A 111,739-nucleotide genomic window follows, 5' to 3' on the forward strand; every position below is an offset into this window, starting at 1 on the left:
CCGGCCGCAACGTCATCGGCGTCGAACTTCCGAACGCCAAGCGCGAGACCGTGCTGCTGCGCGAGCTGATGGCGGCGGAGGGTTTCGACAAGCATGGCGGCAAGCTGGCGCTGGCGCTCGGCAAGGACATCGGCGGCCAGCCGGTGGTCGCCGACCTCGCCCGCTTCCCCCATCTGCTGGTCGCCGGCACCACCGGATCGGGCAAGTCGGTGGCGATCAATACCATGATCCTGTCGCTGCTCTACCGGCTGCCGCCGGAGCGCTGCCGCTTCATCATGATCGACCCCAAGATGCTGGAACTGTCGGTCTATGAGGGCATTCCCCACCTGCTGACGCCGGTCGTCACCGACCCGAAAAAGGCGGTGGTCGCCCTGAAATGGACGGTGCGGGAAATGGAGGACCGCTACCGCAACATGTCCAAGCTGGGCGTGCGCAACATCGAGGGGTACAACGCCCGCCTGCGCGAGGCGCGCGAAGGCGGCGAATCGCTGACCCGCCGCGTCCAGACCGGCTTCGATCCCGACACCGGCAAGCCGCTGTTCGAGGAACAGCCGCTCGACCTGACCGAACTGCCCTACATCGTCGTGATCGTCGACGAGATGGCCGACCTGATGCTGGTCGCCGGCAAGGACATCGAGGCGGCGATCCAGCGTCTCGCCCAGATGGCGCGCGCCGCCGGCATCCACCTGATCATGGCGACGCAGCGTCCCTCCGTCGACGTCATCACCGGCACCATCAAGGCCAACTTCCCGACCCGCATCAGCTTCCAGGTCACCAGCAAGATCGACAGCCGCACCATCCTGGGCGAACAGGGCGCCGAACAGCTGCTGGGCCAGGGCGACATGCTCTATATGGCCGGCGGCGGCCGCATCACCCGCGTCCACGGTCCCTTCGTCTCCGACCACGAGGTCGAGCAGATCGTCAGGTTCCTCAAGGCGCAGGGCGAGCCCAACTATGTCGATGCCATCCTTGAGGACGAGGAGGGCGAGGAGTCCTTCGACGACGGCAGCCTGCCCGGCACCGGCGGCGGGTCCGGCGACGATCTCTACGACAAGGCGGTGGCGGTGGTCTGCCGCGAGCGCAAGGCCTCGACCAGCTTCATCCAGCGCCAGCTCCGCATCGGCTACAACTCTGCCGCCCGCCTGATCGAGCGGATGGAGACCGAAGGGGTGGTCAGCAAGCCCAACCACTCCGGAAAGCGCGAAGTGCTGGCGCGCAACATCGACGAATAAGTGTTTTCGGACACCCCGTTGACAGCGACGGGGGCCGCACCAATATCGGGGGTAGGCGGGCCGGGGACCGTAATTCCCCGGCCCGCCCGCCCGATCTTAGTGCGTCAGAAGGTCAAGCAGCCGCTTGACGATCTCCAGCACCAGGATCAGGAGAGTGAGGAAGCGTTCCATCCTCATACCCTCCGTTCGTGCGGCGGCGATGGCGGCCCTTCCGCCATCGCGTCCGCCGTCGGACTATGGCGCAGGCAGGTACGTCCGCAAACGGGAAATCGATACGGCCGTGTTCTTTTCCTGATTGCAGCCAGCGCCGCACATCAGCGCCGCACGGGCACCAGCGATCCCAGCAGGAACAGCGCCGCCGCCGACACCACCACGCTCGGTCCGCCCGGCAAATCCCAGTTCAGCGAGGCCAGCAACCCGGCAACCACCGCCAGGATGCCCAGGACCGACGCCAGCACCGCCATTCCCTCCGGCGTGCGGGCGAAGCGGCGGGCGGAGGCCGCCGGGATGATCAGCAGCGACGTGATCAGCAGGATGCCGACGATCTTCATGGCGATGGCGATCACCAGCGCGATCAGCAGCATGAAGGCCAGCCGCAGCGCGTCGACCGGCATGCCCTCCACCCGCGCCAGATCCTCGTCCACCGTCACCGCCAGCAGGCGGCGCCACAGCAACGCCAGCCCGGTCAGCGCCACCGCACCACCGCTGTAGATCGCAATCAGGTCACCGTCGGTCACCGACAGGATGTCGCCGAACAGATAGGCCATCAGATCGACGCGCAGCGTCTCCAGAAAGGCCAGCGCCACCAGCCCCAGCGACAGCGACCCGTGCGACAGGATACCCAGCAGCGTGTCCGCCGCGAGGTTGCGCCGCCGCTGCAACGCCACCAGCGCCAGCGCCAGCGTCACGCACACCACCATGACGCCGATCATCGGATTGACGCCCAGCAGAAAGCCCAGCGTCACGCCCAGCAAGGCCGAATGGGCCAGCGTGTCGCCGAAATAGGCCATGCGCCGCCACACCACGAAGGACCCCAGCGGCCCGGCCAGCAGGGCGATGCCGCCGCCGGCCAGCAGGGCGCGGATCACGAACTCATCCATGGCAGCAGTCCCCGTCATGGTCGTGCACCACCTTGCCGTCCTCGGCGTGGGCATGGTCGTGGTGATGGACATAGACGGCCAGATCACGGGCATGGCCGCCGAACAGCGCATGGTATTCCGGGTGCCGGCTGACATCCTCCGGCCGGCCGGAACAGCAGACATGGCCGTTCAGGCAGATCACCCGGTCGGTGCGCGCCATCACCGTGTGCAGGTCGTGGCTGACCAGCAGCACGCCGCAGCCGCGCCGCTGCCGCACCTGGGCGATGCGGTTGAACAGCTCCGCCTGTCCGTGCACGTCCACCGCCTGGTCGGGTTCGTCCAGCACCAGCAGGTCCGGCTCGCCAAGCAGGGCGCGGGCCAGCAGCACCCGCTGCATCTCGCCGCCGGAAATCGTCTGCACCGCCGAATCGGCCAGCCGCGTCACCCCGGCCTCCTCCAGCGCCGCCTCCACCTTGTCCGCGGTCACCGGCCGCCACAGCGCCAGGAACCGGCGCACGGTCAGCGGCAGGGTCCGGTCCACCGACAGCTTCTGCGGCATGTAGCCGACGCGCAGGTTCGGGCGCCGCAGCACCCGCCCGCCGTCGGGCGCCACCAGCCCCAGCACGGCGCGCACAAGCGTCGTCTTGCCGGCGCCGTTCGGGCCGATCAGCGTCACCACCTCCCCCGGCTGGACGGCGACGTTGACGCGGTCCAGCACGGTGCGGCGGCCGAAACGAACGGTCAGATCCTCGGTCCAGGCGAGCGGGCCGGCGAACAGCGCGGACTCGTCCCGTGAAAGAGCGGGTGTTGACATGTTATGTTATAACGTGACACCAGTTGAGCGTGACTTCCCTATGCGCTGAAACCAGCGACCTGTCCAGCAAGTCGAGAGGATCCCTCCCATGCGCCTCACCGCGCTGTCCGCTGTTCTGACCGCGGCCCTTGCCGCAACCGCTTCCCTGCCGGCCTGGGCCGAGGCGCCGAAGGTGGTTGTGTCGATCAAGCCGATCCATTCCCTCGTCGCTTCGGTCATGCACGGGGTGGGGGAGCCGACGCTGCTGGTCCGTGGCGGCGCCTCCCCGCACAGCTACACGATGAAACCGTCGGACGCGAAGGCGCTGTCGGCCGCCGATCTGGTGGTCTGGGTCGGTCCTGAACTGGAGGGTTTCCTGGAAAAGCCCTTGCAGGCCAATGCGCCCAAGGCGACGCGGCTGACCCTGATGGACCTGAAAAGCCTGACCCTGCTGCAAGCCCGCGAGGGCGGCGCCTGGGAACCCCACGACCACGGCCATGAGCATCACGATCATGATCACAAGGGCCATGACCATAAGGACCATGACGATGACGACCACGAGGAACTGAACAGCCATATCTGGCTCGATCCCGCCAACGCCCGCGCCATCGTCACGGCGACGGCCGACGCGCTGGCCGCCAAGGACCCGGCCGATGCGGAGACCTACCGCACCAACGCCGCCCGCACGCTGCAGGCGCTCGACACGTTGGACGCGGAGTTGAAGGCGACGCTGGCGCCGCTGAAGGACAAGCCCTTCGTCGTCTTCCACGACGCCTACCAGTATTTCGAGGCGCGCTACGACCTGTCGGCGGTGGGATCGATCACCGTCAGCCCCGACCGCCGTCCCTCGGCCAAGCGGCTGTCCGCCATCCGCGCCAAGATCGCCGGGCTGAACGCCGCCTGCGTCTTCTCCGAACCGCAGTTCGAACCGACGCTGGTCCGCACGGTGGTCGAGGGGACCACGGCCAAGACCGGCGTGCTCGACCCCGAAGGCGCCGACCTGCCGGAGGGCGAGGCGCTCTACCCCACCCTGATGCGCAACCTCGCCGCATCGCTGCGCGGCTGCCTTGGCGCTTAAGCCCGGGCCGGGCCTGTGCTAAACCGCTGGGAGGGCTGGAAATCCGGCCGGCAGAGCAGAACAGGGGATGGGCGTCATGAAGATCGGTGTCGTCGGGTGCGCGGGGCGCATGGGCCAGATGCTGGTGCGCGAAATCGCGGCGACCGCGGGCTGCACGCTGGCCGGCGGGACCGAGCGGGTGGGCGGCCCGGCGCTGGGCAAGGATATCGGCCTCCTGGCCGGGATCGACCCGCTGGGCGTGACCGCCATCGACGACCCGGTCGCCCTGTTCGCGGAGGCCGACGCGGTGATCGACTTCACCAGCCCCGAATCGACGGAGCGGCACGCCGCGCTGGCCGCCCAGTCGGAGACCGTGCTGGTCGTCGGCACCACCGGCCTGAACCCGTCGCAGCAGGCGGCCATCGCCACCGCGGCCACCCACACCGCCATCGTCCAGTCGCCCAACATGTCGCTGGGCGTCAACCTGCTGCTGGCGCTGGTGGAGCAGGTCGCCCACACGCTGGGCGACGATTACGACATCGACATCCTGGAGATGCATCACCGCCGCAAGGTCGATGCGCCTTCGGGCACCGCGCTGGGCCTCGGCCGCGCCGCGGCGGCCGGGCGCGGGGTTGCGCTGGAGGATGTCTGGCAGAAGGTGCGCGATGGCCACACCGGCGCCCGCCCGCAGGGCGAGATCGGTTTCGCCACCCTGCGCGGCGGCGACGTCATCGGCGATCACACCGTCATTTTCGCCAGCGACGGCGAACGGGTCGAACTGACCCACAAGGCGTCCGGCCGCCAGATTTACGCCAAGGGCGCCGTCCGCGCCGCCCTGTGGGCGCAGGACAAGACGCCGGGCCTCTACAGCATGCGCGACGTGCTGGGCGTCTAAGGGCCGGAGGGGGGCGGAGAGGCCTACACCCCCGCCCCGTCACGTTCCAGCACCGCCAGGAAGGCGTCGACCACGCGCGGGTCGAAATGACTGCCCGATTCGGCGCGCAGCAGGTCCAGTACCTCCGCGATGTCCCACGCCTTCTTGTAGGGGCGGCGGTGCAGCAGCGCGTCGAAGACGTCGGCGACGGCGACGATGCGGCCGGCCAGCGGGATGGCGTCGCCGGCCAGCCCCTGCGGATACCCGCTGCCGTCGAACTTCTCGTGATGGCTCTCGGCGATCGCCGCCCCCATCGACAGATAGCCGCGGCGGTCGCCGCCGCAGGCGTCGCGCAGGATGCTGCCACCGATGGATGCGTGATCGCGCATCACCGCCATTTCCGCCTCGTCCAACCGGCCCGGCTTGCGCAGGATGGCGTCGGGAATGCCGACCTTGCCGACGTCGTGCAGCACGCTGGCCAGCCCGATGGTGTCGCAGAACCAGTCGTCCAGCTCGTCCGCGAAGGCGTTGCGGGCGTACAGCTCGCGGGCGATGGCGGTGGCCCAGCGGCCCAGCCGCTTCACATGGTCGCCGGTGACCTCGTCCTTGTATTCGGCCAGCTTGCCCAGCGCATGGACGGTGGCGATCTGCGCCTGGTTCAGCCGTTCGTAGAGCCGCAGATTGTCCAGCCCGACCGCCGCCTTGGTGCAGAGCAGTTCCACCAGCGGCCGGTCGCCCTCGGCGAAGGGGCCGCCCAGCAGGCAGAGCGCCAGCGGGGCGGCGTCGCGGCTGCGCAGCGCCGCCACCCCATGCCGATTCCCCCAGCGCGATTGACCATCTCCCAACGCCGCCAGGATATCGGCCGCGGCCTCCGCCGGCAGGTCGGCGGGCAGCCCGGCCTCCGCCACGATCGACGGCCGTCCGCCCTCCCCCGATCCGCACAGCAGGGCGGACTGTACGCCGGTCACCAGCGCCGCCGCCCGTCCGACCAACCCGGCCAGGAAGTGCGAGCGCGAGCGCAGCCCGGCCAGATGGTCGGCCGCCTCCATCACCCGCTCCAGCCCCTGCCGGCCGCGCTCGATGGTGACGATGTGCTGGTAGGAGCGCAGGGCCGCGACGGCGGCGGTGTAGAGCTTCTGCGCCGTCAGCTCGCTCTTCGCCTTGTAGTCGTTGATGTCGTAGGCGGCGATCACCTGCCGTTCCGGCGCCTGCCCCGGCTGGCCGGTGCGCAGGATGATGCGGACCTGCCGGTTGCCCATCTCCTCGCGGATGTGGCGGACCAGCTTCAGCCCGGCGTCGTCGGTCTCCATCACCACGTCCAGCAGGATGGCGGCGATGCCCGGATGCTCGACCAGCAGCGACCGCGCCTGCCGCGCGGTGTAGGCCGACAGGAAGCGGACAGGCCGCTCCTCGAAGCTCATCTCGCCCAGCACGACGCGGGTGATGGCGTGGACCTCGTGGTCGTCATCGACGATCAGGATCAGCCAGGGAGGGTTGCGCCGCCAGCCGTCGCCATCACCACCGGCCGCATCCTCGGTCTCGGCGGCGAATTCCAGAACATCGCCATTTTCGCCAGTCTCGCAGCCGTCGGCCATCACCGCCCCCGCGGTTCGATTCGCTTCGGCCGGCGTCCCGAAAATGACCGGCGCGTGCATCCCCCAATGCCCCGGCAATTTTCGATGAAGCCATCATGCTCTGTCAACAAACCGGCCTGCGCGTCAGGCCGTCCGCTTCCACGCCACCGTCAGCAGCCCGGCTCCCATCAGCAGGGACCCGCCGACCCGGTTGACCGCGCGCTGCACCGACGGCGTCCGCACTGCGCGCCGCGCCGCCGAGGCCAGCAGGGCATAGCCGGCGGCGTTCAGCGTCGCCAGCACCAGGAAGGTCGCCTCCATCACCACCATCTGCCAGGCCAGCGGCCGGCTGGTGTCGAGGAACTGCGGCAGGAAGGCGACGAAGAAGACGATGCTCTTGGGGTTCAGCGCGGTGACGGCATAGGTGTGCAGCATCATGCGCCAGGGCCGGACGCCCGACTCGTCGGCCACCGTCTCCACCCCCTTGACCGGCGCCCGCCACAGCTTGATGCCGAGATAGACCAGATAGGCGGCGCCGACCCATTTCAGCACCGTGAACAGCGCCGCCGAGGTCGACAGCAGCACCCCCAGCCCCAGCATGGAGGCGGTCATCGCGGTGAAGTCGCCCAGCGCCACCCCGGCTACGGTCGCCATGGCCGATTGCCGCCCATGGCCCAGCGCATAGGACACGACGATCAGCACCGTCGGTCCGGGGATCATCAGCATGATGGCGGAGGCGGCGGCAAAGGCGAGCCACAGATCGGGGGACATCGGACGGGTCTCCGGAAGGCCAGGAACCCGTCCATCAATCCACAGCGCGGCGGCCGGTGCAATGGCTGGCTGGCGGCCGGCCGGCGTCAAATCCGCCGCAGCGGACGCCGGGCGCTCCAAACCCCGGCCAGGAAGGGCAGCGCCAGCAGGATCTGCAGGGCCGCCCAGCCCAGCGCCTCCCAGTTCGGCCGCGTCCAATCGACCTCGTGCAGAGCCTCCATGAAGGGAAGCTGGCCGTAGATCAGCGACTCCATCGGCACGAAGCCCTCCGCCACCACCGTCAGCAGGGCCCCCAGCAGCAGGCCGAAGCCAAGCAGCGACTCGACCGGCAGGCGGCGGACGGCGCCGCACAGGCCGCGCGGCTCGCCATCGGCGGCGGGGACCGCCGGGCGGAACAGGCTGGCGATGCCCAGCGCGTTGCGCGTCTCCGTCCCCACCGGCCGGCGGGTGGCGCGGATCAGCCCCAGCGCCGGCAGCGCCACCGCCGGGATCAGCAGATACGGGTTTGGGAAGTCGCGATAGCGGCCGTCGAAGACGATCAGCAGCGACCACACCAGCGCCACCACGCCCAGCGCGACGGCGCTCCACCGCCCCACCCGCTCGGTGCGGGTCAGGGCCGGGCGGGCGTGGCGCAGGCCGACCAGCGGCTCGCGCGCCAGACCGCCGCTGGCCAGCGTGCGGTGGGCGGTCAGCAGCACCGCCAGCGCCAATGCCGCGGTCAGCGCCAGCATGACCACGGCCAGCGTGGTGTCCTGCCAGTAATGCTTGCCATGCTCCGCCACGAAGGCGGCACGGACATAGAGGGTGGACAGCGCCTGCGCCAGCAGGATCAGCGCCACCCAGCCGGTGCCCGGCACATGGCGGCGCAACAGCGCCAGCCCACCCAGCAGCACCAGCGCCAGCCCGCTCGACGCCGCGAACAGCCAGGGCCACGCGACATTGCCGACGACCGGCCCGGCCAGCGAGAATTTCGGCGTGCGGTCGGCATTGTAGAGGCCCCAATGGCCGCCGACGGTGCCCTCCAGCTTGGCCTTCCATTCCTGATCGAAGGCTTCGATCACGTTGTAGTCGAAGCCTTCCTGCTCGGCCATGCGGACGAACGCGTTGACGAACTTCGCCTTGTTGACCAGCCCCGGCACGGCGGCCCCGCGCGAGCGCCCCTGCGTCGGCCAGCCGGTCTCGCCGACCAGGATCGGCTTGCCGGGGAAGCGGTGGGCGATGATGCGATAGCTCTGGCGGATGCGCTCGGTCGCGGCCTCGACGCCGGCCGGCACATCCTCCCAATAGGGCAGCAGGTGGATGGTCAGGTAATCGACGTGGGAGGATATCTGCGGGTATTTCAGCCACCATTCCCAGACGTCGGCATAGGACACCGGCTGCTTCACCGCCGCCTTGACGCGGTCGATGTAGCCGGCGACCTGCTCCGGCGTCAGCTCGCGGCGCAGCAGCACCTCGTTGCCGACGATGACGCGGGTGATGACGTCGGGATAGCGGTTGGCGAGGTCGATCAGCGAGGCGATCTCCGCCTCGTTCTTGTCGGTCCGCGAGGACAGCCACGCCCCCATGGTGACCTGCATGCCATGCTTGCGCGCCAGTTCCGGCACCACCTGCAAGCCTTCCAGCGAGGTGTAGGTGCGGATGCCCGCCACCTGCGGCGCGAGGGCGACCATGTCCTCCTCGATCTGGGCGGTGGAGGGCAGGACGCCGGTCAGCGGGCTCTGCCCGTCGCGGAAGGGCGCGAAGGACACGCTGCGCAGCTTGCCGCCCGGCGGCGGGTCGAGCGGCACCGGGCGGTTCGGCAGGGACCAGACGGCGAGATTCGCGAGGCCGGCGACGATCATCGCGGCGAGGATGAGGATCAGGCGCATGGGCGGGATGTCTACACCAAAGGCTTGACGGTTTGAACGGTGACCGTCGCACCAACAGGCCGGACGGTGATTTTATTCACGGATGCGCACAGAAAATAGGCGCGCCCCCCGGAGGAGGCGCGCCCAGTCGGTCAAGGATTGAGTGACGTGCCTTCGTCACGGATTGGTAAACCGGCGGGAGGGGGAGTTTATTCCGGCGGGGGAGTGACTTTGTGGGAAGGTCATTGGCCCCCTCCCCATCCCTCCCCCTCTTCGAGGGAGAGGGGGCAGGAGCTTTGCAGGAGCGCAGCGGAGTTCCCTCTCCCGCGAAGCGGGGGAGGGTTAGGGAGGGGGCATCGAAGCCGACACCCCCACACACTCCCTCACCGCTCCACGAACGCCTTCTCGATGACGAAGCCGCCCGGCTCGCCGTTGGTGCCCATGACGAAGCCGCGGCGCTCCATCATCGCGGTGGTCTCGGCCAGCATCGCCGGGCTGCCGCAGATCATCACGCGGTCCTTCTCGGCGTCCAGTTCCGGCAAGCCCAGATCGCTGTACAGCTTGCCGGTCTCCATCAGCGTGGTCAGGCGGCCCTGGTTGCGGAAGGGCTCGCGCGTCACCGTCGGGTAATAGAGCAGCTTTTCCTTCACCTGCTCGCCGAAGAACTCGTTCTCCGGCAGGCTGTGGTGGATCAGGTCGTCATAGGCCAGTTCCGCCACGGTGCGGGTGCCGTGGGTCAGGATCACCCGGTCGAACTTCTCGTACATCTCCGGGTCCTTGATGATGCTGAGGAACGGCGCCAGGCCGGTGCCGGTGCTCAGCAGATACAGGTTCCGCCCGGGAAGCAGGTTGTCGGTGATCAGCGTGCCGGTCGCCTTGCGGTTCACCAGCAGCGTGTCGCCTTCCTTCAGGTGCTGCAGGCGCGAGGTCAGCGGGCCGTCCTGCACCTTGATGCTGAAGAACTCCAGCGTCTCCTCGTAATGCGCGCTGACGAGGCTGTAGGCACGCAGCAGGGGCCGGCCGTCGACCTCCAGCCCGATCATGGTGAACTGCCCCGGCAGGAAGCGGAAGGACGGATCGCGCGTGGTGGTGAAGCTGAACAGCGTGTCGGTCCAGTGGTGAACGGTCAGCACGCGCTCTTTGATCAAGTTGCTCATGGGGGCGTTCCAAAACCTGTCGAGGCCAAGCTCTGTTGGCAATGTTCAATACCAAAGTCCGGGACGCTGCGTTCAGGTGGCCGGCGCGGGGACGCGAGCGGAGCTGCCGCGACGCAACGGCCGAAACCTATCAACAATCCCGGTCGAAGGCCACGGATTTCTACCAGTCGAATGACGGGCTTTCCGGCAAACAACACAAACAGCGCCGTACAACATTGATCCCGGTCAATCGACGCATTATTCCGCGCTGGGCGGCGCAAACAGGTAGGGGGAGAGTCCGCGCAAATTCTCATCGACGATAAGCCGATGATTCAGCGGCGGAAACGCCCGCTGCGAACAGTCCAGCCGCGGGCAGAGCCGGCAATTCACGCCGATCGGCGTCGCAGCACTGGTGTTGGACAGGTCGAACCCGTCCGCATAGGTGACTTGCCCCGCATGCTGGACGTCGCAGCCGAGAGCGACGGCAAACTGCTGCGGCGGGCTGCGGTGGCCGCCGCCAGCCTTCACCACCGTGCGGGCGATGGAGAAATAGGCGGTGCCGTCCGGCATCTCCGCCATCTGGCTGTGGATCTTGCCCGGCGTGCGGAAGGCCTCATAGACGATCCAGCGCGGGCAACCGCCGCCGAAGCGGGCGAAGTGGAAACCGGCGCCGGAAAAGCGCTTCGACACGTTGCCGGCACTGTCCACCCGCATGAAGAAGAAGGGCACGCCCTTGGCCCCCGACCGGTGCAGCGTGGTCAGCCGGTGGCAGACCTGCTCGAACGACGCGTCGAAGCGCCGCCGCAGGATCTCGATGTCGTAGCGGACCTGGGTCGCCGCCTCGTGGAAGCGGCCGTAGGGCATCAGCACCGCCGCCGCGAAATAATTGGCCAGCCCGATGCGGGACAGCCGCCGCGCTTCGTCGTCGGACAGGTTGGCGGCGTCGACGATGCCGTTCAGCAGGTCGCGGTGGCGCAGCAGCGCGATCTGGCAGGCCAGCTGGAAGGTGCGGCCCGACGGCGCCAGCATCTCCGACAGCAGGATGCGCCGGCTGTGGCGGTCGAAGCGGCGCACGGCATAGCCCATCACCTCCGACGGCAGCAGGCGGACGCGCACGCTGTGCTGGGTGTTCAGCCAGTCGACCAGCCCGCGATAGAGGTCGCCGCGCTCCAGCTTGCCGTCCTGCCACAGGCTTTCCGCCGCCGCCTCCAGTTCGGGGAAATGGTTGGAGTGGGCCTGGAACAGGTCGCGCACCTCGTCCTGCGGAAAGCCGGTGGCCTGCACCAGATGCAGCTTCTCGCGGTCGGCCACCCGCTCCGCCAGCGCCTGCAGATCGTCGCGCGCCCCGCGGAAGCCGCGATAGAGCGCCACCACCGCCTGACCCAGCGTCGGCGCCACCGCCGCCAGTTCGCGGAAATCCTGGTTCTTGATGTCGGAGCCGTCGAACAACGGGTCGGCGAACACCTCGCGCAGTCCCGCCACCAGCCGGCTTTCCTCATCCTCGGCGAAGGCCTGCAGATCCACCCCGAATTGCTGGCCCAGCTTCAGCAGCAAGGGCACGGTGACCGGGCGCTGGTTGTGCTCGATCAGGTTCAGATAGCTGGGGGAGATGCCGAGCTGATCGGCCATCTGCGCCTGGGTCAGCCCCTGGTCGCGGCGCAGGCGGCGGACCTTCGGACCCAGCATCGCCTTCTTTTCCATGGTCGCCACGGCACGCCCCTCCGGCAGGTCACTGACTTTACAAGATTTACGGATTTACAGGATTGTGAAGACGGCAGTTTACAAACGGACCTTTTTACAAACAAGGGCTTATTGCAACGCACTCAGGCGCGGTTTAAGTCTTGTTTCACGGCCGCGCTGTAAAGCGCAAGCGGCCCCGAAGACGGCAAAGTGCAGACGCAACCGGCGGGAGGAAACGCCGCTGCACAAGAGGCCGCAGGGACCGACAAAAGGCCCGCCCCGAGACCCCAGTTCCGCCCCGATCAACCGGGCTCACCGGACAATAAGGAACCTGACCCATGTCGCTCGATGAAAAGACCAAGGCCGCCATCCACGCCGCCCGCTACGAGGGCATCCGCCGCGACTACACCATGGACGACGTCAAGCGTCTGAGCGGCTCGGTCAAGATCGAGTACACGCTGGCCGAGCTGGGCGCCCGCCGCCTGTGGGAGCTGCTGAACACCGAGCCCTACATCAACACGCTGGGCGCGCTGACCGGCAACCAGGCGATGCAGGCGGTCAAGGCCGGCCTGAAGGCCATCTACCTGTCGGGCTGGCAGGTCGCCGGTGATGCCAACACGGCCGGCCAGATGTACCCGGACCAGAGCCTGTATCCGGTGAACTCGGTCCCGGCGGTCGTCGAGCGCATCAACAACACCTTCAAGCGCGCCGACGAGATCCAGACCTCCGAGGGCAAGGGCGACACCTACTGGTTCGCGCCGATCATCGCGGATGCCGAGGCCGGTTTCGGCGGCCCGCTGAACGCCTTCGAGCTGATGAAGTCGATGATCAAGGCCGGCGCCGCCGGCGTGCACTGGGAAGACCAGCTGGCTTCGGAGAAGAAGTGCGGCCACCTCGGCGGCAAGGTTCTGATCCCGACGCAGCAGCACATCCGCACGCTGAACGCCGCCCGTCTGGCCGCCGACGTCTGTGGCACCTCGACCCTGGTGATCGCCCGCACCGATGCGGAATCGGCGCAGCTCATCACCTCGGACATCGACGAGCGTGACCATCCCTTCATCGACTTCGACGCCGGCCGCACCACCGAGGGCTTCTTCCGCCTGAAGAAGGGCATGGGCGTCGATCACTGCATCGCCCGCGGCCTGTCCTACGCGCCGTATTCGGACCTGATGTGGTGGGAGACCTCCAAGCCGAACCTGGACGAGGCGCGCCGCTTCGCCGAGGCCGTGCACAAGCAGTTCCCGGGCAAGATGCTGGCCTACAACTGCTCGCCCTCCTTCAACTGGAAGGCCAACCTGGACGACGCCACCATCGCCAAGTACCAGCGCGAGCTGGGCGCCATGGGCTACAAGTTCCAGTTCGTCACGCTGGCCGGCTTCCACAGCCTGAACTACTCGGCCTTCACCCTCGCCAAGGGTTACGCCGAGCGTGGCATGGCCGCCTACTCCGAACTGCAGCAGGCCGAGTTCGCGGCCGAGAAGGACGGTTACACCGCCACCAAGCACCAGCGCGAAGTCGGCACCGGCTACTTCGACGCGGTCGCCACGGCGATCTCCGGCGGCACCTCCTCGACCACCGCGTACAAGGACTCCACCGAGGCTGACCAGTTCCATTGATCGCAGGTTCCGATCATCGGGATTGGTCCGTGATCCAGTGTGCGAGCTGGATCTTTTCGAACGGCTGATGCTTTGACTTGCCGACGGCCGGGGGCCTTCCCCCCGGCCGTTTTTTTGTGTCCGAACAGATCTCGGCCGGTTCAATGGGAATAAGCCTTCGGTTAAGCCACGCCCCTATGGTATGGCAGCCCTGCACCCCATCAACCGGTGGTACGGTGCGGCCGGCCCGAAAGTCTTGAACTGGGCTGGAAAATGCCGGGAAATCCACTGTCGGGGCCGGTTTACGGGCCGCTGCATCCTTGGGTGCGCCGCGGAATCCGTTGTTGACTTGGAACCGCATCGGGACCAATTAAGTCCCCATGCTGAAAACAAACCGATCCGGGACGTAAAGGTCCCACACGCCGGCACCCGACCTTGGGCTACCGGCGGGCGGAACTGGCCGCCGCGCAACCCCTTGCGCGGCGATGACCGTTTCCCGACCGCCTCCCTCTGCCCCGGCGGGTTCTCCCCTGGCCGACATGCCATCGGAGATGCTCCGGCGTTCTTTGGTGAAACGATGAAAGGACACGACAGTATGGATCAATCGCTCGCAGGAAAGTCCATCGCCATCCTCGTCTCCAACGGCTTCGAAGAAGCGGAGATGACCGAGCCGCAACGCGCCCTGATCAAGACCGGGGCCACGCTGCGCACCATCTCCACCGAGACGGGTCTGGTCAACGGCTGGCACGGCAAGTCCTGGGGCCATTACTTCCCGGTGGACAAGCATCTGAGCGAGGCGCTGGGCGCCGACTTCGACATGCTGCTGCTGCCGGGCGGTGAGCGCAGCGTGGCGAAGCTGCAGCAGTCGGCCCACACCCGCCGCATCGTCGGCCATTTCCTGGATGCCGGCAAGCCGATCGCCGCCATCGACCAGGGCATCCAGCTGCTGGCGATCCCCGGCAAGCTGCGCGGCCGTCTGCTGGCCGCCCCGGAAGCCTACCGCGCCGACCTGACCGCCGCCGGCGGCCGGATCAGCGACGAGGCGCTGGTCGTCGACGACATCACCGTCTCGGCCCTGGGCCAGGACCAGCTGAACGAGTTCGTCGAAGCCGTGGTGAAGCTGTTCACCGAGCTGGGTTCCGTTCGCAAGGCCGCCTGATCTCCATCCTCAGACGGTCCCGAAACGGCCGCCGCACCAACAGGGTGCGGCGGCCGTTTCGTTTTGGCGTTCAACTCCTCCGCCAGTCGTGACAATTGCCCTCCCCTCTGTGATCTCCGACCAATTCACTCACCTTCCGCGTTGATAATTTTAAACGTTCGGATTAGTAAGATTGAGGGTCGAATAATTCCTTCGGGCAGGACAGCTTCTTGCCGGAAGCTTGGCGGGGGTGCAGGCAAATTGGCTAAAATTCGTTCATTCGGACGGCTGACCATCCGCGCCAAGATCATCGTCGCCGTGCTCGGCACCGTGGTGATGGCCGCCGCCTTCGGGCTGTTCACGCTCAGCCGGCTGGAAATCCTAAACAATGCCGCCGAGACGATGCGCAGCCGCTCGCTGCCTGCGACCCAGCTGGCCGGTCAACTGACCTCCGCCGCGCAGGGCCATCGCATCGCCGAAGCCGCCTATGCGCTCGCCACCAACGAGATGCAGGTGAACCAGGCCGAAAAGGGCTGGACCGACGCGGAGGCCGAGGTGAAGGCCCGCCGTCAGGCCGCAGGATCCCGCTTCACCGGCGGCGAGGGCGCGGCGCGGCTGGCGGCGTTCGACGAGGCCTGGACCGCCTACGCCGCCAATGCCGAGCGGGTGCGCGACCTCGCCCGCGAGGGCAACGCCAAGTCCGCGGTCAGCGTGTTCAAACGCCCCAGCGCCGTCGCCTTCGCCAGCGTGCAGGAGGCGCTCGACGCGCTGGTCGAGGGCACGATGGTCGATGCCGGCGCCGTCGCCGACCAGGGCGCGGCGGTCTACAGCAGCGCCCACGGCATGGTGCTGGGCGGGGTGACGCTCTGCACGCTGTTGGCGCTCGGCTTCGGCGCCGTGCTGGTGCGCGGCATCTCGCGCCCGATTCTCGATGTCGCCGGTTCGCTGGAACGGCTGGCCGCCCGCGACTTCACCGCCAGTTTCGAGGAGGGCCGCCGCGACGAGATCGGCCGCATGGCCACCGCCGCCCGTGTCTTCCGCGACACCATGCTCGAGACCGAACGCCTGCAGCAGGAGCAGGAACAGCTGAAGACCGCCGCCGCCGAGGAACGCCGCCGCGAACTGCGCACGCTGGCCGACGGCTTCGAGGCGACGGTGAAGCGCCTTGTCGAGGCGCTGTCCGCCTCCACCGCCGAGATGGCCGCCGCCTCCACCGCGATGGCCGAGGGGGCCGCCGAGACCGCGCGCCATTCCGACGCGGTGTCGTCGGCGGCCGGCCGCGCCTCGGCCAATGTCGACAGCGTCGCCGCCGCCACCGCCGAACTGTCGGCCAGCTTCGCCGGTATCTCGCAGCTGGTCGCCGATTCCGCCGGGATCGCCGCCGACGCCACCCGCGACGCCGAACGCAGCACCGCCGTGATGGGCAGCCTCGCCGAAGCCGCCGAAGAGATCGGCAAGGTGGTGGACATGATCTCCGGCATCGCCGGCCAGACCAATCTGCTGGCGCTGAACGCCACCATCGAGGCCGCCCGCGCCGGAGAGGCCGGCAAGGGCTTCGCCGTGGTGGCGAGCGAGGTGAAGCAGCTCGCCGGCCAGACCGCCAAGGCGACCGCCGAGATCCAGGCGCGCATCTCCGAGATTCAGAGCGCGTCGGGCACCGCAGTCGACACCATCGGCGCCGTCACCCGCACCATCGCCCGCCTGAACGAGATATCGTCCGAGGTCGCCGCCGCGGTCGAGCAGCAGAGCGCCGCGGTGGGCGAGATCGCCGCCAACATCCAGGATGCCGCCGACGGCACCCGCAGCGTCTCCGACAACATCGCCGCCGTCACTGCCGCCGCCGCGTCCGCCGAGCAGGCGAGCAGCGTCATGGTGCGCTCCGTCGACACCGTCACCGGCGACGCCGGACGGATGCGGCAGGAGGTGGACGGCTTCCTGGGGGCGTTGCGGGCATCGTAAGCCCCCCATCGAACTTCCTCTGCCGACGACGAGCCCGAGGGCCGTCGCGACCACCGTAAAGCAAGCTGGCGTAAAGCAAGCTGGCGTAAAGCAAGCCGGTCACCCATCGGACAGATAGGGGGCGGGCCTGGCAAACTCCTGCCGCCCTGCCAGTTCCAGAGCGCTGTCGTCGGTTATGGAACCGACGGCGCCCCTCCCCCTTCGCCTTGCCTCTTCCGCATCGCACAAAATCTTTAAAACTGCGCCGACTGTGTATCGGTGCATGCCCATTCGTGCCCGCATCCGGCGGAGCGCGACCAAAGCCATGCGCTGATTTTCGCAAGTAAACCATTGATTTTGAGAAGATTTCTCGACACTAGCCGCCCCACCCCAAAAGCGACACACATTTGCGCTTTACAGTCGTTGATCTGTATCATATTTTGCTTTCAGGAAATGTTCGCTGGACGCGCAATCCATCTCGGGGATGCCGATGTACACGCAAGGTTTGGATGCCAAGACCGAGCAGAGCGCTCAACCGTCTCCCCGGCTGGTGACGGAACAGGAAGCCGCTCTCCAGGGCCGCTTCCAGGAGCGCGTCGACGCCGAAGAGAAGATCGAGCCGCGCGACTGGATGCCGGAGGGCTACCGCCGTACGCTGGTCCGCCAGATCTCGCAGCACGCCCATTCGGAAATCGTCGGCATGCTGCCGGAAGGGAACTGGGTCACCCGCGCGCCGACGCTGCGCCGCAAGGTGGCTCTGCTGGCCAAGGTGCAGGACGAGGGAGGGCACGGCCTCTATCTCTACAGCGCCGCCGAGACGCTGGGCGTGACGCGCGACGAGCTGGTCGGCCAGCTGCTGTCGGGCAAGGCCAAATATTCCAGCATCTTCAACTACCCGACCCCGACCTGGGCCGACATCGGCGCCATCGGCTGGCTGGTGGACGGCGCGGCGATCATGAATCAGGTGCCGCTCTGCCGCTGCTCCTACGGCCCCTATGCCCGCGCCATGGTCCGCATCTGCCGGGAGGAGAGCTTCCACCAGCGCCAGGGCTACGAGCTGATGCTGGCGCTGGCCCAGGGCACGGCGGAACAGAAGCGGATGGCGCAGGACGCGCTGAACCGCTGGTGGTGGCCGTCGCTGATGATGTTCGGCCCGTCGGACGACCAGTCCGCCCACTCCGCCCAGAACATGGCCTGGAAGATCAAGCGCTTCTCCAACGACGAGCTGCGCCAGCGCTTCGTCGACGCCACGGTGCCGCAGGCGGAGTTCCTGGGCCTGACCATCCCGGACCCGGAGCTGCGCTTCAACGCCGAGACCGGCCATTACGAGTTCGGCGCCATCGACTGGACCGAGTTCAACGAGATCCTGAAGGGCAACGGCCCCTGCAACCGCGAGCGCATCGAGGCCCGCCGCAAGGCGTGGGACGACGGCGCCTGGGTGCGCGAGGCCGCAATCGCCCATGCCGCCAAACGCAAGCAGCGCGCCATGAAGAAGGCCGGCTGAGCCAAGAAATCCGAGGGAACGAGACATGAAGGATCCGACTATGGACCGCAAAGACTGGCCGCTGTTCGAGATCTTCATCCGGCCGAAGAACGGGTTGTCGCACAAGCATGTCGGCAGTCTGCACGCCGCCGACGCCCACATGGCGCTGGACAATGCCCGCGACGTCTACACCCGCCGCGGCGAGGGCGTCAGCATCTGGGCGGTTCCGGCATCCAGCATCGCCGCATCCGACCCGTCGGAGAAGGCCAGCCTGTTCGATCCGGCCGACGACAAGGTCTATCGCCACCCGACCTTCTACGACATCCCCGCAGACGTCAAAAATATCTAGCTGGAAGTCCATCTGATGAGCACGGATCTCAAGGATGCCCTGTTCGGCTACACGCTGCGGCTGGGCGACACCTCGCTGGTGCTGGGGCACCGGCTGTCGGAATGGTGCGGCCATGCGCCGGAGCTGGAAGAGGACATCGCGCTGACCAACGTCGCGCTCGACCTCGTCGGCCATGCCCGCATGCTGCTGACCTATGCCGGCGAGCTTGAAGGCAAGGGCCGCGACGAGGACCGCCTCGCCTACCGGCGCGACGTCTTCGACTACCGCAACCACCTGCTGGTCGAGCAGCCCAACCGCGACTTCGGCCACACCATTGTCCGCCAGTTCCTGCACGATGCCTGGGCGGTGGAGCTGTATGAGCGGCTGTGCGCCTCCAAGGACGAGACGCTGGCCGGCATCGCCGCCAAGGCGGTGAAGGAGGTGCGCTACCACGTCCGCCACAGCGGCGACTGGCTGGTGCGGCTTGGCGACGGCACCGACGTCAGCCACGCCAAGGTCGCCGACGCGCTGGGCCGCCTCTGGCCCTACACCGGCGAGATGTTCGAGCGCGACGAGGCCGAACAGGCGCTGGTCGCCGCCGGCATCGTCCCCGACCCGGCAGACCTGAAGGCCGGCTGGACCGCCCGCGTCGAAGCGGTGCTGGAGGAGGCGACGCTCGACCGTCCGGCCGACGGCTGGATGCAGAAGGGCGGCCGCCGCGGCGAGCACAGCGAGCATCTGGGCTATCTGCTGGCCGAGATGCAGTTCCTGCCGCGCGCCTATCCCGACGCGACTTGGTGAGGCCGAAATGCCGGATGCAGCAGGCTGCTGGGGACCGGAACCGGGCGCCGACGCGGTCGTGAAGGCCGCCTGGGATGCGCTGGCCGGGGTGATGGATCCGGAGATTCCGGTGCTGAGCATCGTCGATCTCGGCATCGTCCGCGCGGTGTCCGCCGATGCCGACGGCCGGCTGTCGGTGGCCCTGACGCCGACCTATTCCGGCTGTCCGGCGACCGGCGTGATCGTGCTGGAGGCGGAAACCGCGCTGGCCCGCGCGCGCCTCGATGCCCACGTCTCGGTGGTGATCGCCCCGCCCTGGACCACCGACTGGATCAGCGACACCGGCCGCGAAAAGCTGGCCGAGGTCGGCATCGTCCCGCCGCCGCACTCCGGCAAGCGCGCCCTGACCGCGCCGGAGGAGGTGATCGCCTGCCCGCGCTGCGGCTCGCAGGATACCCGGCAGATCAGCCGCTTCGGCTCCACCGCCTGCAAGGCTCTGCACGCCTGCAACGCCTGCCTCGAACCGTTCGACGTGTTCAAATGCCATTGAGTGGAAGCGCCGGCCGCACTTGCCCCCACCTAACCTCCCCCGCTGGGCGGGGGAGGGACTGCCGCCGCTCTCCCGAACAAGCACTTGCCCCCTCCCCTGCGAAGCGGGGGAGGGTCGGGGTGGGGGCACCCGCCGCGACCACTTCACCGGCCCGACCGAGGACCACCCCATGACCAGCCCCAGCTTCCACCCGCTGACCATCCGCGAGTGCCGCCGGGAGACCGCGGACACCGTGTCGATCGCCTTCGACGTGCCGGCCGATCTCGCCGACCGCTTCCGCTTCGTCCAGGGCCAGTACCTCACCCTCAAGACCCACATCGGGGACGAGGAAATACGTCGCTCCTATTCCATCTGCTCCGGCGTGGACGAGGGCGAGTTGCGCGTGGCGGTGAAGAAAGTCGATGGCGGCCTGTTCTCCACCCACGCCAACCAGTCGCTGGCGCCCGGCGCGGTGCTGGAGGTGATGACGCCGATGGGGCGCTTCCACACCCCCATCGACCCGGACGCGGCGCGCACCTATGTCGCCTTCGCCGCCGGCAGCGGCATCACCCCGGTGATGTCGATCCTGAAGACCGTGCTGGCGCAGGAGCCGAAGAGCCGCTTCGTGCTGGTCTACGGCAACCGCACCGTCTCCTCCATCATCTTCCGGGAGGAGCTGGAGGACCTGAAGAACCGCTATATCGGCCGGCTGGTGATCCACCATGTGCTGAGCCGCGAGCCGGAAGAGGCCGGGCTGCTGGGCGGGCGCATCGGCGCCGGTCTGGTGCGCGAGCTGTGCGCCGGCCCGCTGAAGGCCGAGGACATCGACGCCGCCTTCCTCTGCGGTCCCCAGCCGATGGTGGAGGAGGTGCGCGACGCGCTGGCCGCCTGCGGCACGCCGCCCGCCAACATCCATGTCGAGCTGTTCGGCACCACGACCGCCGCGCGGCCCACGGTCAGGAAGGTAGCGACCGACACCCCCACCGACGCCGCGACCATCGCCATCCTGCAGGACGGCAAGCGCAAGGAATTCACGCTGCCCTATGACGGCGAGAGCATCCTCGACGCCGCCCACCGGCATGGCGCCGACCTGCCCTATTCCTGCAAGTCCGGCGTCTGCTGCACCTGCCGCGCCAAGGTCCGCGAAGGCAAGGTCGAGATGGCCGAGAACTACTCGCTGGAGCCGTGGGAGGTCGAGGCCGGCTACGTCCTGACCTGCCAGTCGCGCCCGCTGACCGAACGGGTCGTCATCGATTTCGACGCCGCCTAATCAACGAGAAAAAGGAAACGCCCCGCCATGACCACCACCCCGCAAAGCCTGTTCGAGACGCACGAGGCGACGCTGCAGAAGGCCGTCGAGGCCTGCCGCAGCCGCGCCTACTGGTCGGCCTTCCCCGAAATGCCGAGCCCGCGCGCCTATGGCGAGACGGCGGCGGCGGATGGCGAGGCGGCCTTCGCGGCCTACCGCGACAAGCCCTTCGAGTTGGACCAGCCGGGCGTGACCGGAACGGCGGGGGGTGAGCGCTCGCCCTTCGGCTTCGATCTCGGCATCACCTATCCGGTGTCGGACGTCGATGCGCTGGTGAAGGCGGCCAAGGCGGCGATGCCGGGCTGGCGCAAGGCCGGGCCGAACGGCCGCGCCGGCGTCTGCCTGGAAATCCTGAAGCGGCTGAACGCCCGCAGCTTCGAGATCGCCAACGCGGTGATGCACACCACCGGTCAGGCCTTCATGATGGCCTTCCAGGCCGGCGCCCCGCACGCCCAGGACCGCGGGCTGGAGGCCGTCGCCTATGGCTGGAAGGCGATGACCGACCAGACCCCGGCGGCGCGCTGGGAGAAGCCGCAGGGCAAGAACCCGCCGCTGGTTATGGACAAGCGGTTCGAGGTGGTCGGCCGCGGCGTCGGGCTGGTCATCGGCTGCGCCACCTTCCCGACCTGGAACGGCTATCCCGGCCTGTTCGCCAGCCTCGTCACCGGCAACGCGGTGATCGTCAAGCCCGGCCCGACCGCCATCCTGCCGCTCGCCATCACCGTGAAGATCGCGCGCGAAGTGCTGGCGGAGTGCGGGCTCGACCCCAACCTCGTCACGCTGGCCATCGGCGACACCGTCGCCAAGGATCTGGCCCTGCGGCCCGAGGTGGCGGTGATCGACTACACCGGCTCCACCGGCTTCGGCGACTGGCTGGAGCAGAACGCCCGTCAGGCCCAGGTCTACACCGAGAAGGCCGGCGTCAACACGGTGGTGATCGACGGCACCGACGACCCCAAGGGCATGGTGCGCAACCTCGCCTTCACGCTCAGCCTTTATTCTGGCCAGATGTGCACGACGACCCAGGTCATCTTCGTGCCCAAGGACGGCATCCAGGCCGGCGCTGAGCGCATGAGCTTCGATCAGGTCGTCTCGGCCCTTGCCGGCGGCGTCGACAAGTTCCTGTCCGACCCGGAACGCGCGGTGGAGGTGCTGGGCGCCATCCAGTCCGACGCGACGCTGGCCCGCATCGACGAGGCCGCCAGGCTCGGCACCGTCGTGCTGCCGTCGCGCGCCATCGCCCATCCGAAGTTCCCGGACGCCCGGATCCGCACGCCGCTGATCCTGACCATGGATGCGGCGGACGAGGACAAGTACGGCCACGAGCTGTTCGGCCCGATCTCCATCATCGTGAAGACCGACAGCACCGCCGACAGCCTGGAGCGCGCCGCCCGCCTGACCCGGACCAAGGGCGCCCTGACCACCGGCCTCTACAGCACCAACCCGCAGCTGATCGAGCAGGCGACCGACCTGTTCGTCGAGGCCGGCGTCGCCCTGTCGGTCAATCTGACCGGGGGCGTCTTCGTCAACCAGTCGGCGGCCTTCAGCGACTTCCACGGCACCGGCGCCAACCCGGCGGCCAATGCGGCGCTGTGCGACCTCGCCTTCGTCGCCAACCGCTTCCGCGTGGTGCAGAGCCGCGTTCCGGTTCTGGAGGCCGCCCAATGAGCGACCGGCAGACCACTGAAAAGACCATCCTTCTCGACATCGCCGACGGCGTCGCCACCATTACGCTGAACCGGCCCGACCGGCTGAACAGCTTCACCGCGGCGATGCATGAGGAGCTGCGCGAGGCCGTCGGCGAGGTCCGCGACGACAAGGCCGTGCGCTGCCTGCTGCTGACCGGCGCCGGGCGCGGCTTCTGCGCCGGGCAGGATCTGTCCGACCGCGCGGTCGCGCCGGGCGCCCAGGGCCCCGACCTCGGCGTGTCGATCGAGACCAACTACAACCCGCTGGTCCGGTCCTTGCGCGCCCTGCCGATGCCGGTGGTCTGTGCGGTGAACGGCGTCGCCGCCGGGGCCGGGGCCAACATCGCTCTCGCCTGCGACATCGTCCTGGCGGCGCGGTCGGCCAGCTTCATCCAGGCCTTCTGCAAGATCGGGCTGATCCCCGACAGCGGCGGCACCTGGACCCTGCCGCGTCTGGTCGGCCATGCCCGCGCCATGGGCCTCGCCATGCTGGGCGACAAGGTCTCGGCCGAGCAGGCGGAAGCCTGGGGCATGATCTGGAAGGCGGTGGACGACGACAAGCTGATGGCGGAGGCCGGCGCGCTCGCCCGCCAGCTCGCCACCCAGCCGACGCGCGGTCTGGCCCTCATCAAGCAGGCGCTCAACGCCTCCTCCGCCAACGACCTCGACACCCAGCTCGACCTGGAACGCGACCTCCAGCGCGAGGCCGGCCGCACGCACGACTATCGCGAGGGTGTTTCCGCCTTCGTCGAGAAACGCGCGCCGAAGTTCGAGGGGCGGTGATGGCGGCACTCGATCCCTCCGTCACCGTCGCGGTGGTCGGGGCCGGCGCCATGGGCCAGGGCATCGCCCAGGTCGCGGCGCAGGCCGGCCACCCGGTCCTGCTGGTCGACACCCGCCCCGGCGCCGCGCAGGCCGCCGTCGAGTCCATCGCCAAGGCGTTGACCACGCTGGTCGAAAAGGGCAAGCGCACGGCGGCGGAGCGTGACGCCACCGTCGACCGGCTGCGCGCCGTCAACGGCCTGTCCGACCTCTCCCCCGCCGGTCTGGTGGTGGAGGCCATCGTCGAGGACCTCGACGTCAAGCGCCGCCTGTTCGCCGAGCTTGAGGGCATCGTCGGGCCGGATGCGATCCTCGCCACCAACACCTCGTCGCTGTCGGTCACCGCCATCGGCGCCGGGGTGCAGCGGCCGGAACGGCTTGCCGGCCTGCATTTCTTCAACCCGGCACCCCTGATGGCGCTGGTGGAGATCGTCAGCGGGCTCGCCACAGACGCCGCGGTGCTCGACACGCTGTTCGACACCGCGAAGGCGTGGGGCAAGAGCCCGGTGCGCTGCCGCTCCACCCCCGGCTTCATCGTCAACCGGGTCGCCCGCCCCTTCTACGCCGAAGGGCTGCGGCTGGCGCAGGAACAGGCGGCCGATCCCGCCACCATCGACGCCGTCGCCCGCGAGGCCGGCGGCTTCCGCATGGGGCCGTTCGAATTGATGGACCTCATCGGCCATGACGTGAACTTCGCCGTCACCCGCTCGGTCCACGCCGCCTATTTCGGCGACCCGCGCTTCCAGCCCTCGCTGATCCAGCAGGAATTGGTCGAGGCCGGGCGTCTCGGCCGCAAGACCGGACGCGGTTTCTACGACCACAGCCCCGGCGCCGCCAAGCCGGTGCCGCGCAACGCCGAACCGGCCGCCAAGCCGCAGCGTGTCACCGTGCAGGGCGACCTCGGCCCCGCCGCGTCCCTGGTCGGGCTGCTGCGCGAGGCCGGCATCGCCGTCGAGGAGACCCCCGGACCCGGCATCCTGCTGGTGGACGGCGTCACCCTGGCCCTGACCGACGGCCGCACCGCCACCGCCCGTGCGGCGGAGGACGGCATCGCTCCCTTGGTGCTGTTCGATCTGGCGTTGGACTATGCCAAGGCGACCCGCGTGGCGCTGGCTCCCGCCGACGGCACGCCGCCCGAGGCGGTCGCCGTCGCCGCCGGGCTGTTCCAGGCGCTGGGCAAGGCGGTGTCGGTGATCGACGACGCCCCCGGTCTGGTTGTGATGCGCACCGTCGCCATGCTCGCCAACGAAGCGGCGGACGCGGCGATGCAGGGGGTCGCCAGCGCCGCCGACATCGACATCGCGATGACCAAGGGCGTGAACTACCCGCTGGGTCCGCTCGCCTGGGCCGACCGCATCGGCCTCCCCCATGTGCTGGCTGTGCTCGACGCGCTGGCCCGCACCTACGGCGAGGACCGCTACCGCGCCTCGGCGCTTCTGAGGCGCCGGATTTCCGCCGCCCAAATCGCCCAAATCCCCTCTCCCCCCCGCTCACGCGCAAACGAAGTTTGCGCTGACGCGGCAGGCGGACCTTCGGTCCGCCGAGAGCGGGGAGAGGGTCAGGGTGAGGGGGGCGCATCGCGTGACTTTGCAAGCGACGGAAACCCAAACGCCACCACCGACTCCACGCCGCGCATCCCCCTCACCCCAACCCTCTCCCCGGGGGGGAGAGGGGGTAAGGAGCCGCTCCTATGAGCACCAATCTCCAGGATCCCCAGTCCCTCGCCGAAGCGGTCGGGCGCGGCATGTATGAGCGCGACCATTGCGCCCAGGCCCATGGCATCGAACTGCTGGAGATCGCCCCCGGCTATTCCCGCATGGCGATGACGGTGCGCAAGGACATGGTGAACGGCCACGATATCGGCCATGGCGGCATGACCTTCACGCTGGCCGACACCGCCTTCGCCTATGCCTGCAACGCGGCGAACGAGGTGACGGTGGCGGCGGGCTGCTCCATCACCTTCCCGGCTCCGGCGAGGCTGGGCGACGTGCTGACCGCCGAATGCCGCGAAGTCCACAAGCGCGGTCGCTCCGGCGTCTACGACGTCACCGTCACCAACCAGGACGGCACGGTGGTCGGCCTGTTCCGCGGCCAGTCGGCGCGCATCGCGGGGACTGTCATTCCGGTCGAATGACCGCCTCTGGCGGCCATGGCGGCAATCCCCATCTGATAGTTTCTGGAGCGAACCATGCGTGAAGCCTACATCTGCGATGCCGTCCGCACCCCCTTCGGCCGTTACGGCGGCGGGTTGGCCCCGGTGCGCCCGGACGACCTCGCCGCGGTGCCGCTGCGGGCACTGATGGAGCGCAATCCCGGCGTCGAATGGTCCGCCGTCGACGATTTGATCCTCGGCTGCGCCAACCAGGCCGGCGAAGACAACCGCAACGTCGCCCGCATGGCGGCGCTGCTGGCCGGTCTGCCCGAGGCGGTGCCCGGCACCACGGTCAACCGTCTCTGCGGCTCCGGCATGGACAGCATCGGCATGGCCGCCCGCGCCATCAAGGCGGGCGAGGCCGAGTTGATCGTGGCCGGCGGCGTGGAGAGCATGACCCGCGCCCCCTTCGTCATGGGCAAGTCGGACAGCGCCTTCTCCCGGCAGGCGGAGATCTTCGACACCACCATCGGCTGGCGCTTCGTCAATCCGCTGATGAAGGCGAAGTTCGGCATCGACAGCATGCCGGAGACGGCGGAGAACGTCGCCGCCGACTACGCCATCTCCCGCGCCGACCAGGATGCCTTCGCCGTCCGCAGCCAGCAGCGCGCCGGCCGCGCCCAGGAGTCCGGCCGCCTCGCCCGCGAGATCGTCCCGGTCAGCATCCCCCGCCGCAAGGGCGAGCCGACCATCGTCGCCGCCGACGAGCATCTGCGCCCCGACACGACGCTGGAGGCGCTGGCCAAGCTCTCCACCCCCTTCCGCAAGGAAGGTGGCAGCGTCACCGCCGGCAACGCGTCGGGCGTCAATGACGGTGCCGCCGCGGTGATCGTGGCGTCCGAGGATGCCGTGAAGCGCTATGGCCTGACCCCGCGCGCCCGCGTCGTCGGCACCGCCGTGGCCGGCGTGGCGCCGCGCGTGATGGGCATCGGCCCGGCTCCGGCGACGCAGAAGCTGCTGGCCCGCCTCGGCCTCTCCATCGGCGACGTCGACGTGATCGAGCTGAACGAGGCTTTCGCCGCCCAGGGCCTCGCGGTGCTGCGCATGCTGGGCCTGCCCGACGATGCCGAGCATGTGAACCCCAACGGCGGCGCCATCGCGCTCGGCCACCCGCTGGGCGCCAGCGGCACCCGTCTGGTCGCCACCGCGGTGATGGAGCTGGAGGACCGCAAGGCGACCCGCGCGCTCTGCACCATGTGCATCGGCGTCGGCCAGGGCATCGCCATGATGGTGGAGCGGGTCTGAACGGAAGCCGGCATCGAGTAAGGGCCAACACCGGCCGTCAAGCGCCGGGCATCAGCACGAAGGGAGAAGCGCACCATGTCCATCATGACCGATACCGGCGTTAACCAGGGCGCGAAAGCCGGCATGGACCGCTACGAGTTCGCCAGCCGCGACGAGATCACGGCGATGCAGACGGAGCGGCTGGCATGGTCGCTCCGCCACGCTCACGCCAACGTCGCGTCCTTCCGCGCCAAGTGCGAGGCGAAGGGCGTCCATCCCGACGACTTCAAGGAGCTGAAGGATCTGGCGCTGTTCCCCTTCACCGTGAAGGACGACCTGCGCCGCGCCTACCCTTACGGCATGTTCGCCGTGCCGATGGAGGACATCGTGCGCGTCCATGCCTCCAGCGGCACCACCGGGCGGCCGACGGTGGTCGGCTACACCAAGGGCGACATCGACGTCTGGGCGGAGGTCGTCGCCCGCTCCATCCGCGCGGCGGGCGGCACGCGCAACGACATCGTGCACATCGCCTACGGCTACGGCCTGTTCACCGGCGGCCTCGGCGCCCATTACGGGGCGGAGCGGCTGGGCTGCGCCGTGGTGCCGATGTCGGGCGGCCAGACCGAGAAGCAGGTCCAGCTGATCCAGGACTTCAAGCCGACCATCATCATGGTCACGCCGTCCTACATGCTGAACATCGCCGATGAGATGCGCCGCCAGGGCATCGACCCGCGCAGCACCAGCCTGCGCGTCGGCATCTTCGGCGCCGAGCCCTGGACCGGCGCGCTGCGCGAGGAGATCGAACGCACCTTCAACATCCACGCCGTCGACATCTACGGCCTGTCGGAGGTGATGGGGCCGGGCGTGGCGTCGGAATGCGTCGAGACCAAGGACGGCCCGGTGATCTGGGAGGACCATTTCTATCCCGAGATCATCGATCCCGAGACGGGCGAGGTGCTGCCCGACGGTTCCTACGGCGAGCTGGTCTTCACCACCCTGACCAAGCAGGGCATGCCGGTCATCCGCTACCGCACCCGCGACCTGACCCGGCTGCTGCCGCCGACGGCGCGCGGCATGCGGCGGATGGACAAGATCACCGGCCGCTCCGACGACATGCTCATCATCCGCGGCGTGAACGTCTTCCCGACTCAGGTCGAGGAGCTGATCTGCAAGATCCCGGCGCTCGCCCCGCACTATGAGCTGGTGGTCAGCCGCGACGGCCACATGGACAACCTCGCCGTCCGGGTGGAGATGCATGAGGGCGTCCACCCGTCGGAATGGGACGGCCACGCCCGGCACCTGCAGCATTCGATCAAGTCGCTGATCGGCATCAGCACCCGCGTCGAGGTGGTGGAGCCCGGCGGCATCGCGCGGTCCATCGGCAAGGCCAAGCGCGTGCAGGACCTGCGTCCGAAAAGCTGAAACTCAGCCCTTCTGCGACAGCAGCGGGAAGGCGTCCAGAACACCGGTTAGCAGGATCTGGACGCCGACGCAGAACAGCAGGAAGGCGAACAGCCGCGTCAGCACCCGCACCCGCGTCGGCCCCAGGAAATCGACGATGCGGTCGGCGGAGCGGTAGGACAGCCAGACCAGCGCGGCGATCGCCAGCGCCGCCCCCGACATGCCGATGAAGAACTCCATCAGCCCGCCGGCCCCATGCGTCGGGCGGGTGGATCCCAGCGCGATGGCGACCGAGATGGTGCCCGGCCCGGTGGTGAAGGGGATCGTCATCGGGAAGAAGGCCGATTCCGCCAACTGGTCGTTGTCGCTGGTGGGTGCGGCCTGTTCCTGCTTGCGCGCCTCGTGCCGTTCCGGCGCCGACAGCAGCGCCCAGGCCCGTTCGGCCACCACGAAGCCGCCGGCGATCCGCAGCGCCGCCATCGACACGCCGAAGAAGTTCAGCACATAGGCACCCGCCCACAGCGCGGTCAGCATGACGATGGCCGAATAGATGCTGACCAGCCCGGCCAGCCGCGCCCGGTCGCGCGGACTGCTGTCCGCCGTCACCTGACTGAAGATCAGCGCCATCGCCAGCGGATTGACGATGGAGAACAGGGCGGTGAAGGCGAGCAGGAAACTGTCGAACATGGGACCCAGGAGTTTGTCGGCCGTCCGAACAGTTAGCGGGGACGGGGCAGGACTGGCAAGGGCGGTGTGAATACCCTCTCCCGCCCCTTAGGATGCTCAGCAAAACGCAGAAGGGTTAGGGCCGGTTTTCAGAATGCCCTGATGCGGTTGGCGATGATGAAGATAGCGGCGGCAGTGAGCAAGGAGAGAACGACCCGTCCGAGCCTATCCTGCCGTCGATCCAAGCGTTTGTTCGCGAGCAGCCAAGCGCAGCCGTGCTCGACGACGCATCGGACCTTTCCGAGCCCTGAGCCGTGGGGCTCGCCGATCTTGCGGATGTGCGGTTGAACCCCGTCACGTAAACAGAGCCAACGGTTATCGGCACTGTCGTAGCCTGCGTCGGCGTAGAGCCTGCCGATGGCGGCGCAGATGACCTGGGCCAAGCGCAGCAAGTCGGGGAAGAGCATGGTGTCATGCACATTGGCGGCAGACGGCATGACCGCCAGCGGCAAGCCGTCAGTCGAGACGACCACGTGATACTTGGTGCCGGGTTTGCCGCGGTCGGTGGGGTTCGGGCCAGTCAACTCGCCACCGTGCTTAGCCCGTACTGAGCAACTGTCGACCACGACGTCCCAAGCGGCGGCGTCTGGACCGGAGCGCGCCATGCGAACGAGGACGGCATGGACACGGCGGAGCAACGCTGTCGTGTGCCACCCGTCCAGGCGGCGGCGGAGGGTTGAGCCTGAGGCGCGCCCGTCCGCCGCCCGAAGCTCGCGCCACTGGACGCCCTCACGCAGAAAGAAGCGAAGCGTCTCGATGATCTCCACAGTGGGCATCGGCGGGCGCCCGGAGCCGACAGGCCGAGCCTCGATCCGGTCGATGATCCCCGCCACCAAGTCCGCAACTGTCGGTCCCATGCCCGCCTCTCTGTGCCAAAGGCACAGGAAACCGACAGCAGATCAGCCGGTTTCCGGAGGGGGCATCGGATGAGGGTTCTGGAAACCGCCTCTTAGGCTGGAGCCGTTGATTTGCCCCAGCCCCCACGTGGTTTTGATCTTCGCTGTTAGACCATACAGTCGTAACAATCTCGTTGGTCGCAGCATTGCGCCGGAGTCATTGTATGGCGGCGGCCTTAATGGAGTTCAGCTGAGACTCGATGCGCTCTTGTATTGATACCAAATTCTGGTCGAATGTGATGATCTGCTTCCCATTCCTTTTCGAAATGTAATAGAGCTGATCGACGCCTGGGGGCTTGAGTGCCGTACTAAACACGAGCGCATCATAATCATCAGACGGCTGAATTTCCACCGGACCGACCACAGTCGATTGTGAAACATTTGGGAATATATTTTTCTTTCTAATCAAGTCAGAAAGTCGAGCATTCTCATCGTATGTGGTATTAAGAAGCACATCGTTAGCTATCATATCTCTTGTGGCCAGCGGAACGCCAACCTTAATATATTCAAGTTTTGCATCAAATAGCCACGACCTATCAGGGATTATTACTTTCAATTCCCTTTTTGTCAATGGGTGGGGCAGTGGTTTTATGTTTGCCAATTGAGTGGAGAAATTGCTATCCATGTCTCTTTTTAACTGAGCGCTATCAGTGTAACGCTTACCATCATAAACCCAGGCTTGCTGAGCACAGCCAGCAACAAGTGAAATAGCAATGATAACTGCAGAAATCACTCTCACTTTCATAGAACTTTTCCTTCCGCATTGAGGCATGATTGGTATTCAACGTAGACGATAGATGTTTCCCCCAATCTGCATTTGACAATTTGATTTGCTTCAACAGCTTTGGACGTAGAAGGTCTGACTGCTGTTTTCTTCACTACTTTCCCCGGTGGACTTACCGTAGCTTCTTGCGAGAAGTAGCGAACTCGGAACTCTGCGGCCGACGTTTCGCAAGTTCCCTGCGGCTCAATGGTTAATGCTGGAACCGAAACGCATACACCCAGTGGCTGGCGAAATGGCTGCGCCTCAACGCGGTCGATCTGTGTTGTCGAACCATCAAGCGATCTGACCGTATAGCGGAATCGGAATTGGCGCACCGCTGGCGCATCCAGAGCACTACCCAGGATCGCGCCCAAGAGCGCTGCGCCAACATGATTGGTTGCAGAGTAGTTCGGGTTTGGCCTCTTAAAGGCATTGTCGATGTACATAGCGGAGCCATAGGCCTGCCCAATGGCCGCTCCCACGTTCGTACCCGGGGTCGATTCGTCAACCGCCTGGGCGTCGATGATGGTCCCATACTGACGACCGTTTGCAACATCGACTACGTAGCTGGATCGAAGCCGATCTTTCTCGGCTTCGCTGAGTGCTTTCCAGATCACGTCATTCGTTCGAAGCATGTCGCCAGCGGCATGCACCCCAAACGGGATCATACTTGTCAGAACCGCTATAATACGGATATGCCACATATCATTTCTGCCCTACAGACCGAACTCTGGCGAAGCTACACAGCCAGATTATGTGCAGTCTGGAATTGTTTGTCGATATCCGTCTTCGCTATATCGGCGAGGCAATCCGGCAGATCCAGCAAGAACCTCCCGCAACCGACGTGACAGTCAATTAGTTGTTTAACTCTCTCCCCTGGGAAGAAGTGGGGGATCCTTGGCCTTGCTCGAAATTTCACCACCGTCACGACATCAGCCCGAAAATTGTGCGACCTTACAAAACCTAACCCAGTGAAACGCTGTCCACTCCGCCAATTCCTGTCCCAACGGACAAGTTTTCTTTTCGCGAAATCAATCCGCTACCCACCAACCACCCCGCTCCCATCCCATCTGGTCCGCTTCTTGCTCCCGTCCCCGCGACAGACGACAACGCGAAGGGACGACCGCCGTGCCAGCCGCCCAGCCCGCACCGCTCACTCTGGTTCCGCCGGCCGCCGATCCCGCGCCGCGCACCATCGTCGATATCCGCAACCAGACCCTGACCTATCAGGCCGCCGACCATCCGGTCTACGCGCTGAGCGACGTCAGCCTGTCGATCGCCAAGGGCGATTTCATCTCGCTGATAGGCCCCAGCGGCTGCGGCAAGACCACGCTGATGCGCGTCGTCGCCGACCTCGAACAGCCGACCTCCGGTGAGGTGACGGTCAACGGCATGACGCCGGAACAGGCACGGCTGAAGCGCGCCTATGGCTATGTCTTCCAGGCCCCGGCGCTCTACCCGTGGCGGACGGTGGAACGCAACGTCATGCTGCCGCTGGAAATCATGGGAATGCCCAAGGCCGACCGGCAGCAGCACGCCCGCGAGCAGCTGGACCTCGTCGGCCTGTCGGGCTTCGAGCGCAAATTCCCCTGGCAGCTGTCGGGCGGCATGCAGCAGCGGGTGTCCATCGCCCGCGCGCTCGCCTTCGACCCCGACCTGCTTTTAATGGACGAACCGTTCGGTGCGCTCGACGAGATCACCCGCGACCACCTGAATTTGCAGCTCACCCGCCTGTGGCTGAGCACCCGCAAGACCTGCATCTTCGTCACCCACTCCATCGCCGAGGCGGTTTTCCTGTCCACCCGCATCGTGGTGATGAGCCCGCGCCCCGGCCGCATCCTCGACGTCATCGACTGCGACCGCGACCTGCCGCGCGAGCGCACGCTCGACATCCGCGAAAGCCCGGAGTTCCAGCGCATCGCCCACCGCGTCCGCGAAGGGCTGATGGAGGGTCACAGCTATGACGACTAACAAGACGCTGCCGGTAGCCGTAATGGCGCTGGCGGTGCTGGTGCTGTGGTACGCCGGTGCCGTCTGGCTGAACGCGCCGATGGCGACGGACGCGCTGAACCGCGCCGGCCAGGGCTGGACCACCGCCGACCTGATCCGCGCCACGCTGGCGATGAAGCGCCCGATCCTGCCGACGCCGGATCAGGTCGCGCTCGACCTCTACAAGTCGCTGACCGGCTATCCGGTGACCAGCATCCGCAACCTGCTCTACCACACCGGCGTCACCGCCGGGGCGGCGCTGGCCGGCTTCGGCATGGGGGTGGTGCTGGGTGTGGCGCTGGCGGCGGGGATCGTCCAGGCGCGCACGCTGGAATCGAGCCTGCTGCCCTGGGTCATCGCCTCGCAGACCGTGCCGATCCTGGCGATCGCGCCGATGATCGTGGTGATCCTCGGCAACATCGGCTTCACCGGCCTGCTGCCCAAGGCGATCATCGCCGCCTATCTGTGCTTCTTCCCGATCACCATCGGCATGGTGAAGGGGCTGCGCTCCGCCGATCCGCTGACGCTGGACCTGATGCGCACCTACAGCGCCGGGACGGCCCAGACCTTCCGCCTGCTGCGCCTGCCGGCCTCGCTGCCCTACCTGTTCACCAGCCTGAAGATCGCGGTCGCCGCCAGCGTCGTCGGCGCCATCGTGGCCGAGCTGCCGACCGGCGGACAGGCGGGGTTGGGCGCACGGCTGCTGTCCGGCTCCTACTACGGCCAGACCGTGCAGATCTGGAGCGCGCTGGTGATGGCGGCCCTGCTGAGCGTCACGCTGGTCGCCGCCGTCGGCCTCGCCGAGCGGGCGCTGGTGCCGGGCGGCCGGGGAGGTGCGCGATGAGCCGTCCCACTATGGCGCGCCCCACCATGGCCCCGTGGCCATTGTTGATGCTGGCCGCCCCGCTGCTGCCGTTTGCCACGCTCGACGGCACCGCCCTGTATCTGCCGCAGATTCCGGCGGCTCTGGCCCTCTTCGCGCTGACCGTCGCCACCATTCTGGCGAGGCGCCTGCCCGGCTCCGCGCTGGGCGAGGCCCTTCTCCTGCTGGCCGGAGTCGCCGCCGCCTATGCCGCCCCTCTGGTGCTGCTGAACCAGGGCCATGCCCTCGCCCAGGCCGGCGGACTCTGGATTTACGTGGCCGGCGCCACGCTGCTGCTGTGGCGGGTGCTGGCCCTGCTGGCGGGGCTGAGCGGCCCGGCGCGGCTGGCCGGTCCCGCCCTGTTCGGGCTGGCGCTGGTCATGCTGTGGGAGATCCTGACCCGCGGCTTTCAGGTGCCGACCATCCTGCTGCCGCCGCCGAGCCTCGTGGCAACCGCCTTCGCCGCCAATGCAGCCGATTTGTGGGACGATTTCCGCCAGACGGTGCTGATCTCGGTCCTGCGCGGCTATCTGATCGGCTGCGGCGCCGGATTCCTCGTGGCGATCCTGGCCGACCGGGTGCCCTTCCTGGCGCGCGGCCTGCTGCCGCTCGGCAACCTCGCCAGTGCCGTGCCGGTGGTCGGCATCGCGCCGATCATGGTGATGTGGTTCGGCTTCGACTGGCAGTCCAAGGCCGCCGTCATCGTGGTGATGACCTTCTTCCCCATGCTGATCAACACGCTGGCCGGTCTGCAATCCGCCGAGCGCATCCAGCTCGACCTGATGCGCTCCTACGGCGCCGGCTATTGGCGGACGCTGGCGATGCTGCGGCTTCCCTGCGCCTTGCCCTTTTTGTTCAACGGACTGAAGATCAACTCGACCTTGGCCCTGATCGGGGCCATCGTCGCCGAGTTCTTCGGGACGCCGGTGGTGGGGATGGGCTTCCGCATCTCCACCCAGGTCGCCCGGATGAATCTGGACATCGTGTGGGCGACCATCGCCGTCGCCGCCCTGACCGGATCGCTGCTCTACGGTGCGCTCGCACTGGCGGAGCGGCATGTCACCGCCTGGCACCCGTCTTTGCGCAAACGCTGACCGCCTTTCTTCAAGCCAAAACAAACTCCAGCCAGAAGAGGATCGAACGCGATGAAGACCCTTGCCTCCGCCGTCCTGCTCGCCGCCACCGCGCTCACCGGCCTCGCCGGCTGGGGCGCGCCGGCCGCCGCCGCCGATCCGCTGACGCTGCAGCTGAAATGGGTCACCCAGGCCCAGTTCGCCGGCTATTACGTCGCGGCGGCCAAGGGCTTCTACAAGGACGCCGGGCTGGACGTCACCATCAAGGCCGGCGGCCCCGACATCAACCCGACCCAGGTCATCGCCGCCGGCGGCGCCGACGTGATCGTCGACTGGATGCCGTCGGCGCTCGCCAGCCGGGAAAAGGGCGTGCCGCTGGTCAACATCGCGCAGATGTTCCAGAAGTCCGGCATGATGCTGACCTGCCGCAAGGACGCCAACATCAAGGACCCGAAGGACTTCAAGGGTCACACGCTGGGCGTCTGGTTCTCCGGCAACGAATATCCCTTCCTGTCCTGGATGAGCAAGCTGGGCTATTCCACCTCCGGCTCCAGCCCGGACGTCAAGGTTCTGAAGCAGGGCTTCAACGTCGATCCGCTGCTGCAGAAGCAGGCCAGCTGCATCTCCACCATGACCTACAACGAATATTGGCAGCTGATCGAAGCCGGCATGAAGGCCGACGAGCTGACCGTCTTCAAGTATCAGGACCAGGGCGTGGCGACGCTGGAGGACGGCCTCTACGCCACGGAGAAGGCGCTGTCCGACCCGAAGACGGTGGAGAAGCTGGCGAAGTTCGTGAAGGCGTCGGCCAAGGGCTGGGAATATGCCGCCAAGCATCAGGACGAGGCGGTGAAGATCGTTCTGGAGAACGACACCACCGGCGCCCAGACCGAGGAACACCAGACCACCATGATGCAGGAGGTCGCCAAGCTGATCGACGGCGGCGCCAAGGGCACCGGCTATCTCGACCCGGCGGACTTCAACCGCACGGTGGACATCCTGATGTCGGGCGCCTCGACCCCGGTCATCTCGAAGAAGCCGGAAGGCGCCTACAGCCACGCCGTGTTCGACGCCGCGGCCAAGCTGTAAGGCGGTTGCTTGTTGGGGAGGGGGGCACCCGCCGGGCCCCCCGCCACACCTCAATCCAGCCTCTTAATCCACCATCGTCCGCGCCTCGGTGAACGCATCCATGTGCGTCAGTCCGGACGCGCCGCCGGCCTTCACCCGCATGCCGGCGGTGGCGAGGTGGAACAGGTAGCCCAGCGCGAACAGCGCCACGAACAGCCCGAACACCAGCGCGTTGTAGTAAACCATCGTCACCAGGGCCAGCACCGCCAGCACCAGCGAGATCGCCGGGAACACCGGATAGAAGGGCGCGCGGTAGGGCCGTTCCAGCGCCGGTTCGCTGGTGCGCAGCCGGAACAGCGCCGCCATGCTCATGATGTACATGACGATGGCGCCGAACACCGACATGGTGACGATGTTGGCGGTCAGCGGCTGCCCGCCGATCTTGATCAGCTCGTCGGAATAGATGGCGGCGATGCCGATCACGCCGCCGGCCAGGATCGCCCAATGCGGGGTCTTGCGCGTCGGGTGCAGGCGGGCCAGCACCGGCGGCAGGAAGCCGGCGCGCGACAGCGCGAAGATCTGGCGCGAATAGCCCATGATGATGCCGTGGAAGGACGCGATCAGCCCGAACAGGCCGATCCACACCAGCATGTGCAGCCAGCCGCTCGATTCACCGACCACCGCCTTCATCGCCTGCGGCAGCGGGTCGTTGATGTTCGACAGCGCGTTCCAGTCGCCGACGCCGCCGGCGAAGATCATGGTGCCGAAGGCCAGCACCACCAGCGTCAGGATGCCGCCGATATAGGCGCGCGGAACCGTGCGCTTGGGATCGCGGGTCTCCTCCGCCGCCATCGCCGCTCCCTCGATCGCCAGGAAGAACCAGATGGCGAAGGGGATCGCGGCGAAGATGCCGCCGAAGGCGTCCATGCTGAAGCTGGGCGACCCGGCCCAGCCGTTGGCCGTGAAGTTGGCCCAGGAGAAGCCGGGATAGACCACGCCCATGAACACCACCAGCTCGATGATCGCCAGGATGGTGACGAACAGCTCGAAGGTGGCGGCGATGGACACGCCGGCGATGTTCAGCCCCATGAAGATGACATAGGCGCCGACCGCCGCCGTCTTCGGGTCGAGCCCCGGAAACTGCACGTTCAGATAGGCGCCGATGGCCAGCGCGATGGCCGGCGGCGCGAAGACGAACTCGATCAGCGTGGCGAAGCCGGCGACGAAGCCGCCGGTCGGCCCGAAGGCGCGGTAGCTGTAGGCGAACGGACCGCCGGCATGGGGAATGGCGGTGGTCAGCTCGGTGAAGCTGAAGATGAAGGTGGTGTACATCGCCGCGATCAGGATCGTGGTGACGAGGAAGCCCAGCGTCCCCGCCGCCGCCCAGCCGTAGCTCCAGCCGAAATACTCGCCGGAGATCACCAGCCCGACGGCGATCCCCCACAGATGGAGCCCGCTCAGGCTCTTGCTCAATTCAGGCTTCGTGTTCCCAGACATGTTGCCTCCTGCCCCTGTTCAAAGGCTTTGAAAGTCACGGCATTGGTGCCGATGGCGGCGCTCTCTCAGGAATTGCCGATCCGTTGGTTTTTTTCGTTGTCCGGACCGGCAAGGGACGGGGCGTCCTCTTTCAGGGCGACCCCCGTCAGCTTCAGCCGCGCCGCCTCGGTGGCGAGCCAGCACAGCTTGTCGGCGGCCGTCTGGATCGACAGGCCGCCGGCATGGATGTTCGAAATGCAGTTGCGTTCGGAATCGGCGCGGCTGGGCTTGGGGTCCCAGGTCAGATAGGCGCCCAGCGACTCCGCGGCCGACAGGCCGGGCCGCTCGCCCACCAGCAGCGCCACCAGCCGGGCACCCATGGCCGCCGCCACCTCGTCGCCCAGCGCCACCCGCGCCTGTCCGGCCAGCACCACCGGCCCGATGCGCAGATGGCCCAGCCGGGCCGTGCAGGCATGGACCAGCGGCGCGGCATTCACCTGCACCGCGGCGGCCGACAGCCCGTCGGCGATCACGAACAGCAGGTCCCACTCCCCCGCCGGCAGCGCGGCGGCACTGGCCGGGTCCAGCCGCCGGCCGAGGTCGGGCCGGCGCAGATAGCTCGGGCGGTCGGGCGCCGCGCTGTGGACGCGGATGGTCTCCAGCGGCGACAGGTCGGCGGCCAGCCGGTCGAAATCGACCGCGCTGTGAACCGCGTCGCGGGCGCGGGCGTGGGCAAGCTGGAACTCCAGCAGCGCCTTGGTCGGCAGGGCGTCGCCGCTGCGGCCCAGCGCGATGCGGGCGCGGGTGGCGCTGCGGAAGCGCGCCCACGGATCCTTGGGAGTGTCGCTCATCAGGCCGCACTCCCCAGCAGGGCGGAGACGACGAGGCTCTGATCGGGCCAGGGCGGCAGGCGGCGCTGCTCGTCGAGCCAGCCGGCCTTGTCCAACCATGCCTCGAACTCCGGGGCCGGCGGGCGTTTCAGCAGATGCCGCAGGCCGAGCACGTCGTGATAGGACAGGCTCTGGTAGTTCAGCATGACGTCGTCGGCGCCGGGCACCGCGATCAGGAAATTGACGCCGGCGGTCGCCAGCATCGTCATCAGGACGTCCATGTCGTCCTGATCGGCTTCGGCATGGTTGGTGTAGCAGACGTCGCAGCCCATCGGCACGCCCAGCAGCTTGGCGCAGAAATGGTCTTCCAGCCCGGCCCGCGTGATCTGCTTGGCGTCATAGAGGTATTCGGGGCCGATGAAGCCGACCACCGTGTTGACCAGCAGCGGGTCGAAGGCGCGGGCGACGGCATAGGCGCGGGCCTCGACCGTCTGCTGATCGACGCCGAAATGGGCGTCGGCCGACAAAGCTGACCCCTGCCCCGTCTCGAAATACATCACGTTGTCGCCAATGGTGCCGCGCTTCAGCGCCTTGGCGGCCTCCTGCGCCTCGGCCAGCAGCGACAGGGTGACGCCGAAGCCGGTGTTTGCCTTCTCGGTGCCGGCAATGGACTGGAACACCAGATCGACCGGCGCCCCGCGCTCCATCGCCTGCATCGTCGTGGTGACATGGGCCAGCACGCAGGACTGCACCGGGATGTCGAAGCGGGTGCGCACGGCGTCCAGCATTTCCAAGAGCGCGATGCAGGCCGGCACATTGTCGGTCGCCGGATTGATGCCGATCACCGCGTCGCCGATGCCATAGAGCAACCCGTCGAGCGTCGAGGCGGCGATGCCGGTCGGGTCGTCGGTCGGGTGGTTGGGCTGCAGCCGGCTCGACAGCCGCCCCGGCAGCCCGACCGTGGTGCGGAAGCGGGTGACGACCGTGCATTTGGCGGCGACGCAGACCAGATCGTGGTTGCGCATCAGCTTGGACACCGCCGCCACCATCTCCGGCGTCAGGCCGGGAGCGAGCGCGGCCAGCGCCGCACTGTCGGCGTCATAGGACAGCAGCCAGTCGCGGAACTGCCCGACCGTCATGTGCGCCACCGGCCGGAAGGCTTCGGCGTCGTGGCGGTCGATGATCAGGCGGGTCACCTCGTCGGTCTCGTAAGGGACCAGCACCTCGTTCAGGAAGGTCTTCAGCGGCAGGTCGGCCAGAACCATGCGCGCCGCCACCCGCCGCTCGTCGCTGTCTGCGGCGATGCCCGCCAACTCGTCCCCCGACCGCCGCGGCGAGGCGCAGGCCATCACCGCCTTCAGATCGTCGAAACGGTGGCGCTGCCGCCCCAGATCGCAATGGTACCCAGCCATGCCGGCCTCCCGCCCGTCTCATCCTGGGACGAGAGTGGCACGGGAAACGCGAAGGGCAGTTGACCGTAGAGCACAAAATGCGGGGGACAGCGAAGGCCGCAACTCTCCCCACCAGGATCCCCTCTCCCCTCCGGGGAGAGGGTTAGGGTGAGGGGGTCGCATCGCGTGGCGTCACAAGCATCGGAAAGGCCGCCGCCACCACCGAATCCACTCCCTGCATCCCCCTCACCCCGACCCTCTCCCCGGGGGGGAGAGGGAGATTCGAGCAGGGGGAGTAGCTGGAACGGCGCTCTCCAAGCCCAAGCGGAAGCGTCAGCGGAGCAATCGGCTAGCGATGCGAACCCAAAGCCCGGCCATACCGTTTCTTCCGCACTGCAGCGCGCCGACCGTCCTTGGACGCCCGCGCGCAACACGTGAAGGAGATTCCCATGCTGACGCTGCTGCGCACCGCCGTCCTGGTCCTGCCGCTGGTCGCCGTGGCCGCCTGCCACAAGGACGGTCCGGCCGAGCGGGCCGGCGAGTCCATCGACAACGCCGGCCAGAGCATCAAGGACGCCATCGACCCGCCGGGTCCGGCGGAAAAGGCCGGCCGCGCCATCGACCGCGCGGTGAACTGACCCCCTTTCGAATCTGGATGGCCCGTTCAACGGGCGGCGAGGTCGCGCCCCCGCCCCACCGGCGGAACGCCCGACACCTCCAGCAGCAGTTTGCTGAGAATGGCGTCGGCGAAGGCGTCGAAGTCGCGGGCGGGCACCAGGAAGGCGCCGGGGCCGCCGATGACATGGTCGCGGTAATAGCCCTCCAGGTCGTTCGGCGCCGCGCCGCCCCAGGGGTTGGGCCGGTCGTTCAGGATCGGCAGCCCGTTGATGGTGATGCCGCGGGCGACCGCGGCGTCGCGCGCCTCCTCCACAGGACGGCCGCGGTTGTTCTCGCCGTCCCCGGAGATGTCGATGACCCGCCGCATGCCCTCGAACCCGTTGTTGTCGAACAGCGGGACGGCATAGTCGATGGCGGCGCTGATCGAGGTCCATTGCTCCGTCATCATCGGCGCCTCCGCCACGCTGGCGGCGAAACGCTCGACGCTGGCCGGATCGCTCAGCTCGGCCCAGGCGACGACGATGTGCTGGTGGCTCTCCCCCGCCCATTCCACATAGGTGGCGGCGACCCGGCCGAAGGGGCCGCCGCGGATCGCCGCCTGCACCTTCGGGTTCAGCAGGGCCTGGACATAGCCGTTGCGCTGCAGCTTCGCCTCGTCCGGGTCGACGCTGCCGGACACGTCAACCGCCAGGACCAGTTCCAGGTCCACCGGCGTCTGCGCCGCGGCCGGAACCGCGGATAAGCACACACATAAGGGAGCGACGACGAGCAGGGAGGCGAGCAGACAGGCACGGCAATGGGCCAAGAGACGGTATGCACGCATACGCACCCTCCTTCTCGCCACCGGTGTCCCGGCTGCCGTGCCGGAGAAAGGGCCGCGCCGGACGAAGGATTGAGGATTGGTGTGCGAAGCGTCTCTGTCCATGCCCCGCCGGGCTATTCCGGCAGTCGCGAACGGCCAGTGCGGGGTACTCCGACGCCGCGCCGGCTTTCCTACCGGTTTCCGCAGGCCCGGCCTTCGCAAGCATGGCTGTGTTTCGCCGGAGCCGCTTGCGGCGAAGCCGGGCGCATGCTGCTGTGGTGCGGCAGATTGCTGCACACTCCCGGCATCCCCGCTCTTGAGGCTTCCCAATCATGATGTGGCAGACGCTCGCCTTCTTCTTCGCCACCGCCTTCGTGATCTCGGCCACGCCGGGCCCGAACATGCTGCTGGCGATGAGCCTCGGCCTGCGCTTCGGCGCCCGCCGTGCCGCCTGGGGCGGCGCCGGCATGTGCGCGGCGCTGGCGGTGATGGCGGCACTGTCCGCCTTCGGGCTGGGCGCCCTGCTCTCCACCTCCGTCCTGGCCTTCGAGATCGTGCGCTGGGCCGGCGTCGCCTACCTCACTTGGCTCGGCATCGCCGCATGGCTGGCGCCGGTCGAGCAGCCCGGCGAGCGTGATACCGCCGCCGCCCCGTCGGGGGAAGGCACGCCCGCCCGCCTGTTCCTGCGCGGCGCGCTGGTCGCCTTCAGCAACCCGAAGGCGCTGGTGTTCATGGGCGCCCTGTTCCCGCAGTTCATCGACGCCGCCGCCCCGCTGGCGCCGCAGCTGATGGCGCTGGTCGCCACCATGGTGGTGATCGAGTTCGGCTGGATCATGGCCTATGCCACCGGCGGCGACCGTCTGGCGGCGAAGCTGACCACCGTTTCGGCGGCCAAGTCGCTGAACCGCCTGACCGGCGGCCTGATGATCGGCGCCGGAGGCCTGCTGGCGCTTGCCCGCCGGGTCTGAGAGTCTGCAAGATTCTTCGTGCGATTATCGGTCGTCATCCCCGCGAAGGCGGGGAACCAGGAAGCTCTGCACCTAAGCCCCTGGAAAAGCTGGATTCCCGCCTTCGCGGGAATGACGGCTGAGAATGGTCTATGATAGGGCCCAAAGTCTACGGACTCTGATTCACCCCTTTCCTCCCGCTCAAAGAAAAAGGGCCGCGCAATCGCGCGGCCCTGAAGTTTAGGGAGGAAACGCCCCGAGAATGGGCAAGGCCAAGATATGCTGCGGCGCACACGAACTGGTATTACCAATGCTGAATGGTAGCCATGCGCCTCAGGAATGGGCCCATGCAGCAATATGCGTTGTCAGCAATAGAACGCGTCCCCGGTTACAAAAATTTCATAGAACCGCCGCGCCGCGGTCATCGCCCGTCCCACTAATGCTTCGCTTTGCCGCCTCTGCCGAAAGGCTTACCCCCGGCGGGGGCGGCGGTGCGAAACATGCGGCCGAGGAACGGTGCGATGGCGATCCCAGTCCTGCGCAGCCTGACGCTGAAGCAGGCGATTCACGCGGTTCTCGCCGCCTTCGTCATCGGCCTGACCATCACCGCGGCCGAATTCGCCTGGACCGCCAGCCGTGAGCGGACCGTCGCCCTGGCCCAGGTGGCGGACGCCGTCGCCCTGGTGGAGGGGCCGGCCGCCAGCGCCGCCTGGCTGATCGACGCGGAACTGGCCGGACAGGTTTTGCGGGGCATGGTCCGCGCCAATGCCGCCTGGGCGGAAATCCGGCTGGGCGACGGCACCCTGCTCGCCCGCCGCGAACGCCCGGCCAGACCGGCAAGCCTGCTGGAGCGTGCGGCGACGGCGCTTCTGTTCATCGACCGGCCGGTGGTGACCCATGACCTGATGACTCCGGCGAACGGGCCGAGGGCTGCTGACGGGTCTCGGATCGGCACGCTGATCGTCGGCATCGACACCGGGCGGGCGGCATCCGGCTTCCTCGCCTATGTCTCGGCGGCGCTGCTGGCGGGGACCCTGCGCAACCTGCTGATCGGGCTGGCGATGGCGGCGGTGTTCCACCGGCTGCTGACCCGGCCGCTGCTGCAGATCGGCCGGGCGGTGGCGCGGATCGACCCGGAAAAGCCCTATGGCCAGCCGCTGGCCGTGCCGCGCGGCCATGCCGACGACGAGCTTGGCTTCGTCATCGCCCGCTTCAACCACACCCTGACCCTGCTGGAGCGCGAGCATGACGAGCTGCGGCGGCTGGCGACGCGCTGCCCGCTGACCGGGCTGGCGAACCGGGCGCTGCTGCTCGACCGGCTGGACCACGCCATCGAACTGGCGAACCGCGCGCGTGGGGATAGAACCGGGGCCGGCCGGCTTGCGGTGTTGTATGTCGACCTCGACCGCTTCAAGCGGGTCAACGACAGCCTGGGGCATGGCGTCGGCGATCTGCTGCTCTGCCGGGTGGCGGAGCGGCTGGGCGCCAATGTGCGCCGCTGCGACACCGTCGGCCGGCTGGGCGGCGACGAGTTCCTGGTGGTGCTGGAGCGCGTCGCCGACCGCGACGAGGCCGCCATGGTGGCGCAACGGCTGCTCGACGGCCTGTCCTCCCTGCGCGAGGTGGGGGAGCATCGCGTCCACCTCACCGCCAGCATCGGCATCGCCGTCCATCCCCTGCCGGGCAACGGCGAGCGGCCTGAAGGGGTGCCGGACAGCACCGGCCTGATGCGGATGGCCGATTCGGCGATGCAGGCGGCCAAGACGGCGGGCGGCGACCGCTTCGTCTTCTACACCCGCGACATGACCGACCGCGCCGAGACCCGGCTCCGGCTGGAATCCGGCCTGCGCGAGGCGGTGGCGGCGCGGGCCTTCGAGCTGGTCTATCAGCCGAAGATCGAGGCGGCGGGCGGCCGGCTGACCGGCTTCGAGGCGCTGATCCGCTGGCGGCACGAAGGGACGGCGATCTCCCCCGCCGACTTCATCCCGGTGGCCGAGGACACCGGGCTCATCATCGAGATCGGCCGCTGGGTGCTGGAGGAAGCCTGCCGCACCGCGACCCGCTGGGCTCTGGACCATGGCCCGGTTCCGGTGGCGGTCAACGTCTCCGCCCGCCAGCTCGCCGATCCCGGCTTCGCCCGGCTGGTCGAGCAGATGCTGCAACGCCACGGCACCCCGCCCCACCTGCTGGAGCTGGAGATCACCGAGACCGTCATCATGAAGGACGTGCGCCACCATCTGCCGACGCTGAACCGGCTGCGGGCGCTGGGGGTGCGCATCGCCATCGACGATTTCGGCACCGGCTATTCCTCGCTGGCCTATCTGCGCCAATTGCCGGTGGATGTGCTGAAGATCGACCGCAGCTTCGTCAACGACCTGCCGCACGCCCCCGACATCGCCTCCACCGTCATCGCGCTGGCCCAGCGGCTGCTGTTGTCCACCGTCGCCGAGGGGGTGGAGACTGCCGAGCAGCGGCATTGGCTGGCGGAAGCCGGCTGCGATTGCCTGCAGGGCTTTCTGATCTCGCGCCCGCTGGCGGCCGACGCGGCGGAAGCGATGGTGATGACCGCCTTCGCCCGCGACGAGGCGCTTCCGATGACGGCGTAAGCGGAGTTTCGGTCAACGCGCGGCGGAGGTCCGGTCAAGACAGCCTCCCGCCGGCCGGTTATGGTCGCCTCCCCCGCGCCAACCGACCGACAAGAATCATGACCGTCTCCGCCACCCTGCCTGATCGCCGATCCGTCAACCGCGCCACGCTGGTCGGCTTCACCGCCATCCTGCTGTGGGCGACACTGGCCCCGCTGGCGACGCTGGCCTCCATGGTGCCGCCGTTCCAGCTGGTGGCGACCTCCTTCCTGCTGGCCTTCCTGGTCGGCAGCGGCTGGACGCTGTCGCGCGGCGACAACCCCTTGCGCTATTTCCGCCAGCCGCCGGCGGCCTGGGCGCTGGGGGTCGGCGGGCTGTTCGGCTTCCACTTCCTCTATTTCATGGCCCTGCAGGCGGCCCCGCCGGTCGAGGCGAACCTGATCAACTATCTGTGGCCGCTGCTGATCGTGCTGTTCTCCGCCCTGCTGCCGGGGGAGCGGCTGCGGTCCTGGCATGTCGGCGGCGCGCTGGCCGGTCTGGCGGGAACGGTTCTGCTGATCGCGCGCGGCGGGACCGGCAACTCCGTGGGCGGATTCTCGATCGACCCGGCGCATCTGCCCGGCTATGCCGCCGCGCTGGGCAGCGCCGTCACCTGGGCCGGCTATTCGGTGCTGCGCCGCCGGCTGGGCCAGACCGGCGAGGCGCCGACCGACGCGGTCAGCGCCTTCTGTCTCGTCACCGCGCTTCTGTCGCTGCTCTGTCATCTGGCGCTGGAGCGGACGGTATGGCCGGAGACCGCCGCCGGCTGGGGTGCGATGCTGCTGCTTGGGCTAGGACCGGTGGGGGCGGCCTTCTTCGTCTGGGATTACGGCGTGCGCCACGGCGACATCCGGGCGCTGGGGGCGCTGTCCTATCTGGCGCCGCTGCTGTCGACCCTGCTGCTGGTCCTGTTCGGCCTCGCCCCCAACTCCGGCATCATCTGGGTGTCCTGCGCCCTGATCGCCGGCGGGTCGCTGCTCGCCAGCAAGGACCTGCTGCGGCGAAAGTAAGAGCGACCGGAACACAGCCTATCGCTTGAACAGAGTCGGCATGAATGCTACCGAGAGGACATGCCGATCACCTTCCATCCCCGCCGTGGCTCGATTCTCATCTGCGACTTCGATACCGGTTTCCAACCACCGGAGATGATCAAGGTCCGGCCGGTCGTGGTGGTTTCCGCTCGTCGCCGTCGTGGGCCGGGCCTGTGTACCGTTGTGCCCTTGAGCAGCGTCGAGCCGGACCCTCTCGAACCGTATCACCATCAATTGTCGCCAATCGCTTATCCGCCAGCTCGGGGAGCGATTTGGGCCAAGTGCGATATGGCAGTGACGGTTTCTTGCGCCCGTCTCGATCGGGTCAAAGTGAAATTACCGAATGGTCAGCGACAATACTTGGTTTACACAATGCCTGCCGATGACATGACTGCAATCGACGACTGCCTGCGGATCGCCCTCGTCCTGTAAAGGCTTGGCTGGCGTACCAACTTCTCTCTTCACAAAACCTTGACTAACTGCGTGCGAGATTGCAAAATAATGATGTTCCCGCACTGTCGGCATTTGTCGGCAACGGGCTTGGAAGACCACGGGTGACCGCGGCAGGTTCCGGCAGATGGCGATGACAAGCTGGCCGGGACCTCAAGAATCGGGCCTCACCGGAAACGGTGAGGCCCTTGTCATTTGTCATGCATCATTTGTCATGCGTCATTTCTCGGTCCTCTTCCCGGCCTCAAGCCTCCGCCCCATGCGCGGCGGCAGCCACGTCGTGACGGGCGCGGTCGGCGCTCTGCAGACCGTTGAAGTACCAGTTCAGCGCCACGGCGGTCAGGGTGCCGAGCAGGATGCCGCTGTGCAGCAGCGGCGACAGGAAGGCCGGCATCTGCGAGAAGAACTTGTCCGACACCAGCGGGATCAGCCCGACGCCGATGCTGACCGCCACGACGATCAGGTTCTCGCGCCGGTTGGCAAAATCGACCTGCGCCAGGATCTTCACGCCGGTCGCCGCCACCATGCCGAACATCACCAACCCGGCCCCGCCCAGCACGAAGGCCGGCACCGACGCCACCACATGGGCCAGCTTCGGCAGCAGCCCCAGCAGCAGCAGGATCAGCCCGCCCGCCGCGCAGACCCAGCGGCTGCGCACGCCCGTCACCCCGACCAGCCCGACATTCTGCGAGAAGGAGGTGTAGGGGAAGGTGTTGAAGACGCCGCCGATCAGCGTGCCCAGCCCGTCGGTGCGCAGGCCGCGGACCAGATCCTCCCGGCTCACCGGGCGACCGACCATGTCGCCGACCGCCAGGAACATGCCGGTCGATTCGATCATCACCACGATCATCACCAGCGACATGGTCAGGATGGCGACCGGATCGAACACCGGCATGCCGAACTGGAAGGGCTGCACCGCCGCCACCCAGGGCGCTTCCGCCAGTCCTTTGAAATCGACCATGCCCAGCGCCATCGCCAGCGCCATGCCGGCCACCAGCCCCAGCAGCACCGCGACGTTCCGCAAGAATCCGCGGCCATGCTTCATCAGCGCCAGGATCACCAGCAGCACGAAGGCGGCGATACCCAGGAAAGCCGGATCACCGAAACGCGGGTTGCCGACCCCGCCGCCGGCCCAGCCCACCCCGACCCGCATCAGCGAAATGCCGATGATGGCGATGACGCTTCCGGTCACCACCGGCGGGAACAGCGGCAGCAGCCGGCCGACCAGCGGCGCCGCCAGGATGGCGAAGATGCCGGACCCGATCACCGCGCCATAGATCCCCAGCAGACCCAGCGACGGGTTGGCCGCCATCGCCACCATCGGCCCGACCGCGGCGAAGGTGACGCCCATCATCACCGGCAGGCGGATGCCGAAGCGCCAGACCCCGACCGCCTGGATCAGCGTGACCACGCCGCAGGCGAACAGGTCGGCGTTGATCAGCATGGCGATCTGGTCCTTCGGCAGCTTCAGCGCCCCGCCGACGATCAGCGGCACCGCGATGGCCCCGGCATACATCACCAGCACATGCTGCAGCCCCAGCGCCAGCAGCCGCCAGGGCGGCAGGACCTCGTCGACGGGATGGACGTCAGAAGTGACGGCGGCGCTTGTCATGGCGGAAGCCTTGCTATCCGGTGGATCGGCTTCGTTCTGCATTGCGCGTGCCGTTTCGCCCCGCAGCGGATTCCAGTCTCGGCCCGTCCTGTCCTGCACAATGTCTGGGCACATACCGGCGCCCCCTGCCCGCGGAGGTGGCAAATCCCGCGCGGTTTTTTGCCGCGCCCGGTGGGAAACCCCATTGCTGACTGCTTTATTCTTTAACGATCGGTGCGTACAGTCGCTGTTGCCTACCCCTTTCGCGCAACCCAAAGCCGAGCGTCGCGATGAGCAAGTCGATCGAGGGTGTATCCAACTGGATGCACATGTTCCGCTGGATCGTGAAGCTGATCCGCGACGAATATGGGGTCGACGAGGCTCTGCTGACCCGCAATGCGACCCTGGAGACCGATATCCAGCTGTCGATCGATCAGGTCGAGCAGGTGCTGGAATACATCTCCGAAAGCTTCGCCATCCGCTTTCCCGAAGGAACGCTGGACGAGTTGGTGAAGCTGGAGGAACTCTGTCTGCTGGCGAGCTGGATCAAGGGCTATTACAAGCGCCCCGAATTCATCTCCGACGCCTTCGAGGCCCGCTGCCGCAGCATCAACCAGATTGCAGCCTGACCATGACCGACCGGACTTCCTCCTATCCGCCCAACTTCACCTGGGGCGTTTCCACCTCCGCCTACCAGATCGAAGGCGCGGTGGCCGAGGATGGGCGCGGCGCCAGCATCTGGGACGTGCGCTGCCGCACCCAGGGCGGGGTGGTGAACGGCGACACCGGCGACGTCGCCTGCGACCACTACCACCGCATGCCGGAGGACGTGGCGCTGATGAAGGGGCTGGGCGTCGATGCCTACCGCTTCTCGGTCTCCTGGCCCCGGGTGATGCCGCGCGGCAAGGGGGCGGTGAACGACGCCGGGCTGGATTTCTACGACCGGCTGATCGACCGGCTGCTGGAGTCCGGGATCGAGCCCTGGCTCTGCCTCTACCATTGGGACCTGCCGCAGGCGCTGCAGGATCTGGGCGGCTGGTCGTCCCGCGACTGCGCCGGCTGGTACGCCGACTATGCCGCGCTCTGCGCCCGGCGCTACGGCGACCGGGTGAAGCGCTGGATCACCTTCAACGAATTCTCAGTCTTCACCCTGTTCGGCTACGCCATCCCCTGGGCCGCGCCGGGCATCGTCGACCGGGCGCAGCATCTGCGCGCCATCCACCACGTCAACCTCGCCCATGGCGCCGGGGTGGACGTGCTGCGCGACATGGTGCCGGGGGCCTCCATCGGCGCCATCCACAACCGTCAGGTCGTGATCCCCGAGACCGACACGCCGGAGAACCGCGCCGCCGCCGCCTTGCTGGACGAGCACTGGAACCTGGTCTTCTGCGATCCGCAGATCCTGGGCCACTACCCGCCGCAGACCGCCGCCGCCATCGAGCCCTATGTCCGGCCCGGCGACATGGCGCGCATCGCCCGGCCGGTGGACTGGTTCGGGCTGAACCATTACGGCCCGATCTTCGCCAAGGCCGACCCGGCCCGGACCTGGGGCTATGGCTGGGGCGACGCGCCGCCCGATTCGCCGACCCACGGCGTCGGCTGGGCGATCTTCCCCGACGCCTTCCGGGACGAACTGCTGACCATCCAGCGCCGCTACCGCCTGCCCATCGTGGTGACGGAGAACGGCTGCGGCGGCAGCGACACCGTCAGCCCGGACGGCGGGGTCCACGACCCGCACCGCATCAACTACCTGACCATCTACAACGCCGCGATGCGCGATGCGATGGCCCAGGGCGCCGACGTGCGCGGTTATTTCGTCTGGTCGCTGCTGGACAATTTCGAATGGGGCAGCGGCTATGGCCAGCGCTTCGGCATTGTCCACGTCGATTTCCAGACCCTGGCCCGCACGCCGAAGGACTCGGCCCGCTGGTACGCGGAACTGATCCGGGCGGCGAAGGCTTAACGCCGCCGCACCTCCGCGCAGACGCCCTCGGCCCCGTCCCGCGCCTCGACCAGCGCCGCCGTGCCGCGCAGAAGCAGGCTGTGGCCGGCGGGAACCGTCAGAGCCTCGCCACCGTCCGGCGTGACGGCCAGCGTGCCGACGAGCGCATGGACCAGCAGCACGTCGCCGGCGGCGCGATGGACGGCACCTCCCGCCAGCAGGGTCAGGGCGCCGGTGGCGGACGCGCGGTCGAGCATCAGGTTCACGTCGCGGATCGGGCCGGCGGTCGGTTCGCACCACACAGGCGCCTCGCCGGGGAAGGCGAAGGCGGGATCCAGGCGGCGGCGTTCGACGGGCGCGGCACCATCGACCGACAGGCGCATGCCGTCACCCTCCACCACCGCGATCAGCCGGTCATAGCCGGGAAAGGCGGAGAACGGGCCGGGCTCGACCACGTCGGCGATGCTGACACGCCAGACGAATCGCCCGTCGGCGGCCGGCTCCACCGCCAGCTCGGTGGTGACACCGCCGCCATTCTTCCAGGGAACGCGGCGATGGTCGGCCGGGGTCAGGCGCGTGATGGACGGGTCTTTGGACTGCAAGGGTCTGCTCCGGAACGGATCGGCTCCGCCCGGTCATAGCACAGCCGACAGCCCGGCTTCACACGAACAGGCTGAAGCTGCCCATCAGTTTCTGTGTGCCGGTCTGGCCGGTGGGGATGGAGTTCATGCTGCTGATGGCCTGATTCAGCCCGTCGAGCGTCGCCTGCTGGCCGGTGGACAGCGTCAGGCCGGTGTCGCCCTTGGCCGGCTGCTTGGCCACGGTGTCGTAATCCTGGCTGTAATTGCCCATCACCAGCTGCATGGCGTAGTTCTTCGGGTCCTTGTCGGACTGGCCCTTGTCGCGGGTGACGCGCAGGGTGTAGTCGCCCTTGTCAACCGTCAGGTTGCCGGTCTGCAATTGCTTGAAAGCCTTGTAATTGTCGCCGGCCTTCGGATCGCTGTCGGCCATCACCCGGCCAAGCCGGTTCATCAGCTGGACATGCACACCGTCGTCGCCGACCTGACCCATGGTCAGTTCGCCCTTGGTGACGACCTTGAACTTGTAGAAGTCGGCCTTGTCGTTCGGGGCCAAGGTGCTGGCAACGTTCAGGCGGGTGGTGTTCTTGGAAATCACGCCGATGTCGGTCGCGCCGGCATTGGTGTTCAGCGCCGACTTCTTCACCGTCTTGGAATATTCCTTGACGTCGCCGACCGCCTGGTTGCTCTGCGACTTCTTGATCGCCTCGACCGCATTGTTGATCGAGGCGTTGAGGCTGGACACCAGGGAGTTGACGCTTGAGAGAGCATCATCCGCCATGATCAGTCATCCTTCTTCCGATCCGATCCCCACGCCCGAAACCAAGTCCGAAAACCCGGTCCGAACGCCGTTCGAGGAGCACCAAACAAGAGGTACGGCCGGCTGAGCCGTAACCCGGACACGTCTGCCCTAAGGGAGTATACGACAACAGCCGGCGGAACATAGGCAGGATTCGTGATTTTTTTGGTCGAAAGCTGGGATGCGGGACCTGCACGCCATGGCCGGCGGCCCCGTCCGGCTCAGGACAGCGGCTTTTCCCCCTTGTCCGGCAGCGACTCGGAGCGGGTGCTTCCGGCCGTTGCGGCCAGGGCGGCCGGCTTCAGGGACGACCCGGCGGCCCCCGATACGGCAGAGTCCTCAGCAGTCGGGCAGTGGGGCGGCTGGGTGGGGCCGGTGACGACATCGAAATCGAACATGACAACCTCTCTTCGCGGATGGTGAGGCCGCCCGGGTCGCCCGTGTTCGGAATTTCAGGATGTGAGGCCCATCAAGGGCCGGGGTCACAAACACGAAAGCCGCCGCGGGTCGGTCCGGGCGGCTTCGGGAGTGAGCGACAGATGCGCGTTCCTAGGCCGCCGAACGAAACCAGCGGCCAAAATATCGGGAACGTCCAATGGACGTGATGGAAAGCGTCTGTTGCATGGGCGCGACCATAGCGCGCGGCCGCCGTTCTGCCAAGGGATATTTGGCCGGCGGGTGCGAACGGTCTTCACCGCAAGTCCTCAAGTTATCCGGGCTAAGCTGAGTGGGACCGGTACAAGGCTCGTCAGCCGGGGTTATACTCCGCCATCTCTCGGATAGCGAAGTGCCCATCGCCAACCCGGCATGATGCCGGCTTGGCGATGTTGCGTTGAATCCTGTCGCACACCTTCCGTGGATGGAGCTTGGTCATGAACAACGTTCGTTTCCTCGCCTCGGCCGCCGTTGCGGCAACGCTCCTTTCAGGCCCTGCCTTCGCTCAGGACATGACGATCTATCAGGCGGTCATCGGAGAGACCGGGCAGAAGACGCCGGAGATCAGCACCGAGGATATGCGCCGCATCGTGTCGCAAGGCGGTGCGACCATCCTGGATACCCGTCCCCATGCCGAATTCGTGAACGGGCATATCCCCGGAGCGAACAATCTCAAAGGCCCGCCGTCGGACGCGGTCGCCGGGGTCGAGAAACTGGTGGACGGCGACAAGAGCAAGGCGCTGGTACTCTACTGCAACGGACCCTATTGCCAGGCCAGCCGGCGCATGGCCGCCCAACTGCTCGATGCCGGGTTCACGAACGTGCGCCGCTATCAGCTTGGCATGCCGGTCTGGCGTGCGCTCGGCGGCCCGACCGAAATCGACCTCGACGGAGTCCTGCGGATCTTCAGGAACGACCAGACCGCTGTCTTTCTCGATGCGCGGTCAGCCGAAGACTTCGGCAAAGGCAGCCTGCCGCGTGCGCACAACCTCATGGCCGAGAATGCCGCGAAGGTCCAGGGGGCTCCCATGCCTCTCGACGACTTCAACACGCGGATCGTGCTGTTCGGCCGCGATGCCCAACAGGCGCGGGAACTCGCCGACGCCCTGAGCAAGCGGCCATGGCACAACGTGTCGTACTTCTCCGGAACCTTCGAGTCGCTGAACGCCGCCGTCAAGTGATGCACGACCCCGGTCAGCCGGCCTTCCGTTCGCCCACCGTGTCGGCGACATAGGCGTCGCGCCGGCCCATCGGGCGGGAGGGCTGGCCGTCGCGGTCGGTGGTGTCGCGGGCGGTCTGGTGCTCGATCTCAGCGTTCAGCTCCGCCCCCATCAGCACGACATAGGAGGTCAGGTTGAACCACAGCAGCAGGATCACGACGGCGCCGACCGAGCCATAGGTCTCGTTGTAGCTGCCGAAATTCGACACGTAGATCGAGAAGCCCAGCGACCCCAGCAGCCAGACCGCGGTCGCCACCGCCGATCCCCAGGTGACCCAGCGCCATTGCGGCTCGCGCCGGTCGGGGGCGTAGCGATAGAAGACGGCGAGTGCCAGAATGATCGTCACCGCCAGGATCGGCCAGCGGGCGAGGCTGGCGATCCAGCCGATCGGCGTGTCCTGCAGCCCGATGATGGCGATGGCGGCCGGGACGGCGACGATCATCACCATGGCGAGGATGACGAACAGCAGGCCCGCCACGGTCAGCCCCATCGACAGCGCCGCCAGCATGAGGAAGCCGCGCGTCTCCTTCTCGCCATAGGCGATGTTGAGCGCCGTCACCAGCGAGTTGGTGCCGCGCGATGCGCTCCACAATGTCAGCAGCAGGCCGAAGATCAGGCCGAAGCCCAGCCCCTGCGACGGGGTGGTCGCCACCTTGCGCGCCTGATCGCTGACGATGGACAGCGCTTCCGGCGGCAGCAGGCTGCCCAGCTGGTTCAGCTGGCTCTCGATCATCGACGGATCGGCGACGAGGCCGTAGATCGACACCAGCGCCGCGACGGCGGGGAAGATGGCGAGCAGGGCGTAATAGGCGACGCCGGCCGCCAGCATCGACACGTTGTCCTTGCCCTGCTCGTCCCACACCCGCAGCAGGATGTCCTTCCAACCCTTCTTGGGAATGTCCGACGGGCTGTCCGCCGACCGGCCACGACCGCCCCCGCCCCCGACCCCATTGCCGCCGCCGTCATTCGCGGCGCGCCCGCCCGCGCGGTTGCGGTGCTCGTAGTAATGGCGTCGGCTCAGCCCCAGCATGCCCCCGCCCTCCTCAGACCACGGCTTCGCGCAGGGCGCCGACGCGATGGCGCGCCGTTTCGATGGCGTGGAACTGGGCGCCGATGACGACCTGCAGATGGTCGTCCGGCGTGTCGCGCAGGGAGTCGCGGAACAGGGACAGCGTGCCGTCCAGCCCGCCTTCCAGACGGGCCAGCAGGTCGCCGCGCGCGCCCGGCCCGCCGGCCCCGGCCATCACGCTGCGGGCGCTGGCCTCGGCCAGCCCATGCATCGGCGACCAGACGCGCGTGCCGTCGCCGGCGGTCTCGATCCAGCCGCCGCCGGTGCGCAGTTCGGCGTCCAGCGCCATGGCGCTGCGGTCGAGCTGGTCGGCCAGCTCCTCCAGCCGGGCGGACAGGGCCGTGTCGGCGATGGTCATGTCGGCGCGGCGGAAAGCCTCGGCGCCGTCGCGGCAGGCGGCGATCAGGTCGGTCAGCAGATGGCGGCTGCGCGGGTCCAACTGGCGGCCATCGGGATCGTAATCGTCGAACTCGGTGGTCGATTCCGGCGTGCGGGCGACGGCCACCGCAAGCCAGAGGGCACCGACGCCCATCAGCGCCACCGGGATCGGGTTGGCGCGCACCGCGCGGGCGATGCGGCCGGACAGTCCGTCGCCGCCGCCCTGGATCACGTCGCGCACCACCTGCACCACGCCGCCGGACATCTGGCCGGGCGACAGGCGGAATTCGATCTCGTCGATCACCGAATCCATGCGGGCGCGGATCGACTGGATCTCGTGCTCGATCTCTTCCGGCCGGCGGCCCTGGGGCGATGTGGCTGTGGCGGCCGCATCGGAGTGAGCGGCGGACGGAGCGGCGGACGGAATGGCGTCGTTGTGATGGGTCATGCCGGGCGTCTCCTGTGGGGGCTGCCGGCTTGCAACACCAGGAGACGCCGATTGTTCCGGCTGCGCCGGCCCGGAACCCGCCCAGCTAACCCATTGGATCAGCCCACCCGGTCAGGTCACATGCTGGGCGAAGGCCATGACCTCCATGCTGCCCTGCCAGATCATGCGGACGGCGACATAGACGATGACCACCAGCCCCAGATAGGCGATCCAGTGGAAACGGTTCAGCAGCCGGGCGATCACCGTGGCCGCCGCGCCCATCAGCGCCACCGACAGCAGCAGGCCGATCGCCAGCACCCACAGATGCTCGCGCGCCGCACCCGCCACCGCCAGCACATTGTCGAGCGACATCGACACGTCGGCGATGATGACCTGCCGGATGGCGGCGCTCACCGGCTTGCCGCCCCCGGCGGGAACGGCGGCGGCATCGTCGCCCTCCTCGTCCATCAGGGCGGCGGCCTCCGCCTCCTCGCGCTGGCTGCGCAGTTCGCGGAACAGCTTCCAGCACACCCACAGCAGCAGCAATCCGCCGGCCAGCGTCAGCCCGATGATGTCCATCAGCCGGGTGGCCGCCAGCGCGAAGCCGATGCGCAGGACCACCGCGGCGGCGATGCCCCAGAAGATCACGCGGGCGCGTTTCTCGCGCGCCACCCCGGCGGCGGCCATGCCGACGACGATGGCGTTGTCACCGGCCAGCACCAGGTCGATGAACACCACTTGGGCAAGCGCGATCAATTCCGGAATCAGCGAGTCCACGGTCTGTCCGTCGATTTTCAGTTGAGGAGATGCGGGCGGGGGAGGCTTGCCCTATAGCGCGTGAACACGCGGCGGCGCAACCTTGTCGCCCGGCGCAGTTGGAAAATTGTCGCTTCACTGTGGAATTTCCACAGAAAAAAGGCCGGACGGTCTCCCGCCCGGCCTTCCTCATGAACTTGGGGTCGCAATACTTCGGATCAGGCCAGCGCGGCCAGCGCCACGCCACCCAAGCCGATAGCGGCACCCAGGCCGCGCAGGGCGAGGGCCGCCCCCGTCCCGCGGGCGATGCCGCGCAGCGACAGGGCCGCGGCGACGCCGGCGCCATGCAGCAGCGCGGTGGCCAGCGCGAAGCCGAGGCCGTAGAGCAGCGGCTGCGCCGCCTCCGGCATCTCGGCGCCATGGGCATGGCCGTGGAACAGGGCGAATGCCGCGACCACCGCCATCGACAGCGGCAGCGACAGGCGCGACTGCGCGGCGACCAGGGCGCCCAGCGCGATCACCGACCCGGCGATCCCCAGCTCCACCGCCGGCAGCGCGATGCCGCTCATGCCCAGCAGCCCGCCGCCGATCATGGCCGTGACGAAGGTGGCTGGCAGCGCCCACAGGGCGGCACCGCCGCGCTGCGCCGCCCACAGCCCGACCGCGACCATCGCCAGCAGATGGTCCCAACCGCCGACCGGATGCAGGAAGCCATGGGCGAAGCCGGCGTCATGGGCGCCGAAGGTGTGAGCGTCGGCAACCGCGGGCAGCACCAGCCCGGCCAGCAGCACGGCCGAGGCGAGGGGGAAACGTTTCATTGACCAGCATCCTCTGATGTCGTGTCGCGCCCATCGGATCGTGCCGCCCTGATTTTCCCGCCCGACGCAGGGGAAACCGGGCGGCGTGGCGCGGTTGGGGCGAAGTGTAGCAGAAAGCGCCAGCCCGGCCATGGCCGAGACAGGGGCTCCACCCCGCCGGATCTACGTCTTTTGACGCAGGTCAATGTGTTGCACCCCCGTTCCGTCACCATGCGCTCCCCCGATGCCACAGGAATTCCCGATGTCCGCAGCCACGCTTCCCGGAGAGGGGTCGGTCTCCGTCCGGCTGTGGCTCGACGACGGAACCATCCGCCGGGCCGAAGTCGCCACCCGCCGCCCGCGTGCCGTTACAGCATTGGTCGGCCGCAAGGGGGATGAGGCGGTGCAGTTGGCGCCCCTGCTGTTCAGCCTGTGCGGCAGCGCCCAGGGGCTGGCCGTCGCCCGTGCCTGCGAGGCGGCGCTGGGAATCGACGCCACTCCCCACGAGACAGCCCGCGCCCTGCTGACCGATGCGGAGGCGCTGGACAGCCATGGCTGGCAGGCGGTGGTCGAATGGCCCGCCCGCCTCGGCACCCCACCCCGGCCGGCGGCCTTGCGCGATCTGCGGGCGGCGGTGTCGGCGGTCATGCCGGCGCTCTATCCGGCCAAGGACGGGATGCGGCCCGGCGGCGGCGTCCTGCGGCCGGACAGGGCGGCGCTGCGCGAGGCGCTGGCACGGTTGGCCGGCTGGCTGGAGACGACCGTCTTCGCCGGACCGCCGCCGCGGGACGCCGACGACCTCGCCCATTGGGCGGCAGGCGGCGGCAGCGACGCGGCGCGGCTGGCCGCCCGGCTGCTGTCGCCCGATCTGGCCGGTTGGGGCGGCTGCGGGACATCGCTGCTGATCGAGCGGTCACCCCTCCGGTACGCGGCGGCGCTGAGCGGCGACCCGTCCTTCGCCGCCACCCCCCGGTACAAGGATGCCGCCGCCCTGACCGGCCCGCTGGAGCGGCAGGCCGACCACCCGCTGGTCGTGTCGGTGACGGAGCGGTTCGGCGACGGGCTCGCCCGGCTGTTCGCGGCGCGGCTCGCCGATCTGGCGGAACTGCCGCGGCGGATGGAGGCGGCCGTCGCCGACCTTCGCACTGCCGAGCCCGCCGCCGCTGCAACGTCCGGTCCCGGTGAAGGCTGCGGCGTGGCGGAGACGGCGCGCGGACGGCTGGCCCACTGGCTGCGGCTGGACGGCGACGGGCGGCTGGCCGATGCCCGCATGGTGGCGCCGACCGACTGGAATTTCGCCGCCGACGGCCCGCTGGCGCGCGGCTTGGCGGGGGCCGTGGTGCGCGACCGCGACGACGCGGTGGAGCGGGCGCGGCTGCTGGTCGCGATGCTGGACCCCTGCGTCGCCTGCGGCATAGAAGTACACGAATGACGAGCGCTTGCCGAAGCCTGCGGGCAGGCCGATGATGGGCAGGGCGGACGGATTGCGGATCGAAGAGCGGGAGAGCGCGTGATGTGCACGGTTTGCGGATGCGGCGAGGGCGAAACCCGGATAGACGGCAAGGCAGCCGATGCCGAGCATGAGCATATCGGTCCCGACGGCAAGGTCTACCGCCACCGCCACGGCGAGGCGCACCACCACGCCCATCATCACCATGACGACACCCACGAGCATGTCGCCCCCGACGGCACGGTGTTCCGCCACAGCCATCACGACCAAGGGCATCACGATCACGGCCACCATGACCATGATCACGGCCACGTCCATACCCACGACCACCACCGTCCCGACCGGGCCGACGCCATCGACGGCGGCGCCGCGCTGAACCAGCCGCGGCTGGTCACCATCGAACGCGACATCCTGGCGAAGAACGACGGTCTGGCCGCCGTCAACCGTCGCCGCTTCGCCGAGCGCGGGGTGTTCGTGCTGAACCTGATGTCCAGCCCCGGTTCGGGCAAGACCACCCTGCTGACCCGCAGCCTGACCGACCTGAAGGGCCGCTTCCCCGTCGCGGTGATCGAGGGCGACCAGCAGACCAGCTTCGACGCCGACCGCATCCGCGCCACCGGCACCCCGGCCGTGCAGGTCAACACCGGCAAGGGCTGCCACCTCGACGCCTCCATGGTGGCGCAGGCCGCCGACAGGCTGGCGGCCGAGGGACAGTTCGCCGGGGACGGCGTGCTGTTCGTCGAGAATGTCGGCAATCTGGTCTGCCCCGCCGGCTTCGATCTGGGCGAGACCCACCGCGTCGTCGTCCTGTCGGTGACGGAGGGGGAGGACAAGCCCCTGAAATACCCGGACATGTTCGTCCGCGCCGACCTGCTGGTGGTCAACAAGATCGACCTGTTGCCGCACCTGAGCTTCGACGTGGAGCGCATGATCGGCTACGCCCAGCGCCTGAACCCGTCGCTGGCGGTGATCCAGCTGTCGGCCACCACCGGCCAGGGGCTGGAGGAGTGGTACGACTGGATCGCCGACGGTCTGGCGGAGGCCCGCGCCTCCCATACCGCTTCCGCCGCCGCCACAGCCGCCGTCTGACCGGAGGACCACCGCCATGTGCCTTGCCGTCCCCGCTTTGGTCACCGCCCTGCTGCCAGACGACCGCGCCACCGTCAGCCTGGGGGGCGTCACCTCCACCTGCTCGCTGGAGCTGGTCGACGGCGTCGCCGTGGGCGACTACGTGATCGTCCATGTCGGCTACGCCCTCTCCCGCCTCGACGCCGAGGAGGCCGAGCGAACGCTCGCTCTGCTGGCCGAGGTCGCGGACGCCGCGGCCTAGTCACACGTGTTTCGGCAAAAAACCGCGCCCGCGTATAAGCACGTCATCCCCGCGAAGGCGGGGATCCAGGAAACCCCGCAGTCAAGCCGTTGAACCGGCTGGATTCCCGCCTTCGCGGGAATGACGGCACACAAAAGGCAAGGGTCCCCGCACCGCTTCCGCGGGGGCTCATTTTCCAACCGACCACCCGGACCCCACGCCCATGACCGACCGCCGCCTGTTCACCCGCAAGCTCGACATCGCCCGCGGGGCGGTGGACATGACCCATGGGTCGGGCGGCAAGGCGATGGCGCAGCTGGTGCGCGAGCTGTTCGCCGCCGCCTTCGCCAACCCGTATCTCGACCAGGGCAACGATCAGGCCGCCTTCGACGTGCCGGGCGGGCGCATGGTGATGACCACCGACGGCTTCGTCGTCTCGCCGCTGTTCTTCCCCGGCGGCGACATCGGGTCGCTGGCCGTCCACGGCACGGTGAACGACGTCGCCATGGCCGGCGCGGTGCCATTGCACCTGACCGCCGGCTTCATCATCGAGGAGGGCTTCCCGCTCGCCGACCTGAAGCGGGTGGTGGACAGCATGGCCGCCGCGGCGCGCGAGGCCGGGGTCGCCATCGTGTCGGGCGACACCAAGGTGGTGGAGCGCGGCAAGGGCGACGGCCTCTTCATCACCACCACCGGCATCGGCATGGTGCCGCCGGGCATCGCCCCGTCGGGCGACCGGGCGCGGCCGGGCGATGCCATCCTGGTCAGCGGCACCATGGGCGACCATGGCGTCGCCATCATGTCGACCCGCGACAATCTGGGCTTCGAGACGGCGATCCTGTCCGACAGCGCGGCGCTGAACGGGCTGGTCGCGGCGATGGTGGCGGCGGTGCCGGATGTCCATGTGCTGCGCGACCCCACCCGCGGCGGGCTGGCGACGACGCTGAACGAGATCGCCCACCAGTCCGGCGTCGGCATGCGGCTGCGCGAATCGGACATCCCGGTGCGGGCGCAGGTCGCGGCGGCCTGCGAATTGTTGGGGTTGGACCCGCTCTATGCCGCCAACGAAGGTAAGCTGATCGCGATCTGCGCCGAGGAGGAGTGCGACCGTCTGCTCTCCGCCATGCGCGACCACCCGCTGGGACGGGATGCCGCCCGCATCGGATGTGTGGTGGAGGACCCCCACCGCTTCGTTCAGATGGAGACCCGTTTCGGCGGCCGCCGGATCGTGGACTGGCTGACCGGGGAACAGCTTCCCCGGATCTGCTGACCCGTACCGGCGGGCTAACTCACCCTTTCCAATCGCACCGTCCCTTTGGCGGGACCCCTTTCGCGCGCTGGCCGTTGCCCCTCTCGGATGGTCCTATGCTCTGACCCGAGACGATCAGCGACGAGAGAAAATAATGGCGTTGTCCAACATCGCCCTTCTGGGCGCTCCCCGTCTGGACCCCGGCCGGATGGCCGGGACCCGGTCGGCGATGCAGGCGATGGACCGGCTGCCCGGTTGCCCACCCTTGCACAGGCACCGCGTGAAACGCGCCTTCGACATCGTCGGCGCGCTGGGTCTGCTTGCCGTCTTCGGGCCGCTGATGCTCGTGCTCGCCTGGATGGTGGCGCGCGACGGCGGCCCGGCGGTGTTCGGCCACCGGCGCATCGGCGCCGACGGGCGCCCCTTCACCTGCCTTAAATTCCGCTCCATGGTGGTCAATTCGGCCGAGGTGCTGGAACGGCTGCTCGCCACCGACGAGACGGCGCGGGCCGAATGGCTGTCGGCGCGCAAGCTGCGCAACGACCCGCGCATCACCCCGGTCGGCCGCTTCCTGCGCAAATCGAGCCTGGACGAGTTGCCGCAGCTCATCAACGTCCTGCGCGGCGACATGAGCCTGGTCGGCCCCCGCCCGATCATCGATGACGAGGTGTCCTATTACCACGCCTGCTTCCCCTTCTACACCCGCTGCCGCCCCGGCCTGACCGGTCTGTGGCAGGTCAGCGGCCGCAGCGACGTCGATTACGTGCGCCGGGTCCAACTCGACACCGCCTATGTCGTCGGCTGGAACTTCTGGGCCGACATCGGCATCATGCTGCGCACGGTACGGGTCGTGGTGAAGGGCAGCGGCGCCTACTGACGCCCCTCCGGCTCCTCCCTCAAAAGCGTTCATCCGTTCGGACAGATCGCGCGTTCCATCGGGGCGCGCGACATCGCCGTTTGTGCGCCCTATCTCTGGAGTCCGCCCTCTTGCGCGGTTCGGCCGATCCACCCCGGGCATGACCCTCTTGCCGAAATCGGGATGGATTTTGAGAATGGGCGGACGACGTGCTAGGGTCGCGGCAACCGGCGAAACACTGGTATAAGTGAACGATGCGCGTAAGACCGCCGGCCGGATCGGCCAGTCAAGAGGGTCCAAGGATGGCGAAGCTGCTGGCTGCCCTGCTGCTGATGATGGTGGCGATCGGCCCCGCCTGCGCCGTGGCGCCCACCAGCCGTGCCGACACCGTCGCGGCGCTCGACCGCTACCGGACGGATTTCGCGAAGATCCGCGGCTATGGCTCGCTGTCCACCGCCGACCGCAATTACGTCCTCTTCTCCGACGCCATGCGCCGCGTCCTGACGGAGCATGTGAAGGCCTATGATCCGCAGGTGCTGATCGACAAGGCGGAAGAGGGGCTGAAGAAGAAGAAGGCGGAAAACCCCAAGGCCAGCGACCGCATGCTGACCGAAGCGGCGCTGGACGGCATGCTGGGCTCGCTCGACCCCTATTCCAGCTTCCTCGACGCCGAGCGCTACCGCTATCTGCGCGAACAGACGCAGGGCGAGTTCGGCGGGCTGGGCATCGAGGTGACGATGGACGAGGAAAGCGGACTGATCAAGGTCGTCTCCCCCATCGACGGCTCGCCCGCCGCCCGCGCCGGCCTGCGCAGCGGCGACCTGATCGCCCGCATCGACGACATGGCGGTGAAGGGGCTGAACCTGCACGACGCCGTCGCCCGCATGCGCGGCCCCGTCGGCAGCTCCGTTTCCCTGGCGATCCGCCGCCCACCTTCGACCGAGGCCAACACCCGCGTCTCGCTGACCCGCGCCATCGTGAAGATCCAGCCGGTGCGCTACCGGCTGGAGGGCAACGTCGCCTATGTCCGCATCGCCACCTTCAACCAGTCGACCTCCACGGCGCTGGACGCGGCGATCGAGACCATGCGCCGTCAGGCGAAGGGCCGGCTGACCGGCGCCGTCATCGACCTGCGCAACAACCCCGGCGGCCTGCTGGAACAGGCGGTGCAGGTGGCCGACCGCTTCCTGGAGACGGTGGACATCGTCTCCGTCCGCGGCCGCGATCCGGAGGAATCCCGCAACTACCGCGGCACCCCCGGCGACCTGCTGGCCGGGCTGCCGGTGGTCGTGCTGATCAACAGCGGCTCGGCCTCGGCGTCGGAGATCGTGGCCGGCGCCCTGCAGGACCATCACCGGGCGCTGCTGTTCGGCTCGCGTTCCTACGGCAAGGGGTCGGTGCAGACGATCTCCTCGCTCAGCGTCGACACCGGCATCCGCCTGACCACCGCCCGCTACTACCGCCCGTCGGGGGCGCTGGTGGACTGCTTCGGCGTCTCCCCGAACCTGGAGGTCAAGCCGACCCACGGCAGCACCGAGGAAACCCACCCCGATCCCGCCACCTGCGACCCCAACGCCCCGGTCCCGCCGAAGCCGCAGGTGTGGCTGGCCCAGGACATGTGCCCCGACGTGATGGACAAGGCCCCCAAGCCCGACGACGACCGCCCGCTGGAATGCGCCGTCTCCGCCATCCGCAACCGTCTGACCGGAACCTTGGCCGGGGGGGAGTGAGGGAAGGCTCCGTTCGAAGCCAACCTCTCTCCATATCCACCGTCATTCCCGCGAAGGCGGGAATCCAGCCGGTTCGGCAACTGACCCGCGGAGCTTCCTGGCTCCCCGCCTTCGCGGGGATGACGGCCAAAGTAGCGCCGGCACGATCGAGTGCCGGAACTCCCCCTACCCCACGAACCCCGCATCCATCACCCGAGTCTCCACGGTCCAGCCGGTGCCGTGCGCCGCGATGGCGGCGATGGTGCCGGGCAGCACCCGGCGGTCGAACAGGCTCCAGTCCGCCGGCGTCCCGACATCGCCGCGCAGGCGCCCGTCGATCTCCAGCAGGGCCGGCGCTGCTTCGGGCGTCACCTCCACCGCGAACTGGTCGAGCGGCATCGACAGCCCGACGCCGGCTGCCTTGATGAAGGCCTCCTTCCGGGTCCAGGCCAGCAGGAAGCCCTCGTCCCTTTGATCCGGACCCAATCCCTGCAACGCCACACGCTCGGTCGGGTGGAAGAAGCGGTCGGCGATGCCGTCGGCGCTTTCGATCGGGCGCAGCCGCTCGATGTCGACGCCGATCCGCCCCTCCGCCGCCACCGCGATGGCCAGCGCATCCTCGCTGTCGCTGAGGTTGAAGGCCGGGCCGCCGGCCAGCGCCGGCTTGCCGTGCGTGCCGTAATCGAAGACCAGCCCCGCCGGATCGCGCCCGGTGCAGCGCCCCAGCAGCAGCCGCAGCAGCCCGCGCCGCAGGATGAAGCGCTCGGTCAGCCGTTCCATCATGAAGCGGTCGGCGCGCTCCAACTCGTCGGCGGACAGCAGGGCGCGCATCGCCTCCCTGTGGGCCGACAAGGCTGCCAGATCGGCGAACCAGACGCGGACGACTCCGGGCGCCGGATCATAGTCTCCGGCGCCCTCCGTTGCGGCCCCGGCGGCGGCCTCCGTGATGGTCCCGTCATGCATCGGACAGCGATCCTCCCTCTCAATTTAGCGTCCTGGCTCCGGCGGGGGTTTCGGGTATCATGCGCGCCTCTCGCATCCGCCCCCTGCATCCGGACCAGGATCCCATGGTTGACACCGCCCTGCTTGCCCCGCATCTGACCAACGTTCTTCGCGACGCCTTCATCCCGGAGCTGCCCAATCATTACCGCGGCAAGGTGCGTGAAAACTACGACCTTCCGGACGGCAGGCGCATCCTCATCACCACCGACCGTCTGTCGGCCTTCGACCGCGCCCTGACCGCCATCCCCTTCAAGGGACAGGTGCTGACCCAGACCGCCCGCTTCTGGTTCGAGGCGACGAAGGACATCTGCGCCAACCATGTGCTGGAATACCCCGATCCCAACGTGGTGGTGGCGAAGCGGCTGACCATCATGCCGGTCGAGGTCGTGGTCCGCGACTACATGGCCGGCACCACCGGCACCTCGATCTGGTCGATGTACAAGCAGGGCCGGCGCGAGATGTACGGCCACATCTTCCCCGACGGGCTGCGCCAGAACCAGAGGCTGGAAACCCCTATCATCACGCCGACCACCAAGGCCTTCGACGCCGGCCATGACGAGGAACTGACCGCTTCCGAGATTGTCGGCCGCAACCTGCTGACCCGCGCCCAATGGGACGAGGTGTCGGACAAGGCGCTGGCCCTGTTCGCCCGCGGCCAGAAGATGGCGGCGGAACGCGGCCTGATCCTGGTCGACACCAAGTACGAGTTCGGCTTCGACGAGGACGGCAACATCCTGCTGGCCGACGAGATCCACACCCCCGACAGCTCGCGCTACTGGTTCGCCGCCAGCTATCAGGAGCGGTTCGAGGCCGGCGAAAAGCCGGAGAGCTTCGACAAGGACTTCGTCCGCAACTGGGTCGTCGCCCGCTGCGATCCCTACACCCAGGACATCCCGGAAATCCCCGCCGAGGTGGTTCTGGAAGCGGCCCGCGTCTACATCGAAGCCGGCGAGACCATCACCGGCCGCCCGTTCGAGGTGCCGGCCACCGCCGTCCCGATCCTCGACCGCATCCGCGCCAATCTGGCGCCCTACTTCACCAAGTAAGCGGGAGCGGACTCCATGCGCGTCGCCGTCCTCGACGATTACCAGGGGGTCGCCCGCGACCTCGCCGACTGGTCGCAGCTGCCGCCGGGCAGCGACCTGACGGTCTTCGAGCAGCCGCTCGGCGATGTCTATGGCGATCTGGGCGCGGTGGCGGCGGCGCTGGAGCCCTTCGACGTGCTGGTCATCATGCGGGAACGCACGCCGTTCCCGGCATCCCTGATCGACCGGCTGCCGAATCTGAAGCTGCTGGTCACCACCGGCGCCCGCAACAACGCCATCGATCTGAAGGCCTGTGCGGCGCGCGGCATCCCGGTCTGCGGCACCCGCATGGTCGGGACGCCGACGGCGGAACTGACCTGGGGCCTGATCCTGGCACTGGCCAAGCGCATCCCCACGGAAGAGCGGGCGTTGCGCGAGGGCCGCTGGCAGACCGGCCTGACCGGCGATCTGGGCGGCAAGCGCCTGGGTCTGGTCGGCCTGGGCAAGCTCGGCAGCAAGGTCGCCAAGGTCGGTCAGGCCTTCGGCATGGAGGTGGTGGCCTGGAGCCCCAACCTGACCGACGAACGCGCGGCCGAGGCCGGCGTGACCCGCGTGGAGAAGCGCGACCTCTTCGCCACCGCCGACGTGGTCAGCGTCCATCTGGTGCTGAGCGAGCGCACCCGCGGCGTGGTCGGGGCGGAGGAGATCGGCGCGATGAAGCCGACCGCCTTCCTCGTCAACACCTCGCGCGCCGGGCTGGTGGATGAGGCGGCGCTGGTCCACGCGCTGCGCCACGGCCATATCGGCGGCGCCGGCATCGACGTCTTCCCCATCGAGCCTCTTCCGGCTAACAGCCTTTGGCTTGACCTTCCCAACACCGTGCTGACGCCCCATCTCGGCTACGTGACGCGGGAGAATTACGCGGTGTTCTACCGCGACGCCCTGGAGGATATCCTGGCCTGGACGGCCGGCTCACCGGTGCGGCTGCTCTCTCCCGCCTGAACGGGCAAGGGGATGAAGGATGCCGGTGAGGACGCGTGACGGGGCCGGGGCCAGGGACGGGATTGGGGGCGGCATCCGGGCGGCATTGCGGGACAGGCTGAACCGCTATCAGCCCGGCGTTCTGATCGGCCTGTCGGTCATCGCCGGCCTGCTGTTCGGCTTCGTCGAACTGGCCGGCGAGGTGATGGAGGGCGAGACCACCGCCTTCGACAAGCACATCCTGCTGGCTCTGCGCGATCCGCTGAATCCCGACCAGCCCGGCGGCCCCTGGTGGCTGGCGCGGGTGGCGCGCGACATCACCTCGCTCGGCAGCACCACCATCCTCGCCATCCTCACCGCCGCGACCCTGGGCTTCCTGCTGCTCCTGCACAAGCGGGCGGCGGCCCTGCTGGTGCTGGCGGCGGTCGGCGGCGGCGGGGCGCTCAGCACCGTGCTGAAGCGGCTGTTCGACCGCGCCCGTCCCGATCTGGTGCCGCATGGCGATCAGGTGATCTCGGCCAGCTTCCCCAGCGGCCATGCCATGCTGTCGGCCGTCGTCTACCTGACGCTGGGCGCCCTGCTGACCCAGTTCGTCGAGGGCCGGCGCACCAAGGCCTATCTGCTGACCTGGGCGATGGTGCTGACCCTCATCATCGGGGCGAGCCGCGTCTATCTCGGCGTCCACTGGCCGACCGACGTGCTGGCGGGCTGGAGCGTCGGCGCGGCCTGGGCGGCGCTGTGCTGGATGGTCGCCGAATGGCTGCAGCGCCGCGGCGCGGTGGAGCAGGATCGGCCGGAAGCCACGGCGGGCAAATGAATGGCTGCGGAGCGCTGATCCGGGTGCGTCGCACAAAAGGTTAACAAGCGGCTTGAATACCGACGCTTGCCCGCCGATAGTGTCGACCCTACCCCTTTCGGATCAGGCCGCACCATGCCTCAGGGCACCCTCGACCGCGAAACCCTTGAAGCCGTCGGCGTCCTCGCCCGCGCGGTGGAGCGCGAGCGGGTGCCCGGCGTCCTGGAATGCCGCCTGCTGGCGAACGCGCTGAAGCGCACCCTGGACAGCGGCCGGGAACGCGAGTTGACCGAGGCGTCGCGCGTCTTCCGCACGCTGGATGTCGACCTGCGCGAGCGCATCGTCGCCCGTGCGCGGGTGGAAGCGCAGCAGGCCCGCGCCCAGGCGAAGGCCGCCGCGACGCCGGACAGCGCCGTCGATCGGGAAGAGGTCACGCAGGAGATTCCCGCGCTGCCCGCCTGGCGTATCTCCGAACCGAAGGGGCGCGAGCCGAAGGGGCGCGCCGGCACCAATTTCCTGGCCGCCCTCAACGGCCTGCGCCCGGCAGCGACCACCGGCGCCAATTCCGGATCCAGCCGGGGCGCCGCCCGCGACCGTCTGCGCGCCGCCGTCGATTCCCAGCGCCGCGTCGGCCAGCGGGCGGAACCGACGCTGGACTGAGCAGCACCGCCACGGATCGGCAGGTTCAGCGGATGAAGAACTGGACCGGCACCACCAGCTCGATGCGGTCCTTCGCCATCTCCTCCGGCGGGGCCGGCAGGGGGGAGGCGCGGCGGACCATCTCCACCGTCTCCTCGTCCAGCGAGGCCACGCCGGAACTGCGGTCGAGCCGAACCGACAACACATTCCCGTCGCGGTCGATGGTGAAGCGGACCTGAGCCACGCCCTCCTGCCTGCGGGCCTGGGCGGCGCGCGGATAGCGCTTGTGCCGTTCCAAATGGCTCAGCAGCCGTCCCTGCCAGCTCGGGATCGCCCGGCTGGCCGCGGCCGACGGCGCGGGCGCCGCCGGTGCCGGAGCCGGAGCGGGTGCCGGCGGCGCGGCCACCGGGGCCGGCTGCACCGGCTGGGCCACCGGCCGGGGCGGCTTGGGCTTCTCCGGTTTGGGCTTTTCCGGTTTGGGTTTGGGCTTCGGCGGCTCGGGCGGCGGTTTCGGCAGCACCACCTCCGGCTCGACCACGGGGGGCGGTTCCGGCGGTGGCGGCGGTTCCTCGACCACCGGTTGGGGTTCGGGCGGCGGCGGTTCGGGGTCCGGTTCGATCACCGGCTCCGGCATCGGTTCCGGCAGGGGAATGTCGATGGCCGGCGTCGGCTCCGGCGGCGCCACCGGCAGCGGCGCCAGTTCCAGCAGCACGGCCGGCGGCTCGGCCTCCGACGCCGTGATCGGCACGTGCCACGCCACCATCGCCACGCCGGCCGCGGCATGGACGCCCAAGGCCAGCATCAGGCTGCCTCCCCAGCGGAAAGCCGCCCCGCGCGCCGGACGCTCCGCCCCGTCGGCGGACCAGCCCGCCGCTTCCTGGTCGAAGGCCGCACTCATGGCGCCGGCGCCGCTTCCAGCCCGACAAGGCCGATCTTCAGATAGCCGGCGGCGCGCAGGCTGTTCATCACCTCGGTCAGGGCGCCGTAATCGACGGTCTTGTCGGTACGCAGGAAGACGCGCTGGGTCTTGTCGCCATGGGTGGCGGCGTCCAGCGCCGCGCCCAGCGCCTCCCTGGTCGTCGTGGTGTCGCCCAGAGACAGAGTCTTGTCGGCCTGGATGGTCAGGAACAGCGGCTTGTCCGGCCGCGGCGTCGGCGTGGCGGTGGAGGCCGGCAGATCGACCGGCACATCCACCGTCGCCAGCGGGGCCGCGACCATGAAGATGATCAGCAGGACGAGGACGACGTCGATGAAGGGCGTGACGTTGATCTCATGGGTTTCGGTCAGATCGTCGTCGCTGCCGCTGGAGCCGAGGCGCGCACCCATCGCCGTCACTCCGCCGCACGGGAATTGCCGTGGGGACGCGGCAGCGCATGGCGGTCGATGTCGCGGCTCAGCAGGCGCAGCACCGCCGCCGACGCGTCGGTCAGCTGCGCTTTGTGGCCGCCGATGGCGCGGCTGCAGGCGTTGTAGACCACCACCGCCGGGATGGCGGCGACGAGGCCGATGGCGGTCGCCAGCAGCGCCTCGGCGATGCCCGGCGCCACCACGGCGAGGTTGGTGGTCTGCGCCTTGGAGATGCCGATGAAGCTGGTCATGATGCCCCACACCGTGCCGAACAGGCCGATGAAGGGGCCGGTCGAGCCGATGGTGGCGAGGATGCCGGTGCCGCGCGCCATGCGCCGGCCGGCCGCCGACTCGATCCGCTCCAGCCGCGAGGCGGCGCGGTCCATCAGCCCGTCGCGCGACGGCGCGTCGGCCGACAGATGGGTCTCGGCGACCACGGCGCGGACCAGCGCGGCGGCGGTGCCCTGGCTGAAGCCGACCCGCTCCGCCGCCTGCGACAGCGAGCGCGACTCCTCCAGCATCGCCAGCGCCGCGCGCGCCTTGCGCTTCGCCGACGACAGTTCCACCGTCTTGGCGATGGCGATGGTCCAGGTGACGACCGAGGCGAGCGCCAGACCCACCATCACCGCCTGCACCACCGGGCTGGCGGTGACGAACATGCCCCAGGGCGACAGGTCGTGCGGCAGCGAGGCGAGAGCGGCAGCCGCCGCGTCCGGAGCGGCCTGCGCCGCCCCCTGCATCGCTCCATCCGGCACCGCCCCGGCGGCGGCGGGCGCGGCGGCCTCCTGTGCGCGGGCGGCGGCGCCGGCCATCAGAGCGCCGGCACCGGCAAGTGCGGCGGCCAGCGCAGGACGGTGGCGAAACGATGTCGGCATGGCGGTCCAACTCCCCCTCGGCGCGTGTCCGGCACGCGCGGTGCAAATATCCCGATGGCGCCCCGGCGCTATGCTCCGGAGCGGATACCCCGATGCGGTTATAGTGCGAATGAGTCTCACTCGCACTGAAAATCGACCGCTGCCGGCGGGGAAACTTGCGTTTTTGTGGGAATTCGGCGCGCTGAGGCCGTGATTTTATTGGCCTTGCGAACAGTCCGGGAGACCGGAATCTCCATCCGCGACCAAGTGCGAATAAGTCTCAATACCATCATTCAGCCCCACTGTCGTGGAGAATCTCGACGCCGTGCAACCTTCCGGCACTCCCGCCGGTTGAACCGTCCATCGAGACAGCGCCATAGAGAAGGCCGATGACCCAGGTTTCCGTCGTCGAGGAAAAGGCCAGTTTCCGGCTGGTGGCCTGCGATGGCCGCTTCGCCGTGGTGGAGGCGCGGGCGGGACAGGTGTTCGGCCTGCCGGACGACGCGGAGGGTGGCCGCGACGGCGCCTCCGACAGCCCCGACGGCATCGTGTCGGTCGCCCGCTGGACCGGCGAGGACGAGGCCCGCGCCCTGATGCGCGACCTGTCGGAACGCGGCGACGAGCTGTCCCGCCGCATCCGGTGATCCGGCGGCCCCCCGGCCGCGTACCGCCTTGGGCATAGTGTGCGGAGCGCAACATGGACGGAACTGGCGGCGAAACGGAAGGCGAGCCGGACGGCAAGGCGCCCGGCATCACCTGGATCACCGGCGCCAGCAGCGGCATCGGCCGGGCTCTGGCGATCCATATCGCCAATGGCGGTGCGCAGGTCGCGCTGTCCGCCCGCTCGGTCGACGACCTGACGTCAACGGTGCAGCACAGCCCGGACCGCATGCGCCTGTTCCCGCTGGACGTCACCGACCGCGTCGCCACCGCCGCCACCGTCGCCGCCATCGAACGCTGGTTCGGCCCCATCGACCGGGCGGTGCTGAACGCCGGCACCCACAGCCCGATGTCCTTGGAGGATTTCTCCGCCGACACCGCCCGCCGGCTGATGGAGGTCAACTATATGGGCGTGGTCCATGGGCTGGAGGCGCTGCTGCCGCGGATGCGGGCGCGCGGGCACGGACAGGTGGCGGTGGTCGCCTCCGTCGCCGGATACCGCGGCCTGCCGACGGCGGCGGCCTATGGCCCGACCAAGGCGGCGCTCATCAACCTGTGCGAATCGCTGAAGCCCGACTGCGATCGCGCCGGGATCAGGCTGCAGCTGGTCTGCCCCGGCTTCATCGACACGCCGCTGACCGCCCGCAACCCCTTCCCCATGCCGGACCTGATGCCGGTGGAGGATGCGGCCCGCCAGTTGGCCGACGAGATGGAGGGCGACGGCTTCGAGATCACCTTCCCGAAGCGCTTCACCCGCAAGCTGAAGCTGGCGCGCTGCCTGCCCTATCGGCTTTACTTCCCGCTGGTGCGCAAGGCGACGGGTGTATGACGGACGACCACAGAACTCAGGGGCTGGACGCCTGGGTCGATTTCTTCGAAACGCTCAGCGTCGAGACGCTCGACCGGCTGCCGGCGCTGACGGTGCCGGAGGTGCGTTTCCGCGACCCCTTCAACGACGCCCGTGGGCGCGATGCGGTGCGCGCGGCGCTGGTCCACACGCTGAACGGCTGCCGCGATCTGCGCTTCACCGTCACCCACCGGCTGTTCGCGCCCGATCTGGCGATCCTGCGCTGGCGGTTCGAGGCGGCGGTGACCGGCATCGGCCGGATGGACGTGATCGGCACCAGCGAAGTGCGGCAGGTCGCGGACGGCCGGGTGGCCGAGCACATCGACCATTGGGATTCCGGCGAGCATGTCTATCTGCGCCTGCCGCTGCTGGGCGCCCCGCTTCGCCTCATTCAGCGGCGGCTGGGGGCTGCACCGCCGGATTGATTTCGACGCTGGGCTGGATCATCCGACCCTCGGGCAGGAAGAACAGGCTGACCGTGCCGATCCACAGGCCCCAGCGATAGACGTTGGCGCGGTTGATCAGTGCATCGCCCGGCTGCAGCCACATCCAGTCGTCGAAGCGCACGCGCCAGCGGTCGCCGCCCACCTTCAGCGCCATCTCGTAGGTCCAGTTCAGCGCGTTGCCGGCCGACCGCCCCACCGCCGTACCGATCACGTCGTCGGCCCGCCCCTCATAAGTTCCTTCGGCAGTTCTGACGATGCGCCAGACCCGGCGGTCGGTCTCGCCGTCGGCATAGAGGAAGCGTTCGTCCAGCACCAGCTCCCGCCCGTCCCACCGTCCGTCGATGGCGACGGTGAAGCTGCGGCGCAGCGTGCCGAACCGGTCCTCGAACACGCCCCAGGCCTGGGTGCGCCCGGCGAAATAGCGCTCGATCCGCAATTCGGGCGTGTTGCCGGCGAAATCCCCGATCTTCATCAAGAGCGGTCCTCCGCCTACGGCTTGCGAAAGCGCCAGAGCCCGACATCGATGGTCCCGGCGCGGAACCCGGCCTCGCAATAGGCGAGGTAATAGTCCCACAGCCGGCGGAACCGCTCGTCGAAGCCCAGCGCCGCCACCTGCGGCCCGGCCTCCAGGAAGCGCCGCCGCCACTCCGCGCAGGTCCGGGCATAGGAATCGCCGAACGTCTCCACATGCTCCACCACCAGCCCGGCCCGCTCCGCCTCGGCGCGCAGGGCCGACGGGCAGGGCAGCATGCCGCCGGGGAAGATGTGGCGCTGGATGAAGTCGCAGCCGCGGCGATAGCGCGGGAACCGCGCGTCGTCGATGGTGATCGCCTGGACCACCGCCGCCCCGCCGGGAACCAGCCGGTCGCGCAGGGCGGCGAAATAGCGCGGCCAATGCTCCTCCCCCACCGCCTCGATCATCTCGACGGAGACGATGCGGTCGAAGCTGCCGCCGGCGTCGCGATAGTCCATCAGCCGCAGGTCGACCTGCCCGGCCAGCCCGGCCCGGTCGATGCGCGCACGGGCGAAGGCCAGTTGCTCCGCCGACAGCGTCAGCCCGACCACCGACGCGCCGCGCCGGCCGGCCAGATGCTCCGCCATCCCGCCCCAGCCGCAGCCGATCTCCAGCACCCGGTCGCCGGGGCGGAGTTGCAGCAGCTCGGCGACGCGGGCGATCTTGGCCTCCTGCGCGGCCTCCAGGCTCTGCCCCTCCCGCTCGTACAGGGCGGAGGAATAGGTCATGCCGGGATCGAGCCACAGCCGGTAGAAGCCGTTGCCGAGGTCATAGTGGAAGGCGATGTTGCGGCGGCTGCCGCGGCGGGAGTTGGCGCGGCTGCGGTGGAACAGCCGGTTGGCCGCCGCCGCCGCGACGGTGCCCCTTAAGCCTTTCTCCTTCGCCCCACCCCCGATTGCCGCCTCGTTGCGGATCGCCAGTTCGATCAGCGCCGGCAGGTCGCCGCTGCGCCACAGCCCGTCGCCATAGGCCTCCGCCATGCCGACCGCGCCGCCCAGCATCAGCCGCCGCGCCGCGGCATCGTCGAGCAGCGTCAGGTCGGCCCGCGGCCCCTCGGCCGGATCGCCGACGCACATCGTCCGCCCGTCGGGCAGGCGCAGGCTCAACTCTCCCCGGCGGATGCCGCCGGCCATCCGCACCAGGGCGCCGGTCCACAAGTCGCGTCCGGTCACCAGCCGCAGCCACCGGGGGTGACGTCGAGGCGCGGTCGCAGCGATGTCGCTAACGATGTCGGTCATGAATGGCCTTCTCGGAAACGGTCGGGAACGACGATGTTCTTCACGACGGTGACGGGATGGACCGGAGCCGGCGGGCGCGGCCGGATCGCCAGCCCCTTGCGCCAGAGATGCAGCGCCTCCCAATGGATGCCGGCGACCACCTTTGCGGTCATCAGCGGGTGGCGGGCCCAGGCGCGCAGGATGGCGCCGTCGGTCAGCTCCACCCGCCGGGCGGTCAGCGACGCATGCAGCACCGGCCCCCCGGCGTCGGTCTGGCGGATGGACACCGCCAGCGGCTCTCCCGCTTCGCCCATGGGCGGGCGGATGCGGAAGTGATAGGCGGTCTCCATGTCCATGAAGGGCGAGACGTAGAAGCACTTGTCGCAACTCTGACGCACCAGCCCGTCCGCTCCGGGCGCCGCCGGGATCAGGTAGGCATGGCGCTGGCCGAAGGTGTTGGACACCTCATGGATGATGGCGGCGAGCGTCCCGTCCCGGCGATGGCAGAACCAGACGCAGAGCGGGTTGAAGACGAAGCCCAGCACCCGCGGAAAGCACAGCAGCCGAACCGCCCCGCCCCCCTCGATCCCGGCGGCGGCAAGCTGGTGTTCAGCCCACTGTTTTAAGTCGCCAAACTCCCTCTCCCCCCCGGGGAGAGGGTCGGGGTGAGGGGGATGCATGGGGTGGATTCCGTGGGAGCGGGGAGTGCACGACTCTTGAAGATCCTCGCCGCGCTCCCCCCTCACCCTAACCCTCTCCCCGGGGGGGAGAGGGGATCCTCCGGCATCCCCACCAAGCGGCCCGAAATCGCCATCATTGAACCCGATCAACCCGAAGCGGTTGTGGGCGAACAGCCGCAGCTCGCGGTCCAGCCGGTCAAGCTCGTCCAGATCGGCCAGCAGGCTGAACACCCGGTAGGACAGGCGGTGCCGCACCGGCTTCACCCGGTGATGCATCACCGTGCCGACATAAAGGCCGGAGGCGAAGCGGGGCGGCTCCATCACGCGGCCTCCAGCGCGGAGGCGCGCGCGGCCGGCGCCGGCCCCACATGGATGCGGCCGGATTCGTTCGGAACCGTCCAGGGCCGGCGCACGCCGCCCAGCGCCTCCGCCACCGCCAGCCCCGCCTGCGCCCCGTCCTCGTGGAAGCCGGCGCCGAAATAGGACCCGGCAAACCAGGTCCGCCGCCGGCCCTGCAGGCTCCACAGCTGCCGCTGCGCAGCCAGCGCCTCCATCCCGAAGATCGGGTGGTCGTAAAGCACGCTGCGCAGAATGCTGCCCTCGCGCGGCGGGCGGATGGGGTTCAGCGTGACGAACAGGTCGCGCTCGCTCGGCAGGAAGCCCTGCAGCCGGTTCATCCAATAGGTGACGCACAGCGCGTCCTGCCCGCCATCCCCCCGCTCGGCCAGATAATTCCAGCTCGACCACACCGCCCGGCGCTTCGGCATCAGGGCGGGGTCGCCGTGCAGGATGGCGAGGTTGCGCTCGTAGCCGAAGGCGCCCAGCAGCCGGCGCTCCTCCGCGCCGGCATCTTCCAGCAGGGCCAGCGCCTGATCGGCATGGGTGGCGAGCACGACATGGTCATGGGCGCGCACCTCGCCGCGGCGGTCGCGCAGCAGGACGCGGCCCTCCTCGCGGACGATGCCCTCCACCGCGCAGTTCAGGCGCAGGGCGCCGGGCATGTCGGCCAGGATGCGGCCGACATAGCTGCGGCTGCCGCCCTCCACCGTGCGCCAGACCGGCCGGCCCTTGACCTTCAGCAGGCCGTGGTTGTCGCAGAAGCGGATGAAGGCGGCGGCGGGATGGCCGCGCATCGACTCCGCCGGGCTGGACCAGATTGCGGCGGCCATCGGCAGCAGATGGTCGCGGATGAAGGCGTCGGAATAGCCGCCGCGGTCCAGCACGTCGCCCAGCGTCAGCGTCTCCGCCGCCGGATCGGCAAGCAGTGCCGGCGCTTCGCGGTAGAAGCGCAGGATGTCGGCGATCATCCGCCAGAAGCGTGGGCGCAGCAGGTTGCGTTTCTGCGCGAACAGGGCCGCGGGCGTGCCGGCATACTCCACCCGCCCGCCGTCGAGCGAGGCGGCAAAGCTCATGTCCGTCGCCCGCGTCGGCACGCCCAGATGGTCGAACAGGGCGACCAGATTGGGATAGCAGGGCTCGTTGTAGACGATGAAGCCGGTATCGACCGGGCCGGCGCCTTCGGCCTCGACCGTGTTGGCATGGCCGCCCGGCCGGTCCTCCTTCTCATAGAGGGTGACGCGGTGCGCCTTCGACAGCAGCCAGGCCGCCGACAGTCCGGCGATGCCGGACCCTACCACCGCGATGTCGAGCGGCGCCGGGGAGGTGTGGTCGGGCTGGAGAAGCGGCATAGGGCGGTCCTTGCGGATCTTGTCGGAAGTCTTGGCGGTGTGTGGCCCCGGACGCTAACCCGATATAGGTAGGTCCGGCTTGTGATCGGAATACGGCGGCAAATCGCCGTCGGATCATCGCCATGCCCACGCTTTCGCGCCAGACTCGAAAAGACGAAATCGGCAGTGATCCGAAGCACGGGCTGCGGCGTATCCTGGCCATGATCGCCCAATTGGCCTCCCTTCTGACGCATGCCGCCGGAGCGGCACGGACGCCGGCCCCAAAAAGGACCGGACCGGGCGCCGGTGGCTGCCCCGATCCAGCATCCGCAAGGCTGGCGGCGGACCAGTCGGCCGATCTGGTCGCGGTGGCGGCGGGCGACCGGGCGGCCTTCGCCCGGCTGTTCGCCCATTTCGCCCCGCGGGTGAAGGCTTACATGCTGAAGCTGGGGATGCCGGCGCAGCGGGCGGAGGATCTGGCGCAGGACACCATGCTGGCGGTGTGGCGCAAGGCCTCGCTCTACGACCCGGCGAAGGCGGAGGCGGCGACCTGGGTCTTCACCATCGCCCGCAACCTGCGCATCGACCTGCTGCGCCGCGAACGCCATCCGGAGGTGTCGGACGACGAGCTGTTGGAGCATGAGGACGACCGCCCGCGCGCCGACGAGGTGCTGGACGGCGACCGCCGCGCCCGCCGCCTGCGCGGCGCGCTGGCCTCGCTGACGCCGGAACAGGCGGAGGTGGTGCAGCTGTCCTTCTTTGCCGACCTCGCCCACCCGGCCATCGCCGAACGGCTGGACGTTCCCCTGGGCACCGTGAAATCGCGCCTGCGTCTGGCCATGGCCAAGATCCGCAAGGCGCTGGGAGACGACGACCGATGACCGCCCGCCAACCCGCCGCCCGCCAAATCTTCCTGCCGAACCATCACCCTAGCGACGCGCTTCTGGTGGCCTATGGCGCGGGCAGCCTGGGAGAAGGGCTGTCTCTGGCCGTCGCCGTCCACCTCGCCCATTGCCCGGACTGCCGCGCCACCCTGGCGGAGGTGGAGGCGCTTGGCGGCGCCCTGCTGGAGGATCTGCCGCCGGCCCCGCTGGAAAGCCTGTCGCTGGCCGCCACCCTCGACCGCCTGGATCGGGAGGAGGCGCCGGGCAACCCCTGCAAGGCCATGCGGATACGGCCGCGATGCAGCCGCCCGGCCGCAGCATCCGCGCCGGCCCCGTCCCTTCCGGGTCCGCTGCGCGCCTATGTGCCGTCGCTTGAGGATCTGTCCTGGCAGCGGCTGGCCCCCGGCGTGCGGCGGGTGGAGCTGCTGCCGCGCACGGCATCGGGCGGCGCGGCCCAGCTTCTGCGCATCGCCCCCGGCACCGCCCTGCCCCATCACGGCCATGGCGGGCTGGAGCTGACCGTGGTGCTGAGCGGCCATTTCGCCGACGAACTCGGCCGCTACGGCCCCGGCGATCTGGCGGAGGTCGACGGCGACACCAACCACCAGCCCATCGCCGACAGCCACCGCGACTGCGTCTGCCTGATCGCGACGGATGCACCGCTGCGCTTCACCGGCCTGATGGGCCGGCTGATGCAGCCCTTCATCGGGCTATAGCAGATCCTTGAACAGCAGCTGCGCCGGCGGTTCCTTGTCCTTGCCCCGCTTGCGCGCCTTCCCCTTCGCCTTTTCCGGTTCGGCTGAAGCTTGAGGCTGCTCCACCGGCAATTCCGGCGCGGCCATCGGCGGTTCGGCCGCCGGTTCCGGCGCCGGCTGGGCAACAGGCTCCTGCGCAACGGGTTCCTGAGCGGCCGGCTCCGGCGCTACCGGTTCCGGCACCGCCACCAGCTCGGCTGCGACCACCTCGGCCGCCGGCTCCACCGGCTGAGCGGCCTCGGGCGCCGCCTCCGCCTTTTCCTTCTTCTTCCGGGGCGGCCGGCGCGGGGCGACACCGACGCCTTCCTTGGCGCGCTGCTTGGCCTTGTCGCGGGCCTGGGCCTCCGGGGCCTCGGGATTGTCGCTCAGCCATTTGCGACGCTTGATGACCTCGTTCACCCGGCCCTGGTTCACGCCCAGCTGGAAAGCGATCTCCTGCTGGGTCATGTTGGTGGTCTCATGCAGGTGCAGGATCTCGGCGGCCAGCTCCGGCGTCATCTTGCGCCCGGTCAGGCGCCGCGCCGGACGGACGGAGCGCTGGGAGCGGTCGCGCGCCCGCAGGGACTCAAGGATCTCCAGCGCGGCCGTGTTGCCCGCCGCCTTCAGCGCGTCCTCGAATTCCTTCAGCGTCGCCATAAGTCAGTCCCCTCCTGCTTTCCCCTGCCGGTCCCCGCAGCAACCGGCAGGATCACAGATAGTTCATCGTCTGGCGATGGAAAAGCCACGACGGATGGTCCCGGTCAGGCCGGAAAGCGCAGATCGATCCGCGTGCCGCTGCCGTCGGCGGGACCGTGGCTCAGGTCGCCGGACAGCTGGGCGGCCAGGCTCTGGATGATCTTCCAGCCCAGGCTGGGCAGGCGCTGCACGTCGAAGCCCTCCGGCAGGCCGATGCCGTCGTCCATCACCAGCAGATGCAGCTGGCCCGGCTCGCCCGGCACCGGCTTCAGTTCGATGGTGACGGTGCCGCCGCCGCGGCCGGCGAAGGCGTGTTTCAGGCTGTTGGTCAACGCCTCGACGATCAGCAGCGCCAGCGCCAGCAGCCGTTCGGGCGACTGCGGCGCCGCCCGCACCGTCACGCGGCAGGCCACGCCGGGAATGCCGGCCGCCGCCAGCATGTCGCGGCACAGCGCCTCGACATGGCTGCCGAAATCGTCGCCGGAGCGCGGGTCGTGCAGCCGCCGGTGCACCCGCGCCATGGTGTCGAGCCGCCGCCCCGCCTCCTCCAGCGCCGCCATCGCCCCCTCCGGCGAGCGGGCGATCGACCGCCGCTGCAAATCCAGCAGGGAGGAGACGAACTGCATGTTGTTGGCGACGCGGTGCTGCAGCTCGTGGAACATGGTGGTCTGCGCCTCCAGCAGGGAGGCGGTGCGGCCGCGCTCTTCCTGCAGGCGGGCCAGCGTCACCTGCATGCCGTGGATCAGCGCGATGTCGACCGTGACCACCAGCGCATAGAAGGCCAGCGCCAGCCCGACCGGCCCATCCAGCACGAAGGTGTCGAAGGGCGGGATGAAGAAGTACCAGGCCGCCACACCCGACAGCACCGCCGTCACCACCCCCGGCCACAGCCCGGCGATGAAGGTGGTCAGGATCACCGCCGGAAAGAAGGTGAGATAGGGAAAGCCCGACGGCAGCGTGCCGTCGACCAGCCGGCGCAGCAGCAGGGCGGCGGCGAAGGTCAGCAACGCCATGCCATAGCGCGCCGCTGCGCCGCGCCGCAGCAGCGAGACGCGCGCGAACAACTGCCAGAGCGGCCGATCGGACCCCATCGACGTCACATTCCCCCAATTCCCGGCACTGACATATCACCGGCACCCATCGCTTGTAGGGCCGGCACGCAGCCTGCGCACGTAAAATATTAGCCCGATGGCATGATCGTCGACAGGCGAGGCCCGGCCCCCCCTTTCGCAGCCCGCGCGGCCCATTTGTCCAAAGCTGTTCACAACTCCGCCACATCCGTTCATGCCGGGCGGGCACTTTGTTCAATCCACGGAGCGATTGTGACGAAGCGCGGCGGCCGGAGCTTCCCGCCCCGGCGCCCCACGAACCACCAAGGCTAAGGAGCCACGCCCCGTGAAGTCCCATCTGAGCGCGCTCGCCATCGCGGCCACCCTGTCCGTCTCCGCCCTTGCCCTCTCCGGTACGGCCCAGGCCGGCGCCACCTTCGACGGCGTGAAGCAGAAGGGCTATGTCCAGTGCGGCGTCAACCTGGGCCTGTACGGCTTCTCCTCGCCCGACGACAAGGGCAAGTGGTCGGGCCTTGACGTCGACATGTGCCGCGCCGTCGCCGCCGCCATGTTCGGCGATGCCGAAAAGGTGAAGTACACCCCGCTGTCGGCGCAGCAGCGCCTGCCGGCGCTCCAGTCCGGCGAGATCGACATCCTCGCCCGCAACACCACCCGCACCCTGACCCGCGACACCGCCAACGGCCTCAACTTCGGCCCGACCAACTATTTCGACGGTCAGGGCTTCATGGTCTCGGCCAAGCTGGGGCTGAAGAGCGCCAAGCAGCTGAACGGCGCCACCGTCTGCGTCCTGCCCGGCACCACGACCGAGCAGAACGTGTCGGATTACTTCCGCGCCAACAAGATGACCTTCAAGCCGGTCGTCATCGAGAAGAACGAAGAGCTGAACAAGGCCTTCTTCGCCGGCCGCTGCGACGCCCTGACCTCCGACGCCTCGCAGCTGGCCGCCATCCGCGCCGCCGAGGTGCAGAACCCCAACGACTACGTCATCCTGCCCGAGCTGATCTCCAAGGAGCCGCTGTCCCCGGCCGTCCGCCAGGGCGACGAGGAATGGATGAACCTGGTCACCTGGGCCTTCTACGCCATGGTCCAGGCCGAGGAGAAGGGCCTGACCTCGGAGACCGTCGACGCCGCCATGACCTCCCCCGATCCGGACGTGAAGCGCCTGCTGGGCGTCACCGCCGGCAACGGCAAGGCGCTGGGCGTCGAGGAGAACTGGGCCTTCAACATCATCAAGCAGGTCGGCAACTACGGCCAGAGCTTCGAGCGCAACGTCGGCGCCGGCTCCAAGCTGAAGATGCCGCGCGGCCAGAACGCCCTCTACACCGAAGGCGGCATGATGTACGCCCCGCCGATGAAGTAAGGGCATAGTCCCCTCTCCCCCCCGGGGAGAGGGTTAGGGTGAGGGGGAAGCGCGGCGGGACCTTCGGGATAGCCACGCAATGCATCCCCCTCACCCCGCCCCTCTCCCCGGGGGGGAGAGGGAGGTTCTCCCCCGCACGGAGCAACACCATGACAAACCCGGTCCAGGCGCTGAATTCCGCGCGCGTGCGGGGGTGGCTGTATCAGGCATTGTTCCTGGCCTGCGCCCTCGCCGTCGCCTGGTATCTCGTCTCCAACACGCTGACCAACCTCGCCACCCGCGGCGTCGCCACCGGCTTCGGCTTCCTGGAACGCGAGGCGGGCTTCGAGATCGGCGAGAGCCTGCTCTCCTATTCCGCGTCCGACACCTATCTGAAGGCGCTGGTCGTCGGCCTGCTGAACACCCTGGCGGTGTCGGCCGCGGGCGTGGTGCTGGCGACCGTGCTGGGCGTGCTGATCGGCATCGCGCGGCTGTCCTCCAACTGGATGGTGAACCGTTTCGCCACCCTGTATGTCGAGACGATCCGCAACGTGCCGCTGCTGCTGCAGCTGGTGGTCTGGTACACCATCATGAACCGGCTCCCCAGCCCGCGCGAGGCGCTGGAGGTGGTGCCGGGCTTCTTCCTCAGCAACCGCGGCATGAAGTTCCCGGTGCTGGTGGAGCATGCCGGCCATGGCTGGGCGCTGCTGGCCCTGATCGCGGGAATCGCCGCGGCAATCGCCATCGTCCGTTACGGCCGCCGCCACCGCGAGGCCACCGGAAAGCCCTTCCCCACCCTGCCGGCCGCCATCGCCGCCGTGCTGCTGCCGCCGGCCCTGGTGTTCATCGCCACCGGCGCGCCGCTGGCCTTCGACGTGCCGGTGCTGTCCGGCTTCAACTTCGAGGGCGGCGGGTCGGTCACCCCGGAATTCACCGCGCTGCTGATCGGCCTGTCGGTCTACACCGCCGGCTTCATCGCCGAGATCGTCCGGTCCGGCATCCTCGCCGTGCCGCATGGCCAGACCGAGGCCGGGCTGGCGCTGGGCCTGTCGCCGGGCAAGATCCTGCGCCTCGTCATCCTGCCGCAGGCGCTGCGCGTCATCGTGCCGCCGCTGACCAGCCAGTATCTGAACCTGACCAAGAACAGCTCGCTGGCCGTCGCCATCGGCTATCCGGATCTGGTCAGCGTCTCCAACACCTCGGCCAACCAGACCGGACAGGTGGTGGAGGCGGTGGCGATGATGATGCTCGTCTATCTCATCATCAGCCTCAGCATCTCCGGCTTCATGAACTGGTACAACCGCCGCGTGGCTCTGGTGACCCGATGAACAAGCAGTTCCCGGCCGATCAGGCCCCGATCCCCACCGCTCCCATCCCCCCCGCCCATTGGGCCGCGTCCTACGAGGAGGAGCCGACCCAGGCCTCCGCCCCGCCGCAGCCCAACGGCATGACGGCGCTGAAGCCCTTCGGCTGGGCCCCCATAAGCTGGACACGGAACAATCTGTTCAACACGCCGCTGAACACCGTCCTGACCCTCGCCTGCCTCGGCCTGCTGTGGCTGGTGGTGCCGCCGGCGGCGAACTGGCTGCTGCTGAAGGCCAGCTGGTCCGGCTCGTCGGAGGCCTGCCGCGAGGCGGCCGGCGCCTGCTGGTCGGTGATCGTGGTCAAGCACCGGCTGATCTTCTTCGGCACCTATCCCTATGACGAGCAATGGCGCCCCTTCCTGGCCTGCGCGCTGTTCGTGGCGATGCTGGGCGCCAGCGGCGTGCGCGCCTTCTGGCGGCCCTGGCTGGCCGTGGCCTGGGCGCTGACGCTGGTCGGCATGGGCGTGCTGATGTGGGGCGGCGTCGCCGGTCTCAGCTATGTGCCGAACGACCGCTGGGGCGGCCTGCCGATCACGCTGATGCTGTCGGTCTTCTCCATCGCCATCGCCTTCCCGCTGTCGATCCTGCTGGCGCTGGGCCGCCAATCCTCGCTGCCGGCGATCCGCACCTTCTGCGTCGGCTTCATCGAGACGATGCGCGGCGTGCCGCTGGTCAGCGTCCTGTTCATGGCGTCGGTGATGTTCCCGCTGTTCCTGCCGGAAGGCGTCACGGTCGACAAGCTGCTGCGCGCGCTGGCCGGCATGACGCTGTTCACCGCCGCCTATCTGGCCGAGGCCGTGCGCGGCGGCCTGCAGGCGATCCCCAAGGGCCAGTACGAGGCCGCCGACGCGCTGGGCCTGTCCTACTGGCAGAAGACGGTGCTGATCGTCCTGCCGCAGGCCCTGCGCATCGTCATCCCGCCGATCGTCAACCAGTTCATCAGCGCCTTCAAGGACACCTCGCTGGTCACCATCGTCGGCCTGTACGACCTGCTGACCGCCGCCACCGTGGCGACGACCGACCCCGAATGGCGCCCCTACTTCGCCGAGGTCTACGTCTTCGCCGGGCTGATGTTCTGGATCTTCTGCTTCAGCATGTCGCGCTACAGCCAGTGGCTGGAGCGTCTGGCCAACCGCTACAACCGCCGCTGACCGGCTCTGGAGACCGAGCAATGACCGAGAACGCCATCATCGAACTCCGCAAGGTCGGCAAGTGGTACAACAGCTACCACGCGCTGCGCGACGTCAGCATCAGCATCAGGAAGGGCGAGAAGGTCGTCGTCTGCGGCCCGTCGGGTTCGGGCAAGTCGACGATGATCCGCTGCATCAACCGGCTCGAGGCGCACCAGACCGGCCACATCATCGTCGACGGCATCGAGCTGACCGACGACGTCAAGGCGGTGGAGAAGATCCGCCGCAAGGTCGGCATGGTGTTCCAGAACTTCAACCTGTTCCCGCACCTGACCGTTCTGCAGAACCTGACGCTGGCCCCGATCTGGGTCCGCGGCATGGCGAAGTCCGAGATCGAGGAAATCGCCATGATGTACCTGAAGCGGGTGCGCATCCCCGATCAGGCGCACAAGTTCCCCGGCCAGCTGTCCGGCGGCCAGCAGCAGCGCGTCGCCATCGCCCGCGCGCTGTGCATGCGGCCGGAGATCATGCTGTTCGACGAGCCGACCTCGGCGCTCGACCCCGAGATGGTCAAGGAGGTGCTCGACGTCATGACCGAGCTGGCGGGCGAGGGCATGACCATGGTCTGCGTCACCCACGAAATGGGCTTCGCCCGGCAGGTCGCCGACTCTATTGTCTTCATGGCCGAGGGCTCGATCATCGAGAGCGGGTCGCCGGCCGAATTCTTCGAGAACCCGAAAAGCGAGCGCACCCGCCAGTTCCTGGGCCAGATCCTGGAACATTGAGGCGATAGGGGGCGCGAAAAGGCGGATAAGAGGGCCATGCCGGCGACCATTGCCATCACCGACGACGACGCGGTGACGCGCGAGACGCTGAAGTCCTACCTGACGGACGAGGGCTTCGACGTCCTGCTGGCCCGAAGCGCCGAGGAGCTGAAGGAGCTGCTGACGACCGCCGCGGTGGACGTCGTGCTGCTCGACATCCGGCTGCCGCGCCAGGACGGCCTGACCCTGACCCGCGAACTGCGCGCAGGATCGGAGATCGGCATCATCCTGGTCAGCAGCCGGGCGGAGAAGCTGGACCGCATCATCGGGCTGGAGATGGGGGCCGACGACTACATCGCGAAGCCGTTCGAGCCGCGCGAGATCCTGGCCCGCGTGCGCAACCTGCTGCGCCGGCTGAAGGCGCCGGGCGACCAGCGCGACGACCGGCGGCGCAGCTTCGCCGGCTGGACGCTGTGGCTCGACCGCATGCGGCTGACCGATCCGCAGGGCAATCCGGTGCGGCTGACCGGCGCGGAGTTCGAACTGCTGTCGACCTTCGTCTGCAACCCCGGCCGGGTGATGAACCGCGACTATCTGCTGACGGCGACGACGCGGCGCAAGACGGACGCCACCGACCGCACCATCGACAGCCTGGTCCGCCGCCTGCGCCGCCTGATCGAACCCGACCCCGCCGACCCGAGGCTGATCGTCACCGTCCACGGCACCGGCTACCTCTTCGCCGGCGACGTCTCGCAGGATGGGTGAGGAAATCTTCTCATCGCCCAGGATCCCCTCTCCCCCCCGGGGAGAGGGTTAGGGTGAGGGGGACGCACAGCGAGGATTTCCAACGGTCTCACAGTCCCCATTCGCCACCGAATCCACCCTATGCATCCCCCTCACCCCGCCCTCTCCCGGGGCGGGAGAGGGCGCATCCACCGAACCCCGAGCAAACTCCCCCGTCGCTTCAGTCTCGCGGCGGCCACGCGCTCGGCAGCCTGGGCCACGGAAATCGCGAAATTTTTTCGCGCGCTTCCGTGGCCCATTTTTTATGCATCGGAGTGGGCAACCGGCCTCTTCCGAAGTCAACCCACCACATCCGGTTGCTTTTCGTCTTGCCGAACTCCTCTCTAGGAGAGTCGTGGACCGTCCGTCCGTCAAAAAACCTGCCTGTTTCTTTGCTCCGCTCATCCCCGCTTGCCTCAAATGCAAACGAAAAGACACGAACTGTTCACAAATGAACGCTAAACCGTTCAAAGGGCCCTGCGACGATATGCGTGTAGCAATCCGTTGAAACCGTTCACTGGCGGCGGGGGTTTGGGCATGACGGCGATCTCGACGAAGACTGGCGCGACTCTTGACGACGGCGGCGCGCGCCACCGCTTCTGGACCCTGCGCCGCGCCATGGTGTCGGTGGTGGGCGTGCTGGTGGCGGCGCTGATCGCCAGCCAGGCCTGGGTGTCGCAACGCTACACCGACTTCGCGCTCGAAACCTTCAACAGCAGCGCGGCGGCGACCCTGCGGGTGCTGGCCAACGACCGCATCCGCAAGAACTACACGGACTGGCTCCAGAACCACGCCAACGAATGGAGCCGCGATTCCTTCCTGGTCGACAGCATCAACCAGAAGGACCCGGCCAAGACGATGCTGGCGCTGAAGAACATCAACGCCCGGCCCGTGGTGGTCGACCGCGAGGTGCGGCTGGTCTCGGTCGCCGTCTATGACGCCGACATGGCGCGCATCGCCACCACCGGCGGGGAGCAGGACAGCGTCGCCACCGTCGCCCCGCTGTTCGAGGCGCTGAAATCGCGCGACATCGCCGACAAGCGCCGCCCGGCCAGCCTGCTGTGGCGCGACGGCCAGGGCCGGCCGCTGTTCAGCATGATCGTCCCCATCGGCGGCTTCCGCGTCCTGGGCTTCCTGGAGGTGGTGACCGATCCGCTGCCCGCCCTGTCCAGCCTGGGCGCCGTTCTCGACGCCGACATCCGCTTCACCGACGCCAAGGGCGCCGTGCTGTTCGAGGCCAAGGGCAACGACCCGTCCGACCATGCCAAGCTGTCCACCACCAAGGTGGCGCTCGGCGGCGACGGCGGGCTGCCCTGGGCGACGGCGGAGATCTCGCGCGACGTCGCCGACTTCGTCGGCGCGACGGAGGAGTTGCGCAACGGCGCGCTGGAAATGGTCGGCGCCTTCGCGCTGGCCGTCGCCATCGCCGCCGCCCTGCTGCTGCGCGTCGCCGTCTTCGCCAACCTGCGCAAGTTCGCCCGCGCCATGGAGCAGATCGCCGCCGGCGACCTGTCCATCGAGATCCCGCGCACCGGCCGCGACGAGCTGGCGGTGATGGCGGCGGCGCTCCGCCACCTGCGCGGCAGCGTGGAGCAGGTGCTGCTGATGAAGCGGATGGTCGACAGCAGCCCGGTGCCCACCGCCCTCCTTCGCACCGACGGTCAAGTTGGCTTCGTCAACCCCGCCGCCCGCAACTTCTGCGAGGCGCACGGCATCGACCCCGCCGGTCCCGACCTGCTGGCCCAGGGGCCGGACTTCACCGCCGCCTGCACCGATCCCACCCGCCCGCCGATCCCGCGCCGCACCCTGACCGTCGGTGAAACCACGGTGGAGGCCCATGTCGACACCGTCTTCGACGACCAGGGCAACGTGCTGGGCAAGACGCTGTCCTGGACAGACGTCAGCGAGCAGATGCGCTCCGCCGCGCTGGCCCGCCAGCTGATGGAGGACGTGCACACCGTCGCGTCCGGCGTCGCCACCCAGTCGGGCCAGCTGCGCGAGCTGGCCGACGCGCTGCGCCGGGAATCGGCCGGCACCATCGACAGCACGGCCAGCGCCGGCAGCTTCGTCGCCGAGAGCAACCGCAACGCCACCACCTGCAACGACAGCGCAGAGGTGCTGATGGACACCATCGGCACCGTCTCCAGCCTCGCCACCGAGGCGGCCGGCGTGGTCGGCTCCACGCTGGACGAGCTGACCGCCGCCCGCGAGGTGGTCGGCCAGCTGGGCGAGAACACCGAGCAGATCCGCCGCATCGTCGACGTCATCACCGGCATCGCCCACCAGACCAAGCTGCTGGCCCTGAACGCCACCATCGAGGCGGCGGCGGCCGGTGTCGCCGGCCGCGGTTTCGCCGTGGTGGCGGCGGAGGTGAAGAAGCTGGCGGAGGAGACCGCCAACGCCACGGTGCAGATCGCCAGTTCGGTCGGCGCCATCAACGGCAGCATCCAGAACACCGTCGGCACCTTCGCCCGCATCTCCGGATCGGTCGAGCGCATCAACAAGGTGCAGGACCTGATCGGCGAGGCGGTGGCCCGCCAGACCGAATCCTCCACCGACATCCGCAGCCGCGTCGGCGTGATCGCCGGCAACACCGGCGAGGTGGCGGCGCTGATCGACGGCGTCGGCGCCCAGGCGGCGCGCACCGGAGACATCGCCGCCTCGCTGACCGAGACGGCGAACACGCTGGCCGAGGAGGCCGCTTCGCTGCATAGTCTGCTCGGCACGCTGCGCGCCGGGCAGGCGGCCTGACCCCGCCCGCCGCGGACAGGCGGCGGATGGGACGGGCCGGGGGACGGGGCGGGGGATGGGTGTGGGGATGCGGCTGCTGTTGCTTCTGCTGCTGGCGATCGTGTCGGCCTTACCGGCCCATGCGGAGGACGGCGACACGCTGGAGCGCATCCACGGCCGCGGCTTCCTGATCTGCGGCCTGCGCAGCGGCGTCAGCGGCATTTCCTTCTCCGACCCGCAGGGCCATCTCGACGGCTTTCTGGTCGATGTCTGCCGGGTCTTCGCCGCGGCGACCTTGGGCAACGCCCAGGCGATCCGCGTCGTCCGCCTGCCGGAAAAGCCGCAGGAGTTCCAGGCGGTCGAGAAGCACGAGGTCGACGTGGCGCTGACCACCACGACCTGGACCTTCAGCCGCGACCTGTCGCACGACATCGAGTTCCTGATGCCGCTGCTGCATGACGGCCAGGGCTTCGCCATCCACGGCGACGGCACGGCGCCACCGCCACTCGACCGGCTGGGGCCGCGCACCGTCTGCGTCAAGACCGCCACCACCACCGTCCGCAACCTGGAGGACTATATCCGCAAGTCCGACCTGCCCTGGACGATCCGCACCTTCCAGACGCTGGACGAGGCGCTGCAGGCCTTCCTCGCCCATGAATGCGACCTGCTGACCACCGACCGCACGGTGCTGGTGACCTCGCTGGCCGGCTACCGCCAGGCCGGCATGGGCATCTATATCTACCCCGACGTGATCTCGCGCGAGCCGCTGACCCCCTACATCGCGCGCGGCGACCGCAACTGGTACGACATCACCCGCTGGGTGCTCCACGCCATTGTGCTGGCCGACGCCAAGGGCGTCACGGCGGCGGATGTGCAGGCCGGCCGCATCCCCGACGATCCCGAACTGCACCGCATGCTGGGCCATGCCGGCAGCGTCGCCCGCACGCTGGGCCTGCCCGACGACTGGGCCCTGCAGGTGCTGGCGCAGGTCGGGAACTACGGCGAGATCTTCGACCGCAACCTCGGCACCCCCTACGGCATGGACCCCGGCATGAACAAGCCCTGGACCGAGGGCGGGTTGCTCTACGCACCGCCGTTTAGGTAACGCGCACCGGGGATAATCCCCTCTCCCCCCCGGGGAGAGGGTTAGGGTGAGGGGGTCGCGCTGCGAGGATTCTCAAGCATCGCGCACTCCCCGCTTCCCACCAACTCCAGCCTGTGCATCCCCCTCACCCCGACCCTCTCCCCGGGGGGGAGAGGGGGATTTCGTAACATGGACAAAAGCCCGGGCGAGATGATATCGGGTCCGGTCGGTTGTTAGGGGATGCCCACCGCGCTAGTAAACCTCTCGGAGATGTCGGCCGACGCGTTGCGCCAACTCGTGCTGGAGCTGTGGCAGCGTCAAGCCGATCTGGAGCAACGGCTCCGCGATCGTGATGCCGAGATCGCCCGGCTGAAAGGGTTGTCGGGTCGGCCTGCGATCAAGCCGGCGGTCAAGCCGAGCGGCATGGAGGCCGGGACGCCAGCCCCCCCGCAGCGGCCTGTGCGTCGCCGACGTGGTCGGGCGGGCAAAGTCTCCAAGACGGTGACCTGCGAGGATCGCGTCCTGTGCGTTGCCGTGCCGGAGGGGTCGCGCTTCAAGGGTTATGAGGATTTCACCGTCCAGGAACTGGAACTGCGGGCGCGGCGTATCCGCTTGCGCCGGGAGCGCTGGCTGACGCCGGACGGCCGGTGCATGGTGGCATCGCTTCCCTCCGGGATCACCGCCCACCTCGGCCCGGAACTGCAACGCTTCGTGCTGTTCCAGTATCATCGTGGACAGACCACCATTCCCCGTCTGGTGGCGCTGCTCGCCGACCTCGGGTTCGACGTCTCCCAGCGGCAGGTCGTGCGCCTGCTCACCCGCCGTGGCGCACTGCTGGCCGAGGCCGACGCCGTACTGCGGGCCGGGCTGGAGACGGCGTCCTGGATCAGCGTGGACGACACCGGTGCCCGCCACAAGGCGGCCAACGGCGTCTGCACCCAACTCGGCGACGACCGCTTCACCGCCTTCAAGACCACCGGGTCGAAGAGCCGGCTGAATTTCCTGGAGGTGCTGCGCGCCGGCCATGGCGATTACGTCGTCAACCCGGCGGCGCTGGCCTACATGCGCCAGGGCGGCGTCCCGCTGGGCACCGTCGCCCGGCTGGAGGCTCATCCGGCGCGCCGCTTCCCCAGCGAGGCGGCGTGGCTCGATCATCTGCGCGCCCTGAACTGGCCGACGTGCGTCCACAAGATCGACATGGTGCGCCTGGCCACCGAGGCGGCAGTGTGGGGGAGCCTTGCCGACCACGGACTGCTCCCCGACACCGTGATCCTCAGCGACGATGCCGGACAGTTCGACGTCGGCCTGCACGCGCTGTGCTGGGTCCATGCCGAACGCCTGGTGCACAAGCTCGACACCTTCACCCCCGCTCAGTACGCCGCCCAGCAGCACATCCGCTCGCTGATCTGGGCGTTCTACGCCGACCTCAAAGCCTACCAGAAGGCTCCTGACCCAGGCCGACGCGCCCAACTGCGGGTGCGCTTCGAGCGGATCTTCCTCCGACGCACCGGCTTTTCCACCTTGGACCGGCTGCTGGTGCGCCTGCGTGCCAACAAGGACGAGTTGTTGCGCGTCCTCGACCGCCCGGAGGTCCCCTTGCATACCAACGGTTCGGAAAATGACATCCGCTGCCATGTCACCCGCAGGAAAGTCAGCGGCGGCACCCGATCCGATGCGGGACGCGCCGCGCGCGACGGTTTCCTCGGCCTGATGAAGACCTGCGCCAAGCTCGGCATCGCCTTCTGGGACTTCCTCGGACATCGCCTCGGAGTCCCAGGCTCACAAGACCTTGCCTATCTCCCGGACGTGATACGACAGCGTGCAGCTCCAGCTTGAGCGCCCGGGCTTTTGCCCATGTTACGGGATTTCATCATCCCCCTACGCCGCCAGCGCCACGCCCAGATGGCGTTCCAGCAGCGCCGGATCGGCCTTCGCCTGCGCCGCCGGCCCGGCATGCACCACCCGGCCGCGGTCGAGGAAGACCACGCGGTCGGCGAAGTCCAGCGCGCGGTCGACCTGCTGCTCCACCAGCAGGATCGTCATGTCCAGCTTCGACAATGCCGCCATCAGCGTGTCGCAGATCACCGGCGCCAGCCCTTCCAGCGGCTCGTCCAGCAGCAGCACCGTCGGCTTGCCGAGCAGGGCGCGGGCGACCGACAGCATCTGCTGCTCACCGCCCGACAGCTCTCCGCCGCCATTGCGCCGCCGCTCGCCCAGCCGGGGGAACAGTTCGTACGCCTCTTCCACGGCACAACGCGGCCGGCCCTTCAACCCGGTGACGAGGTTCTCCTCCACCGTCAGCGATTTGAAGATGTCGCGCGTCTGCGGCACATAGCCCAACCCCGCCGCCGCCCGCGCCGAACTGCCCATGCCCCCCAGTTCCACCCCGTCCAGCCGGATGCTGCCGCCATGGCGGGTGGTCTGGCCGACCAGCGTCGCCAGCGTCGTCGTCTTCCCCACCCCGTTGCGGCCGAGCAGCGCCAGCCGCCCGCCCGCCGGCACACTCAACGACACGCCCTCCAGGATCAGCGTCTTGCCGTAGCCGGCGCGCAGATCCGCGACCTCGAACGCTCCACGCGGTTCAGTGTGCATCGGCGCGGCTCCCCAGATAGACCTCGCGCACGCGCGGGTCGGCGACGATCTCCTTGGCGGTGCCGCTGCACAGCAGCCGCCCCTGCGCCAGCACGACGATGGTTCTCGCGAAGCGGAAGACGAGGTCCATGTCATGCTCGATCATCAGCACCGCCAGATCCTTGGGCAGCCGGTCGATGGCGTCGAGGATGCGCTGGCTTTCCGAATGGGGCACGCCGGCCGCCGGCTCGTCGAGGATCAGCACCTTCGGCTTCATGGCGAGCGCCAGCGCGATCTCCAAAAGCCGCTGCTGCCCATAGGCCAGCGAGCCGACCGCCGTGTGCGCCACCGGCGTCAGCCCCATGCCGTCGAGCAGCCCCGCCACCTCGTCGGCCAGCCCGGCCACCTTGGCGACGTTGGCGAACAGGCGGAAGGTGCGGCGGTCGCGCTGCAGGACGGCCAGTTCCAGATGCTCGCGCACCGTCATCGACTTGAACAGCCGCGCCACCTGGAAGCTGCGGATCAGCCCCAGCCGCACCCGCTCCGCCGCCGACAGCCGGGTGATGTCGCGTCCGTCCAGCCGGATGGTGCCGGCGCTGGGCGGGATCACCCCGGTGACGAGGTTGACGAAGGTCGTCTTGCCCGCCCCGTTCGGCCCGATCAGGGCGCAGCGGTCGCCGGCATTCAGCGTCATGGAGATGTCGGACGACACCTGAAGGCCGCCGAAATTCTTGCTCAACCCCTCGACTTCCAACAGCTTGGTCATGCCCCGCCCTCCTTCCTGCCCAACAGCCCGCCCAGCCGCTCCACGCCCGAGGCGATGCCGCCGGGCAGGAACAGGACGATGCCGATCAGGAACAGGCCGATGAAGCCCATCCAGTGGAAGGGGTCGCTGGCCGCCAGGACATGGTGGATGCCCATGAAGGCCGCCGTGCCGATCACCGCGCCATAGAGCCGCCCGGTGCCGCCCAGCACCAGCATCACCAGCGCCTCCGCCGACCAGGGGAAGCCGGCGCTGTCCAGCCCGACGATGCCGCTGGTCACCGCGGTCAAGCCGCCGGCCACCCCGGCGAACACCCCGGCCACGCCATAGAGCACCACCAGATAGGATTTCGGCGAGCCGCCGATGGCGGAAATCCGCAGCGGATCCTCCCTGACCCCGCGGCAGGCCAGCCCGAAGGGGGAGCGCACGATCCGCCGCGCCACCAGCAGCCCGACCACCAGCACCGCCAGCGCGAACAGGTAGGAGGTGCGGCCATACATGTCGAAGCGGAACATCCCCAGCACCGGCGCCGGATCGATGCCCGACAGCCCGTCGCTGCCGCCGGTCCAGTCGCGCGCCTTGTTGGCGACCTCCTGCACGATCTGCCCGACCGCGATGGTCAGCATCAGCAGGGTCAGCCCGCGCGCATGCAGGATCAGCGCACCGGTCGCCAGCGCGATTCCCCCGCCGGCCAGACCGCCGGCCGCCAGCATGACGAAGGGGTCGTTGATCCAGTTCACCGCGACGATGCCGGCGGCATAGGCGCCGATGCCGAACATCGCCGCCTGCCCCAGCGTGGCGATCCCGCCATAGCCGAGCACGAGGTCGAGCGACAGCACGAACAGAGCCGAGGCGGCGATGCGGGTCAGCAGCGCCAGATCGTCCGGCAGCAGCCAGAAGGCGGCCAGCCCGACCGCCGCGACCAGCGGAATGCCGATCCAGCCGAGATCGCGGCGGGCCGCCAGGGAGGTACGTCGGGTCATCTGGCCAGCCTTGCCGTCCCGCTCGGCGACGCTCGTCATGCCGTCCTCCCTTTGAAGAAGCCGTGCGGCCAGCGGAACAGGATCAGGATCAGGGCGGCATAGAAGAAGAACTCGCCGAAACTCGGGATCAGGTATTTGCCGGCGGTGTCGACGATGCCGAGCGCCAGCGCCGCCGCCGCCGAACCGAAGATGCTGCCGGCGCCGCCGACCGCCACCACCGCCAGGAACAGCACGATGTAGCGGATGGCGTAATAGGGCTCCAGCGGCAGCAGTTCCGCCCCCAGCACGCCGCCCAGCGCCGCCAGCCCGGTGCCGAGCGCGAAGGTCGCCAGATACAGCCGCTCCGTCCGGATGCCCAGCGCCGCCGCCATGGCGGGATCATCGACCGCCGCGCGCAGCCGGATGCCGAAATCGGTGCGCTCCAGCAACCACCACAGCCCCAGCAGGGTCGCCGCCCCGGCGGCGATCACGAAGGCGCGGTGGGTCGGGATCGCCTTCGGCCCCAGTTCCACCGTGCCGGTCAGCAGCTCGGGCAGCGGAATGCGCTTCAGCGTCGGACCGAACAGGTAATTGATCCCGGCGACGATGACGAAGGTCAGGCCGATGGTCAGCAGCACCTGCGCCAGTTCGTTGGCGGAGCCGTAGATGCGGCGGTACAGCAGCCGTTCCAGCGGCAGCGTCGCCAGCACCGTCAGCGCCACCGCCGCCACCAGCGCCAGCCCATAGGGCAGGCCCGCCTCCTGCGCCGCATAGGACGCGACATAGCCGCCGACCATGGCGAAGGCGCCATGCGCCAGATTGACCACCCGCATCAGCCCCAGCGTCACCGACAGCCCGACGGAGATGATGAAGAGGATCATGCCGTAGGCGACCCCGTCGACGGCGATCCCGAACATGGTTTCCATGATGTGCGTCCGTCCTCCCTCTCCCGACCCGGGGCTATGTCATGCGCGAACCTTCCAACTTGGGAAGATCTCCCTCTCCCCCCCGGGGGGGGGAGGGGATTCTGTCCGTGATGGGAGAGGGATAATCCGCCCTCACTTCGCCAACTTGTACCCATAGTCCGGCTGCTTCGGGAACGCCTGCTTCTCGACATTCTCCAATTTGCCGTCGACCTTCTCCACCGTGCGCAGATAGATCGTCTGGGTGACGTGGCGGCTGTCGGGATCGATGGTCAGGGGGCCGCGCGGGCTTTCCCAGCTCATGCCCTTCACCGACTCCACCGCCTTGGCGCCGTCGATCTTGCCGCCGCCGTTCTTGATCATCTGGTAGATGACATGGACGCCGTCATAGGCGCCGACCGACGTGAAGGTGACGCTGTCGACCGAGCCGAACATCTCCTTGTGCTTGGCGACGAAGGCCTTGTTCATCGCCGAATCATGGGCGCGGCTGTAGTTGAAGGTGGTGGTGATGCCCATCGCGGCGTCGCCCAGCGCCGGCAGGTCCGGTTCCTGGGTCAGGTCGCCGGGGCCGAAGAACTTGATGCCCGCCGCCTTCAGCCCGGTGTCGTTGAAGGCCTTGGCGAAGGCCAGCGTCGCCGGCCCGGCCGGCAGGAAGGCATAGACGGCCTCGGCGCCGGAGTCCTTGATGCGCTGCATGAAGGGGGCGAAATCGGTGGACTTCAACGGCATGCGGATGGTGTCCACCACCGTGCCGCCATGCTTCTCGAAGGTGGTCTTGAAGGCGGCCTCGCCGTCGATGCCGGGGCCATAGTCGCTGACCGCCGACACCGCCTTCTTTATCCCCTGCTTTGCCATGTATTCGGCCAGCGGCACCGTGTTCTGCCACAGGGTGAAGGAGGTGCGGACATAGCGCGGCGACTTCTCCGTGATGGCGGAGGTGGCGGCGTTGAAGATCACGCAGGGGATGTTCGCCTCGTCGATCAGCGGGGCGACCGCCAGCGCGTCCGGCGTGAAGAAATAGCCGGCGAGGAAGGACACCTTGTCCTTGACGATCAGTTCCTGCGACAGCGCCTTGGATTGTGACGGGTTCGGCTGGTCGAGGTCCTTGTAGATGAACTCCACGGTGTCGTTGCCGACGGTCTTGCCATGTTCGGCCTGATAGACCTCGATCGCTTCCTTGAAGCTCTTGCCGACCACGCCGAACGGACCGGAAAAGGGCGCCACGACGCCGACCTTGATGGTGGCGGCGCCGGCCGGACCGGCCGCCAGCGCCAGACCGAACGCCGCACCCAGCAGCGCATTGCGCAGAGTCCTCGTCATTGTCCCTCCCACATGTGACCATATGCCGGCGCCGGAACTCTTTTGTCCCGGTCATTGACTGTTGTGCCAACCGTACTGAGGGATGGCCGAACCGTCAAGTGCGATATTTGATATGATGTTCTATAATCGCACAAAACAAGCCAGCCGACTAACACATTGTCTTGGTTTGTGTTTTTAAGATAGCTCCGGCTACTCCACCGCGCATCGCTCATGTTGCGCCGCAATATGGGCGATTACCGCCCTATTTTTGCCGTTTTCGACCTTGACAGCGAACCGCCACTCTCGCCACTCTGTGCGTAAAGACGAATGCTTGTGCGGTTTTCGCACACTCGGGAGGTCATATGGCGAAGATCACGCCCCTGCGCGAGGCGGTGGCGAGCCTCGTGCAAGACGGCGACACGGTCGCCCTGGAAGGGTTCACGCATCTGATTCCCCATGCCGCCGGCCAAGAGATCATCCGGCAGGGCCGGCGCGGCCTGACGCTGGTGCGGATGACGCCGGACCTGATCTATGACCAGATGATCGGCATGGGCTGCGCCGCGAAGCTGATCTTCTCCTGGGGCGGCAATCCCGGCGTCGGCTCCCTCCACCGCTTCCGCGACGCGGTCGAACAGGGCTGGCCGCACCGGCTGGAGATCGAGGAGCACAGCCACGCCGGCATGGCCAACGCCTATGTCGCCGGCGCCTCCAACCTGCCCTTCGCCCTGCTGCGCGGCTACACCGGCTCCGACCTGCCGAAGGTCAACCCGAACATCCGCTTCATCGAGTGCCCCTTCACCGGCGAAAAGCTGGCCGCCATCTCCTCCGTCCGGCCCGACGTGACGGTGATCCACGCCCAGAAGGCCGACCGCCGCGGCAATGTCCTGCTCTGGGGCATCCTCGGCGTCCAGAAGGAGGCGGTTCTGGCCGCCAAGCGCTCCATCGTCACGGTGGAGGAGGTCGTCGACGATCTGGAGGCGCCGCCCAACGCCTGCGTTCTGCCGGCCTGGGCGCTGTCGGCCGTCTGCCCGGTTCCCGGCGGCGCCTATCCGTCCTACGCGCAGGGCTATTCGGAGCGTGACAACCGCTTCTACAAGGCCTGGGACCCCATCGCCCGCTCGCGCGACGACTTCCGCGCCTGGATGCAGCGTCATGTGCTGGACACCGACGATTTCGCCGGCTTCCGCCGCGTGCTGGCCGAAAGCATGCCCCAAAGCACGACGGAGGCCGCGTGATGAGTGCAGCCCCCCTCGACTTCACCGCGACCGAGATCATGACGGTGGCGGCCAGCCGCCTGCTGAAGGACGGCACCGTCTGCTTCGTCGGCATCGGCCTGCCCTCCACCGCCGCCAACCTCGCCCGGCTGACCCATGCGCCCGAGGTGGTGCTGATCTATGAATCCGGGCCCATCGGCGCCAAGCCGACGGTGCTGCCGCTGTCGATCGGCGACGGCGACCTCGCCCTGACCGCCGACACCGTGGTCGGCACGCCGGAAATTTTCCGCTACTGGCTGCAGGGCGGGCGGATCGACGTCGGCTTCCTCGGCGCGGCACAGGTCGACCGCTTCGCCAACATCAACACCACCGTCATCGGCCCCTACGACGCGCCCAAGGTGCGGCTGCCCGGTGCCGGCGGCGCGCCGGAGATCGCCTCGCAGGCGAAAGAAGTGTTCATCGTCCTGAAGCACAGCCCGAAAGCCTTCGTCGCCAAGCTGCCCTTCGTCACCTCGGCCGGCTATCTCGACGGCGGTGACGCGCGGGTCAGAGCCGGCATTCCCGGCGCCGGGCCGACCGCGGTCATCACCGACCTCGGCATCCTCACCCCCGACCCGGTGAGCAAGGAGCTGACCCTGACCGGCATCCACCCCGGCGTGACGGTGGAGCAGGTGAAGGCCGCCACCGGCTGGGACCTGAAGATCTCGCCCGCCCTCAAGACCACCGAAGTCCCGGACGCCGAAACCCTGACGGCGCTCCGCGACCTCCATGCCCGCACCGCAGCCGCCCATGGGCAGGTTGGCGGAGAAGGATAAAGCAATGCGTGACGCCTATATCTGCGACGCCATCCGCACCCCCATCGGCCGCTATGCCGGAGCCTTGTCGTCGGTACGTGCCGACGATCTCGGCGCCGTGCCGATCCGCGCCCTGATGCAGCGCAACCCCTCGGTCGACTGGGCCGCGGTGGACGACGTCCTCTATGGCTGCGCCAACCAGGCCGGCGAGGACAACCGCAACGTCGCCCGCATGGCCGCATTGCTGGCGGGGCTGCCCGACGCGGTGCCGGGCACGACGATGAACCGGCTCTGCGGTTCCGGCCTCGACGCGCTCGCCACCGCCGCCCGCGCCGTCAAGGCGGGAGAGGCCGAGCTGATGATCGCCGGCGGGGTGGAGAGCATGAGCCGCGCCCCCTTCGTCATGGGCAAGGCCGACGCCCCCTTCTCCCGTCAGGCGGAGATCTTCGACACCACCATCGGCTGGCGCTTCGTCAACCCGGCGATGAAGGCAGCCTATGGCACCGATTCGATGCCGGAGACGGCGGAGAATGTCGCCGACGACTGGAAGATCGCCCGCGCCGACCAGGACGCCTTCGCGCTGCGCAGCCAGGAGCGCGCCGCCCGCGCCATCGCCGATGGCAGCATGGCCCGCGAGATCGTCCCCGTCACCATCCGCACCCGCAAGGGCGAGACGGTGGTGACCACCGACGAGCATCCCCGCGCCACGACCATCGAGGCGCTGTCGGCCCTGAAGCCCATCGTCCGCCCCGGCGGCACGGTGACCGCTGGCAACGCGTCCGGCGTCAACGACGCCGCCGCCGCCCTGCTGATCGCGTCGGACTCGGCAGTGAAGCGCTTCGGCCTGACCCCGCGCGCCCGCATCCTCGGCGGCGCCACCGCCGGCGTGCCGCCGCGCGTCATGGGCATCGGCCCGGTCCCCGCCACCCGCAAGCTGCTGGAGCGTCTCGGCCGGACCATCGCCGACATCGACCTGATCGAACTGAACGAGGCCTTCGCCGCCCAGGGTCTTGCCGTGCTGCGGGAGCTTGGCCTGCCCGACGATGCCGCCCATGTGAACCCGCAGGGCGGCGCCATCGCGCTGGGCCACCCGCTGGGCATGAGCGGCGCCCGCCTTGCGACCACCGCGCTCTACCAGCTCGAACAGTCCGGCGGCCGGACGGCGCTCTGCACCATGTGCATCGGCGTCGGCCAGGGCATCGCGGTGATGATCGAGCGGGTGTAGCCTCAGGCTTCGAATGCCCCCTCCCCAACCCTCCCCCACCTTCGGTGGGAGAGGGAGTTAAACGCAAGAGCGGCGGAGTTCCCTCTCCCGCGAAGCGGGGGAGGGTTAGGGAGGGGGAAAGAGCACCCCACCAGCCTTAACCGTCAGCGGAAGCCCCCATGCCCTTCATCGAAGCCGCCGGCATCACCCAGCATTACGACCTGACCGGCCCGGCCGACGCGCCGGTGTTGCTGTTCGCCAACTCCATCGGCACCAGCTTCCACATCTGGGACGCCGTGGTCCCGCATCTGGCAGACCGCTACCGCATCCTGCGCTACGACATGCGCGGCCACGGCCTGACCCAGGTGACGCCGGTCAGCGACACCGCCGGCTATACCATGGACATGCTGGCCGACGACGCCGCCGGCCTGCTCGACGCGCTGGGCATCGGACGCGCCCATGTCTGCGGCCTGTCGATCGGCGGCATGATGGCCCAGCGCCTCGCCGTCAAGGCGCCGGCCCGCGTCCACGGCCTGATCCTGTGCGACACCGCAGGCGTCATCGGCCCGGCCTCGGTCTGGACCGACCGCATCGCCGCCATCCGCGCCCGCGGCATGACCGCGATCGCCGACGGCGTCATGGCCCGCTGGTTCACGCAAGAGTTCCGCGACGGCCGCCCCGACCAGATCCGCGGCTACACCGCCATGGTCGCCCGCATCCCGGAGGACGGCTATGTCGGCTGCGCCATGGCGATCCGCGACGCCGACCTCAGCGCCGCCAATGCCGCCATCACCGCCCCCACCCTGGTGATCTGCGGCGAGCACGATGTCGCCACCCCGCCCGACGCCGCCCGCGCGCTGGCCGCCGGCATCCCCGGCGCCCGGTTCGAGCTGCTGCCCGGCGCCGCCCACATCCCCGGCGTCGAGAAGCCGGCCGAACTGGCCGCCCTGATCGACGGCTTCCTGAGGGATTTGTGATGGACGACCCGGAGATGAAGGACAGGGACCTCTACGACCGCGGCATGGCGGTGCGCCGGTCGGTCCTGGGGGACGCCCATGTCGACCGCTCGCTGGAGCGCGCCACCGACTTCGACGCCGATTTCCAGGAGTTCATCACCAAGACCGCCTGGGGCCAGATCTGGACCCGGCCGGGCCTGGACATCCGCACGCGCAGCATGCTGACCATCGCCATGCTGGCGGCGCTGGGCAAGGACGGCGAGCTGAAGCTGCACATCCGCGCCACCCGCAACACCGGCGTCACCCGCGACGAGGTCAAGGAAATCCTGATGCAGGCCGCCGTCTATGCCGGCGTCCCCGCCGGAAACCACGCGATGGCGCTGGCCCGCGCCGTCTATGCCGAGATGGACGAAGAGGACGCCCAAAAAGCATGACCGCCATCCGCCACGCCGACCCCCTCCTCGACCCGCTCTTCACCACCGACGCGGCGGCCGATGCCTTCTCCCCCGCCGCAAGGCTGCAGGGCATGCTGGAGTTCGAGGCGGCGCTGGCGCGGGCGGAGGCGGCGGCCGGCGTCATCCCCGCCCATGCCGTCCCGGCCATCGAGGCGGCCTGCAAGGCGGATCTCTACGACCTCGATGCGCTGGGGGCGGAGGCGGCGCTGGCCGGCAATACCGCCATCCCGATGGTCAGGCACCTGACCCGAACCGTGAAGGCCGCCGACGAGGAATCCTCCCGCTACGTCCATTGGGGCGCCACCAGCCAGGACGCGATGGACAGCGGGCTGATGCTGCAACTGCGCCGTTTCCTCGCCGGCCTCGACGCCGATCTGGCAGCACTCGCCGACGGCTTGGCCGACCTCGCCGACCGCCACCGCGCCACGCCGATGGTCGCCCGCACCTGGCTGCAGCACGCCCTCCCCACCACCTTCGGCCTGAAGGCCGCCGGCTGGCTCGACGCGCTCGGCCGCGACCGCCAGCGCATCGCCGCCGCCCGCGCGCGCCTCGCCCTGCAATTCGGCGGCGCCGCCGGCACGCTGGCGGCGCTGGGCGACGCCGGCCCGGCGGTGGCGGAGGCTCTGGCGCGCGACCTCGACCTCCCGCTGCCTGCCCTGCCCTGGCACGCCAGCCGCGACCGCATCACCGAACTGGCCTCGGCCCTCGGCATCCTCGCCGGCACGCTGGGCAATCTCGGCCGCGACATCTCGCTGATGATGCAGATGGAGGTCGCCGAAGCCTTCGAGCCCAGCGCTCCCGGCCGCGGCGGCTCCTCCACCATGCCGCACAAGCGCAACCCGGTGTCCTGCGCCGTCCTGCTCTCCACCGCCATCCGCGCCCCGTCCCTGGTCGGCGGTCTGCTGGCAGCGCAGGTGCAGGAGCATGAACGCGGCCTCGGCGGCTGGCATGCCGAGTGGCAGGCCCTGCCCGACCTCTGCCGCCTCGTCGCCGGCGCCGCCCGCCATGCCCGCGAAACCATCACCGGCCTGACCATCGATGCGGAGCGCATGCGCGCCAACCTCGACCTGACCCGCGGCCTGATCCTGGCCGAAGCCGTCACCATGGCGCTGGGCGACCGCATGGGCCGGATGGCCGCCCATTCCCGCGTCGCCGAGGCCAGCCGCCGCGCCGCGCACGCCGCCCGCCCGCTGCGCGACGTGCTGGCCGAGGATGCCGAGCTGGTGCAGGCGCTGGGTTCGGACGCCCTCGACCGCCTGTTCGACCCGCTGAACTACACCGGCTCCGCCTCCCATTTCATCGACCGCGTTCTGGCACTCCACCGGCAAACAGAAGGTCGGCAAAGCTGACCGTTCCCAAGGAGGGACACTCAGGATGGACACAGCCGTTCACGAGACGGAGGGCGATTTCACCCCCCGCGATTGGGCTCAGCACCCGCCCTACCTGTCGCCGCTCTACAAATCGACGGTGCTGCGCTCCCCGTCCAAGCCGCTGATCCCGATGAAGCAGTGCCTGTCGGTGCGCAGCGGCCCGGTGTTCGGCCATGACAGCGTCGATCCGCTCGACAGCGACCTGACGAAGAACGGCCGCGTCAATGGCGAGCCGGTCGGCGAGCGCATGATCGTCACCGGCCGCGTGCTGGACGAGAGTGGCCGGCCGGTGCCGCACACGCTGCTGGAGATCTGGCAGGCCAACGCCTGCGGCCGCTACGTCCACCGCTGGGACCAGCATGACGCGCCGCTCGACCCCAACTTCTTCGGCGCCGGCCGCTGCATCACCGACGATCAGGGCCGCTACCGCTTCACCACGGTCAAGCCCGGCGCCTATCCCTGGGGCAACCACCACAATGCGTGGCGGCCGGCGCACATCCATTTCTCGCTGTTCGGGCCGTCCTTCCTGACCCGTCTGGTCACCCAGATGTATTTCCCCGGCGACCCGCTGCTGCCGCTCGACCCCATCTACAACGGGGTGCCGGAGGGCGCGCGCGAGCTTCTGGTCTCCCGCTTCTCCATCGACGTGACCGAACCGCTGCGGGCGCTCGGCTATGAGTTCGACATCGTCCTGCGCGGACGGCAAGCCACGCCGATGGAGGGCTGACCGCCATGAGCCAGATGCTGAAACAGACCCCGTCCCAGACCGTCGGCCCCTATTTCGCCTATGCCTGGACACCGGAACTCTACGGCCGCCGCCCGCTGGCGACCAACCGGCTGGCGACCCGCGACATGCCGGGCGAGCACATCCGCATCGAAGGCGTGGTGTATGACGGCGAAGGCGCCCCGATCCGCGACTGCGTGGTGGAGATCTGGCAGGCCGGCGCCGACGGCCGCCACGCCCCCGGCGCCGCCGGCTTCGGCCGCTGCGGCACCGACGACGCCGGCCATTACGTCTTCGACACGGTGAAGCCCGGCGTCTGCGAGGCCGGTCACGCCCCGCACATCGCGGTGACGGTGTTCGCCCGCGGCATGCTGAGCCACGCCTTCACCCGCCTGCATTTCTCCGACGAGGCCGCGGCGAACGCCGCGGACCCGGTGCTGACCACCGTCCCCGCCGACCGCCGCGACACCCTGATCGCCCGGCGCGCGGAGGTTCCGGGCGGCGTGGTCTACCGCTTCGACATCCGCCTGCAGGGCGAGGGGGAGACGGTGTTTTTTGACTGTTGAGACGGCGAGGTTAGACCCCCACCTAACCTCCCCCGCTGGGCGGGGGAGGGACTGCCGCTTCTTTCCCGATCAAGCACTTATCCCCTCTCCCGCCCAGCGGGGGAGGGTTAGGGTGGGGGTCTAGCTCCACAAGGAGCCGACGCCCACTCACCCCTCGCGGATCGTCGCCACGAAGCGCTGCACTTCGGTGCGCAGCTGCGCCGATTGGTGCGACAGCGTGTCGGCGGCGGCGCGGGCCTGGGAGGCCATGCTGCCGGTCTCGCTGGCGGCGCGGGTGACGCCCTCGATGTTGGTCGACACCTCGCGGGTGCCGGCGGCGGCCTGCTGGACGTTGCGGCTGATCTCGCGGGTCGCCGCCCCCTGCTCCTCCGCCGCCGCCGCGACGGCGGTGACCGTCTCGCTGATGCCCAGGATGGTGCGGCCGATGGCCTGGATGGCGCCGACGGCGCTGCCGCTGACCGACTGGATCTCGGCGATCTGGGCGGCGATCTCCTCCGTCGCCTTGGCGGTCTGGCTGGCGAGGTTCTTCACCTCCTGCGCCACGACGGCGAAACCCTTGCCGGCCTCGCCCGCCCGCGCCGCCTCGATGGTGGCGTTCAGCGCCAGCAGGTTGGTCTGGCCGGCGATGGACTGGATCAGGTTCACCACGTCGCCGATCTTCTGCGCCGCCTCGGCCAAGCCGGCCACCGTGCCGTTGGTCTTTTCGACCTCGCCGACCGCATCGTTCGCCATGCGCGAGGAGGCGGAGATGCGCTGGTTGATCTCCTCGATGGAGTGGGCCAGCTCCTCCGCCGCGGCGGCGACCGTCTGCACGTTGCCGCTGGCGACGTCGGCGGCGCTGGCGACGGCGGCGGCCTGGGCGTTGGTCTGCTCGGCAATGGCCGACAGCCCTTCCGAATCGCTGCGGATCAGCTCCGCCTGCTCGGTCACGCTGGCGACCACGCCGCCCACCGTGCCCTCGAACCGGTCGGCCATCCGGGCCAGCTCCTGCCGGCGCCGCTCGGCGGCCTGCGCCTCGTCCCGGCGGCGCTGCTCCTCCATCTCGGCGACGCGGCCGGCATTCTCCTTGAACAGCTGCAGCGCCTTGTTGATCGCGCCGATCTCGTCCGCGCGGTCGCGGTCGCGCACCTCCACGTCCTGCCGGCCGGCGGTAAGCGCCTCCACCGTCGCGATGATCCGGCGCAGCGGCGTGCCGACGATGGTCCGGGTCGACAGCCACAGCGCCAGCAGCAGGCCGACGGTCAGCAGCACGGCGCCGATGGCGATGAAGCTGCGCAGTTCCTCCTTCGGTACCTCGATCTGGTTCATCGGCAGATTGATCAGCACCGACCAGGGCGTGCCGGTGTCGCCGATCACGACCGGCTGGAACAGCTGCTTGACCTCGGTCTTCAGGCTGGCCGACACCGAGAAGTGGGCATAGCTCTTGCCCTCGCGGATGGCGGGCAGCGCCTCCTTCAGCCGCTGGTTGGTCTCCAGGATCGGCTTGCCCATATGGGCGGCATTGCTGTAGCCGGCCCACAGGCCGCCGTTGGAGATCAGGAAGACCGACCCGGTCCCGAACGGCTTCGCCGTCTTCAGCTCGTTCCAGATCTCGTCGGTGGCGATGTCGACGCCGGCGACGCCGACGAACTTGCCGCCCTCCATGACCGGCACCACCAGCGACACCATCAGGATGTTCTTGCCGGCCACCACATAGCTGTAGGGCTCGACGATCACCTCCTTGCCGGTGCGCTTGGCCTGCTGGTAATAGAGGCCGTCGGGGCCGGGATCGTCATAGGCGGTCAGCGCCTCCAGCTGGGGCTTGCCGCTGCCGCGGTTCCAATAGGGGATGAAGCGGCCGCTGGCGTCGCTGCCGGGGCTGTTGACGAAATCGGAGTCCTTGCCGTCCAGCGCGTTCGGCTCCATGCCGACCCACACGCCGATCAGGTTGGGATTGCTCTCCAGCAGGCTCTTCAGCCAGTCGTTCAGCTTGGCGCGGTCGGCGACGCCGCTGCGCTTCAGGCTCAGCAGGGTGGTCCGCATCAGGCGGCTGATGTTCATGGCGTCGTTCAGACGCCGCTCAACCGTCTCGGCATGGAATTTGCCGAGTTCGTCCCCGACCCTGAAGGACAGGGCGTCGGTATCGGCCCCGCTCCTGGCGGAGATCACGACCGTGCCGACTCCCAGCCCGACCAGCAGAACCACGCCGATCGCCAAAACCAGCTTGGTCACCAAAGGCAGCTTCTTGAACATCTCCATTCCCCGCGACATACCCGGACAAGGGCCCGACACCCCCGACCGACTGTCTCGCAGTTCTGTTAAATTCAAGTAAATTATCTGCTAATATATCTGTCACATCAACAGATGGTGAGAACAACTCTCAAAAGAATGGCGACCAGCCATACCCGGATCAAAGAGTCATACTTTGGGACCAGTCCACGAATCCTTCGGACACATACAACCTTCACTCCATACCATAAAGAAGAAGGGGACGGACCGGTCGTCCCGGTTCGCCCCCTTCGCAACGTCGGCAAGCGTCGCCCGTGATTACTTCCGGGCGGCGGCGATGGCGGCCTGCAGGTCCTTCAGCACCTCGGCACCGCCGTCGGCGGAGTACTTGTCGAAGGCGGGCTTGACCATCTCGCGCATGCGGTCCAGCTCGGCCGGGCTCAGCTCGTTGATCTGCATGCCCTTCTCCTTCAGGTAGGCCACGCTCTCGGCCGAGGCCTTGCGGCTGTCCGTGCGCTCGAAATCGCGCGAGGCGACGGCGGCCTCGTTCAGGATCTTCTTCTCGTCCGCCGACAGGCCGTCGTACCAGCGCTTGCTGGCCAGCATGATCCACGGGCTGTAGACGTGGCGGGAGATGGTCAGATACTTCTGCACTTCATAGAACTTGGACGACTGGATGGTGGTGACCGGGTTCTCCTGGCCGTCGACCGTGCCGGTCTCCAGCGCGGTGAACAGCTCGGAGAAGGCCAGCGGCACCGCGTTGGCGCCGAAGCGGTTGAACATGTCGATGTAGACCGGGTTCTGCATCACGCGCAGCTTGATGCCGCCCATGTCCTCGACCTTGGTGATCGGGCGCTTGCTGTTGGTCAGGTTGCGGAAGCCGTTCTCCCAATAGACCAGCCCGACCAGCCCCTTGTCGTTCAGCGACTTCAGCAGCTTCTCGCCGAACGGGCCGTCCAGCACGGCGTCGGCTTCCTTCTCGTTGTTGAACAGGAAGGGCAGGTCGTAGACGCCGAAATCCTTGACGATGCCGACCAGCGTGGCGGTGGAGCCGACCATCATCTCCTGCGCGCCGCCGATCAGGGCGTTCTGCATCTGGATGTCGCTGCCCAGGCTGGCGTCGCCGAAGCCCTTCAGCTTCAGCTTGCCGCCGCTGCGCTTGGACAGCTCCTCGGCGAAATACTTCACCGCCCGGCCCTGGTTGCTGTTCTCCGACAGGCCGTAGCCGAAGCGGATGATGCGGGTCTTCACGTCCTGGGCGGCAGCGGTCGTCGAGGCGGCGATCGGGGCGAGCAGCGCGGCGGCGATGCCGGTGGCGAGCAGCAGTTTGCGGAACATGGGTGTCGAACTCCCTTGAGGTCTGGTGTTTCGTTCTGGTTGGTTTTGCTAAGGCGTCAGTGGAACAGGTGCAGCGGCATGGTGATGATCTCCGGCACGGCGATCATCAGGCCAAGCAGGACGATGTAGGTCAGCAGGAAGGGCCAGATGCCCTTGGTGGCGCTTTCCAGCGAGATGCGGGCGACGCCGCACACCACGTTCAGCACCGTGCAGACCGGCGGATGGATCAGGCCCAGCGTGCCGATCAGGACGAACATCACGCCGAAATAGGTCGGGTCGATGCCGGCCTTGATCGCCAGCGGGGTCAGCACCGGACCCAGCACCAGGATGGTCGGCGTCAGGTCCATCACCGTGCCGACGGCCAGCAGCAGGAAGGCGATGGCCAGCATCAGCAGCTTGGGATGGCTCATCAGCGGGGCCAGCAGCTCCGTCATCTGCTGCGGCAGGTCGGCCAGCGTCACCATGTAGGACGACACCAGCGCGGCGGCGCACAGGAACATGACGGTGCTGGTGGTGCGCGCCGCCTGGACCAGCAGCGGGACCAGCTGCGGCAGCGTGACCTGACGGTAGACGAACAGCGCGACGAACAGCGAATAGACGGCGGCGACCACCGCGGCCTCGGTCGGCGTGAAGATGCCGCCGCGCAGGCCGCCGATGATGATGACCGGCAGGGCCAGCGCCCAGACGCCGTCGCCCAGCGCCTTCAGCCGCTCGCCTCCGCTCGCCTTCGGCTGCAGCTTCACCGTCATGTCGCGGCAGACGAAGACCCAGGCGCAGACGAGGCCGATGCCCATCAGCAGGCCGGGGACGATGCCGCCCATGAACAGCGCGCTGATCGAGGTGTTGGTGGTCACGCCGAAGATGATGAAGGGCATGCTGGGCGGGATGATCGGGGCGATGATGCCGCCCGATGCGATCAGACCGGCCGAACGCGGCACCGGATAGCCGTGGTCGCGCATCATCGGGATCAGCAGCGTCGCCAGCGCGGCGGTGTCGGCGATGGCCGAGCCGGACAGGCTGGCCAGCATCACCGAGGCGCCGATGGTGACGTATCCCAGACCGCCCTTGATGTGGCCGACCAGGCTGACCGCCAGGTTGATGATGCGCTGGGAGATGCCGCCGGCGTTCATCAGCTCGCCGGCCAGGATGAAGAAGGGCACCGCCATCAGCGGATAGTTGTCGGCGCCGCTCAGCATGTTCTGGGCGACCAGCTGGGCGTCGAAGAAGTCGAGGTGGACCATCAGCGCGACGCCGGTCAGCATCAGCGCGAAGGCGATGGGCATGCCGAGCAGCATGAAGCCGAACAGCGAGCCCAGGAAAATGGTGAGCGTCATGGCGGCGTCTCCGTCCGCAGGAAATCTGTAGGTCTGGGCTCAGTGCTTCGCGGCAGCCGCACCGGAGGCGACGCCGTGGCCGGCGCCATGTCCGGCAGGTGCCGGCGGGGCAACCGCGGGGCCGTGCGATTCCGGATGGTCCAGCGTGGTGTCGGGGTCGCCGGGGACGCGGGCGCCCGGCTGGTTGGTGACGATCCGCACCAGGTTCGCCAGCACGATCAGCGCCATGGCGATGGCCGGGAAGAAGCCCGCCGCCGCGTAGAAGGCCATGGGGAAGCGCAGGACGGTGGAGAAGGTCTCCATCCCGATCAGCAGCTGGATCCAGCTTCCCTGCACGAACAGCCACAGGGCGTACAGCATCATCAGGTGCGCGATCACCGCGCAGGCCCGGCGGACCTTGGCCGGCAGGCGGCTCTGCAGGATCTCAAGGCCCAGATGCCGCTGGTGGCGCAACGCCACGGTGGCGCCCAGGAACACCAGCCAGACGAACATCAGCCGCGCGATCTCCTCAGCCGCGACGATGCCGCTGTTGAAGACATAGCGCAGGACGACGTTGCCGAAGACGAGACCGACCATGACCGCCAGCATCAGCGCCATGATCCATTCGGTGACCCGCTCCAGCAGATCAGCAACGCGCTTCATGCGTTCCTCCCAAAACAATCACCGCCGGTCAGGCGGGCATGCGCATCGGCGACGATGGCCTCGGCCGGCAGCGTCACCTCGTAGGACAGCACCGGCTCGTCGGCCGCCGGCATCTCCAGGTCGGCGAACTGGCTGTCGACCAGGGCCATCGGCATGAAATGGGCGGTGCGCGCCCCCATGCGCGAGGCGATCAGCGCCTTGTCGCCGTGCAGGTGCAGGAACACCACCCGCCTGGACCCGCCGCGCAGCTTGTCGCGGTAGCGCCGCTTCAGCGCCGAACAGGCGACGACCAGCCCCCTGCCCTCGCGGTCGGCATCGGCGATGAAGCCGGCCAGCGTGGCCAGCCAGCCGTCGCGGTCGGCGTCGGTCAGCGGGATGCCGGCCGACATCTTCTCGATGTTGGCGGGCGGGTGGTGGGCGTCGCCCTCGATGAATTCATCGCCCAGCGCGGTGGCGAGGCTCTGGCCGACGCTGGACTTGCCGCAGCCGGCCACGCCCATCACCACGACGATCTGCGGACCGGCCGGCGGTTCGACCTGAGGGGCGTTCATGCCGGGGGACGGCGCGATGGAGGGACCGTTCATGAGGCTGGTGTTCCCGAATACCTGTGCGGGACGGCGTCCGCGACGGCAAGTCGCGGCGCCCCACGCACCGACAAAGTTATGTTAGCGCTATCATTCGCGGGTCACTGAGAGGTCCATGACCACGAAGGCCGGACTGCACGGATGACGCCGAGACGAGGTGCTGATACTGTTAGCGCTAACCTTGACGCGCGTAAAGAGTTTTGTTTGAGTTGCGGACAAACTGATCGGGGATGGCCGCGGGTTGCAGGCTTAAGCTCTGCGTGGCATGCGGCTGTTGCTGAGCATGATACACATCGGTGACCGGCGAGCCCGCGCGACCTTCCGTCGCGCCGGCCCAAATCGGATCGCCGGAATTGAAAGGACGAAGCCCTGTGACGACCCATGGCGGTGATCGGTCCGCATCCTCGGCGGTCAAGACGCGCAAGCCGCGCTCCTCGCGCACCGGCCGCGCCACCATGGCGGACGTGGCGGAGCGGGTGGGCATCAGCGCCATCACCGTCTCGCGCGCCTTCAAACGGCCGGAGCTGGTGGCGCCGGAGCTGCGCCAGCGCATCCTCGACACCGCGCAGTCGATGGGCTACGTGCCGAATCAGGCCGCCAGCGCGCTCGCCTCGGCGCGGTCGATGACGGTGGCGGTGCTGATCCCGTCGATGACCAACATGGTCTTCGTCGAGACGCTGGCCGGCATCCACGACATGCTGCTGCCGCGCGGCTACCGCGCCCTGATCGGCGTCACCCACTATTCCCCGGAGGAGGAGGAGCGGCTGATCCGCACCTACCTGCAGTTCCAGCCCGACGGCATCCTGCTGACCGGCACCGACCATACGCAGATCACCCGCACCTACCTGTCGGCGCTCTCCAGCCCGACCGTCCACATGATGGAGCTGCTGGACGACCCCGAAAGCCTCAGCGTCGGCTGTTCGCAGGAGGAGGGCGGCCGGCTGATGACCACCCACCTGCTGGAGCGCGGCTACCGCCGCATCGGCTTCGTCGCCGTGCAGCTCGACCCCCGCACGCTGGCACGCCTCGACGGCTACCGCCATGCGCTGGAGGAGGCCGGGCTGTATGACGAGAAGCGCGTCTGGCGCCTGCCCGACCCGTCCTCGATCCATCTGGGCGCCGCGATGATCGACCGGCTGATGGCGGAGAACAGCGACTGCGACGCCGTCTTCTTCTGCAACGACGACCTGGCCCAGGGCGCCCTGTTCCAGTGCCAGCGCCGCGGCATCCGCGTGCCCGACCAGCTCGCCGTCGCCGGTTTCAACGACCTGCCGGCCTCGGCCTGGACCACCCCGACGCTCACCACCGTCGCCACCCCGCGCTACGCCATCGGCCGCCACGCCGCCGCCATGCTGCTCGACCTGATGGACGGCAAGGAGCCGCCGCGGCGCCGCCTCGACCTCGGCCTGACCTTCATCGCGCGGGAAAGCACGTGAGGGGGAGTGGTTGGCTGACGGTGCCCCCTCCCTAACCCTCCCCCGCCCTCGGTCGGCCGAAGGCCGATCCGATCGTGGGAGAGGGGACTGCCGCCGTCCTTTGCAGAACCCTCACCAAGCATCCTGCCCCCTCTCCCGCCGAAGGCGGGGGAGGGATGGGGAGGGGGCATCCGACAATGCGACAATGATCCTGATCAACCCGGCCGCATAACCCCCGGCATGGCTGACGCGCAGGCTCGGCGTCGCTAAGCCGCGGGGCCGGGCGTAGACTGTGCGGATGCTGACGCTTCGACATCTGGCGATCGACACCGTCCGGGAGAATGTCGCCTTCCTCAACCGCCGCTGCACCCGGTATCATGTCGAGGATTTCCTCGGGCTGGGCCGGGTGGAGGTGCGGAACGACGGCCGCTCCCTGCTGGCGGTTCTGAACATCGTCGACGACCCCGCCATCGTCGGCCCCGACGAGATCGGCCTGTCCGATCCCGCCTTCGGCCAGCTCGGCCTTGCCGAGGGCTCCGCCGTCCATCTCGTTCCCCCGACCCCGCCGGAAAGCTTCGAGCTGGTGCGCGCCAAGGTCGGCGGCGCCGCCCTGACCGACGAGCAGCTGGCCGCCATCATCCGCGACGTCACCGACCAACGTTACTCCAAGATCGAGATCGCCGCCTTCCTGATCGCCTGCGCCAGCTTCATGACGACGGCGGAGGTGCTGGGCCTGACCCGCGCCATGATCGCCGCCGGCACGCGTTTGCATTGGGACGGCCCCAACGGCATCGCCGGCACCATCGCCGACAAGCACTGCATCGGCGGCATCCCCGGCAACCGCACCTCGATGATCGTGGTGCCGATCGTCGCCGCCCACGGCCTGCCGATCCCCAAGACCTCGTCGCGCGCCATCACCTCGCCCGCCGGCACCGCCGACACCATGGAGGTGCTGGCTAACGTCGACGTGCCGGTGGAGCGCATGCAGGCCCTGGTGCGCGAGGCCAAGGGCTGTCTGGTCTGGGGTGGCCATGTCCGGCTGTCGCCGGCCGACGACATCCTGATCTCGGTCGAACGGCCGCTGGCCATCGATACCCGCGAACAGCTGGTCGCCTCCATCCTGTCGAAGAAGGTGGCGGCCGGCTCCACCCATCTGCTGATCGACATCCCCGTCGGCCCCAGCGCCAAGATCCGCAGCGCCGGCGAGGCGGTGCGCCTGCGCAAGCTGTTCGAGCATGTCGGCGACCGTCTCGGCCTGACGCTGGAGGTGGCGATCACCGACGGCTCGCAGCCGGTCGGGCGCGGCATCGGCCCGGTGCTGGAGGCACGCGACGTGATGGCCGTTCTGCGCAACGACCCGGCATCCCCCGCAGATCTGAAGGAACGCGCCCTGCTGCTGGCCGGCCGCATCCTGGAATTCGACCCCGCGGTGCGCGGCGGCAGCGGCAACCGCCGGGCGCGCGACCTGCTGGAATCCGGCGCCGCCCTGGCCTCGATGGAACGCATCATCGCCCTGCAGGGTCCGCCGCCCACGGTGGCGACGCTGGGCTCCCTGGTGGCGGAGATCGCCTCGCCCGCCGACGGGATCGTGTCGTCGCTCGACTGCTACCGCCTCGCCCGCATCGCCCGTCTGGCCGGCGCACCCACCGACAAGGGCGCCGGCATCGACCTGCTGCGCAAGGTCGGCGAGCCTGTTCGCCGGGGCGAGCCGCTCTACCGCATCCACGCCAGCACCAACGCCGATTTCACCTTCGCCCAGGCCCATGCGGCCGACGACAACGGGGTGCGGGTGGTGGGGTGAAGATAAATGCCCGCTCCCGCTCCGGGAGAGGGAGGGGACCCACGAAGTGGGGAGGGTGAGGGGGATTCCAAGAATCCCGAACCGCATGGCTTCGTGCCTGACCCCTCACCCTTCCCACCACTTCGCGGCGGGCCCCTTCCCTCTCCCGGGACGGGAGAGGGAAACTCAGAGAGGAGCAGACCCATGTCCCTGTCGCTGACCTTCCATGGTGCCGCCGGCACGGTGACCGGCTCCTGCTTCCGCCTGTCGACGCCGAACGGCGACGTGCTGATCGATTGCGGCATGTTCCAGGGCACCAAGACGATCCGGGAACTGAACTACCGCCCCTTCCCCTTCGATCCGTCTTCGATCGCCGCGGTCCTGCTGACCCACGCCCACATCGACCATTCCGGCCTGCTGCCCAAGCTGACCCGCCTCGGCTTCCGTGGCCGCATCTTCGCCACCGGCGGCACGGTGGACCTGCTGGAATACATGCTGCCCGACAGCGGCTACATCCAGGAGGGCGAGGTGGAGCGCCTCAACCGCCGCAATCGCCAGCGCGGCCGTCCGCCGGTCCAGGCGATCTACACCCAGGACGACGCCATCCGCAGCCTGCGCCGGCTCCGCCGCGTCGAGTACGACCGCTGGACCGACATCCTCCCCGGCCTGCGCGCCCGCTTCTGGCAGGCCGGCCACATCCTCGGCTCCGCCTCCATCGAGATCGAAGCCCTCGACGGCTTCGGGGGCGGCGCCGCCGAACCCACCCGCATCCTGTTCTCCGGCGATCTCGGCCCCGGCGGCAAGAGCTTCCACGCCGACGCCGAGGGGCCGGAGCGGCCGGAC

General features: G+C 68.6%; 106 protein-coding genes (2 of these 106 cut by a window edge). 63 read left to right on the top strand and 43 right to left on the bottom strand.

The genetic code is table 11. From position 1 onward, the window contains the following. Positions 1–1,232, top strand: partial view of a DNA translocase FtsK gene (locus tag PWS46_RS24620; RefSeq protein WP_434624292.1) — the final stretch only. 1,366 nt of this gene lie to the left of the window's left edge; 1,232 of the gene's 2,598 nt are visible here — the last part of the coding sequence; its start codon lies beyond the left edge, outside the window; the stop codon is at positions 1,230–1,232. 314 nt (positions 1,233–1,546) lie between these two features. Here PWS46_RS24620 and znuB read toward each other — a convergent pair whose 3' ends face one another. Further along, on the bottom strand, positions 1,547–2,332 hold the full coding sequence (gene znuB / locus PWS46_RS24625) for a zinc ABC transporter permease subunit ZnuB (RefSeq protein ID WP_434624294.1): 786 nt from the start codon (positions 2,330–2,332) through the stop codon (positions 1,547–1,549). Then, entirely contained in the window at positions 2,325–3,125 is an 801-nt protein-coding gene (znuC, locus tag PWS46_RS24630; protein WP_434624296.1) for a zinc ABC transporter ATP-binding protein ZnuC, read from the bottom strand. The genes znuB and znuC overlap by 8 nt, the downstream gene beginning before the upstream one ends. A gap of 88 nt (positions 3,126–3,213) precedes the next feature. Between znuC and znuA the strand changes: the two genes are divergently transcribed. Both znuA and dapB read left to right on the top strand, forming a co-directional pair. After that, complete coding sequence (znuA, locus tag PWS46_RS24635; protein ID WP_434624298.1) at positions 3,214–4,182, top strand: zinc ABC transporter substrate-binding protein ZnuA; 969 nt, start codon at positions 3,214–3,216, stop codon at positions 4,180–4,182. A 76-nt stretch (positions 4,183–4,258) separates the two neighbouring features. Further along, on the top strand, positions 4,259–5,056 hold the full coding sequence (dapB, locus tag PWS46_RS24640) for a 4-hydroxy-tetrahydrodipicolinate reductase (protein ID WP_434624300.1): 798 nt from the start codon (positions 4,259–4,261) through the stop codon (positions 5,054–5,056). Between the two features lie 23 nt (positions 5,057–5,079). Here the strand turns inward: dapB and PWS46_RS24645 are convergent, their stop codons facing one another. The 5 genes from PWS46_RS24645 to PWS46_RS24665 all read right to left on the bottom strand — a co-directional run bounded on the left by PWS46_RS24645 (position 5,080) and on the right by PWS46_RS24665 (position 12,064). Next, positions 5,080–6,690 (bottom strand): HD domain-containing phosphohydrolase, encoded by a 1,611-nt coding sequence (locus PWS46_RS24645; RefSeq protein WP_434624302.1) that lies wholly within the window; start codon positions 6,688–6,690, stop codon positions 5,080–5,082. 63 nt (positions 6,691–6,753) lie between these two features. Next, complete coding sequence (locus PWS46_RS24650; RefSeq protein WP_434624304.1) at positions 6,754–7,380, bottom strand: LysE family translocator; 627 nt, start codon at positions 7,378–7,380, stop codon at positions 6,754–6,756. A gap of 86 nt (positions 7,381–7,466) precedes the next feature. Continuing rightward, a complete protein-coding gene (locus PWS46_RS24655) occupies positions 7,467–9,248 on the bottom strand; it encodes a glycosyl hydrolase family 17 protein (RefSeq protein ID WP_434624306.1) in 1,782 nt (593 codons plus the stop codon). A 362-nt stretch (positions 9,249–9,610) separates the two neighbouring features. Next, a complete protein-coding gene (locus PWS46_RS24660) occupies positions 9,611–10,384 on the bottom strand; it encodes a ferredoxin--NADP reductase (RefSeq protein WP_434624308.1) in 774 nt (257 codons plus the stop codon). Between the two features lie 237 nt (positions 10,385–10,621). Then, entirely contained in the window at positions 10,622–12,064 is a 1,443-nt protein-coding gene (locus PWS46_RS24665; RefSeq protein WP_434624412.1) for a helix-turn-helix domain-containing protein, read from the bottom strand. 317 nt (positions 12,065–12,381) lie between these two features. On the opposite strand from PWS46_RS24665, the gene aceA reads away from it, so the two are divergent. The 14 genes from aceA (at position 12,382) to paaK (ending at position 28,451) form a co-directional block, all read left to right on the top strand. After that, complete coding sequence (gene aceA, locus PWS46_RS24670) at positions 12,382–13,659, top strand: isocitrate lyase (protein ID WP_085092124.1); 1,278 nt, start codon at positions 12,382–12,384, stop codon at positions 13,657–13,659. Between the two features lie 574 nt (positions 13,660–14,233). Next, positions 14,234–14,797: a DJ-1/PfpI family protein gene (locus PWS46_RS24675; protein WP_042697580.1), complete on the top strand. Its 564-nt coding sequence runs from the start codon at positions 14,234–14,236 to the stop codon at positions 14,795–14,797. Positions 14,798–15,037: 240 nt separating this feature from the next. Next, positions 15,038–16,735: a methyl-accepting chemotaxis protein gene (locus PWS46_RS24680; protein ID WP_434624310.1), complete on the top strand. Its 1,698-nt coding sequence runs from the start codon at positions 15,038–15,040 to the stop codon at positions 16,733–16,735. 469 nt (positions 16,736–17,204) lie between these two features. Then, complete coding sequence (gene paaA, locus PWS46_RS24685; protein WP_434624312.1) at positions 17,205–18,218, top strand: 1,2-phenylacetyl-CoA epoxidase subunit PaaA; 1,014 nt, start codon at positions 17,205–17,207, stop codon at positions 18,216–18,218. A 25-nt stretch (positions 18,219–18,243) separates the two neighbouring features. Continuing rightward, the gene (gene paaB, locus PWS46_RS24690; protein WP_434624314.1) at positions 18,244–18,546 is read left to right on the top strand and encodes a 1,2-phenylacetyl-CoA epoxidase subunit PaaB; all 303 of its coding nucleotides are present in this window, start codon (positions 18,244–18,246) and stop codon (positions 18,544–18,546) included. 15 nt (positions 18,547–18,561) lie between these two features. Further along, positions 18,562–19,326 carry a 1,2-phenylacetyl-CoA epoxidase subunit PaaC gene (gene paaC, locus PWS46_RS24695; protein ID WP_434624316.1) on the top strand — a complete coding sequence of 255 codons (765 nt, stop codon included), beginning with the start codon at positions 18,562–18,564 and terminating at the stop codon, positions 19,324–19,326. A 7-nt stretch (positions 19,327–19,333) separates the two neighbouring features. Further along, the gene (gene paaD, locus PWS46_RS24700) at positions 19,334–19,855 is read left to right on the top strand and encodes a 1,2-phenylacetyl-CoA epoxidase subunit PaaD (protein ID WP_434624318.1); all 522 of its coding nucleotides are present in this window, start codon (positions 19,334–19,336) and stop codon (positions 19,853–19,855) included. A 169-nt stretch (positions 19,856–20,024) separates the two neighbouring features. Continuing rightward, the gene (gene paaE / locus PWS46_RS24705; protein ID WP_434624320.1) at positions 20,025–21,104 is read left to right on the top strand and encodes a 1,2-phenylacetyl-CoA epoxidase subunit PaaE; all 1,080 of its coding nucleotides are present in this window, start codon (positions 20,025–20,027) and stop codon (positions 21,102–21,104) included. Between the two features lie 27 nt (positions 21,105–21,131). Then, positions 21,132–22,811: a phenylacetic acid degradation protein PaaN gene (gene paaN, locus PWS46_RS24710; RefSeq protein ID WP_434624322.1), complete on the top strand. Its 1,680-nt coding sequence runs from the start codon at positions 21,132–21,134 to the stop codon at positions 22,809–22,811. Then, entirely contained in the window at positions 22,808–23,614 is an 807-nt protein-coding gene (gene paaG / locus PWS46_RS24715; RefSeq protein WP_434624324.1) for a 2-(1,2-epoxy-1,2-dihydrophenyl)acetyl-CoA isomerase PaaG, read from the top strand. Before paaN ends, paaG begins: the two co-directional genes overlap by 4 nt. Then, a complete protein-coding gene (paaH, locus tag PWS46_RS24720) occupies positions 23,614–25,347 on the top strand; it encodes a 3-hydroxyacyl-CoA dehydrogenase PaaH (protein ID WP_434624326.1) in 1,734 nt (577 codons plus the stop codon). Before paaG ends, paaH begins: the two co-directional genes overlap by 1 nt. After that, a complete protein-coding gene (gene paaI, locus PWS46_RS24725) occupies positions 25,344–25,787 on the top strand; it encodes a hydroxyphenylacetyl-CoA thioesterase PaaI (RefSeq protein ID WP_434624328.1) in 444 nt (147 codons plus the stop codon). Before paaH ends, paaI begins: the two co-directional genes overlap by 4 nt. A 54-nt stretch (positions 25,788–25,841) precedes the next feature. Then, complete coding sequence (pcaF, locus tag PWS46_RS24730; RefSeq protein ID WP_434624330.1) at positions 25,842–27,050, top strand: 3-oxoadipyl-CoA thiolase; 1,209 nt, start codon at positions 25,842–25,844, stop codon at positions 27,048–27,050. A 75-nt stretch (positions 27,051–27,125) separates the two neighbouring features. Continuing rightward, positions 27,126–28,451, top strand: a complete 1,326-nt coding sequence (gene paaK / locus PWS46_RS24735) for a phenylacetate--CoA ligase PaaK (protein ID WP_434624332.1) — start codon at positions 27,126–27,128, stop codon at positions 28,449–28,451. A gap of 3 nt (positions 28,452–28,454) precedes the next feature. Here the strand turns inward: paaK and PWS46_RS24740 are convergent, their stop codons facing one another. The 4 genes from PWS46_RS24740 to PWS46_RS24755 form a co-directional block, all read right to left on the bottom strand. Then, on the bottom strand, positions 28,455–29,117 hold the full coding sequence (locus tag PWS46_RS24740; RefSeq protein ID WP_434624334.1) for a MarC family protein: 663 nt from the start codon (positions 29,115–29,117) through the stop codon (positions 28,455–28,457). A gap of 128 nt (positions 29,118–29,245) precedes the next feature. Next, entirely contained in the window at positions 29,246–30,013 is a 768-nt protein-coding gene (locus tag PWS46_RS24745) for an IS5 family transposase (RefSeq protein ID WP_434624336.1), read from the bottom strand. A gap of 196 nt (positions 30,014–30,209) precedes the next feature. Next, positions 30,210–30,797: a hypothetical protein gene (locus PWS46_RS24750; RefSeq protein WP_434624338.1), complete on the bottom strand. Its 588-nt coding sequence runs from the start codon at positions 30,795–30,797 to the stop codon at positions 30,210–30,212. Further along, positions 30,794–31,519 carry a hypothetical protein gene (locus PWS46_RS24755; RefSeq protein ID WP_434624340.1) on the bottom strand — a complete coding sequence of 242 codons (726 nt, stop codon included), beginning with the start codon at positions 31,517–31,519 and terminating at the stop codon, positions 30,794–30,796. The genes PWS46_RS24750 and PWS46_RS24755 overlap by 4 nt, the downstream gene beginning before the upstream one ends. Before the next feature lie 424 nt (positions 31,520–31,943). On the opposite strand from PWS46_RS24755, the gene PWS46_RS24760 reads away from it, so the two are divergent. The 4 genes from PWS46_RS24760 to PWS46_RS24775 are packed head-to-tail and all read left to right on the top strand — an operon-like array spanning position 31,944 to position 35,828. After that, positions 31,944–32,786 carry an ABC transporter ATP-binding protein gene (locus PWS46_RS24760; protein ID WP_434624342.1) on the top strand — a complete coding sequence of 281 codons (843 nt, stop codon included), beginning with the start codon at positions 31,944–31,946 and terminating at the stop codon, positions 32,784–32,786. Beyond that, positions 32,776–33,648: an ABC transporter permease gene (locus PWS46_RS24765; protein WP_434624344.1), complete on the top strand. Its 873-nt coding sequence runs from the start codon at positions 32,776–32,778 to the stop codon at positions 33,646–33,648. Before PWS46_RS24760 ends, PWS46_RS24765 begins: the two co-directional genes overlap by 11 nt. Next, positions 33,645–34,760 (top strand): ABC transporter permease, encoded by a 1,116-nt coding sequence (locus PWS46_RS24770; protein ID WP_434624346.1) that lies wholly within the window; start codon positions 33,645–33,647, stop codon positions 34,758–34,760. Before PWS46_RS24765 ends, PWS46_RS24770 begins: the two co-directional genes overlap by 4 nt. Before the next feature lie 51 nt (positions 34,761–34,811). Then, entirely contained in the window at positions 34,812–35,828 is a 1,017-nt protein-coding gene (locus PWS46_RS24775; RefSeq protein ID WP_434624348.1) for an ABC transporter substrate-binding protein, read from the top strand. 63 nt (positions 35,829–35,891) lie between these two features. On the opposite strand, the gene eat is transcribed toward PWS46_RS24775, so the two are convergent. The 3 genes from eat to PWS46_RS24790 form a co-directional block, all read right to left on the bottom strand. Continuing rightward, positions 35,892–37,304: an ethanolamine permease gene (eat, locus tag PWS46_RS24780; protein ID WP_434624350.1), complete on the bottom strand. Its 1,413-nt coding sequence runs from the start codon at positions 37,302–37,304 to the stop codon at positions 35,892–35,894. Positions 37,305–37,369: 65 nt separating this feature from the next. Then, positions 37,370–38,134, bottom strand: a complete 765-nt coding sequence (eutC, locus tag PWS46_RS24785) for an ethanolamine ammonia-lyase subunit EutC (protein WP_434624352.1) — start codon at positions 38,132–38,134, stop codon at positions 37,370–37,372. Further along, positions 38,134–39,525 (bottom strand): ethanolamine ammonia-lyase subunit EutB, encoded by a 1,392-nt coding sequence (locus PWS46_RS24790; RefSeq protein WP_434624354.1) that lies wholly within the window; start codon positions 39,523–39,525, stop codon positions 38,134–38,136. The genes eutC and PWS46_RS24790 overlap by 1 nt, the downstream gene beginning before the upstream one ends. Positions 39,526–39,953: 428 nt before the next feature. Here PWS46_RS24790 and PWS46_RS24795 point away from each other — a divergent pair, with 428 nt between their 5' ends. Next, entirely contained in the window at positions 39,954–40,142 is a 189-nt protein-coding gene (locus tag PWS46_RS24795) for a hypothetical protein (RefSeq protein ID WP_434624356.1), read from the top strand. A gap of 26 nt (positions 40,143–40,168) precedes the next feature. Here PWS46_RS24795 and PWS46_RS24800 read toward each other — a convergent pair whose 3' ends face one another. Then, complete coding sequence (locus tag PWS46_RS24800; RefSeq protein ID WP_434624358.1) at positions 40,169–40,945, bottom strand: DUF1194 domain-containing protein; 777 nt, start codon at positions 40,943–40,945, stop codon at positions 40,169–40,171. Between the two features lie 311 nt (positions 40,946–41,256). Between PWS46_RS24800 and PWS46_RS24805 the strand changes: the two genes are divergently transcribed. From PWS46_RS24805 to PWS46_RS24820, 4 genes are all read left to right on the top strand, one after another. Continuing rightward, entirely contained in the window at positions 41,257–41,892 is a 636-nt protein-coding gene (locus PWS46_RS24805) for a LysE family translocator (protein WP_434624360.1), read from the top strand. A gap of 500 nt (positions 41,893–42,392) precedes the next feature. Then, positions 42,393–44,477 carry a putative bifunctional diguanylate cyclase/phosphodiesterase gene (locus tag PWS46_RS24810; protein WP_434624362.1) on the top strand — a complete coding sequence of 695 codons (2,085 nt, stop codon included), beginning with the start codon at positions 42,393–42,395 and terminating at the stop codon, positions 44,475–44,477. Positions 44,478–44,575: 98 nt separating this feature from the next. Beyond that, the gene (gene yddG, locus PWS46_RS24815; RefSeq protein ID WP_434624364.1) at positions 44,576–45,505 is read left to right on the top strand and encodes an aromatic amino acid exporter YddG; all 930 of its coding nucleotides are present in this window, start codon (positions 44,576–44,578) and stop codon (positions 45,503–45,505) included. Positions 45,506–45,565: 60 nt separating this feature from the next. Then, the gene (locus tag PWS46_RS24820) at positions 45,566–45,958 is read left to right on the top strand and encodes a type II toxin-antitoxin system PemK/MazF family toxin (protein WP_434624366.1); all 393 of its coding nucleotides are present in this window, start codon (positions 45,566–45,568) and stop codon (positions 45,956–45,958) included. Positions 45,959–46,220: 262 nt separating this feature from the next. On the opposite strand, the gene PWS46_RS24825 is transcribed toward PWS46_RS24820, so the two are convergent. Further along, positions 46,221–47,588, bottom strand: coding sequence for a nucleobase:cation symporter-2 family protein (locus PWS46_RS24825; RefSeq protein WP_434624368.1), 1,368 nt, complete (start codon positions 47,586–47,588; stop codon positions 46,221–46,223). A 269-nt stretch (positions 47,589–47,857) separates the two neighbouring features. Here PWS46_RS24825 and PWS46_RS24830 point away from each other — a divergent pair, with 269 nt between their 5' ends. Both PWS46_RS24830 and PWS46_RS24835 read left to right on the top strand, forming a co-directional pair. Next, positions 47,858–48,196, top strand: coding sequence for an acyl carrier protein (locus PWS46_RS24830; protein WP_085091864.1), 339 nt, complete (start codon positions 47,858–47,860; stop codon positions 48,194–48,196). A gap of 2 nt (positions 48,197–48,198) precedes the next feature. Further along, the gene (locus PWS46_RS24835) at positions 48,199–49,530 is read left to right on the top strand and encodes a GH1 family beta-glucosidase (RefSeq protein ID WP_434624370.1); all 1,332 of its coding nucleotides are present in this window, start codon (positions 48,199–48,201) and stop codon (positions 49,528–49,530) included. On the opposite strand, the gene PWS46_RS24840 is transcribed toward PWS46_RS24835, so the two are convergent. From PWS46_RS24840 to PWS46_RS24850, 3 genes are all read right to left on the bottom strand, one after another. Next, positions 49,527–50,111: a HutD/Ves family protein gene (locus PWS46_RS24840; RefSeq protein ID WP_434624372.1), complete on the bottom strand. Its 585-nt coding sequence runs from the start codon at positions 50,109–50,111 to the stop codon at positions 49,527–49,529. The two genes, PWS46_RS24835 and PWS46_RS24840, sit on opposite strands and share 4 nt — an antisense overlap. A 58-nt stretch (positions 50,112–50,169) precedes the next feature. After that, positions 50,170–50,868 (bottom strand): hypothetical protein, encoded by a 699-nt coding sequence (locus tag PWS46_RS24845; protein ID WP_434624374.1) that lies wholly within the window; start codon positions 50,866–50,868, stop codon positions 50,170–50,172. Positions 50,869–51,107: 239 nt separating this feature from the next. Beyond that, positions 51,108–51,284, bottom strand: coding sequence for a hypothetical protein (locus tag PWS46_RS24850; RefSeq protein ID WP_434624376.1), 177 nt, complete (start codon positions 51,282–51,284; stop codon positions 51,108–51,110). 474 nt (positions 51,285–51,758) lie between these two features. Here PWS46_RS24850 and PWS46_RS24855 point away from each other — a divergent pair, with 474 nt between their 5' ends. Beyond that, positions 51,759–52,502: a rhodanese-like domain-containing protein gene (locus PWS46_RS24855; RefSeq protein WP_434624378.1), complete on the top strand. Its 744-nt coding sequence runs from the start codon at positions 51,759–51,761 to the stop codon at positions 52,500–52,502. Between the two features lie 13 nt (positions 52,503–52,515). On the opposite strand, the gene PWS46_RS24860 is transcribed toward PWS46_RS24855, so the two are convergent. The 4 genes from PWS46_RS24860 to PWS46_RS24875 form a co-directional block, all read right to left on the bottom strand. After that, entirely contained in the window at positions 52,516–53,571 is a 1,056-nt protein-coding gene (locus PWS46_RS24860) for a YihY/virulence factor BrkB family protein (protein ID WP_434624380.1), read from the bottom strand. A 13-nt stretch (positions 53,572–53,584) separates the two neighbouring features. Then, positions 53,585–54,436, bottom strand: coding sequence for a DUF3618 domain-containing protein (locus PWS46_RS24865; protein WP_434624382.1), 852 nt, complete (start codon positions 54,434–54,436; stop codon positions 53,585–53,587). 111 nt (positions 54,437–54,547) lie between these two features. Then, a complete protein-coding gene (locus tag PWS46_RS24870) occupies positions 54,548–55,192 on the bottom strand; it encodes a YjbE family putative metal transport protein (RefSeq protein ID WP_434624384.1) in 645 nt (214 codons plus the stop codon). Positions 55,193–55,389: 197 nt separating this feature from the next. Further along, positions 55,390–55,989, bottom strand: coding sequence for a HupE/UreJ family protein (locus PWS46_RS24875; protein ID WP_434624386.1), 600 nt, complete (start codon positions 55,987–55,989; stop codon positions 55,390–55,392). A 241-nt stretch (positions 55,990–56,230) separates the two neighbouring features. Here PWS46_RS24875 and PWS46_RS24880 point away from each other — a divergent pair, with 241 nt between their 5' ends. The 6 genes from PWS46_RS24880 (at position 56,231) to PWS46_RS24905 (ending at position 62,562) form a co-directional block, all read left to right on the top strand. Next, a complete protein-coding gene (locus PWS46_RS24880) occupies positions 56,231–57,400 on the top strand; it encodes a nickel-dependent hydrogenase large subunit (protein ID WP_434624388.1) in 1,170 nt (389 codons plus the stop codon). 81 nt (positions 57,401–57,481) lie between these two features. Continuing rightward, positions 57,482–58,507, top strand: a complete 1,026-nt coding sequence (gene hypB, locus PWS46_RS24885; protein WP_434624390.1) for a hydrogenase nickel incorporation protein HypB — start codon at positions 57,482–57,484, stop codon at positions 58,505–58,507. Between the two features lie 16 nt (positions 58,508–58,523). Next, positions 58,524–58,748, top strand: a complete 225-nt coding sequence (locus tag PWS46_RS24890; protein WP_085091877.1) for a HypC/HybG/HupF family hydrogenase formation chaperone — start codon at positions 58,524–58,526, stop codon at positions 58,746–58,748. 202 nt (positions 58,749–58,950) lie between these two features. Further along, entirely contained in the window at positions 58,951–59,997 is a 1,047-nt protein-coding gene (gene hypE / locus PWS46_RS24895; protein ID WP_434624392.1) for a hydrogenase expression/formation protein HypE, read from the top strand. 133 nt (positions 59,998–60,130) lie between these two features. Beyond that, positions 60,131–60,853 (top strand): sugar transferase, encoded by a 723-nt coding sequence (locus PWS46_RS24900; RefSeq protein WP_244561039.1) that lies wholly within the window; start codon positions 60,131–60,133, stop codon positions 60,851–60,853. A gap of 281 nt (positions 60,854–61,134) precedes the next feature. Further along, complete coding sequence (locus PWS46_RS24905; protein WP_434624394.1) at positions 61,135–62,562, top strand: S41 family peptidase; 1,428 nt, start codon at positions 61,135–61,137, stop codon at positions 62,560–62,562. Positions 62,563–62,727: 165 nt separating this feature from the next. Here the strand turns inward: PWS46_RS24905 and PWS46_RS24910 are convergent, their stop codons facing one another. After that, entirely contained in the window at positions 62,728–63,504 is a 777-nt protein-coding gene (locus PWS46_RS24910) for a 4'-phosphopantetheinyl transferase family protein (protein ID WP_434624396.1), read from the bottom strand. Between the two features lie 104 nt (positions 63,505–63,608). Here PWS46_RS24910 and PWS46_RS24915 point away from each other — a divergent pair, with 104 nt between their 5' ends. The 4 genes from PWS46_RS24915 to PWS46_RS24930 all read left to right on the top strand — a co-directional run bounded on the left by PWS46_RS24915 (position 63,609) and on the right by PWS46_RS24930 (position 67,005). Next, complete coding sequence (locus PWS46_RS24915; RefSeq protein WP_434623533.1) at positions 63,609–64,589, top strand: phosphoribosylaminoimidazolesuccinocarboxamide synthase; 981 nt, start codon at positions 63,609–63,611, stop codon at positions 64,587–64,589. A gap of 15 nt (positions 64,590–64,604) precedes the next feature. Next, on the top strand, positions 64,605–65,570 hold the full coding sequence (locus PWS46_RS24920; protein ID WP_434623534.1) for a D-2-hydroxyacid dehydrogenase family protein: 966 nt from the start codon (positions 64,605–64,607) through the stop codon (positions 65,568–65,570). A 19-nt stretch (positions 65,571–65,589) separates the two neighbouring features. Then, a complete protein-coding gene (locus tag PWS46_RS24925; protein ID WP_434623535.1) occupies positions 65,590–66,366 on the top strand; it encodes a phosphatase PAP2 family protein in 777 nt (258 codons plus the stop codon). A gap of 114 nt (positions 66,367–66,480) precedes the next feature. Next, entirely contained in the window at positions 66,481–67,005 is a 525-nt protein-coding gene (locus tag PWS46_RS24930) for a hypothetical protein (RefSeq protein WP_434623536.1), read from the top strand. Positions 67,006–67,030: 25 nt separating this feature from the next. Here the strand turns inward: PWS46_RS24930 and PWS46_RS24935 are convergent, their stop codons facing one another. From PWS46_RS24935 to exbB, 3 genes are read right to left on the bottom strand one after another with little or no spacing between them, the layout of a single operon-like run. Beyond that, positions 67,031–67,882, bottom strand: a complete 852-nt coding sequence (locus tag PWS46_RS24935) for an energy transducer TonB (protein ID WP_434623537.1) — start codon at positions 67,880–67,882, stop codon at positions 67,031–67,033. Continuing rightward, complete coding sequence (exbD, locus tag PWS46_RS24940) at positions 67,879–68,310, bottom strand: TonB system transport protein ExbD (protein ID WP_434623538.1); 432 nt, start codon at positions 68,308–68,310, stop codon at positions 67,879–67,881. The genes PWS46_RS24935 and exbD overlap by 4 nt, the downstream gene beginning before the upstream one ends. A gap of 5 nt (positions 68,311–68,315) precedes the next feature. Further along, positions 68,316–69,206, bottom strand: a complete 891-nt coding sequence (gene exbB, locus PWS46_RS24945) for a tonB-system energizer ExbB (RefSeq protein WP_434623539.1) — start codon at positions 69,204–69,206, stop codon at positions 68,316–68,318. 368 nt (positions 69,207–69,574) lie between these two features. Between exbB and PWS46_RS24950 the strand changes: the two genes are divergently transcribed. The 3 genes from PWS46_RS24950 to PWS46_RS24960 are packed head-to-tail and all read left to right on the top strand — an operon-like array spanning position 69,575 to position 71,117. Then, complete coding sequence (locus tag PWS46_RS24950) at positions 69,575–69,829, top strand: hypothetical protein (protein ID WP_434623540.1); 255 nt, start codon at positions 69,575–69,577, stop codon at positions 69,827–69,829. A gap of 53 nt (positions 69,830–69,882) precedes the next feature. Further along, positions 69,883–70,674: an SDR family NAD(P)-dependent oxidoreductase gene (locus tag PWS46_RS24955; protein WP_434623541.1), complete on the top strand. Its 792-nt coding sequence runs from the start codon at positions 69,883–69,885 to the stop codon at positions 70,672–70,674. Further along, positions 70,671–71,117, top strand: a complete 447-nt coding sequence (locus PWS46_RS24960; RefSeq protein WP_434623542.1) for a nuclear transport factor 2 family protein — start codon at positions 70,671–70,673, stop codon at positions 71,115–71,117. Before PWS46_RS24955 ends, PWS46_RS24960 begins: the two co-directional genes overlap by 4 nt. Here the strand turns inward: PWS46_RS24960 and PWS46_RS24965 are convergent. From PWS46_RS24965 to PWS46_RS24980, 4 genes are read right to left on the bottom strand one after another with little or no spacing between them, the layout of a single operon-like run. After that, positions 71,080–71,610: a DUF3833 domain-containing protein gene (locus PWS46_RS24965; protein ID WP_434623543.1), complete on the bottom strand. Its 531-nt coding sequence runs from the start codon at positions 71,608–71,610 to the stop codon at positions 71,080–71,082. The two genes, PWS46_RS24960 and PWS46_RS24965, sit on opposite strands and share 38 nt — an antisense overlap. Before the next feature lie 17 nt (positions 71,611–71,627). After that, positions 71,628–72,890 carry a class I SAM-dependent methyltransferase gene (locus tag PWS46_RS24970; RefSeq protein ID WP_434623544.1) on the bottom strand — a complete coding sequence of 421 codons (1,263 nt, stop codon included), beginning with the start codon at positions 72,888–72,890 and terminating at the stop codon, positions 71,628–71,630. Further along, a complete protein-coding gene (locus PWS46_RS24975) occupies positions 72,887–73,870 on the bottom strand; it encodes a DUF1365 domain-containing protein (RefSeq protein WP_434624414.1) in 984 nt (327 codons plus the stop codon). Before PWS46_RS24975 ends, PWS46_RS24970 begins: the two co-directional genes overlap by 4 nt. Next, the gene (locus PWS46_RS24980) at positions 73,870–75,237 is read right to left on the bottom strand and encodes an NAD(P)/FAD-dependent oxidoreductase (protein WP_434623545.1); all 1,368 of its coding nucleotides are present in this window, start codon (positions 75,235–75,237) and stop codon (positions 73,870–73,872) included. Before PWS46_RS24980 ends, PWS46_RS24975 begins: the two co-directional genes overlap by 1 nt. A gap of 122 nt (positions 75,238–75,359) precedes the next feature. On the opposite strand from PWS46_RS24980, the gene PWS46_RS24985 reads away from it, so the two are divergent. Then, positions 75,360–76,097, top strand: a complete 738-nt coding sequence (locus PWS46_RS24985) for a sigma-70 family RNA polymerase sigma factor (RefSeq protein ID WP_434623546.1) — start codon at positions 75,360–75,362, stop codon at positions 76,095–76,097. After that, positions 76,094–76,816, top strand: a complete 723-nt coding sequence (locus PWS46_RS24990; protein WP_434623547.1) for a ChrR family anti-sigma-E factor — start codon at positions 76,094–76,096, stop codon at positions 76,814–76,816. Before PWS46_RS24985 ends, PWS46_RS24990 begins: the two co-directional genes overlap by 4 nt. Here PWS46_RS24990 and PWS46_RS24995 read toward each other — a convergent pair. Then, entirely contained in the window at positions 76,811–77,491 is a 681-nt protein-coding gene (locus PWS46_RS24995; RefSeq protein ID WP_434623548.1) for a hypothetical protein, read from the bottom strand. The genes PWS46_RS24990 and PWS46_RS24995 overlap by 6 nt on opposite strands. 104 nt (positions 77,492–77,595) lie before the next feature. Then, positions 77,596–78,621 (bottom strand): sensor histidine kinase, encoded by a 1,026-nt coding sequence (locus PWS46_RS25000; RefSeq protein ID WP_434623549.1) that lies wholly within the window; start codon positions 78,619–78,621, stop codon positions 77,596–77,598. A 304-nt stretch (positions 78,622–78,925) separates the two neighbouring features. Here PWS46_RS25000 and PWS46_RS25005 point away from each other — a divergent pair, with 304 nt between their 5' ends. The 8 genes from PWS46_RS25005 (at position 78,926) to PWS46_RS25040 (ending at position 89,630) form a co-directional block, all read left to right on the top strand. Next, complete coding sequence (locus tag PWS46_RS25005) at positions 78,926–79,960, top strand: amino acid ABC transporter substrate-binding protein (protein ID WP_434623550.1); 1,035 nt, start codon at positions 78,926–78,928, stop codon at positions 79,958–79,960. A gap of 149 nt (positions 79,961–80,109) precedes the next feature. Beyond that, the gene (locus PWS46_RS25010) at positions 80,110–81,267 is read left to right on the top strand and encodes an amino acid ABC transporter permease (RefSeq protein WP_434623551.1); all 1,158 of its coding nucleotides are present in this window, start codon (positions 80,110–80,112) and stop codon (positions 81,265–81,267) included. Next, positions 81,264–82,454 (top strand): amino acid ABC transporter permease, encoded by a 1,191-nt coding sequence (locus PWS46_RS25015; protein ID WP_434623552.1) that lies wholly within the window; start codon positions 81,264–81,266, stop codon positions 82,452–82,454. Before PWS46_RS25010 ends, PWS46_RS25015 begins: the two co-directional genes overlap by 4 nt. Positions 82,455–82,474: 20 nt before the next feature. Further along, positions 82,475–83,218, top strand: coding sequence for an amino acid ABC transporter ATP-binding protein (locus PWS46_RS25020; RefSeq protein ID WP_434623553.1), 744 nt, complete (start codon positions 82,475–82,477; stop codon positions 83,216–83,218). 36 nt (positions 83,219–83,254) lie between these two features. Beyond that, entirely contained in the window at positions 83,255–83,962 is a 708-nt protein-coding gene (locus PWS46_RS25025) for a response regulator (protein WP_434623554.1), read from the top strand. A 555-nt stretch (positions 83,963–84,517) separates the two neighbouring features. Beyond that, the gene (locus tag PWS46_RS25030) at positions 84,518–86,731 is read left to right on the top strand and encodes a methyl-accepting chemotaxis protein (protein ID WP_434623555.1); all 2,214 of its coding nucleotides are present in this window, start codon (positions 84,518–84,520) and stop codon (positions 86,729–86,731) included. A gap of 67 nt (positions 86,732–86,798) precedes the next feature. Then, positions 86,799–87,815 carry an amino acid ABC transporter substrate-binding protein gene (locus tag PWS46_RS25035; protein ID WP_434623556.1) on the top strand — a complete coding sequence of 339 codons (1,017 nt, stop codon included), beginning with the start codon at positions 86,799–86,801 and terminating at the stop codon, positions 87,813–87,815. Between the two features lie 249 nt (positions 87,816–88,064). Continuing rightward, positions 88,065–89,630: an IS66 family transposase gene (locus PWS46_RS25040; RefSeq protein ID WP_434623557.1), complete on the top strand. Its 1,566-nt coding sequence runs from the start codon at positions 88,065–88,067 to the stop codon at positions 89,628–89,630. Positions 89,631–89,672: 42 nt separating this feature from the next. Here PWS46_RS25040 and PWS46_RS25045 read toward each other — a convergent pair whose 3' ends face one another. The 5 genes from PWS46_RS25045 to PWS46_RS25065 form a co-directional block, all read right to left on the bottom strand. Then, positions 89,673–90,386: an ABC transporter ATP-binding protein gene (locus PWS46_RS25045; RefSeq protein WP_434623558.1), complete on the bottom strand. Its 714-nt coding sequence runs from the start codon at positions 90,384–90,386 to the stop codon at positions 89,673–89,675. Continuing rightward, positions 90,376–91,131 carry an ABC transporter ATP-binding protein gene (locus PWS46_RS25050; RefSeq protein WP_434623559.1) on the bottom strand — a complete coding sequence of 252 codons (756 nt, stop codon included), beginning with the start codon at positions 91,129–91,131 and terminating at the stop codon, positions 90,376–90,378. The genes PWS46_RS25045 and PWS46_RS25050 overlap by 11 nt, the downstream gene beginning before the upstream one ends. Beyond that, positions 91,128–92,150 carry a branched-chain amino acid ABC transporter permease gene (locus PWS46_RS25055; RefSeq protein WP_434623560.1) on the bottom strand — a complete coding sequence of 341 codons (1,023 nt, stop codon included), beginning with the start codon at positions 92,148–92,150 and terminating at the stop codon, positions 91,128–91,130. Before PWS46_RS25055 ends, PWS46_RS25050 begins: the two co-directional genes overlap by 4 nt. Then, the gene (locus tag PWS46_RS25060) at positions 92,147–93,016 is read right to left on the bottom strand and encodes a branched-chain amino acid ABC transporter permease (protein ID WP_434623561.1); all 870 of its coding nucleotides are present in this window, start codon (positions 93,014–93,016) and stop codon (positions 92,147–92,149) included. The genes PWS46_RS25055 and PWS46_RS25060 overlap by 4 nt, the downstream gene beginning before the upstream one ends. 132 nt (positions 93,017–93,148) lie before the next feature. Further along, a complete protein-coding gene (locus PWS46_RS25065; protein ID WP_434623562.1) occupies positions 93,149–94,333 on the bottom strand; it encodes an ABC transporter substrate-binding protein in 1,185 nt (394 codons plus the stop codon). Between the two features lie 341 nt (positions 94,334–94,674). Between PWS46_RS25065 and PWS46_RS25070 the strand changes: the two genes are divergently transcribed. The 8 genes from PWS46_RS25070 (at position 94,675) to pcaG (ending at position 101,595) form a co-directional block, all read left to right on the top strand. After that, complete coding sequence (locus PWS46_RS25070) at positions 94,675–95,547, top strand: CoA transferase subunit A (protein ID WP_434623563.1); 873 nt, start codon at positions 94,675–94,677, stop codon at positions 95,545–95,547. Then, entirely contained in the window at positions 95,547–96,341 is a 795-nt protein-coding gene (locus tag PWS46_RS25075) for a CoA-transferase subunit beta (protein WP_434623564.1), read from the top strand. The genes PWS46_RS25070 and PWS46_RS25075 overlap by 1 nt, the downstream gene beginning before the upstream one ends. A 4-nt stretch (positions 96,342–96,345) precedes the next feature. Further along, the gene (gene pcaF / locus PWS46_RS25080; RefSeq protein ID WP_434623565.1) at positions 96,346–97,545 is read left to right on the top strand and encodes a 3-oxoadipyl-CoA thiolase; all 1,200 of its coding nucleotides are present in this window, start codon (positions 96,346–96,348) and stop codon (positions 97,543–97,545) included. Positions 97,546–97,703: 158 nt separating this feature from the next. Next, complete coding sequence (gene pcaD, locus PWS46_RS25085; protein ID WP_434623566.1) at positions 97,704–98,501, top strand: 3-oxoadipate enol-lactonase; 798 nt, start codon at positions 97,704–97,706, stop codon at positions 98,499–98,501. Further along, positions 98,501–98,914 (top strand): 4-carboxymuconolactone decarboxylase, encoded by a 414-nt coding sequence (gene pcaC / locus PWS46_RS25090; RefSeq protein WP_434623567.1) that lies wholly within the window; start codon positions 98,501–98,503, stop codon positions 98,912–98,914. Before pcaD ends, pcaC begins: the two co-directional genes overlap by 1 nt. Next, positions 98,911–100,284: a 3-carboxy-cis,cis-muconate cycloisomerase gene (locus PWS46_RS25095; protein WP_434623568.1), complete on the top strand. Its 1,374-nt coding sequence runs from the start codon at positions 98,911–98,913 to the stop codon at positions 100,282–100,284. Before pcaC ends, PWS46_RS25095 begins: the two co-directional genes overlap by 4 nt. A gap of 25 nt (positions 100,285–100,309) precedes the next feature. Then, the gene (pcaH, locus tag PWS46_RS25100) at positions 100,310–101,032 is read left to right on the top strand and encodes a protocatechuate 3,4-dioxygenase subunit beta (protein WP_434623569.1); all 723 of its coding nucleotides are present in this window, start codon (positions 100,310–100,312) and stop codon (positions 101,030–101,032) included. Between the two features lie 5 nt (positions 101,033–101,037). Next, positions 101,038–101,595, top strand: a complete 558-nt coding sequence (gene pcaG / locus PWS46_RS25105; protein WP_434623570.1) for a protocatechuate 3,4-dioxygenase subunit alpha — start codon at positions 101,038–101,040, stop codon at positions 101,593–101,595. Positions 101,596–101,742: 147 nt separating this feature from the next. Here the strand turns inward: pcaG and PWS46_RS25110 are convergent, their stop codons facing one another. From PWS46_RS25110 to PWS46_RS25130, 5 genes are all read right to left on the bottom strand, one after another. Further along, a complete protein-coding gene (locus PWS46_RS25110; protein ID WP_434623571.1) occupies positions 101,743–103,827 on the bottom strand; it encodes a methyl-accepting chemotaxis protein in 2,085 nt (694 codons plus the stop codon). 294 nt (positions 103,828–104,121) lie between these two features. After that, a complete protein-coding gene (locus PWS46_RS25115) occupies positions 104,122–105,141 on the bottom strand; it encodes a TRAP transporter substrate-binding protein (protein ID WP_434623572.1) in 1,020 nt (339 codons plus the stop codon). Between the two features lie 56 nt (positions 105,142–105,197). After that, complete coding sequence (locus PWS46_RS25120) at positions 105,198–106,475, bottom strand: TRAP transporter large permease (RefSeq protein ID WP_434623573.1); 1,278 nt, start codon at positions 106,473–106,475, stop codon at positions 105,198–105,200. A gap of 39 nt (positions 106,476–106,514) precedes the next feature. After that, entirely contained in the window at positions 106,515–107,117 is a 603-nt protein-coding gene (locus tag PWS46_RS25125) for a TRAP transporter small permease (protein WP_434623574.1), read from the bottom strand. Beyond that, positions 107,114–107,701 (bottom strand): gluconokinase, encoded by a 588-nt coding sequence (locus PWS46_RS25130; protein WP_434623575.1) that lies wholly within the window; start codon positions 107,699–107,701, stop codon positions 107,114–107,116. The genes PWS46_RS25125 and PWS46_RS25130 overlap by 4 nt, the downstream gene beginning before the upstream one ends. A gap of 371 nt (positions 107,702–108,072) precedes the next feature. On the opposite strand from PWS46_RS25130, the gene PWS46_RS25135 reads away from it, so the two are divergent. The 3 genes from PWS46_RS25135 to PWS46_RS25145 form a co-directional block, all read left to right on the top strand. Further along, entirely contained in the window at positions 108,073–109,137 is a 1,065-nt protein-coding gene (locus PWS46_RS25135) for a LacI family DNA-binding transcriptional regulator (RefSeq protein WP_434623576.1), read from the top strand. A gap of 277 nt (positions 109,138–109,414) precedes the next feature. Then, a complete protein-coding gene (locus PWS46_RS25140; protein WP_434623577.1) occupies positions 109,415–110,917 on the top strand; it encodes a thymidine phosphorylase family protein in 1,503 nt (500 codons plus the stop codon). A gap of 183 nt (positions 110,918–111,100) precedes the next feature. Next, positions 111,101–111,739, top strand: partial view of an MBL fold metallo-hydrolase gene (locus PWS46_RS25145; RefSeq protein ID WP_434623578.1) — the start only. The gene runs 981 nt beyond the window's last position; only the first 639 of its 1,620 coding nucleotides appear in the window; its start codon is at positions 111,101–111,103; the stop codon falls past the right edge of the window.

Source organism: Azospirillum sp. B2RO_4, assembly GCF_051124815.1.
GTDB lineage: Bacteria > Pseudomonadota > Alphaproteobacteria > Azospirillales > Azospirillaceae > Azospirillum.

What these genes read in the sequence shown, in the direction of transcription:
- PWS46_RS24655 (WP_434624306.1), bottom strand. Translation starts at nt 9,248, where the DNA reads ATGCGCCTGATCCTCATCCTCGCCGCGATGATCGTCGCCGGCCTCGCG.
- PWS46_RS24925 (WP_434623535.1), top strand. Translation starts at nt 65,590, where the DNA reads ATGCCGGTGAGGACGCGTGACGGGGCCGGGGCCAGGGACGGGATTGGG.
- PWS46_RS24820 (WP_434624366.1), top strand. Translation starts at nt 45,566, where the DNA reads ATGCCGATCACCTTCCATCCCCGCCGTGGCTCGATTCTCATCTGCGAC.
- PWS46_RS24865 (WP_434624382.1), bottom strand. Translation starts at nt 54,436, where the DNA reads ATGACCCATCACAACGACGCCATTCCGTCCGCCGCTCCGTCCGCCGCT.
- PWS46_RS24955 (WP_434623541.1), top strand. Translation starts at nt 69,883, where the DNA reads ATGGACGGAACTGGCGGCGAAACGGAAGGCGAGCCGGACGGCAAGGCG.
- PWS46_RS24805 (WP_434624360.1), top strand. Translation starts at nt 41,257, where the DNA reads ATGATGTGGCAGACGCTCGCCTTCTTCTTCGCCACCGCCTTCGTGATC.
- PWS46_RS24990 (WP_434623547.1), top strand. Translation starts at nt 76,094, where the DNA reads ATGACCGCCCGCCAACCCGCCGCCCGCCAAATCTTCCTGCCGAACCAT.
- PWS46_RS25015 (WP_434623552.1), top strand. Translation starts at nt 81,264, where the DNA reads ATGAACAAGCAGTTCCCGGCCGATCAGGCCCCGATCCCCACCGCTCCC.
- PWS46_RS24975 (WP_434624414.1), bottom strand. Translation starts at nt 73,870, where the DNA reads ATGGAGCCGCCCCGCTTCGCCTCCGGCCTTTATGTCGGCACGGTGATG.
- PWS46_RS24770 (WP_434624346.1), top strand. Translation starts at nt 33,645, where the DNA reads ATGAGCCGTCCCACTATGGCGCGCCCCACCATGGCCCCGTGGCCATTG.
- PWS46_RS25140 (WP_434623577.1), top strand. Translation starts at nt 109,415, where the DNA reads ATGCTGACGCTTCGACATCTGGCGATCGACACCGTCCGGGAGAATGTC.
- PWS46_RS25130 (WP_434623575.1), bottom strand. Translation starts at nt 107,701, where the DNA reads ATGAACGGTCCCTCCATCGCGCCGTCCCCCGGCATGAACGCCCCTCAG.
- PWS46_RS24645 (WP_434624302.1), bottom strand. Translation starts at nt 6,690, where the DNA reads ATGCACGCGCCGGTCATTTTCGGGACGCCGGCCGAAGCGAATCGAACC.
- exbB (WP_434623539.1), bottom strand. Translation starts at nt 69,206, where the DNA reads ATGCCGACATCGTTTCGCCACCGTCCTGCGCTGGCCGCCGCACTTGCC.
- PWS46_RS24980 (WP_434623545.1), bottom strand. Translation starts at nt 75,237, where the DNA reads ATGCCGCTTCTCCAGCCCGACCACACCTCCCCGGCGCCGCTCGACATC.
- eat (WP_434624350.1), bottom strand. Translation starts at nt 37,304, where the DNA reads ATGTCTGGGAACACGAAGCCTGAATTGAGCAAGAGCCTGAGCGGGCTC.
- PWS46_RS24855 (WP_434624378.1), top strand. Translation starts at nt 51,759, where the DNA reads ATGAACAACGTTCGTTTCCTCGCCTCGGCCGCCGTTGCGGCAACGCTC.
- hypB (WP_434624390.1), top strand. Translation starts at nt 57,482, where the DNA reads ATGTGCACGGTTTGCGGATGCGGCGAGGGCGAAACCCGGATAGACGGC.
- PWS46_RS24850 (WP_434624376.1), bottom strand. Translation starts at nt 51,284, where the DNA reads ATGTTCGATTTCGATGTCGTCACCGGCCCCACCCAGCCGCCCCACTGC.
- exbD (WP_434623538.1), bottom strand. Translation starts at nt 68,310, where the DNA reads ATGGGTGCGCGCCTCGGCTCCAGCGGCAGCGACGACGATCTGACCGAA.
- PWS46_RS25075 (WP_434623564.1), top strand. Translation starts at nt 95,547, where the DNA reads ATGAGTGCAGCCCCCCTCGACTTCACCGCGACCGAGATCATGACGGTG.
- znuA (WP_434624298.1), top strand. Translation starts at nt 3,214, where the DNA reads ATGCGCCTCACCGCGCTGTCCGCTGTTCTGACCGCGGCCCTTGCCGCA.
- paaI (WP_434624328.1), top strand. Translation starts at nt 25,344, where the DNA reads ATGAGCACCAATCTCCAGGATCCCCAGTCCCTCGCCGAAGCGGTCGGG.
- PWS46_RS25000 (WP_434623549.1), bottom strand. Translation starts at nt 78,621, where the DNA reads ATGGGGTCCGATCGGCCGCTCTGGCAGTTGTTCGCGCGCGTCTCGCTG.
- PWS46_RS24650 (WP_434624304.1), bottom strand. Translation starts at nt 7,380, where the DNA reads ATGTCCCCCGATCTGTGGCTCGCCTTTGCCGCCGCCTCCGCCATCATG.
- PWS46_RS24910 (WP_434624396.1), bottom strand. Translation starts at nt 63,504, where the DNA reads ATGCATGACGGGACCATCACGGAGGCCGCCGCCGGGGCCGCAACGGAG.
- PWS46_RS24930 (WP_434623536.1), top strand. Translation starts at nt 66,481, where the DNA reads ATGCCTCAGGGCACCCTCGACCGCGAAACCCTTGAAGCCGTCGGCGTC.
- PWS46_RS24750 (WP_434624338.1), bottom strand. Translation starts at nt 30,797, where the DNA reads ATGAAAGTGAGAGTGATTTCTGCAGTTATCATTGCTATTTCACTTGTT.
- PWS46_RS24965 (WP_434623543.1), bottom strand. Translation starts at nt 71,610, where the DNA reads ATGAAGATCGGGGATTTCGCCGGCAACACGCCCGAATTGCGGATCGAG.
- pcaG (WP_434623570.1), top strand. Translation starts at nt 101,038, where the DNA reads ATGAGCCAGATGCTGAAACAGACCCCGTCCCAGACCGTCGGCCCCTAT.
- PWS46_RS25050 (WP_434623559.1), bottom strand. Translation starts at nt 91,131, where the DNA reads ATGACCAAGCTGTTGGAAGTCGAGGGGTTGAGCAAGAATTTCGGCGGC.
- PWS46_RS24890 (WP_085091877.1), top strand. Translation starts at nt 58,524, where the DNA reads ATGTGCCTTGCCGTCCCCGCTTTGGTCACCGCCCTGCTGCCAGACGAC.
- PWS46_RS24745 (WP_434624336.1), bottom strand. Translation starts at nt 30,013, where the DNA reads ATGGGACCGACAGTTGCGGACTTGGTGGCGGGGATCATCGACCGGATC.
- PWS46_RS24920 (WP_434623534.1), top strand. Translation starts at nt 64,605, where the DNA reads ATGCGCGTCGCCGTCCTCGACGATTACCAGGGGGTCGCCCGCGACCTC.
- PWS46_RS24900 (WP_244561039.1), top strand. Translation starts at nt 60,131, where the DNA reads ATGGCGTTGTCCAACATCGCCCTTCTGGGCGCTCCCCGTCTGGACCCC.
- aceA (WP_085092124.1), top strand. Translation starts at nt 12,382, where the DNA reads ATGTCGCTCGATGAAAAGACCAAGGCCGCCATCCACGCCGCCCGCTAC.
- znuC (WP_434624296.1), bottom strand. Translation starts at nt 3,125, where the DNA reads ATGTCAACACCCGCTCTTTCACGGGACGAGTCCGCGCTGTTCGCCGGC.
- PWS46_RS24985 (WP_434623546.1), top strand. Translation starts at nt 75,360, where the DNA reads ATGCCCACGCTTTCGCGCCAGACTCGAAAAGACGAAATCGGCAGTGAT.
- paaB (WP_434624314.1), top strand. Translation starts at nt 18,244, where the DNA reads ATGAAGGATCCGACTATGGACCGCAAAGACTGGCCGCTGTTCGAGATC.
- PWS46_RS25125 (WP_434623574.1), bottom strand. Translation starts at nt 107,117, where the DNA reads ATGAAGCGCGTTGCTGATCTGCTGGAGCGGGTCACCGAATGGATCATG.
- PWS46_RS24665 (WP_434624412.1), bottom strand. Translation starts at nt 12,064, where the DNA reads ATGGAAAAGAAGGCGATGCTGGGTCCGAAGGTCCGCCGCCTGCGCCGC.
- PWS46_RS24835 (WP_434624370.1), top strand. Translation starts at nt 48,199, where the DNA reads ATGACCGACCGGACTTCCTCCTATCCGCCCAACTTCACCTGGGGCGTT.
- PWS46_RS25020 (WP_434623553.1), top strand. Translation starts at nt 82,475, where the DNA reads ATGACCGAGAACGCCATCATCGAACTCCGCAAGGTCGGCAAGTGGTAC.
- PWS46_RS24860 (WP_434624380.1), bottom strand. Translation starts at nt 53,571, where the DNA reads ATGCTGGGGCTGAGCCGACGCCATTACTACGAGCACCGCAACCGCGCG.
- PWS46_RS25030 (WP_434623555.1), top strand. Translation starts at nt 84,518, where the DNA reads ATGACGGCGATCTCGACGAAGACTGGCGCGACTCTTGACGACGGCGGC.
- pcaD (WP_434623566.1), top strand. Translation starts at nt 97,704, where the DNA reads ATGCCCTTCATCGAAGCCGCCGGCATCACCCAGCATTACGACCTGACC.
- PWS46_RS25070 (WP_434623563.1), top strand. Translation starts at nt 94,675, where the DNA reads ATGGCGAAGATCACGCCCCTGCGCGAGGCGGTGGCGAGCCTCGTGCAA.
- PWS46_RS25025 (WP_434623554.1), top strand. Translation starts at nt 83,255, where the DNA reads ATGCCGGCGACCATTGCCATCACCGACGACGACGCGGTGACGCGCGAG.
- PWS46_RS24755 (WP_434624340.1), bottom strand. Translation starts at nt 31,519, where the DNA reads ATGTGGCATATCCGTATTATAGCGGTTCTGACAAGTATGATCCCGTTT.
- PWS46_RS25035 (WP_434623556.1), top strand. Translation starts at nt 86,799, where the DNA reads ATGCGGCTGCTGTTGCTTCTGCTGCTGGCGATCGTGTCGGCCTTACCG.
- PWS46_RS24660 (WP_434624308.1), bottom strand. Translation starts at nt 10,384, where the DNA reads ATGAGCAACTTGATCAAAGAGCGCGTGCTGACCGTTCACCACTGGACC.
- paaD (WP_434624318.1), top strand. Translation starts at nt 19,334, where the DNA reads ATGCCGGATGCAGCAGGCTGCTGGGGACCGGAACCGGGCGCCGACGCG.
- pcaH (WP_434623569.1), top strand. Translation starts at nt 100,310, where the DNA reads ATGGACACAGCCGTTCACGAGACGGAGGGCGATTTCACCCCCCGCGAT.
- pcaC (WP_434623567.1), top strand. Translation starts at nt 98,501, where the DNA reads ATGGACGACCCGGAGATGAAGGACAGGGACCTCTACGACCGCGGCATG.
- hypE (WP_434624392.1), top strand. Translation starts at nt 58,951, where the DNA reads ATGACCGACCGCCGCCTGTTCACCCGCAAGCTCGACATCGCCCGCGGG.
- PWS46_RS24765 (WP_434624344.1), top strand. Translation starts at nt 32,776, where the DNA reads ATGACGACTAACAAGACGCTGCCGGTAGCCGTAATGGCGCTGGCGGTG.
- PWS46_RS24795 (WP_434624356.1), top strand. Translation starts at nt 39,954, where the DNA reads ATGCTGACGCTGCTGCGCACCGCCGTCCTGGTCCTGCCGCTGGTCGCC.
- PWS46_RS25060 (WP_434623561.1), bottom strand. Translation starts at nt 93,016, where the DNA reads ATGGAAACCATGTTCGGGATCGCCGTCGACGGGGTCGCCTACGGCATG.
- pcaF (WP_434623565.1), top strand. Translation starts at nt 96,346, where the DNA reads ATGCGTGACGCCTATATCTGCGACGCCATCCGCACCCCCATCGGCCGC.
- PWS46_RS24880 (WP_434624388.1), top strand. Translation starts at nt 56,231, where the DNA reads ATGTCCGCAGCCACGCTTCCCGGAGAGGGGTCGGTCTCCGTCCGGCTG.
- PWS46_RS24810 (WP_434624362.1), top strand. Translation starts at nt 42,393, where the DNA reads ATGGCGATCCCAGTCCTGCGCAGCCTGACGCTGAAGCAGGCGATTCAC.
- PWS46_RS24915 (WP_434623533.1), top strand. Translation starts at nt 63,609, where the DNA reads ATGGTTGACACCGCCCTGCTTGCCCCGCATCTGACCAACGTTCTTCGC.
- paaE (WP_434624320.1), top strand. Translation starts at nt 20,025, where the DNA reads ATGACCAGCCCCAGCTTCCACCCGCTGACCATCCGCGAGTGCCGCCGG.
- dapB (WP_434624300.1), top strand. Translation starts at nt 4,259, where the DNA reads ATGAAGATCGGTGTCGTCGGGTGCGCGGGGCGCATGGGCCAGATGCTG.
- PWS46_RS25040 (WP_434623557.1), top strand. Translation starts at nt 88,065, where the DNA reads ATGTCGGCCGACGCGTTGCGCCAACTCGTGCTGGAGCTGTGGCAGCGT.
- PWS46_RS25065 (WP_434623562.1), bottom strand. Translation starts at nt 94,333, where the DNA reads ATGACGAGGACTCTGCGCAATGCGCTGCTGGGTGCGGCGTTCGGTCTG.
- PWS46_RS24995 (WP_434623548.1), bottom strand. Translation starts at nt 77,491, where the DNA reads ATGGCGACGCTGAAGGAATTCGAGGACGCGCTGAAGGCGGCGGGCAAC.
- PWS46_RS24675 (WP_042697580.1), top strand. Translation starts at nt 14,234, where the DNA reads ATGGATCAATCGCTCGCAGGAAAGTCCATCGCCATCCTCGTCTCCAAC.
- PWS46_RS24740 (WP_434624334.1), bottom strand. Translation starts at nt 29,117, where the DNA reads ATGTTCGACAGTTTCCTGCTCGCCTTCACCGCCCTGTTCTCCATCGTC.
- PWS46_RS24950 (WP_434623540.1), top strand. Translation starts at nt 69,575, where the DNA reads ATGACCCAGGTTTCCGTCGTCGAGGAAAAGGCCAGTTTCCGGCTGGTG.
- pcaF (WP_434624330.1), top strand. Translation starts at nt 25,842, where the DNA reads ATGCGTGAAGCCTACATCTGCGATGCCGTCCGCACCCCCTTCGGCCGT.
- PWS46_RS24845 (WP_434624374.1), bottom strand. Translation starts at nt 50,868, where the DNA reads ATGGCGGATGATGCTCTCTCAAGCGTCAACTCCCTGGTGTCCAGCCTC.
- PWS46_RS24790 (WP_434624354.1), bottom strand. Translation starts at nt 39,525, where the DNA reads ATGGCTGGGTACCATTGCGATCTGGGGCGGCAGCGCCACCGTTTCGAC.
- paaK (WP_434624332.1), top strand. Translation starts at nt 27,126, where the DNA reads ATGTCCATCATGACCGATACCGGCGTTAACCAGGGCGCGAAAGCCGGC.
- PWS46_RS24825 (WP_434624368.1), bottom strand. Translation starts at nt 47,588, where the DNA reads ATGACAAGCGCCGCCGTCACTTCTGACGTCCATCCCGTCGACGAGGTC.
- PWS46_RS24935 (WP_434623537.1), bottom strand. Translation starts at nt 67,882, where the DNA reads ATGAGTGCGGCCTTCGACCAGGAAGCGGCGGGCTGGTCCGCCGACGGG.
- PWS46_RS25115 (WP_434623572.1), bottom strand. Translation starts at nt 105,141, where the DNA reads ATGTTCCGCAAACTGCTGCTCGCCACCGGCATCGCCGCCGCGCTGCTC.
- paaH (WP_434624326.1), top strand. Translation starts at nt 23,614, where the DNA reads ATGGCGGCACTCGATCCCTCCGTCACCGTCGCGGTGGTCGGGGCCGGC.
- PWS46_RS25120 (WP_434623573.1), bottom strand. Translation starts at nt 106,475, where the DNA reads ATGACGCTCACCATTTTCCTGGGCTCGCTGTTCGGCTTCATGCTGCTC.
- PWS46_RS24970 (WP_434623544.1), bottom strand. Translation starts at nt 72,890, where the DNA reads ATGACCGACATCGTTAGCGACATCGCTGCGACCGCGCCTCGACGTCAC.
- PWS46_RS25010 (WP_434623551.1), top strand. Translation starts at nt 80,110, where the DNA reads ATGACAAACCCGGTCCAGGCGCTGAATTCCGCGCGCGTGCGGGGGTGG.
- znuB (WP_434624294.1), bottom strand. Translation starts at nt 2,332, where the DNA reads ATGGATGAGTTCGTGATCCGCGCCCTGCTGGCCGGCGGCGGCATCGCC.
- PWS46_RS24775 (WP_434624348.1), top strand. Translation starts at nt 34,812, where the DNA reads ATGAAGACCCTTGCCTCCGCCGTCCTGCTCGCCGCCACCGCGCTCACC.
- PWS46_RS24800 (WP_434624358.1), bottom strand. Translation starts at nt 40,945, where the DNA reads ATGCGTGCATACCGTCTCTTGGCCCATTGCCGTGCCTGTCTGCTCGCC.
- PWS46_RS24875 (WP_434624386.1), bottom strand. Translation starts at nt 55,989, where the DNA reads ATGAAACGTTTCCCCCTCGCCTCGGCCGTGCTGCTGGCCGGGCTGGTG.
- PWS46_RS24905 (WP_434624394.1), top strand. Translation starts at nt 61,135, where the DNA reads ATGGCGAAGCTGCTGGCTGCCCTGCTGCTGATGATGGTGGCGATCGGC.
- paaC (WP_434624316.1), top strand. Translation starts at nt 18,562, where the DNA reads ATGAGCACGGATCTCAAGGATGCCCTGTTCGGCTACACGCTGCGGCTG.
- PWS46_RS25055 (WP_434623560.1), bottom strand. Translation starts at nt 92,150, where the DNA reads ATGACGAGCGTCGCCGAGCGGGACGGCAAGGCTGGCCAGATGACCCGA.
- PWS46_RS25110 (WP_434623571.1), bottom strand. Translation starts at nt 103,827, where the DNA reads ATGTTCAAGAAGCTGCCTTTGGTGACCAAGCTGGTTTTGGCGATCGGC.
- PWS46_RS24960 (WP_434623542.1), top strand. Translation starts at nt 70,671, where the DNA reads ATGACGGACGACCACAGAACTCAGGGGCTGGACGCCTGGGTCGATTTC.
- PWS46_RS25045 (WP_434623558.1), bottom strand. Translation starts at nt 90,386, where the DNA reads ATGCACACTGAACCGCGTGGAGCGTTCGAGGTCGCGGATCTGCGCGCC.
- PWS46_RS24830 (WP_085091864.1), top strand. Translation starts at nt 47,858, where the DNA reads ATGAGCAAGTCGATCGAGGGTGTATCCAACTGGATGCACATGTTCCGC.
- PWS46_RS25095 (WP_434623568.1), top strand. Translation starts at nt 98,911, where the DNA reads ATGACCGCCATCCGCCACGCCGACCCCCTCCTCGACCCGCTCTTCACC.
- yddG (WP_434624364.1), top strand. Translation starts at nt 44,576, where the DNA reads ATGACCGTCTCCGCCACCCTGCCTGATCGCCGATCCGTCAACCGCGCC.
- paaN (WP_434624322.1), top strand. Translation starts at nt 21,132, where the DNA reads ATGACCACCACCCCGCAAAGCCTGTTCGAGACGCACGAGGCGACGCTG.
- eutC (WP_434624352.1), bottom strand. Translation starts at nt 38,134, where the DNA reads ATGAGCGACACTCCCAAGGATCCGTGGGCGCGCTTCCGCAGCGCCACC.
- paaA (WP_434624312.1), top strand. Translation starts at nt 17,205, where the DNA reads ATGTACACGCAAGGTTTGGATGCCAAGACCGAGCAGAGCGCTCAACCG.
- paaG (WP_434624324.1), top strand. Translation starts at nt 22,808, where the DNA reads ATGAGCGACCGGCAGACCACTGAAAAGACCATCCTTCTCGACATCGCC.